Origin of the sequence: Delftia sp. ASV31, assembly GCF_016428765.1 — a bacterium.
Lineage (GTDB): Bacteria > Pseudomonadota > Gammaproteobacteria > Burkholderiales > Burkholderiaceae_C > Comamonas > Comamonas acidovorans.
This window is the reverse complement of the sequence record NZ_JAELTK010000011.1, coordinates 1-98,162: the sequence shown is the minus strand read 5'-3', so window position 1 is coordinate 98,162 and position 98,162 is coordinate 1. Positions and strand designations below refer to the sequence as shown.

The 98,162-nt window shown below is 66.1% G+C and carries 93 protein-coding genes and 2 tRNA genes; 45 read left to right on the top strand and 50 right to left on the bottom strand.

The window, feature by feature from the left end; all coding sequences use genetic code 11:
* Nucleotides 1-208: 208 nt before the first annotated feature.
* Entirely contained in the window at nucleotides 209-865 is a 657-nt protein-coding gene (locus tag JHD82_RS06500) for a response regulator transcription factor (protein ID WP_012205763.1), read from the bottom strand.
* Nucleotides 866-1,198: 333 nt separating this feature from the next.
* Here JHD82_RS06500 and gloA point away from each other — a divergent pair, with 333 nt between their 5' ends.
* Entirely contained in the window at nucleotides 1,199-1,648 is a 450-nt protein-coding gene (gene gloA / locus JHD82_RS06495) for a lactoylglutathione lyase (RefSeq protein WP_233174643.1), read from the top strand.
* A gap of 87 nt (nucleotides 1,649-1,735) precedes the next feature.
* On the opposite strand, the gene JHD82_RS06490 is transcribed toward gloA, so the two are convergent.
* Entirely contained in the window at nucleotides 1,736-2,260 is a 525-nt protein-coding gene (locus tag JHD82_RS06490) for an OmpA family protein (RefSeq protein ID WP_013802274.1), read from the bottom strand.
* Nucleotides 2,261-2,499: 239 nt separating this feature from the next.
* Here JHD82_RS06490 and JHD82_RS06485 point away from each other — a divergent pair, with 239 nt between their 5' ends.
* Nucleotides 2,500-3,126 carry a gamma-glutamylcyclotransferase gene (locus JHD82_RS06485; RefSeq protein WP_199135768.1) on the top strand — a complete coding sequence of 209 codons (627 nt, stop codon included), beginning with the start codon at nucleotides 2,500-2,502 and terminating at the stop codon, nucleotides 3,124-3,126.
* A gap of 135 nt (nucleotides 3,127-3,261) precedes the next feature.
* A complete protein-coding gene (locus JHD82_RS06480; protein WP_013802272.1) occupies nucleotides 3,262-3,900 on the top strand; it encodes a superoxide dismutase family protein in 639 nt (212 codons plus the stop codon).
* 11 nt (nucleotides 3,901-3,911) lie between these two features.
* Here the strand turns inward: JHD82_RS06480 and JHD82_RS06475 are convergent, their stop codons facing one another.
* Entirely contained in the window at nucleotides 3,912-4,484 is a 573-nt protein-coding gene (locus JHD82_RS06475) for an NTP transferase domain-containing protein (protein ID WP_199135767.1), read from the bottom strand.
* Nucleotides 4,485-4,536: 52 nt separating this feature from the next.
* Here JHD82_RS06475 and pdxH point away from each other — a divergent pair, with 52 nt between their 5' ends.
* Nucleotides 4,537-5,184 (top strand): pyridoxamine 5'-phosphate oxidase, encoded by a 648-nt coding sequence (gene pdxH, locus JHD82_RS06470; protein ID WP_012205769.1) that lies wholly within the window; start codon nucleotides 4,537-4,539, stop codon nucleotides 5,182-5,184.
* 37 nt (nucleotides 5,185-5,221) lie between these two features.
* Here the strand turns inward: pdxH and JHD82_RS06465 are convergent, their stop codons facing one another.
* The gene (locus JHD82_RS06465; RefSeq protein WP_199135766.1) at nucleotides 5,222-6,175 is read right to left on the bottom strand and encodes an AEC family transporter; all 954 of its coding nucleotides are present in this window, start codon (nucleotides 6,173-6,175) and stop codon (nucleotides 5,222-5,224) included.
* Nucleotides 6,176-6,255: 80 nt separating this feature from the next.
* Nucleotides 6,256-6,432 (bottom strand): hypothetical protein, encoded by a 177-nt coding sequence (locus tag JHD82_RS06460; protein WP_199135765.1) that lies wholly within the window; start codon nucleotides 6,430-6,432, stop codon nucleotides 6,256-6,258.
* A gap of 133 nt (nucleotides 6,433-6,565) precedes the next feature.
* Between JHD82_RS06460 and JHD82_RS06455 the strand changes: the two genes are divergently transcribed.
* A complete protein-coding gene (locus JHD82_RS06455; RefSeq protein WP_199135764.1) occupies nucleotides 6,566-7,435 on the top strand; it encodes a pirin family protein in 870 nt (289 codons plus the stop codon).
* A 282-nt stretch (nucleotides 7,436-7,717) separates the two neighbouring features.
* Complete coding sequence (locus JHD82_RS06450; protein WP_199135763.1) at nucleotides 7,718-8,779, top strand: site-specific integrase; 1,062 nt, start codon at nucleotides 7,718-7,720, stop codon at nucleotides 8,777-8,779.
* Between the two features lie 46 nt (nucleotides 8,780-8,825).
* Here the strand turns inward: JHD82_RS06450 and JHD82_RS06445 are convergent, their stop codons facing one another.
* The 5 genes from JHD82_RS06445 to msrA form a co-directional block, all read right to left on the bottom strand.
* On the bottom strand, nucleotides 8,826-11,018 hold the full coding sequence (locus tag JHD82_RS06445; protein ID WP_199135762.1) for a TonB-dependent receptor domain-containing protein: 2,193 nt from the start codon (nucleotides 11,016-11,018) through the stop codon (nucleotides 8,826-8,828).
* Nucleotides 11,019-11,258: 240 nt separating this feature from the next.
* Nucleotides 11,259-11,714: a hypothetical protein gene (locus tag JHD82_RS06440; RefSeq protein WP_199135761.1), complete on the bottom strand. Its 456-nt coding sequence runs from the start codon at nucleotides 11,712-11,714 to the stop codon at nucleotides 11,259-11,261.
* 122 nt (nucleotides 11,715-11,836) lie between these two features.
* Entirely contained in the window at nucleotides 11,837-12,145 is a 309-nt protein-coding gene (locus JHD82_RS06435) for a hypothetical protein (protein WP_199135760.1), read from the bottom strand.
* A gap of 51 nt (nucleotides 12,146-12,196) precedes the next feature.
* The gene (locus JHD82_RS06430) at nucleotides 12,197-12,694 is read right to left on the bottom strand and encodes a Fur family transcriptional regulator (RefSeq protein WP_233174642.1); all 498 of its coding nucleotides are present in this window, start codon (nucleotides 12,692-12,694) and stop codon (nucleotides 12,197-12,199) included.
* A gap of 114 nt (nucleotides 12,695-12,808) precedes the next feature.
* Nucleotides 12,809-13,345 carry a peptide-methionine (S)-S-oxide reductase MsrA gene (gene msrA / locus JHD82_RS06425; protein ID WP_012205777.1) on the bottom strand — a complete coding sequence of 179 codons (537 nt, stop codon included), beginning with the start codon at nucleotides 13,343-13,345 and terminating at the stop codon, nucleotides 12,809-12,811.
* A 146-nt stretch (nucleotides 13,346-13,491) separates the two neighbouring features.
* Here msrA and JHD82_RS06420 point away from each other — a divergent pair, with 146 nt between their 5' ends.
* The 8 genes from JHD82_RS06420 to JHD82_RS06385 all read left to right on the top strand — a co-directional run bounded on the left by JHD82_RS06420 (nucleotide 13,492) and on the right by JHD82_RS06385 (nucleotide 23,869).
* Entirely contained in the window at nucleotides 13,492-14,190 is a 699-nt protein-coding gene (locus JHD82_RS06420) for a TetR/AcrR family transcriptional regulator (RefSeq protein ID WP_013802244.1), read from the top strand.
* Nucleotides 14,187-15,419, top strand: coding sequence for an efflux RND transporter periplasmic adaptor subunit (locus JHD82_RS06415; protein ID WP_199135759.1), 1,233 nt, complete (start codon nucleotides 14,187-14,189; stop codon nucleotides 15,417-15,419). The genes JHD82_RS06420 and JHD82_RS06415 overlap by 4 nt, the downstream gene beginning before the upstream one ends.
* Nucleotides 15,420-15,421: 2 nt before the next feature.
* Nucleotides 15,422-18,649, top strand: coding sequence for an efflux RND transporter permease subunit (locus tag JHD82_RS06410; RefSeq protein ID WP_199135758.1), 3,228 nt, complete (start codon nucleotides 15,422-15,424; stop codon nucleotides 18,647-18,649).
* Nucleotides 18,650-18,692: 43 nt separating this feature from the next.
* Nucleotides 18,693-19,403 (top strand): protein-L-isoaspartate O-methyltransferase, encoded by a 711-nt coding sequence (locus JHD82_RS06405; RefSeq protein ID WP_012205781.1) that lies wholly within the window; start codon nucleotides 18,693-18,695, stop codon nucleotides 19,401-19,403.
* 77 nt (nucleotides 19,404-19,480) lie between these two features.
* Nucleotides 19,481-19,828, top strand: coding sequence for a rhodanese-like domain-containing protein (locus tag JHD82_RS06400; RefSeq protein ID WP_012205782.1), 348 nt, complete (start codon nucleotides 19,481-19,483; stop codon nucleotides 19,826-19,828).
* Between the two features lie 90 nt (nucleotides 19,829-19,918).
* Nucleotides 19,919-21,394 carry a TolC family outer membrane protein gene (locus JHD82_RS06395; RefSeq protein WP_065346579.1) on the top strand — a complete coding sequence of 492 codons (1,476 nt, stop codon included), beginning with the start codon at nucleotides 19,919-19,921 and terminating at the stop codon, nucleotides 21,392-21,394.
* A gap of 370 nt (nucleotides 21,395-21,764) precedes the next feature.
* Nucleotides 21,765-22,442 carry a response regulator gene (locus JHD82_RS06390; protein WP_013802240.1) on the top strand — a complete coding sequence of 226 codons (678 nt, stop codon included), beginning with the start codon at nucleotides 21,765-21,767 and terminating at the stop codon, nucleotides 22,440-22,442.
* Nucleotides 22,443-22,444: 2 nt separating this feature from the next.
* Complete coding sequence (locus tag JHD82_RS06385; protein WP_199135757.1) at nucleotides 22,445-23,869, top strand: cell wall metabolism sensor histidine kinase WalK; 1,425 nt, start codon at nucleotides 22,445-22,447, stop codon at nucleotides 23,867-23,869.
* Nucleotides 23,870-23,908: 39 nt separating this feature from the next.
* Here the strand turns inward: JHD82_RS06385 and JHD82_RS06380 are convergent, their stop codons facing one another.
* The 5 genes from JHD82_RS06380 to JHD82_RS06360 form a co-directional block, all read right to left on the bottom strand.
* Nucleotides 23,909-25,234 (bottom strand): 3-deoxy-D-manno-octulosonic acid transferase, encoded by a 1,326-nt coding sequence (locus JHD82_RS06380; RefSeq protein WP_199135756.1) that lies wholly within the window; start codon nucleotides 25,232-25,234, stop codon nucleotides 23,909-23,911.
* 15 nt (nucleotides 25,235-25,249) lie between these two features.
* A complete protein-coding gene (locus JHD82_RS06375; RefSeq protein ID WP_199135755.1) occupies nucleotides 25,250-26,638 on the bottom strand; it encodes a phosphomannomutase/phosphoglucomutase in 1,389 nt (462 codons plus the stop codon).
* Between the two features lie 166 nt (nucleotides 26,639-26,804).
* Nucleotides 26,805-28,691, bottom strand: coding sequence for a propionate--CoA ligase (locus JHD82_RS06370; protein WP_199135754.1), 1,887 nt, complete (start codon nucleotides 28,689-28,691; stop codon nucleotides 26,805-26,807).
* Between the two features lie 115 nt (nucleotides 28,692-28,806).
* Entirely contained in the window at nucleotides 28,807-29,478 is a 672-nt protein-coding gene (locus JHD82_RS06365; protein ID WP_199135753.1) for an outer membrane protein, read from the bottom strand.
* Nucleotides 29,479-29,667: 189 nt separating this feature from the next.
* Nucleotides 29,668-30,270 (bottom strand): isochorismatase family protein, encoded by a 603-nt coding sequence (locus tag JHD82_RS06360; RefSeq protein WP_012205792.1) that lies wholly within the window; start codon nucleotides 30,268-30,270, stop codon nucleotides 29,668-29,670.
* A 195-nt stretch (nucleotides 30,271-30,465) separates the two neighbouring features.
* Here JHD82_RS06360 and JHD82_RS06355 point away from each other — a divergent pair, with 195 nt between their 5' ends.
* The 3 genes from JHD82_RS06355 (at nucleotide 30,466) to JHD82_RS06345 (ending at nucleotide 32,275) form a co-directional block, all read left to right on the top strand.
* Complete coding sequence (locus tag JHD82_RS06355; RefSeq protein WP_012205793.1) at nucleotides 30,466-31,101, top strand: C40 family peptidase; 636 nt, start codon at nucleotides 30,466-30,468, stop codon at nucleotides 31,099-31,101.
* A gap of 162 nt (nucleotides 31,102-31,263) precedes the next feature.
* Nucleotides 31,264-31,521 (top strand): GlsB/YeaQ/YmgE family stress response membrane protein, encoded by a 258-nt coding sequence (locus JHD82_RS06350; protein WP_012205794.1) that lies wholly within the window; start codon nucleotides 31,264-31,266, stop codon nucleotides 31,519-31,521.
* Nucleotides 31,522-31,597: 76 nt separating this feature from the next.
* Nucleotides 31,598-32,275 (top strand): hypothetical protein, encoded by a 678-nt coding sequence (locus tag JHD82_RS06345; protein WP_199135752.1) that lies wholly within the window; start codon nucleotides 31,598-31,600, stop codon nucleotides 32,273-32,275.
* A gap of 7 nt (nucleotides 32,276-32,282) precedes the next feature.
* On the opposite strand, the gene yghU is transcribed toward JHD82_RS06345, so the two are convergent.
* A complete protein-coding gene (gene yghU, locus JHD82_RS06340) occupies nucleotides 32,283-33,122 on the bottom strand; it encodes a glutathione-dependent disulfide-bond oxidoreductase (RefSeq protein ID WP_199135751.1) in 840 nt (279 codons plus the stop codon).
* A 129-nt stretch (nucleotides 33,123-33,251) separates the two neighbouring features.
* Here yghU and JHD82_RS06335 point away from each other — a divergent pair, with 129 nt between their 5' ends.
* Nucleotides 33,252-33,740: an EVE domain-containing protein gene (locus JHD82_RS06335; RefSeq protein ID WP_199135750.1), complete on the top strand. Its 489-nt coding sequence runs from the start codon at nucleotides 33,252-33,254 to the stop codon at nucleotides 33,738-33,740.
* Nucleotides 33,741-33,933: 193 nt separating this feature from the next.
* Entirely contained in the window at nucleotides 33,934-34,959 is a 1,026-nt protein-coding gene (locus JHD82_RS06330) for an aromatic acid exporter family protein (RefSeq protein ID WP_199135749.1), read from the top strand.
* Here the strand turns inward: JHD82_RS06330 and JHD82_RS06325 are convergent, their stop codons facing one another.
* Nucleotides 34,960-36,225 carry a CynX/NimT family MFS transporter gene (locus JHD82_RS06325; protein WP_199135748.1) on the bottom strand — a complete coding sequence of 422 codons (1,266 nt, stop codon included), beginning with the start codon at nucleotides 36,223-36,225 and terminating at the stop codon, nucleotides 34,960-34,962.
* 133 nt (nucleotides 36,226-36,358) lie between these two features.
* Between JHD82_RS06325 and JHD82_RS06320 the strand changes: the two genes are divergently transcribed.
* Complete coding sequence (locus tag JHD82_RS06320; protein WP_199135747.1) at nucleotides 36,359-37,066, top strand: hypothetical protein; 708 nt, start codon at nucleotides 36,359-36,361, stop codon at nucleotides 37,064-37,066.
* Between the two features lie 188 nt (nucleotides 37,067-37,254).
* On the opposite strand, the gene JHD82_RS06315 is transcribed toward JHD82_RS06320, so the two are convergent.
* Complete coding sequence (locus JHD82_RS06315; RefSeq protein WP_199135746.1) at nucleotides 37,255-37,872, bottom strand: LysE family translocator; 618 nt, start codon at nucleotides 37,870-37,872, stop codon at nucleotides 37,255-37,257.
* A 65-nt stretch (nucleotides 37,873-37,937) separates the two neighbouring features.
* Here JHD82_RS06315 and JHD82_RS06310 point away from each other — a divergent pair, with 65 nt between their 5' ends.
* Nucleotides 37,938-38,867 carry a LysR family transcriptional regulator gene (locus JHD82_RS06310; RefSeq protein WP_199135745.1) on the top strand — a complete coding sequence of 310 codons (930 nt, stop codon included), beginning with the start codon at nucleotides 37,938-37,940 and terminating at the stop codon, nucleotides 38,865-38,867.
* Between the two features lie 141 nt (nucleotides 38,868-39,008).
* Here the strand turns inward: JHD82_RS06310 and lpdA are convergent, their stop codons facing one another.
* The 3 genes from lpdA to aceE are packed head-to-tail and all read right to left on the bottom strand — an operon-like array spanning nucleotide 39,009 to nucleotide 45,297.
* Nucleotides 39,009-40,853 carry a dihydrolipoyl dehydrogenase gene (lpdA, locus tag JHD82_RS06305; RefSeq protein WP_099733502.1) on the bottom strand — a complete coding sequence of 615 codons (1,845 nt, stop codon included), beginning with the start codon at nucleotides 40,851-40,853 and terminating at the stop codon, nucleotides 39,009-39,011.
* Nucleotides 40,854-40,868: 15 nt separating this feature from the next.
* A complete protein-coding gene (aceF, locus tag JHD82_RS06300) occupies nucleotides 40,869-42,560 on the bottom strand; it encodes a dihydrolipoyllysine-residue acetyltransferase (protein WP_199135744.1) in 1,692 nt (563 codons plus the stop codon).
* Between the two features lie 19 nt (nucleotides 42,561-42,579).
* Nucleotides 42,580-45,297, bottom strand: a complete 2,718-nt coding sequence (gene aceE, locus JHD82_RS06295) for a pyruvate dehydrogenase (acetyl-transferring), homodimeric type (RefSeq protein ID WP_013802222.1) — start codon at nucleotides 45,295-45,297, stop codon at nucleotides 42,580-42,582.
* Nucleotides 45,298-45,617: 320 nt separating this feature from the next.
* On the opposite strand from aceE, the gene JHD82_RS06290 reads away from it, so the two are divergent.
* The 6 genes from JHD82_RS06290 (at nucleotide 45,618) to JHD82_RS06265 (ending at nucleotide 53,219) form a co-directional block, all read left to right on the top strand.
* Complete coding sequence (locus JHD82_RS06290; RefSeq protein WP_012205806.1) at nucleotides 45,618-48,191, top strand: PAS domain-containing sensor histidine kinase; 2,574 nt, start codon at nucleotides 45,618-45,620, stop codon at nucleotides 48,189-48,191.
* Nucleotides 48,188-48,838, top strand: coding sequence for a response regulator transcription factor (locus JHD82_RS06285; protein ID WP_012205807.1), 651 nt, complete (start codon nucleotides 48,188-48,190; stop codon nucleotides 48,836-48,838). The genes JHD82_RS06290 and JHD82_RS06285 overlap by 4 nt, the downstream gene beginning before the upstream one ends.
* Nucleotides 48,839-48,922: 84 nt before the next feature.
* On the top strand, nucleotides 48,923-49,777 hold the full coding sequence (gene folD, locus JHD82_RS06280; protein ID WP_012205808.1) for a bifunctional methylenetetrahydrofolate dehydrogenase/methenyltetrahydrofolate cyclohydrolase FolD: 855 nt from the start codon (nucleotides 48,923-48,925) through the stop codon (nucleotides 49,775-49,777).
* Between the two features lie 75 nt (nucleotides 49,778-49,852).
* The gene (locus JHD82_RS06275; RefSeq protein WP_199135743.1) at nucleotides 49,853-51,901 is read left to right on the top strand and encodes a M3 family metallopeptidase; all 2,049 of its coding nucleotides are present in this window, start codon (nucleotides 49,853-49,855) and stop codon (nucleotides 51,899-51,901) included.
* 207 nt (nucleotides 51,902-52,108) lie between these two features.
* Complete coding sequence (locus JHD82_RS06270) at nucleotides 52,109-52,804, top strand: glutaredoxin family protein (protein ID WP_199135742.1); 696 nt, start codon at nucleotides 52,109-52,111, stop codon at nucleotides 52,802-52,804.
* A 40-nt stretch (nucleotides 52,805-52,844) separates the two neighbouring features.
* On the top strand, nucleotides 52,845-53,219 hold the full coding sequence (locus JHD82_RS06265) for a hypothetical protein (RefSeq protein WP_233174644.1): 375 nt from the start codon (nucleotides 52,845-52,847) through the stop codon (nucleotides 53,217-53,219).
* A 21-nt stretch (nucleotides 53,220-53,240) separates the two neighbouring features.
* On the opposite strand, the gene rpiA is transcribed toward JHD82_RS06265, so the two are convergent.
* Nucleotides 53,241-53,933 carry a ribose-5-phosphate isomerase RpiA gene (gene rpiA / locus JHD82_RS06260; RefSeq protein WP_034394207.1) on the bottom strand — a complete coding sequence of 231 codons (693 nt, stop codon included), beginning with the start codon at nucleotides 53,931-53,933 and terminating at the stop codon, nucleotides 53,241-53,243.
* Nucleotides 53,934-53,967: 34 nt separating this feature from the next.
* Here rpiA and JHD82_RS06255 point away from each other — a divergent pair, with 34 nt between their 5' ends.
* Entirely contained in the window at nucleotides 53,968-55,014 is a 1,047-nt protein-coding gene (locus tag JHD82_RS06255) for a quinone-dependent dihydroorotate dehydrogenase (RefSeq protein WP_013802216.1), read from the top strand.
* 152 nt (nucleotides 55,015-55,166) lie between these two features.
* On the opposite strand, the gene JHD82_RS06250 is transcribed toward JHD82_RS06255, so the two are convergent.
* The 15 genes from JHD82_RS06250 to uvrB all read right to left on the bottom strand — a co-directional run bounded on the left by JHD82_RS06250 (nucleotide 55,167) and on the right by uvrB (nucleotide 66,623).
* Nucleotides 55,167-55,538, bottom strand: a complete 372-nt coding sequence (locus JHD82_RS06250; RefSeq protein ID WP_199135740.1) for a hypothetical protein — start codon at nucleotides 55,536-55,538, stop codon at nucleotides 55,167-55,169.
* A 2-nt stretch (nucleotides 55,539-55,540) separates the two neighbouring features.
* Nucleotides 55,541-55,960 (bottom strand): phage holin family protein, encoded by a 420-nt coding sequence (locus tag JHD82_RS06245; protein ID WP_199135739.1) that lies wholly within the window; start codon nucleotides 55,958-55,960, stop codon nucleotides 55,541-55,543.
* An 8-nt stretch (nucleotides 55,961-55,968) separates the two neighbouring features.
* Nucleotides 55,969-56,280, bottom strand: a complete 312-nt coding sequence (locus tag JHD82_RS06240) for a DUF883 domain-containing protein (RefSeq protein ID WP_012205816.1) — start codon at nucleotides 56,278-56,280, stop codon at nucleotides 55,969-55,971.
* Between the two features lie 202 nt (nucleotides 56,281-56,482).
* Nucleotides 56,483-57,583 (bottom strand): NAD(P)/FAD-dependent oxidoreductase, encoded by a 1,101-nt coding sequence (locus tag JHD82_RS06235; protein ID WP_199135738.1) that lies wholly within the window; start codon nucleotides 57,581-57,583, stop codon nucleotides 56,483-56,485.
* Between the two features lie 159 nt (nucleotides 57,584-57,742).
* Nucleotides 57,743-57,817 (bottom strand) — tRNA-Val (locus JHD82_RS06230).
* 37 nt (nucleotides 57,818-57,854) lie between these two features.
* Nucleotides 57,855-57,929 (bottom strand) — tRNA-Val (locus JHD82_RS06225).
* Nucleotides 57,930-57,971: 42 nt separating this feature from the next.
* The gene (gene dnaQ / locus JHD82_RS06220) at nucleotides 57,972-58,688 is read right to left on the bottom strand and encodes a DNA polymerase III subunit epsilon (protein WP_034394212.1); all 717 of its coding nucleotides are present in this window, start codon (nucleotides 58,686-58,688) and stop codon (nucleotides 57,972-57,974) included.
* 10 nt (nucleotides 58,689-58,698) lie between these two features.
* Nucleotides 58,699-59,037: an ISC system 2Fe-2S type ferredoxin gene (gene fdx / locus JHD82_RS06215; RefSeq protein WP_013802212.1), complete on the bottom strand. Its 339-nt coding sequence runs from the start codon at nucleotides 59,035-59,037 to the stop codon at nucleotides 58,699-58,701.
* 25 nt (nucleotides 59,038-59,062) lie between these two features.
* On the bottom strand, nucleotides 59,063-60,931 hold the full coding sequence (gene hscA, locus JHD82_RS06210; protein WP_012205820.1) for a Fe-S protein assembly chaperone HscA: 1,869 nt from the start codon (nucleotides 60,929-60,931) through the stop codon (nucleotides 59,063-59,065).
* Nucleotides 60,932-61,015: 84 nt separating this feature from the next.
* Nucleotides 61,016-61,534, bottom strand: a complete 519-nt coding sequence (hscB, locus tag JHD82_RS06205) for a Fe-S protein assembly co-chaperone HscB (RefSeq protein WP_065346386.1) — start codon at nucleotides 61,532-61,534, stop codon at nucleotides 61,016-61,018.
* A gap of 117 nt (nucleotides 61,535-61,651) precedes the next feature.
* Entirely contained in the window at nucleotides 61,652-61,975 is a 324-nt protein-coding gene (iscA, locus tag JHD82_RS06200; protein ID WP_012205822.1) for an iron-sulfur cluster assembly protein IscA, read from the bottom strand.
* A 1-nt stretch (nucleotide 61,976) separates the two neighbouring features.
* Nucleotides 61,977-62,375, bottom strand: a complete 399-nt coding sequence (gene iscU / locus JHD82_RS06195) for a Fe-S cluster assembly scaffold IscU (protein WP_012205823.1) — start codon at nucleotides 62,373-62,375, stop codon at nucleotides 61,977-61,979.
* Between the two features lie 43 nt (nucleotides 62,376-62,418).
* Nucleotides 62,419-63,639, bottom strand: a complete 1,221-nt coding sequence (locus JHD82_RS06190; protein WP_012205824.1) for an IscS subfamily cysteine desulfurase — start codon at nucleotides 63,637-63,639, stop codon at nucleotides 62,419-62,421.
* Nucleotides 63,640-63,773: 134 nt separating this feature from the next.
* Nucleotides 63,774-64,310, bottom strand: coding sequence for a Fe-S cluster assembly transcriptional regulator IscR (iscR, locus tag JHD82_RS06185; protein ID WP_012205825.1), 537 nt, complete (start codon nucleotides 64,308-64,310; stop codon nucleotides 63,774-63,776).
* Between the two features lie 225 nt (nucleotides 64,311-64,535).
* Nucleotides 64,536-66,623 (bottom strand): excinuclease ABC subunit UvrB, encoded by a 2,088-nt coding sequence (uvrB, locus tag JHD82_RS06180; protein ID WP_043782068.1) that lies wholly within the window; start codon nucleotides 66,621-66,623, stop codon nucleotides 64,536-64,538.
* A 128-nt stretch (nucleotides 66,624-66,751) separates the two neighbouring features.
* On the opposite strand from uvrB, the gene JHD82_RS06175 reads away from it, so the two are divergent.
* The 3 genes from JHD82_RS06175 (at nucleotide 66,752) to JHD82_RS06165 (ending at nucleotide 71,926) form a co-directional block, all read left to right on the top strand.
* The gene (locus JHD82_RS06175; RefSeq protein WP_012205827.1) at nucleotides 66,752-67,948 is read left to right on the top strand and encodes an amino acid aminotransferase; all 1,197 of its coding nucleotides are present in this window, start codon (nucleotides 66,752-66,754) and stop codon (nucleotides 67,946-67,948) included.
* Between the two features lie 193 nt (nucleotides 67,949-68,141).
* Nucleotides 68,142-69,131, top strand: a complete 990-nt coding sequence (locus JHD82_RS06170; RefSeq protein ID WP_199135737.1) for a CoA transferase — start codon at nucleotides 68,142-68,144, stop codon at nucleotides 69,129-69,131.
* 332 nt (nucleotides 69,132-69,463) lie between these two features.
* The gene (locus JHD82_RS06165) at nucleotides 69,464-71,926 is read left to right on the top strand and encodes an EAL domain-containing protein (protein ID WP_199135736.1); all 2,463 of its coding nucleotides are present in this window, start codon (nucleotides 69,464-69,466) and stop codon (nucleotides 71,924-71,926) included.
* A gap of 13 nt (nucleotides 71,927-71,939) precedes the next feature.
* On the opposite strand, the gene JHD82_RS06160 is transcribed toward JHD82_RS06165, so the two are convergent.
* From JHD82_RS06160 to JHD82_RS06135, 6 genes are all read right to left on the bottom strand, one after another.
* The gene (locus JHD82_RS06160; RefSeq protein ID WP_199135735.1) at nucleotides 71,940-74,435 is read right to left on the bottom strand and encodes a YgiQ family radical SAM protein; all 2,496 of its coding nucleotides are present in this window, start codon (nucleotides 74,433-74,435) and stop codon (nucleotides 71,940-71,942) included.
* A gap of 75 nt (nucleotides 74,436-74,510) precedes the next feature.
* The gene (locus JHD82_RS06155; protein ID WP_043822934.1) at nucleotides 74,511-75,503 is read right to left on the bottom strand and encodes an AraC family transcriptional regulator; all 993 of its coding nucleotides are present in this window, start codon (nucleotides 75,501-75,503) and stop codon (nucleotides 74,511-74,513) included.
* 67 nt (nucleotides 75,504-75,570) lie between these two features.
* Nucleotides 75,571-75,810, bottom strand: a complete 240-nt coding sequence (locus JHD82_RS06150; protein WP_199135734.1) for a DUF2783 domain-containing protein — start codon at nucleotides 75,808-75,810, stop codon at nucleotides 75,571-75,573.
* Nucleotides 75,807-77,543: an FAD-dependent monooxygenase gene (locus tag JHD82_RS06145; RefSeq protein ID WP_199135733.1), complete on the bottom strand. Its 1,737-nt coding sequence runs from the start codon at nucleotides 77,541-77,543 to the stop codon at nucleotides 75,807-75,809. Before JHD82_RS06145 ends, JHD82_RS06150 begins: the two co-directional genes overlap by 4 nt.
* 101 nt (nucleotides 77,544-77,644) lie before the next feature.
* On the bottom strand, nucleotides 77,645-78,511 hold the full coding sequence (locus JHD82_RS06140; RefSeq protein ID WP_199135732.1) for a helix-turn-helix transcriptional regulator: 867 nt from the start codon (nucleotides 78,509-78,511) through the stop codon (nucleotides 77,645-77,647).
* A gap of 233 nt (nucleotides 78,512-78,744) precedes the next feature.
* Complete coding sequence (locus JHD82_RS06135) at nucleotides 78,745-78,915, bottom strand: hypothetical protein (protein WP_012205835.1); 171 nt, start codon at nucleotides 78,913-78,915, stop codon at nucleotides 78,745-78,747.
* Nucleotides 78,916-79,111: 196 nt separating this feature from the next.
* Between JHD82_RS06135 and JHD82_RS06130 the strand changes: the two genes are divergently transcribed.
* Nucleotides 79,112-79,711: a YigZ family protein gene (locus JHD82_RS06130; RefSeq protein WP_199135731.1), complete on the top strand. Its 600-nt coding sequence runs from the start codon at nucleotides 79,112-79,114 to the stop codon at nucleotides 79,709-79,711.
* Nucleotides 79,712-79,732: 21 nt separating this feature from the next.
* Here the strand turns inward: JHD82_RS06130 and JHD82_RS06125 are convergent, their stop codons facing one another.
* Both JHD82_RS06125 and JHD82_RS06120 read right to left on the bottom strand, forming a co-directional pair.
* Nucleotides 79,733-80,911: a M20 aminoacylase family protein gene (locus JHD82_RS06125; RefSeq protein WP_199135730.1), complete on the bottom strand. Its 1,179-nt coding sequence runs from the start codon at nucleotides 80,909-80,911 to the stop codon at nucleotides 79,733-79,735.
* Nucleotides 80,912-80,921: 10 nt separating this feature from the next.
* Nucleotides 80,922-81,905: a tripartite tricarboxylate transporter substrate binding protein gene (locus JHD82_RS06120; protein WP_199135729.1), complete on the bottom strand. Its 984-nt coding sequence runs from the start codon at nucleotides 81,903-81,905 to the stop codon at nucleotides 80,922-80,924.
* Between the two features lie 134 nt (nucleotides 81,906-82,039).
* Between JHD82_RS06120 and JHD82_RS06115 the strand changes: the two genes are divergently transcribed.
* Together JHD82_RS06115 and JHD82_RS06110 are read left to right on the top strand one after the other, a co-directional pair.
* Complete coding sequence (locus tag JHD82_RS06115) at nucleotides 82,040-82,990, top strand: LysR family transcriptional regulator (protein ID WP_199135728.1); 951 nt, start codon at nucleotides 82,040-82,042, stop codon at nucleotides 82,988-82,990.
* A 650-nt stretch (nucleotides 82,991-83,640) separates the two neighbouring features.
* Nucleotides 83,641-83,826, top strand: coding sequence for a hypothetical protein (locus JHD82_RS06110; protein WP_199135727.1), 186 nt, complete (start codon nucleotides 83,641-83,643; stop codon nucleotides 83,824-83,826).
* Nucleotides 83,827-83,841: 15 nt separating this feature from the next.
* Here the strand turns inward: JHD82_RS06110 and JHD82_RS06105 are convergent, their stop codons facing one another.
* Nucleotides 83,842-85,056 (bottom strand): HAF repeat-containing protein, encoded by a 1,215-nt coding sequence (locus JHD82_RS06105; RefSeq protein ID WP_199135726.1) that lies wholly within the window; start codon nucleotides 85,054-85,056, stop codon nucleotides 83,842-83,844.
* 294 nt (nucleotides 85,057-85,350) lie between these two features.
* Here JHD82_RS06105 and JHD82_RS06100 point away from each other — a divergent pair, with 294 nt between their 5' ends.
* Both JHD82_RS06100 and JHD82_RS06095 read left to right on the top strand, forming a co-directional pair.
* Nucleotides 85,351-85,845: a hypothetical protein gene (locus JHD82_RS06100; protein WP_199135725.1), complete on the top strand. Its 495-nt coding sequence runs from the start codon at nucleotides 85,351-85,353 to the stop codon at nucleotides 85,843-85,845.
* A gap of 237 nt (nucleotides 85,846-86,082) precedes the next feature.
* A complete protein-coding gene (locus tag JHD82_RS06095; protein ID WP_199135724.1) occupies nucleotides 86,083-87,507 on the top strand; it encodes a dihydrolipoyl dehydrogenase in 1,425 nt (474 codons plus the stop codon).
* Nucleotides 87,508-87,535: 28 nt separating this feature from the next.
* Here the strand turns inward: JHD82_RS06095 and JHD82_RS06090 are convergent, their stop codons facing one another.
* Nucleotides 87,536-89,356 (bottom strand): ABC transporter ATP-binding protein/permease, encoded by a 1,821-nt coding sequence (locus tag JHD82_RS06090; protein ID WP_199135723.1) that lies wholly within the window; start codon nucleotides 89,354-89,356, stop codon nucleotides 87,536-87,538.
* Nucleotides 89,357-89,565: 209 nt separating this feature from the next.
* On the opposite strand from JHD82_RS06090, the gene JHD82_RS06085 reads away from it, so the two are divergent.
* Nucleotides 89,566-91,488 (top strand): potassium transporter Kup, encoded by a 1,923-nt coding sequence (locus JHD82_RS06085; protein WP_199135722.1) that lies wholly within the window; start codon nucleotides 89,566-89,568, stop codon nucleotides 91,486-91,488.
* A 13-nt stretch (nucleotides 91,489-91,501) separates the two neighbouring features.
* Here JHD82_RS06085 and JHD82_RS06080 read toward each other — a convergent pair whose 3' ends face one another.
* Complete coding sequence (locus JHD82_RS06080) at nucleotides 91,502-91,645, bottom strand: hypothetical protein (protein ID WP_199135721.1); 144 nt, start codon at nucleotides 91,643-91,645, stop codon at nucleotides 91,502-91,504.
* Between the two features lie 241 nt (nucleotides 91,646-91,886).
* On the opposite strand from JHD82_RS06080, the gene JHD82_RS06075 reads away from it, so the two are divergent.
* The 3 genes from JHD82_RS06075 to JHD82_RS06065 are packed head-to-tail and all read left to right on the top strand — an operon-like array spanning nucleotide 91,887 to nucleotide 94,130.
* On the top strand, nucleotides 91,887-92,498 hold the full coding sequence (locus tag JHD82_RS06075) for a chromate transporter (protein ID WP_199135720.1): 612 nt from the start codon (nucleotides 91,887-91,889) through the stop codon (nucleotides 92,496-92,498).
* Nucleotides 92,495-93,103 carry a chromate transporter gene (locus JHD82_RS06070; RefSeq protein ID WP_199135719.1) on the top strand — a complete coding sequence of 203 codons (609 nt, stop codon included), beginning with the start codon at nucleotides 92,495-92,497 and terminating at the stop codon, nucleotides 93,101-93,103. The genes JHD82_RS06075 and JHD82_RS06070 overlap by 4 nt, the downstream gene beginning before the upstream one ends.
* A 46-nt stretch (nucleotides 93,104-93,149) precedes the next feature.
* Nucleotides 93,150-94,130: an aldo/keto reductase gene (locus JHD82_RS06065; RefSeq protein ID WP_013802191.1), complete on the top strand. Its 981-nt coding sequence runs from the start codon at nucleotides 93,150-93,152 to the stop codon at nucleotides 94,128-94,130.
* 44 nt (nucleotides 94,131-94,174) lie between these two features.
* Here JHD82_RS06065 and JHD82_RS06060 read toward each other — a convergent pair whose 3' ends face one another.
* Both JHD82_RS06060 and JHD82_RS06055 read right to left on the bottom strand, forming a co-directional pair.
* A complete protein-coding gene (locus JHD82_RS06060; RefSeq protein ID WP_199135718.1) occupies nucleotides 94,175-95,020 on the bottom strand; it encodes an NAD-dependent deacylase in 846 nt (281 codons plus the stop codon).
* Nucleotides 95,020-95,658: a TetR/AcrR family transcriptional regulator gene (locus tag JHD82_RS06055; protein WP_199135717.1), complete on the bottom strand. Its 639-nt coding sequence runs from the start codon at nucleotides 95,656-95,658 to the stop codon at nucleotides 95,020-95,022. Before JHD82_RS06055 ends, JHD82_RS06060 begins: the two co-directional genes overlap by 1 nt.
* 235 nt (nucleotides 95,659-95,893) lie before the next feature.
* Here JHD82_RS06055 and JHD82_RS06050 point away from each other — a divergent pair, with 235 nt between their 5' ends.
* The 5 genes from JHD82_RS06050 to JHD82_RS06030 form a co-directional block, all read left to right on the top strand.
* Nucleotides 95,894-96,397: a VOC family protein gene (locus JHD82_RS06050; protein ID WP_199135716.1), complete on the top strand. Its 504-nt coding sequence runs from the start codon at nucleotides 95,894-95,896 to the stop codon at nucleotides 96,395-96,397.
* 64 nt (nucleotides 96,398-96,461) lie between these two features.
* Nucleotides 96,462-96,884 (top strand): VOC family protein, encoded by a 423-nt coding sequence (locus tag JHD82_RS06045; protein ID WP_012205853.1) that lies wholly within the window; start codon nucleotides 96,462-96,464, stop codon nucleotides 96,882-96,884.
* A gap of 78 nt (nucleotides 96,885-96,962) precedes the next feature.
* Nucleotides 96,963-97,349 (top strand): VOC family protein, encoded by a 387-nt coding sequence (locus JHD82_RS06040; protein ID WP_012205854.1) that lies wholly within the window; start codon nucleotides 96,963-96,965, stop codon nucleotides 97,347-97,349.
* Nucleotides 97,350-97,357: 8 nt separating this feature from the next.
* Nucleotides 97,358-97,834 (top strand): SRPBCC family protein, encoded by a 477-nt coding sequence (locus JHD82_RS06035; protein ID WP_199135715.1) that lies wholly within the window; start codon nucleotides 97,358-97,360, stop codon nucleotides 97,832-97,834.
* A gap of 25 nt (nucleotides 97,835-97,859) precedes the next feature.
* The coding region (locus JHD82_RS06030) for a DUF1428 domain-containing protein (protein WP_199135714.1) at nucleotides 97,860-98,162 on the top strand (303 nt) is incomplete at its 3' end.

Below are 98,162 nucleotides of genomic sequence, written 5' to 3'. Positions count from 1 at the left end.
CCCCCCCCCCCCCCCCCCCCCCCCCCCCCCCCCCCCCCCCCCCCCCCCCCCCCCCCCCCCCCCCCCCCCCCCCCCCCCCCCCCCCCCCCCCCCCCCCCCCCCCCCCCCCCCCCCCCCCCCCCCTCTCAATCCCACGCCCACCACCGACATCTACACTGTTCGCATTTCGTCGGCAGCGTCAGATGTGTATAAGAGACAGTTTCTGCACCTATTTTCTGACGTCAATCCAGCCCATCTCAATTCCATAGCGAATGAGATCAATGTCCTTGCGTATACCCAGCTTGTTCATGACAGCCACCTTGTGCGTGCTGACCGTCTTGATACTGCGATAGAGTTTTTTTGCTATCTCGGACACCGTCATGCCAGAGATGAAAAGAAGCAGAACCTCTTCTTCCCGTTTTGAGAGCTCTATCGATGTACGCACCGCGCCCAGCCATTCTCCTCCCAGCAGCTTGCTTGCACTGGGAGATATGAATTGACCATCCGTGTATGCAGCGTAGATGGCGGGCAGCAGACTTCCCAAAGAATCCGTTTTATGGACAATTCTGTAGATTCCTTGGTTGGTAAGAGATTTGATGATTCCAATATTCTCTATCATTGTGAGCATGACGATCTTGACACTTGGAAATCTTTTACGAATGACATTCAGCATCACCAGACCATCACCGTAGGCTCCACCGGGCATGGAGTAATCAGTCACCAGCACATCACATTCGTTTTTCTTCAGAAAGCTTATGATTTCCGTGGAGTTTTTTGCTCGACCCACAATCTCTATTTCATGCTTGTCCTCCAAAACACTTTCTATGCCTGCCAGAACTGCCGGATGGTCATCGGCAATTAATATCCGCAAGACGAAATTTTTCATGACTCAAAAAATTAAGATAATTCGCACGAAGAACATTCCTATTCTAGACAGCCGACTACTAGGATTTAATTGGATTTGTCTGATTTTTCAATCCAAAAATCTAAGATTTGTCTGATTTGCAAGATTTAATGGCGAAAAATCGGGTACCAGTCCTAGGATCCACTCCTGGAATTCAACAGACAGTTGAATCAATGGTTGAATGGATTCGGGCCAGATGCCGTCGGGATCTGAAGCGCCCGATCTGCGGGAAGGCGCCAGACCTGTGCGCGATGGGATCACTGCGGCGCTTGGCGGGCAGCTGAAGAGATGGCGGAATCCCGGCACAATCGAGGGATGCGAATACTCCACACCATGCTGCGCGTTGGCAACTTTCAGCGCTCCATCGATTTCTACACACAGGTTCTTGGCATGCAGCTGCTGCGGACCTCCGAGAACCCGGAGTACAAATACTCCCTGGCCTTCCTGGGCTTCGAGGGCGGCAACCCGACCCAGGCCGAGATCGAGCTGACCTACAACTGGGGCACCGAGTCCTATGACATGGGCTCGGCCTACGGTCACATCGCCATTGGCGTGCCGGACGCGTATGCCGCCTGCGAGAAGATCAAGGCGTCCGGCGGCAACGTGACGCGCGAGGCAGGCCCCGTCAAAGGCGGCACCACGGTGATTGCCTTTGTGACGGATCCGGACGGCTACAAGATCGAACTCATACAAGAGAATTCGCGAGCCCATGCCGGGACCCAGCCTGACAGTGGCGCGAAGTTCGACCCGCTGCGCAATTCCTGATCCACGCAGCCATCAAAAGAAAAGGCCCGGAGCGTCAATCGCTCCGGGCCTTTTCTTTTTGGCCGTTTACAGCGGCAAGGCTGAGGCTCAGTCCACCAGGATCACTTCCACGCGGCGGGCTTCGGCGTTGCTGCCGTCAGCCTGCAGCTGCTCGGGCTTCTTCAGCTCGACCTTTTCCTCAGCCACGCCCAGCGCGGACAGGGCGGCCTGGACTGCCAGGGCGCGCTTCTTGGCCAGCTCGGCGTTGAGTTCGGCGCTGCCCGTGGCGTCGTGGTAGCCCGAGATCACGGCGCGCTTGCCGCCCTTCACACCGGCGACCACGTCGGCCAGCGCTTCATTGGCGCCCACGGCCAGCTCGGCCTTGGCCGATGCGAAGTAGAACTTGACCACGCCGTTTTCGACAACGACGCGGGCCACATCTTCCTCCAAGACCACGGGCACCATTGCTGCCACAGGGGAAGCGCCGCCTGCCATCTTCGCCGGGCCATGCGCAATGCCGCGCTGGTAGACGACGACGCCAACGACCGTGGAGACGACGAGCGCAATCAGCGCGAACAGGAAACCCAGGGCAAAACGTTGTTGGCTGTCGTCGTCGGAATGACTGAAGGACATGAAGCACTCTCCGTGAATGAGCTGTTGGATGAAAACCAGAAAGACTGCGAAAAACCGGTGGATTGTAGAGGGCCACCGTCGAGGGCCCCGCGCCACGCCCAAACCCCGCACTGACGGCCGGCAAAAACTGTGGTGCGGCGGAGACAGAAGATCAGCCCTGCAAGGGCAAAGCACGCGCTTGTGCACCGTTTGGGCGTCCAGGCGTTAAAACGTCATTGTTCTTTCATGCTGTCGCGCCCATGTCCGCCCTGCCAGAATTTTCATTCGCCCGCCGAGAGTCACAGCCCATGCTGGACGAGGCGCTGCACCGATGGGGCGGGAGCGATGACCTCTGGATCTTTGGCTACGGCTCGCTGATCTGGCGGCCGGATTTCGATTTCTGCGAACGCCGCACGGCGCGTGTCTTTGGCTGGCATCGGGCGCTGAAGATGTGGAGCACCATCAACCGCGGCACGCCCCAGAACCCTGGCTTGGTCTTTGGCATGCTGTCCGGTGGCAGCTGCCAGGGCATGGTGTTCCGCATTCCCCGGCACCACGGCCATGACGTCATGAGAAAGCTGTGGCAGCGCGAGATGGCCAATGCCGTCTATGACCCACGCTGGCTGCCCTGCCGCACCGGACAGGGCACGGTCCAGGCCCTGGCGTTCACGCTGTCCCGTCAAAGCCCCAATCACACGGGCGAGCTGGCGCCCGAAGACTATCGCCGCATCTTCAGCGAGGCCAAGGGCATCTATGGCAGCACGCATGACTATGCGCGCGCAACCTTCGATGAGCTCAAGCGCCTGGGCATCCGTGACCGCGCGCTCCAGCGCCTGCTCAGCTACGCAGGCCAGCCCGACGCAGGCCCGCGGCAAGGCTCTGTTTGACGCCATCGCCGCGCACGGCCACAGAACGCTGCGCTCTCCGACATGGCCGCCGTATCGCACGCTGCATGATGGCGGCTGCGCGCCATGCGCCCCCGTGACTTTTTCAGTTCCCATTCCAACCAGGAGATTGCCGCCATGCCTTTGAACGCTTCCCAATCCAGCCACGCCGCCACTTCGCAGCCCTCCACCCCGTCCACCGCCGTGAAGCTGTTGATGGCTGCCGGCATGGTGCTGGCCCTGGGCGCCTGTGGCAGCCAGCCCAAGCCTCCTGCCGCAGCCTCCGCCTCGACCCCGGCAGCCGTCACGACAGCGCCCGCCTCCCGCAATGTGGCCATGGCCCAGCTGCAGCCCACGCAAGGCAGCAAGGTCAGCGGCAGCCTGCAGTTCACGGCACAGGCCGATGGCAGCGTGCGCGTGCAAGGCTCGGTGCAGGGGCTGGCGCCGAACAGCGAGCACGGCTTTCACGTCCATGAAAAAGGCGATTGCTCCAGCCCTGACGGCCTGAGCGCGGGCGGCCACTTCAACCCGACCGGCCAGGCCCATGGCCGCTTCGATTCGTCGACCCATCACACGGGTGACCTGCCCAGCCTGCGATCCGATGCGCAAGGCATGGCAAGCATCGACTTCGTGTCGCGCGGCCTTGCATTGGACCAGGGCCCCAACAGCGTGGTGGGCCGCGGACTGATCGTGCACAAGGACCCGGACGACTACACCACGCAACCCACCGGCAATTCGGGGGCGCGCCTGGCCTGTGCGGTGATCACGCGCGGTTGATTGGGCAGGGCTCAGATCAACTTCAGGCGCGCCTGCAGCACCAACTCTGCCCGCGCCAGATCGTCCAGGGTGTCGATGTCGGTGAGCACGCCGGCATCGTCCACCTCCAACTGGACCACATCTCCGGCCTCGCGCAGCGCCTTCAGCACAGGCGCACCGCCCTTCTCGCCACTCAACGCCATGAGCGCCTCGCCGCAGGCCGCCCCAAAACCTACGGGATGCCCCCATTGGCCTGCATGGATGGGCTGCGCCGCCTGCGCTCCGCTGCGCAGCGCATCGGCCACTTTCAGCAGCGTCTGCGGGCTCACCAGCGGCAGGTCGGCTGGCAACACCAGCCAGCCCGGCGCATCTGCCGTGGCGCGCACGGCGGCGGCCAGCGAGTCACCCATGCCCGGGTGGCCTGCATCCTCCAGGTGCCAGGGCAGACCGCTGGCGCGCACGGCGGCCAGCGTGTGATCGAGCACCGTGCTGCCGCCCAGCGGTGCGGACAGCTTGTGCAGGGTGCCGCCCGAGGCACGGAAACGCTCGCCGCGACCCGAAGCAAGGATGAGCACGCAAGGGCGGTCTTTGAAGTCTGTGAGCATGCGCAACTCTAGCGCAGCAATTGAGAGGCTGGGCGCAGGCACAATGCTGGCCATGAGCAGCATTTCCACCTCGATCGCCGATCTGCGCAAAAGCTACGAGCGCGCGGAACTGAGCGAATCGGCCTCCCTGGCCGATCCGCTGCAGCAGTTTGACCAATGGCTGCAGGAAGCCCTGAGCGCCCAGGTGCCCGAGCCCAATGCCATGACGCTGGCCACCGTGGGCGGCGACCTGCGGCCCAGCACGCGCATCGTGCTCATCAAGGGCTATGACGAGCGCGGCCTGGTCTGGTACACCAACTACGACAGCCGCAAGGGCCAGCAACTGGCGGGCAATCCGTTTGCAGCGCTGCAGTTCCACTGGGTGGAGCTTGAGCGCGTGGTGCGCATCGAGGGCCGCGTGGAAAAGGTCAGCGATGCCGAGAGCGACGCCTACTTCAACAGCCGCCCGCTGGACTCGCGCATCGGTGCCTGGGCCAGTCCGCAAAGCCAGGTCATCAGCGGCCGCAGCGTCCTGGTGGCCAATGCGGCCAAGTACGGCGCGCAATTCCTGCTGAACCCGCCGCGCCCTCCGCACTGGGGTGGATTCAGGCTGGTGCCCGAACGCTGGGAATTCTGGCAAGGCCGCAAGAGCCGGCTGCACGACCGCCTTTGCTACCAGCTGGAAGCTGGAACCTGGCTGCGCCAGCGCCTGGCGCCCTGATCCCCCGTATTGCTGGCGCTGCTCCTGCTGAAACCCGTCAGCCCAGCAGACGCTGGGCCAGCCACAGCATCAGCGGCACGGTAAGCAGGGCCAGCGCCGTGGATACCGCAATGCTGGCGGACACCTCCTCCTGCATCACGCCATAGCGCTGTGTGAACAGGAACACGTTGGCCCCCACGGGCAGTGCCGCCGCCGTGAACATCACGGCCACCGGCAGGCCGCCCAGACCGAAGGTCCAGGCCAGCGCAAGCAACAGCAGCGGATGCACCAGGTTCTTGACCAGCGCGATGCCCACGGCCTCGCGCAGGTTCTGGCCCACCTTGGTATAGGCCAGGGTCACCCCCACCAGCAGCAGCGCCATGGGTCCCAGCGCCTGGCCCAAGACCTGCAGGGAGCGATCCACCACCCCCGGAAGAGCCAGCCCGGTCTGTGCGAACAGCAGGCCGGCGAGTATGGGCAGCGGCACAGGATGGACGATGCCGTTGCGCACGGCCTGCAGCACCGTGCGCCACATGGGGCGCGGCGCGCTCTGGCCCGACCGCTGGTGCTCGCGGGCCTCGGCCAGCTCGAACACGATGGTGGCCGCCGTGAGCAGAATCAGCGCGTGCAGCGAAACGAGGGTGAACAGCGTCACCAGACCGCCCTCCCCGTAGACCAGCCCCACCAGCGGCACGCCGATCATGACGGTGTTGCTGAACATATTGGCCAGCCCCCGCGCGGCCGAACGCGTGGAAAAACCGCCCAGGACCATGGACACCCCGAAGATCAGTGCAGTCGCCAGGAAATACAGCGCCACTGGCTGAAAGTCCAGCTCCTGCACGCGCACCGCGCCCATGGTGCGGAACAGCAGCGCCGGCGTGAGCACCAGGAAAACGAGGTTGGACAAATCCTTGATGGCGGCGGCCCGCACCCAGCCCAGGCGGGCGGCGAGAAAGCCTGCACCAATGCAAAGAATGACGGGGATGAGGGAGGCAAAGACGGGAGAGTTCACTGAAGCGGGATCGGGAAGCTGCGCCTGCGCAGGCTGGCGGCGCGCGCAGATTATGCGCCGCAGGCCCGGCCCTGCCTCGTTCAGGCTTCTTCCAGGGCCTCGAAGGCCTGGGCCAGATGGTCGATGAACAGCCGCACGGCGGGCAATTGCCCGCGCCGGGATGCGCACACCACATGGATCAGCTCGCGGTGCAGCTCCCAGCCTGGCAGGACGACCAGGCACTGCGCCCTTTGGGCCAGCACACGCAGCATGGTCATTGTTCTTTATCCAGAACGATGAAGGCAAATTTTGCTATCTACCGCATTCATCGTTCAAATTCTAAGATTCTCCCATGTGCAAAAAATGGCTGGCGCTAACGCTGCGGCAGCCATGATTCCCAAGGAGAAGCAAATGCTCAAGAAGATGCTCGGCGTCTACAGCGCTCCCCGTGCCCATTGGGTGGGCGACGGCTTTCCCGTGCGCTCGCTGTTCAGCTATGGCAACCATGGTGCGGCTCTGAGCCCCTTTCTGCTGTTGGACCACGCAGGCCCCGCCAACTTCGAGCCGGCTGCCCAGCCTCGCGGCGTGGGCGTGCATCCACACCGCGGCTTCGAGACCGTGACCATCGTCTATGAGGGCGAAGTCGAGCACCGTGACTCGACCGGTGCTGGCGGGCTGATCGGCCCTGGCGACGTGCAGTGGATGACGGCTGGCGCGGGCATCCTGCATGAGGAATTCCATTCCCATGCGTTCACCGAACGCGGCGGGCGGCTGGAGATGGTGCAGCTGTGGGTGAACCTGCCCGCCAAGGACAAGTCGGTTGCGCCTGGCTACCAGACCCTGGTGGATGGACAGATCCCGTCCGTGGAACTGCCAGGCGGCTCGGGCCGGGTGCGGGTGATTGCCGGAGCCTTTGGCAACAGCCAGGGGCCGGCGCGCACCTTCACGCCCATCAATGTCTGGGATCTGCGCCTGAAAGCCGGCAGCACCACCGAGCTGCGCGCCAAGCCCGGACATACGCTGGCCCTGGTCGTGCTGCATGGCACGGTGCTGGTCAACGACGGCGAGGTTGTTCGCGAAGGCCAGCTGGTGCACTTCGATCGCGAGGCTGATCTGGTGCGCCTGGAGGCCAACAACGACGCCACCGTGCTGTGGCTGGAGGGCGAGCCCATTGCAGAGCCCGTGGTGGGCCACGGCCCGTTCGTGATGAACAGCGAGGCCGAGATCCGCGAGGCCATTGCCGACTTCAACGCTGGCCGATTCGGGCGCATGGCGGCTTGACCGCTGCGGTCCCTGTCCTGAAGACAGGGGCCGCCTTCTGCCCTCCCCTTGCATCTCCTGGATCAGCGCTTGCGATCACCAGCGCGCAGAGCCGGCGCAGGTGCTTGAAAGTGCACAACACACTCTAGAGACGTGCCAAGGACTCGAATCCAAGCCGAACGGCCCTTTTTCTGGCGACTTGTCGCCACTGGTGTTCATCAGTCGATAACAAGGTTGCCACTTGATTTCATGTAAGTTACATTGAACAACTCCATTGGTTGACTCGTTTTGTTCTCAACGCCCATGACTTCATCACCATCTCAGGCACCCGCTGCCGGCAAGCCGCCGTCCACTGTCCCCGACGGGCTGGCCCTGTTCCGGCATTGGCTGGAAACCGAGGGCGCCAAGGGCTGGGATGCCCTGGACACGGCACCCGACAGCGGCTACGAAAAGGTATGGCGTGCCTGGCTGCGCAGCCTGGGCGATGCCGGCATGTCAGCCAAAGAAGGTCCCCCCTCCCCCGCCACGCCGAAGGGGAAAGTCAAGGCGAAGGCCCGCGCCTGGCAACAGGCCACCGCCGTTGATGTCCAGAATTTCCTGCGCCCGCGCGAAGGCCAGTTGTCGGGCCACCAGCCCGGCCGCCGCATCAGCGAGGTCACGCGCAGGCGCTACTGGCGATTGCTGGAACGCATTTACGACCATGCGCTGGACCACGGCTGGGTCAGCGCCAATCCCGCCGCAGGGCTGGCGCCGCAGGAACGCCCACCTGCCGAAGACGGCCAGGGCCATTGCCTTCCCGCGCCGCTGTGGAATGCCCTGCCCCGCCACATACCGATGGCCGACGGCTTTCAGTCGGCGCGCGACCGCGCCATCTTGCTGCTGCTGTACGAACTGGCGCTGGCGCCCGAGGAGGTGCGCGGCCTGTGCTGGCGCGATGTGCAATGCGCCGGACCAGGCGATGGCCTTCCCTGTCAATTGCATATCGATGGCGCACGCGCCGCGCAGCAGCGCACGCTGGATCTGTCGGAAACGGTGGGAAAAGCGCTGCAGGACTGGAAAGGCTTCAGCGCCGGCCAGCGCGGGCCGGAGGCCGTTCAACCCGATGCCACGGTCTTTTATTCGCGTGAGGGGCAGCCGCTGTCGGTGCGCGTGCTGTTCCATGTGGCTTCACAGCTGATACAGCGTGCCCATGCCGCGCAGCCTGCTTCGGCGCAGCAGGCGCCGCTGCACCGTGTCGGCCCGCAGGTGCTGCGCAACACGGCCATCGTGCAGTGGCTGCGCGCGGGCCGTGCCGAGACCGAAGTCGTGCAGTGGATAGGCGTTGACAGCGCGCGCGCCCTGCGCCATCTGCAGCATTACCTGTAGCAGACGGCGCTGGTGCGCAGCGGGCAGTTCGCCCTGGAGTGCGTTCTTAGAACGACACCTTCACGCCCACGGTGATATTGCGCCCCATCAGCGGCGCAGCGTTCTTGATGAACGAGGTGTGGGCGAAGGCCAGGCGGTTGGTCAGGTTGTTGCCCTTGATGAAGAACTGCCAGGGCATGCCACCCGAGGTGCGCAGCGTGTAGCTGGCAGAGACGTTGAGCATGCCGTAGCCGTCCGTCTCGGTCTCATAGGCGGTGACACGGTTCTGGCGCAGCACCTGCACCCATTCGGCCTGGGCATCCCAGCCCTTGTAGAAGGTGTCCACGCGCAGGCCCACGCGCGCCGCGGGGATGCGCGGCAAGGCGGAGCCGTCTTCCAGCCGCGCACGCACGGCGTCACCGAACAGGGTCACGCCCCACTGGCGCGACAGCTTCTGGCGCACCTGGCCCTCCACGCCGGTGAAGCGCGCATCGGCCTGGGTGTACTGCAGCAGTTGCAGGCCGTCATGCTCGTCCAGCGTGGCGCCGTAGATGTAGCCCTTGACGCGATGGTGGAAGGCATTGACGCTGAACGTGGTGTCGCCTGCCGTCTTGCGCAGGCCGATGTCCAGCGCCTGCGAGCGTTCGCGCTTGAGGTCGGCATTGCCGCGCTCGTAGGTGGAAGTCGCCATGTGCAGGCCGTTGGCGTACAGCTCCTCGGCCGTGGGCAGGCGGTTGCCCTGCGTCAGCGAAGCCGAGAGGCTGTAGCCCGGGGTGAACTTCCACACCGAGCCCAGCGAGAACGATGTGCCGCTGTGGCTGCGCGAGATGCCGCTTTGCTGGGCGTCCACGGTCTGGCGCTCGTGGCGCAGCGCAGCCTGCCAGCGCCAGTCCTGCCAGCGGTATTCCTCCAGCAGGTAGATGCTGTTGCGGCGGGTTTCGGTGGGCTGCACATAGGCTTCCTCACCCTCGGCGCTGAACTTGCGCTGCACGGTCTGCAGGCCGATGACGCCGCGCCAGCCGGCGATGGGCTCCAGGTCTGCCTCCACGCGCAGGTCATGGGCGCGGTTCTTGAACGTGGTCGAGACCTGGCCGCCTTCGATCTCGTCATGGCGATAGTCGGTCCAGCCACCGCGCACGCGCAGCGCCGCGATGCCAGCCGTCGGATTGCGCCATTCGCCGCGCAGATCCCAGCGCTCGCTGGTGAGATCGACCACCGGCACGCTGCCATGGTCGTGGTCATCGCCGCCGTGGTCATGTCCATCCTCGTCGCCGTGGTCATGTCCGCCGCAGTGCAGATGGTCGCCATGGGTGTGGCAGCCCTCGAAGCTGTGGTTGTGGCCCGGCAGGCCATAGCGCGCGGTCTGGCGCGTGTAGGCCAGGCCCAGGTAGCCTTGCGTGCCGATCCAGGACAGGCCCAGGCTGCCCGTGTCCGTGCGGTTGAAGCTGCCCGCCACGCGCCCCTGGGACTGGCCGTTGGGCGCCCAGCCGCTGCCCACGCGGTAGTCGCCGGCATCGCGCGCCATGCCCTCGGCGTGGATGGCCAGCTGGCCGGCGCCGCCCGTCAGCGAGAAAGCGCCCGCCGTCTCGCCCGCGCCCGTGCTGCCGCGCAGCTGAGCCGAGCCCGTGATGCCGTTCCTGGGAATGGACGTGGGAATCTTGTCGTCCAGAATGTTGACCACGCCGCCCATGGCGCCACCGCCGCCGTAGATCAGCGCAGAGGGGCCGCGCAGCACCTCGATCTGCGTGGCCAGCATGGGCTCGCTGGCCACGGCATGGTCAGGGCTGATGGTGGAGGCATCGTGCAGCTCGGAGCCATCGCTGAGGATTTGCACGCGCGGGCCGTCCATGCCGCGGATGATGGGCCGGCTTGCGCCTGCGCCGAAATGGCTGGCATGGATGCCGGGCTCGCCGTCCAGCGTCTCGCCCAGCGTGGCGGCCTGGCGCAGCGTGAGCACGTCGCCTTCCAGCACCGTGGCCGGCGTGGACATGTCGGCCGAGGTCAGGCCCAGGCCGCTGGCCTTGACCGTCACCTCATTGAGCACGGGGGCATCACTGCGCGGCGCGCCCGCCTCGGCGGCAGCTGCGGCTGCGGGTCCTGCAGAGGGTACGGGGTCGGCAGGCTCTGCCGCCATGGCCAGGCCGCCCGTCGCCGGGCCCAGCACGCCTGCCAGCAGCAGTTGCTGCAGCAGCGGGCGCAGTTTCGTCCTCTCCCCCTGCGCCTTGGCGTCCTGGTGGTATTGCTTTGTTGTCACTCTCATCACTGGTCTTCCCGGCAGCGGCCGGCCACGTCCCTGCGGGGCGTGGAAATCCGGGCGCTGCAAAAAATGGCGTCGGAAGCGGACGGCCACGGCGCGCCCTGCAGGCGCATGCGGCCATCCGATCGGATATGCATTCAAGGAACTGCCGGACCTGGGAGCGGCGCCTTGTTGCGATCAATGAAGCAAGGCGCGGCCAAACGGCTGTGCAGGGCAGGCGCATGCAGCGCCAGTCCCGGAGATTCAAGCCGCCAGGTAGACAGTGATGGGATGCGGGGGACCCCGCGCATCGAAGAAGGCCGCCAGCATGCGGCCATCGCGCACGATGACCGGCTGGACGGGTTCGGCCTGCTCGCCCCAGAAAGGCGGCAAAACCACGGCGGATGGCGGCCCCGCCATGCCTTCGTGCAACTGGTCCAGCAGTTGGCAATCCGCCGGGCCGTGGCTCGAGAACAGCGCATGGACCCAATCGACGGGTGCATTGCAGGAAGTGGCAACCACCTCCACCGGGCCATGGAGCGTGGCTGCGGCCAGGCCGCCCGCGTGTACCACGCGGTGCATCTGGCCCAGCAGCGGCGCCAGGGCAATGGAGCAGACCAGCAGCCAGGCCACCAGCCAGGCCCGACCCGGCACGGCGCCGCGCAACGCAAGCCTTGAGGCCTGCGCTGGCAAGTGACGTTCCGGGGGTTGCAAGGGCATGGAGGGATCAGGGGCTGGATGGGCAGCGCAGAGTGTATGCGCCAATTTGCGGGGCAGGTTTCACCATCCCGTCACAAAGACTGGCGATTGCTCACGGCGCCACACGGCGGGCAGGAACACACTCAATGCGCATGGCGCATGCCGCAGAACTTGCCCAGCGCCAGGCCCTTGCAATCGGCCTGCAGTTGCTTTTGGCATTGTTCATGGTCGCGGCCGGCGGCCAGGCACTGCGCGGCGGCTTCGTGGGCCTTGGCCATGGCGCGATGGCGTTCCATGTCGGCCCGGGCATGGGCATCGAGCGGCGCCGAGGCGCCCTGTGCCTTGGCGTCCGCCTGGGCTTTCGCGTGGTCGTGGTCATGTGCCTGGGCTGCTGCGGCCAGGAAGACAGCGGCCAGGATCAAGGAAACGGAGCGCAACGGTGCAAGGGTCATGCGAAATCCTGAAGAACTATGCAAGAGAAGAAAGGGGCCAAGGCGATCACTTCAGGCGGACGGGGTATTTCGGGATGGCCCTGCACTGCTGCAGTCCTGGCACAGCCCTGTCACCGCCACATCGATGGCCCGGCCCTGCAGGCCACTGGCGGCCAGCGCCTGGTGCAGCTGCAGCAAAGCGGCCTGCAGCGGCTCGCCGCCCCCACCGCCCTCGCCGCCCAGCCGAAAAGCGCTGTGGCAGTCCGCGCATTCGAAATGCGCAGCGGCATCGGCCTGCCTGCCTGCGCCCGGCACGGACCGGCCGTAGCGGGCCACGCGGGCAGCATCCACGCTGCGGCGCAACACACCGGCTGCCGCCAGGCGGTCCAGCAGCCGGTAGACGGTGACGCGGTTGACCTGCACGCCCTGGGCGTGCAGAGCCGCTTCCACATCGGCTTCGCTCAGGAGTGCGTCGGCCCGCGACTCCCACATCGCCAGCACGGCCCGCGTGGCACGCGTCGAACGCATGCCGGCAGGTATGGGCAGGGAAGTGGGGGTCGGCAAGGACATGGGTGATCAAAGGTCAGGCCGCTGAACACGGCAGGGCAGCCAGGCGGCACTATCGCAACCGGGTTGCATTATGCCTGCGAATCACAACCGCTTACATCACGCGCCGCCACCCGCTCAGGGCTTGACCCAGCGCGCAAAGGCGCCCCGGAACTTCTGCACCTTGGGCCCCACGACAAAGGCGCAGTAGCCCTGGTTGGGATGGTTGAGGAAGTAGTCCTGGTGATAGTCCTCTGCCGGCCAGTAGCTGGCCAGGGGCTGCACCTCGGTGACGATGGGCGCGTCGTAGGCGCCGGCCTGCGTGAGTTCGGAAATCAGCGTGCGCGCCACTTCGGCCTGTTGCTCATTCGTGGTGTAGATGCCGCTGCGGTACTGCGTGCCCACATCATTGCCCTGGCGGTTGAGCGTGGTCGGGTCGTGCGTGCCGAAGAACACGGTGAGCAGGTCGCGCAGCGGGATCACGGCGGGATCGAACTGCACGCGGATGACCTCGGCATGGCCGGTCTGCCCGGTGCAGATGTCTTCGTAGCTGGGATCGTCCAGATCGCCATTGGCGTAGCCGCTTTGCACGTCGCTCACGCCGCGCACGCGGTCGAAAACGGCTTCGGTGCACCAGAAACAGCCGCCGCCCAGATAAATGGTTTCAGTCGCCATATGCGCCTTTTCTGTGAAGAAATCGAAAAAATGACCACACGCAATGCATGCGGGCCGTCGCTCCTACAGGTTAGCCCATGCACAAGCCAGGTGACGACGAACGGTTCTGCGGTTACGATAACTAACCCATCAGTCATTAATTTTCCGTGACCGACTCCCCCGCCTCTTCACCCGCCCCCGCCGAGCCCTCCGGAAAGCGCAGCCGCCGCAAGCAGGAGCGTCCCGGCGAGTTGCTGGAAGCGGCGCTCGACCTCTTCGTGGAAAAGGGCTACGCCGCCACCCGCGTCGAAGAAGTCGCCGCCCGCGCCGGGGTCTCCAAGGGCACGCTCTTCCTCTATTTCGCGAGCAAGCAGGAGCTTTTCAAGGCCGTGGTGCGCCACAGCATCGCGGGCCGCTTCGGCGAGTGGAGCGAAGAGCTCGACAACTACTGCGCGCCTTCAACCGATCTGCTGCGCTACTGCTTCAAGTCCTGGTGGGAACGCATCGGCAGCACCAAGGCGTCGGGCATCACCAAGCTCATGCTCAGCGAGGCGGGCAATTTTCCCGAGCTGTCTCAGTTCTACCATCAGGAAGTGGTTCTTCCAGGCCATGAGCTGATCCGGCGCATCCTGCAGCGCGGCGTCGAGCGCGGCGAGTTCCGGCCCATGGATCTGGACCTGTCCGTGCACTGCGTGGTCGCCCCGATGATGTTTCTGATGATCTGGAAGCATTCGCTGGGCGGCTGCCTGCCCCATGGCGACTTCGATCCCGAGCAGTTTCTGGAATCCCAGATCGACTACCTGCTGCATGGCATGTGCCAGCCCCTTGCAGCCACCACACCACCCTCCTCCCCGCCCACACCATGAAGCGTCGCACCGGCTGGCTGATCGGCCTGGCCTTATTGATCGCCATCGGCGCCAGCGTATGGCGCGCCGCATCCACCCGGCACAGCAAGCAAAGCGCCATCGCCGCAGCCACCCAGCCGCGCGAGATGCCGGTGCGCGTGGGTCCGCAGGAAGTGGTGCCGCTGCAGCCGCGCCAGCTGCAATTGACCGTGCCCGTCAGCGGCGTGGTGCAGGCCGTGCGCAGCGCCGTGGTCAAGGCCTATGTGGCCGGCGAGCTGCGCGGCCTGCAGGTGCGCGAGGGCGACAGCGTGCGCAAGGGCCAGGAACTGGCCCGCGTGGACGCCACCGAGGTCGAGGCCCGCTGGCGCCAGACCCGCCAGCAGGCCGATGCGGCCCAGGCGCAGCTGCAGCTATCCCAGCGCCAGCACGACAACAACCAGGCCCTGGTCACGCAAGGCTTCATCTCGACCACGGCGCTGGCCACCTCCCAATCCAACCTCGACGCCGCACGCGCCAACCTGGCCGCCGCCCAGGCCGCCGCCGATGTGGCCCGCAAGAGCGTGACCGACAGCGTGCTGCGCAGTCCCATGGACGGCCAGGTTTCACAGCGCCTGGTGCAGGACGGCGAGCGCGTGGGCGTGGAAACGCGGGTGCTGGAGATCGTCGATCCGTCCGACCTCGAAGTCGTGGCCCAGCTGGCGCCCGCCGATTCGGTGCGCGTGCAGGTCGGCCAGCAAGCCCAGTTGCAGGTCCAGGGCGCGGGCGACGATGTGGCCGCCGTGCCCGCGCGCGTGGTGCGAATCAACCCCAGCGCCCAGGCAGGTTCGCGCAGCGTGGCCGTCTATCTGCGCGTGCAGGCTGCACCGGTCAACGCAGGCGCCGCCGGCAGATCCATCCCCATCGTGCGCCCGGGCCTGTACCTGCAGGGCAGCATTGTCACGGGGCAGACCGAACAGTTGGCCGTGCCCTTGACCGCCGTGCGCACCGACCAGCCCCAGCCCTATGTGCAGTTGCTGCAGCCTGCGGGCGAGTCCGAAGCGGACATGAGCCTGCTGCGCGTGCAGCACCGCCCGGTCACGCTGGGCAGCCAGAGCGCGCAGGATGGCGCCACCTGGATTGCCGTGTCCAGCGGCCTGCAGGCCGGTGACCGGGTGCTGGCCGGCAGTGTGGGCGGCCTGCGCGCAGGCACGGCGGTGCAGATGCAGCAAATGCAGCAGCCCCAGGCTGCGCCAGCCCCCGGAGCCCGCTGACCATGTGGTTCACGCGCGTCAGCCTGGCCAACCCTGTGTTCGCCACCATGCTCATGCTGGCCCTCATGGTGCTGGGTGTGTTTTCCTACCAGCGACTCAAGGTGGACCAGTTCCCGAATGTGGACTTCCCCGTGGTCGTGGTCACGGTGGACTATCCGGGTGCCTCGCCCGAGATCGTGGAGTCCGAGGTCACCAAGAAGATCGAGGAAGGCGTCAACTCCATTGCCGGTATCAACGCGCTGACCTCGCGCAGCTATGAGAGCACCAGCGTCGTCATCATCGAATTCCAGTTGCATGTCGATGGCCGCCGCGCTGCCGAGGACGTGCGCGAGAAGGTGGCCTCGGTGCGCCCCACCCTGCGCGACGAGGTCAAGGAGCCGCGCGTGCTGCGCTTCGATCCGGCCAGCTCGCCCATCTGGTCCGTGGCCGTGCTGCCCCAGGCCGATGCCGGCGCCAAGGCGCCCGATGCCGTCGCGCTGACCAGCTGGGCCGACCAGGTCCTCAAGAAGCGGCTGGAGAACGTGCGCGGCGTGGGCGCCGTCAACCTGGTGGGCGCCACCCCGCGCGAGATCAACATCTACCTGCAGCCCGAGGCGCTGGAAGCCTATGCCATCACGCCCGACCAGATCGTGAACGCCGTGCGCAGCGAGAACCAGGACCTGCCGCTGGGCGCCATCCGCTCGCGCGAGCAGGAGCGCGTGGTGCAGATCGACGCACGCATGAAGCGCCCGCAGGACTTCGAGCGCATCATCGTCGCCCAGCGCGGCGGCGCGCCCGTGCGGCTGGGCCAGCTGGCCCGCGTGCAGGACGGCGCGGGCGAGTTGGAGACCGTGGCCCTGTACAACAGCAGCCGCACCCTGCTGCTGTCCGTGCAAAAAGCCCAGGACGAGAACACCATCGAAGTCGTGGACGGCCTGAACGCCACGCTGCGCGAGATCGCCGCCGAAGTGCCGGCCGGCGTGCGGCTGGAGCCGATTGCCGACAGCGCCCGCCCCATCCGCGTGGCCGTCAACAACGTGCGCCAGACGCTGATCGAGGGCGCGGCACTGACGGTGCTCATCGTCTTCCTGTTCCTGAACTCCTGGCGCTCCACGGTGATCACGGGGCTGACGCTGCCCATTGCGCTGATCGGCACCTTTTTGTTCATGTACTGGTTCGGCTTCTCGATCAACATGATCACGCTGATGGCGCTGTCGCTGTGCGTGGGCCTGCTGATCGACGACGCCATCGTGGTGCGCGAGAACATCGTGCGCCACGTGCAGATGGGCAAGGACGCGCATGCGGCCGCGCTGGACGGCACGCAGGAGATCGGCCTGGCCGTGCTGGCCACCACGCTGTCCATCGTGGCGGTGTTCCTGCCCATCGGCTTCATGGGCGGCATCATCGGCAAGTTCTTCCACGAATTCGGCATCACCATCGTGGCGGCCGTGATGATCTCCATGTTCGTGAGCTTCACGCTGGACCCCATGCTCTCCAGCGTCTGGCATGACCCGACCATCCACGCCCATGGCGACAAGCGCGGCAACAGCCTCTACGACCGCACGCTGGGTCGGGTCACGGCCTGGTTCGAGCGCGCCACCGACTCGCTGTCCCACGTCTACCAGGACGTGCTGGGCTGGGCGCTGCGCCACAAGATCACCACGCTGGCGGCGGCGCTGGCCATCTTCGTGGCCAGCATCTTCCTGGTGCCGCTGCTGGGCACGGAATTCGTGCCCAAGGCCGATTTCTCGGAAACCACGGTGAGCTTCAACACGCCCGTGGGCTCGTCCATCGAGGCCACGGAGGCCAAGGCTCGCCAGGTCGATGCCATCATCCGCGCCCTGCCCGAGGTCCGCTACACGCTGGCCACCATCAACACCGGCACGGCCCAGGGCAAGATATACGCCAGCATCTACATCCGCCTGCTGGACCGCCACCTGCGCCAGCGCAGCGGCGATGAACTCTCGGGCGTGCTGCGCGAGCAGCTGCAGAGCGTGCCCGGCATCAACGTCACCCATGTGGGCCAGCGCGAGCCCGTGGGCGGGCAAAAACAGGTCGAATTCTCGCTGCAGGGCCCGGACCTGGGCGAGCTGGAGCGCCTGAACCGCGTGGTGATGGAACGCCTGCGCGGCATTCCCGGACTGGTGGACCTGGACAGCAGCCTCAAGCCCGACAAGCCCGTGATCGACATCACCGTGCGGCGCGATGCGGCCGCCGACCTGGGCCTGTCGGTAGGCTCCATGGCAGCGGCGCTGCGCACCTGGGTGGCCGGCCAGACCGTGGGCAACTGGCGCGCCAGCGACGACCAGACCTATGACGTCAAGGTGCGCCTGGCGCCCGAGTCGCGCAGCACGCCCCAGGACCTGGAGCGCCTGCCCTTCGCCCTGCCCTCCACCTCGGGCGACGGCGGCATGCGCATCGTGCGGCTGAACCAGGTGGCCACCGTCACGCCCGCCACCGGCCCCAGCCAGATCAACCGCCGCGACATGACGCGCGAGGTCGCCTTCAGCGGCAACGTCTACCTGCGCTCCAGCGGCGAGGTCTCGGCCGACATCCGCAATGCCCTGGCCGACATCGCCCTGCCGCCCGGCTACCGCACGCAGTTCAGCGGCGCCACCAAGAGCATGAACGAATCGTTCGGCTATGCGGTGTCCGCCCTGGCGCTGGCCATCATCTTCATCTACATGATCCTGGCCAGCCAGTTCAAGAGCTTCCTGCAGCCGCTGGCGCTGATGACCTCGCTGCCGCTGACGCTGATCGGCGTGGTGCTGGCGCTGATGATGTTCGGCTCGGCCCTGTCCATGTTCTCCATCATCGGCGTGGTCATGCTCATGGGACTGGTCACCAAGAACGCCATCTTGCTGGTGGACTTCGCCATCCGCGCGCGCGGGCCGCACAGCGACCCGGACACCGGCCAGATCCGCGACGGCCTGCCGCGCGAGCAGGCCCTGCTGCTGGCAGCACGCGTGCGGCTGCGCCCCATTCTGATGACCACGCTGGCCATGATCTTCGGCATGGTGCCGCTGGCCTTCGCACTCAGCGAAGGCTCCGAGCAGCGCGCGCCCATGGGCCAGTCGGTGATCGGCGGCGTGGTCACCTCGTCGCTGCTGACTCTGGTGGTCGTGCCCGTGGTCTATTGCTACCTTGACGACTTCTCCCAGTGGCTGCGGCGCCTGTGGAACGGCAACCGGCACGACGCGGCACCCGGCCAAGGCGCCGCCAGCGCCCCCACCCCGCCGCGAGACTCGTAGAATCAAAGGTTTGTCCTGACAAGTCTTTCTCCGGAGATACCCCATGAGCCTGCCCCTGAACAGCCTGCCCGAACACCACAGCGCCCAAGCGCACGCGCGCTACAACATGATCGAGCAACAGATCCGTCCCTGGAACGTGCTTGATGAAGAAGTGCTGGCGCTGCTGGGCAAGGTGCACCGCGAGAATTTCGTGCCGCCCGAGCATGCCGGCCTGGCCTTCATGGACCTGGAAATCCCCCTGGTCGCCCCGGCCGAGGAAGCCGCCGCCAAGGGCTGGTGCATGCTGGCCCCGCGCATCGAGTCCCGCATGCTGCAGGACCTGAAGATCAAGCCCACCGACCGCGTGCTGGAAATCGGCGCCGGCTCGGGCTACATGGCCGCCCTGCTGGCCGCCCAGGCCAAGGAAGTCGTGACACTGGAGATCGTGCCCGAGCTGGCCGAGATGGCCCGCGAGAACCTGCTGGGCGCCGGCATCACCAATGCCGAGGTCAAGCTGGCCGATGGCGCCACGGCAGCGGCCGCCCTGGGCCAGTTCGACGCCATCGTGCTCAGCGGCTCGGTCGCCCAGGTGCCGCAGGCCCTGCTGGCCCAGCTCAACGACGGCGGCCGCCTGGCAGCCATCGTCGGCCAACTGCCCATGATGCGTTTCACGCTGGTGCAAAAGAACGGCCACCAGTTCGAAACCAGCCAGCCTTGGGACGTGGTGACCGCACGCCTGGCCAACTTCGAAGAGCCTTCGCGCTTCACGTTCTGAAATCCGCCACGGCGGCCGGGGTCCAGAGGATTTCGGCCGCTGCGGCAACTCCACTCCATTCCGCAAGGATCTTTCCGATGCTTCCCCAAGTGCCTCCCGCGCAACTCAACGATTGGCTGAACCAGCACTCCAGCGGCTCCGATGCCCTGCCCCTGGTGCTGGACGTGCGCGAGCCCTGGGAAGTGGCCCAGGCCAGCGTACGCCCCGAGGGCTTTGAGCTGCGCTGCATCCCCATGGGCGAGATTCCCTCTCGCCTGCAGGAACTCGATCCGGATCACCCCACAGCCTGCCTGTGCCATCACGGCGCACGCAGCATGCATGTCGCTGCCTTCCTGATGAACAACGGCTTCGAGACCGTGGCCAATATCAGCGGAGGCATCGATGCCTGGTCGCGCGAGCGCGACCCAGGCGTGCCGCGCTACTGAGCGGCAACACGCAAAAGAAACCCGGGACACGGCGGTACACCCGCCGTCCCCGGTGCTTCGTGACGACTGTGTTTTGATTCGAGGACCTCTATGCCCCTGCTTCGGCCCCTTGCCCCTGTCGCTTCCGCCCTGACCCGCCCATACGCCTGGCCACTGCGCCACATGGCCTTGCTGCTGTGCGCGGCCGGCATGGGCTCGGCCCTGGCACAGGCTCCTGCCCCAGCCGTCCTTGCGCCCGCCCCTGCGGCCCCGCAGTCTGCCCTGCCCTCTCTGACAGCCTCAGCGGCCACGGGCCAGAACCTGTCCGAACTGGTGGCCAAGGCCCGCGGCTACGACGCCCAGTGGCAGGCCCAGCAGGCCGACGCCCAGGCCGCCGCCAGCCGCGCCGAGCAGGCACGCTCGGGCCTGTTGCCCAGCGTGGGTCTGCAGGCCGGTGCCAACACCTCGCATGTGGAAGTCAGCGTGCTGCCGGGGAGCTTTCGCTCGCCCCAGCAGAACCTGCAGCTCAGCGCCCAGCAGCCGCTGTACCGCCCGGCCAACAAGATCGCCTATGACCAGGGCCAGCGCGGCGTGGACGTGGCGCGCGCCCAGTTGGACAGCGGCGAGCAGAACCTGCTGGTGCGCGTGGCCCAGGCCTACTTCGATGTCCTCGGCGCCCAGGACAGCCTGGCCGTGGTCAAGGCACAGAAGGCCGCCATTGCACAGCAGCTGGAATTCGCCAAGCGCAACTTCGAGGTCGGCACGGCCACCATCACCGACTCGCGCGAAGCCCAGGCCCGGTTCGACCTGGCCGGCGCGCAGGAAATCGCCGCCGAGAACGACCTGCGCGTCAAGCGCCTGGTGCTGGACCAGATCGTTGGCGCCGTGGGCACCGTGCCCCGCCCCCTGGCCCAGCCGCTGCAGTTGCCGGCCCTGATGCCCGCCGATGCCCAGTCCTGGGTGGACACCGCACTGCAAGGCCAGCCCCAGCTGCGCCAGGCCCGCCTGGCGCTGGACATTGCCCAGCTGGAAACGAAGAAAGCCGAGGCCGGCCACAAGCCCACCGTGGACCTGCAGGCCGGCTACGTGGTCAACCGCTATCCCAATGGCTCGGTCACACCGCAGATCGGCACCAGCTACCGCACCAATGCCGCCAGCGTGGGCGTGGTCATGAACCTGCCCCTGTTCGCCGGCTTTGCCGTGCAAAACCGCATCAAGGAAACCCTGGCGCTGGAAGACAAGGCGCGCGCACAGTTGGACGACGCCCAGCGCAACGTGGAGCAGAGCACGCGCACGGCCTTCTTCGGCGTGCAGTCGGGCCAGGCCCAGGTCAAGGCGCTGGAGGCCGCGCTGGCGTCCAGCCAGAGCGCGCTGGACGCCAACAAGCTCGGCTACGAGGTCGGCGTGCGCATCAACATCGACGTGCTCAACGCGCAAAGCCAGCTCTACCAGACCCAGCGCGACCTGGCCCTGGCGCGCTACCAGGTGCTGCTGGGCCAGCTCAAGCTGCGCCAGGCCGCCGGCACGCTCAGCGACGACGACCTGCGCGCCATCGATGCGCTGTCGCTCCGCGCGCCAGCCCCTTGAATCCCTGAAGCGCCCGCACGGCCGTCAGTGCCCCGGGCTGATGCCCGGCCGCCGCAGGCCGCGCGCCTGGCGCAGCAGTCCTGTGCTCTGGCAAAGCCGAGGCACGCAAACCCGCCACGACCAGCATCCAGGCAGCCAGCGCGCACAGCACCGCCAGACGGCTCAGCAAGGAACAGCGGGAGAGTCTTGGCATGCGCGCCTTGCCTTCGTGGGAGTTGTCGAGCGGGCCACTGTGGCAAACCAGCCTGAAGACCTGCCCCGGCTTTCCTGAAGGGATGCTGAAGCGCTTCGTCCCCGCCTTGACCGATACTCGCGGCAGCCCTCTCGCAGGCGCCGGTCCGCGGCATGGGAGCGGCACAGGAAACACACGATGAGACTGCTGCTGGTGGAGGACGATCTGGATCTGGGCAATGGCGTGCGCATCGCATTGGGCGATCACGCCATGGACGTGGTCTGGGTACGCCGCCTGTCCGATGCGCTGCGCACGCTGGAGCAGCAAAGCTTCGAGATGGTGCTGCTGGACCTGGGCCTGCCCGATGGCGACGGCATCAGCCTGCTCACTCGCCTGCGCCGCGAATGGCGCCGCCTGCCCGTGCTGATCCTGAGCGCACGCGACAGCCTGCACGACCGGCTGCACGGCCTGGACAGCGGCGCCGATGACTATCTGGTCAAGCCCTTTGCCCTTGCCGAACTGGTGTCACGCGTGCGCGCCCTGGCACGCCGCAGCTATGGGCAGGGCGACGGAACGCTGCATCTGCGCGGCCTGTCGCTGCACGAGCCCACGCGCCGTGTCAGCGTTGCAGGCCAGAACGTCGAGCTGTCCCGCTGCGAATTCGACCTGCTGGCCCTGCTGCTGCGGCGCATGGACCGCGTGGTCACGCGCAGCGGCATCGAGGAGGAAGTCATCCCGGGCGGCAGCGCCAACGGCAGCAATGCCCTGGAAGTGCATGTCTCCAACCTGCGCCGCAAGATCGGGCCGGGCTTCATACGCACGGTGCGCGGCATTGGCTATGTCATCGACTCGCAGCCGATGGCACCCCTGTCCTGACCATGACATCGCACACCCTGCAGGGGCAACAGGCCAGCCCGAGATGGCGCCGCTGGCTGCGGCCCACACTGGGCCGGCGGATGCTGCTGGCCCAGATGGGCGTGCTCACCGCGATCTGGACCGCGTTGCTGGTGGCAGCCATCTACATGGCCCACTTCCACAATGAATTGCTCGTCAGCAAGCCTGTCTACGAACTCGTCATGGCTGTGGCCGAGGACCTGGCCGACCTTCCGGACCGCCAGCAGCACAGCCTGGCCGCGCTGGACACCGCCCTGCGCCATGAGTACGGCGACGGAGACGACGACATCCGCTTCACGCCCACGCTGCTGGTCTGGCAGCGCGGCCAGCTCCTGTACCGCTCGCCCACGCCGGCACCCACCCTGCGCAACCGCGTGCTGGACACGGTCGAGGACATAGATTTCGAAGGGCAGACCTGGCGCATGAGCACGCTGCGCTCGGCCTCGGGCCAGACCGAAGTCACGCTGATGCTGCCGTCCTTCAAGGAACTGCTGATCACCCTCAACACCCGCAGCTATTACCTGCTGCCGCTGCTGATCAGCCTGCCCTTCCTGGCCTTTCCGGCCTGGTGGTCGGTGCGCGCGGCGCTGCGCCCGCTGCGCCGCGTGGGCGACGAGCTGGCCACACGCGGCCCCGACGACCTCAGCGCGCTCACCTATGCGCCGCCACACGCCGAGCTGCGGCCGCTGGTGCAGGACATCAACGCCCTGCTGGCCCGCGTGCGCTCCAGCAGCGAGCGCGAGCGCAACCTCATCGCCGATGCAGCCCACGAACTGCGCACGCCGCTGGCCGCCATGCACGTCAACGTCGAGGCCCTGCTGCGCCTTGGCAGCGAACCGCGCCAGCAGGAACTCATGGACAGCCTGCTGCGCAGCAACCAGCGCGCCAGCCGCATGGTGGCCCAGCTGCTGCAACTCATGCGCAGCGAGACCGAGGCGCCCGGCATGGCCATGCAGCCGCTGCGCCTGGACCTGCTGCTGGAAGACCGGCTCGCCGCACTCGACGCCCTGGCCTGCCGGCGCCCGGTGGAACTGGCCCTGGAAGCCAGCGAGCCACTGAGCGTGATGGGCGAACGCGAAGGCCTGGTCTCGCTGATCGACAACCTCGTGGACAACGCCATCAAATACAGCCCCGCGCACGCCACCATCAGCGTGCGCCTGCAGCGCCAGGGCGACCAGGCCGTGCTCCAGGTGCGCGACCGTGGCCCGGGCATCGCCGAGGCCTGGCGCCAGCGTGTCTTCGACCGCTTCTTCCGCGTACCCGACCAGAGCCAGAGCGGCAGCGGCCTGGGCCTGGCCATCGCCAGGACCGTGACCGAGCGTCACGGCGGCAGTATCGAGCTGCTCAGTGTGGAGGATGGCGGGCTGCTGGCGAGTGTGAGCCTGCCCGTGCTGCAGGACGCCGGCTGATTCGGCCTGCGGATACCGCCAGCCGAAAACCTAGTGTGCTCAGCGCAACGGTTGGGACCGCAACAGCCCGGCCACCGCCTGCGCCGTGGCCTGTGCGGCCCCGCGGTGCTGGTCCAGGAAGCCGCGCGCCTGGGCCACCGCATGGGCGTGGGCCTGTCGGTCCCGGGCCAGGTCCACGGCCAGGCGCAGCCCGTGCTCCAGGTCGGGCGCCCGCAGCGCGGCGCCGGCTTCGCAGGCCAGATCCGAGGCTTCGCTGAAGTTGAAGGTATGCGGCCCCAGCACCACGGGGCAGTCGCAGGCCAGGGCCTCGATGAGGTTCTGGCCGCCCAGCGGCGCAAAGCTGCCGCCCATGAGCGTGGCGTCGGCCAGGCCGTAGTACAGGGCCATCTCGCCCAGCGAATCACCGAGCCAGATGTCAATGTCATCCGCCGCAGCCCCGCAGGGCGGGCCACCCACCCACTGGCTGCGGCGCGAGACATGCAGGCCGCCGCCAGCCAGCAGCGCCGCCACTTCGTCAAAGCGCTGCGGATGGCGCGGCACGACCAGCCATTGCACGGCCCGGCCTGCCGGCCCCAGCGTGCGCAGGGCGGACAGCAGCATGGCCTCCTCGCCCTCGCGGCTGCTGGCCAGCAGCACCACAGGGCGGGACAGGCCGGACTTCCATTGCCGGGCGCGCTCCAGCAGCGCAGCGTCCGGACGCGCATCGAATTTCAGGTTGCCGAGCACGCCGCGCACGGGCGCACCCAGCAGGCGCAAGCGCCGGGCATCGTCCTCGGTCTGCGCCCAGGCGGCGGCCAGGGCGGCATAGGTGGGCCGCGCCAGCGGCGCCACGCGCAGCGCCTGGCCCAGCGATTTGTCGCTGAGCCGCGCGTTGGCCAACGCCAGCGGCACGCCTTCTTCGCGGCAGATGGCGACCAGGTTGGGCCACACTTCGGTCTCCATGAGCACGCCGACCGCGGGCCTGAATTGCTGCACGAAGCGGCGCACGGCCGCTGGGGTATCCCAGGGCTGCCAGACCTGCAGGTCGCCGGGCTGCAGCAGCCGGCGGCCTTCGGTGCGGCCCGTGGCCGTGCCATGGGTCAGCAGCAGGCGCATGCCGGGCAGGCGCTCGCGCAGCGCGGTCAGCAAGATGGCGGCAGCGCGCGTCTCGCCCAGCGATACGGCATGGATCCAGATCCACCGGCCGCGTCCGTCCTGCCCCAGCGTGGCCGGCTGGTAGCGGCCAAAGCGCTCGGGAATGTGCTCGGCATAGACGGGCTCGGCCTCGGCGCGGCGCAGCAGCTTGCGGCGCAGCAGCGGCTGCGCCGCCCAGGTCACGGCGCTGTACAGCGCGCGCGCCCAGGACGTGGGAGAGCGTGAAGTCATCGCCTGGCGCGCAAATCAGTGCGCGGCGCCGCCAACCTGCGCGCCGGGCTTGACGCGCTCCAGCAGCGCCAGCATCTGCGCCTCGATGCGCGACAGCGCCTCCTGGGTCTGGCCCTCGAAGCGCAGCACCAGCACGGGCGTGGTGTTGCTGGCGCGGATCAGGCCGAAGCCGTCGGCCCAGTCCACGCGCAGGCCGTCGATGGTGCTGACCTGGGCCGGTGCGGCAAAGGTCTCGGCGGCCAGGGCCTGCAGTTCGGCGGCCAGGCGATGGGGCTCGCCCTCGGCGCAGGCCACATTCAGTTCAGGGGTGGAGAAGCTGGTGGGCAGCGCGTTGAGCAAGGCGCTGGGGTCGGCCTCGCGGCTGACGATCTCCAGCAGGCGGCAGCCCGCGTAGGTGCCGTCATCGAAGCCGTACCAGCGCTCCTTGAAGAAGATGTGGCCGCTCATCTCGCCGCCCAGCGGCGCGTCCAGTTCCTTCATGCGGGCCTTGACCAGGGAGTGCCCGGTCTTGAACATCACGGGCTCGCCCCCGGCCTCGCGGATGGCGGGCGCCAGGCGCTGCGTGCATTTCACGTCGTAGACGATGCTGCCGCCCGGCACGCGCGAGAGCACGTCCTTGGCAAACAGCATCATCTGGCGGTCGGGGAAGATGTTCTGGCCGTCCTTGGTGACGATGCCCAGGCGGTCGCCGTCACCGTCGAAGGCCAGGCCCAGCTCGGCGTCCGAGGTGCGCAGCGCCTCGATCACGTCGCGCAGGTTCTCGGGCTTGCTGGGGTCGGGATGGTGGTTGGGGAATTCACCGTCCACTTCGGAGAACAGCTCGATCACCTCGCAGCCCAGGGCGCGGAAGATGCCGGGCGCCGAGGCCCCGGCCACGCCGTTGCCGCAGTCCACCACGATCTTGATGGGGCGCGCCAGCTTCACATCACCCACGATGCGCGCCTGGTAGTCGGCCTGCACATCGGCGCGGCGCACGCTGCCGATGCCCGTGATCGTCCAGTCGTCGCTCTCGACACGGCGGCGCAGCGCCTGGATTTCCTCGCCGTAGATGGCGCGGCCGGCCAGCACCATCTTGAAGCCGTTGTAATCCTTGGGGTTGTGGCTGCCCGTGACCTGGATGCCCGAGCGCGCCAGTGTGCTGGCCGCGTAGTACAGCATGGGCGTGGTGGCCAGGCCGATGTCGATCACCTCGATGCCGACCTCGGTCAGGCCGGCGATCAGCGCCGCGGACAGCGAAGGTCCCGACAGGCGGCCATCGCGTCCCACGGCCACCACGGTCTCGCCGGCCGCCAGGGCCGCCATGCCGAAGGCGCGGCCCACGCCAAGCGCGACCTCCTCGTTGAGCGTGGACGGCACGATGCCGCGGATGTCATAGGCTTTGAAGATGGAAGATGCGACCTGCACGTCGAAAACGCTTTCTCGTCGGTTGAAAACAGGGCGCCGCAGCCCGGAACCTGGCCCGGCTGCGGCCCAAGCCGCGATTGTAGGCGCGGCAGGCTTGTAGGCGCGGCAGGCAGGGGCACCGGCGCACATCACCCCGGCCGCAAGCGGTTGCGGCGCGCGCCCTGCCTCACAACTGCTGCTGCACCTGGGCCAGCGCAGCCGGGTCTTCCATGGTGCTGAGGTCGCCCGGGTCGCGCCCCTCGGCCACGGCCTGCATGGCGCGGCGCAGCAGCTTGCCGCTGCGCGTCTTGGGCAGCGCACTGACGAAGACCACGCGCGAGGGCCGGGCCACGGCGCCCAGCCGCGCATCGACCAGCTTCATCACATCGGCCTGCAGCGCCGCGCGCTCGGCCTCGCCCTCCAGCGCCGTCCGGGGCACGGCAAAGGCCAGCGCCACCTGGCCCTTGAGCGTATCGGCCACGCCGACCACGGCGACTTCGGCCACCTGGGGGTGGGCGGAGATGCATTCCTCGATCTCGCGCGTGCCCAGGCGGTGGCCGGCCACGTTGATCACGTCGTCCGTGCGGCCCAGGATGAAGAAGTAGCCATCCTCGTCGCGAATGCCCCAGTCGAATGTGCTGTAGACCATGCGGCCCGGAATGCTCTTCCAGTAGGTATTGACGAAGCGCTGATCGTCACGCCAGACGGTCTGCATGCAGCCCGGCGGCAGCGGTCCCTCGATGGCCAGCACGCCCTTTTGCCCGGCGCCGAGCAGTTCCTCGCCCGTGGCCTCGTCGATCAGTTTCACGTCATAGCCATAGACGGCCTTGCCGGGACTGCCGAAGCGCGTGGTCTGCTGCTCCACGCCGTTGCACAGCGTGAGGATGGGCCAGCCGGTCTCGGTCTGCCAGTAGTTGTCGATGATGGGCTTGCCCAGGGCCTGGCTGATCCACTGCGCCGTGGGCTCGTCCAGCGGCTCGCCGGCCAGCCACAGCGCCTTGAGGCTGGAGATATCGTGGCGGTGCAGGTACTCGGCATCGTGCTTCTTGAGCACGCGGATGGCCGTGGGCGCCGAGAACATGTGGGTGACCCGGTACTTCTCCACGATGCTCCACCAGATGCCCGCGTCGGGGCGTATGGGCACGCCCTCGTAGAGCACGGTGGCCATGCCTGCGATCAGCGGCGCATAGATGATGTAGCTGTGGCCCACGACCCAGCCGATGTCGCTGGTGCAGAAAAAAGTCTGCCCTGCCTCGGCCCCGAAGATCAGCGGCATGCTGGCGGCCAGCGCCACAGTGTAGCCGCCCGTATCGCGCTGCACGCCCTTGGGGCGCCCCGTGGTGCCGCTGGTGTAGAGCGTGTAGCTGGGGTCGGTGGATTCCACCCAGGTGCAGGCGACCTGGGCGTCGGCGTGCAGCGCACGCAGGCTGGCCCAGTCGTGGTCACGGCCGGCGCGCATGGGCGCAGGCGCCAGGCCACGGTCCACGATGAGCACGGCCGCTGGCTTGTGGCTGGCCAGCTGCAGCGCCTCGTCCAGCAAAGGCTTGTAGGCCACGACGCGCCCCCCGCGCGAACCGGCATCGGCGCTGACGATGACCTTGGGCTCGGCATCGTCGATGCGCGAGGCCAGCGCCGCCGAGGCAAAGCCGCCGAACACCACCGAATGGATGGCACCCAGCCGCGCGCAGGCCAGCATGGCAAAGGCCGCCTCGGCAATCATGGGCATGTAGATCTGGACGCGGTCGCCCTTTTGCACACCCAGCGACTGCAGCACGGCGGCCATGCGCTGCACCTCGGCATGCAGTTCGCGGTAGGTGTAGGCCTTTTCCGTGCCGGTCTCGGTGGAGATGGCGATCAGCGCGTTCTGGTCGGGGCGCTCGGCCAGGTGCCGGTCCACGGCGTTGTGGCAGAGATTGGTCTGCCCCCCGACAAACCACCGTGCAAACGGCGGATTGTCGTAGTCGCATATGCGCTGGGGCGGCACATGCCAGTCGATGCGGCGGGCCTGCTCGGCCCAGAAGGCATCGCGCTCCTCGATGGAGCGGCGGTGGAAATCGTCGAAACGCGGGGCCATTGTCTGTCTCCTGTCGTTGTCATGGATTGGCGGCTTCTGAATTCATAATTATTCATAATGCGCTTGCCAAAAGCTGACAACTCCGCGCTGCGCGGGCAGACAGGCCCCTTCAAACTCAGAAGCTGTAGCGCAGGCCGACCGAGATCTCGCTGGAACTCAGCTTGGCGCGCATCTGCTCATCCTGCAGGCCACGGACATTGGTGAAGTTGTTGGCGCCGCTGTGGGTCTTGCCCATGCCCACATAGCGGTAGCCCAGGTCGATGCTGACCTTTTGAATCGGCGAGTAGCTGACGCCAAAGCCCAGCGCATAGGCCAGATTGTTCTGGGAATCGCTGAAGTACTGGCGATTCGGATTGCCTTGCCAGCCGCTGGACTGCAGGTGAGCCAGGCCCAGGCCTGCCGTGCCGTACACGGAGAACTGCGCGTTCAGGGGGAAATCCTTGTACGCATTGATCATCAGGCGCTGAGAACGAATGCTGTGGTGATTGAAGCTCGTGGGAAAGCGCGTGGAGCCGCTGGTGAATTCGTTGCTCCTGGGCAGGGTGTATTCGGTTTCCAGACGCCAGTCCGACGGGAGCTGATAGCCCAGGGCCAGAGAGCCGTCTGTAGCGCGGCGGCTTTCATCACCAGGCACGAACTGCCCCAGCCCGGGGCGGGCGCTGGAGTCCATGTCGTGGGCCTTGTAGTTGGCGGAGTTGATGCGGACGGCGCCATAGAAATTGTCGGCAGCCAAAGCGCTGCCCGAGGCGGTCAGGATCAGGGCGGTGAAGGTCAGAACGTGCTTCATACAGTCTCTCTTGGGGGAATGCCGCCACTGTAGAAAAACGCCCTGCCCGCGCCTATTCGGCCGGCTACGCACGCAGCTCCGTAGAACTACGCGGTGCAGCGACAGCCCGCCTCCCAAGAACAGACAGGCCACCATGAAAAAAGGCGCTCCAAAGAGCGCCCCAAGACGGCGGAACCAGGAACCCGTGCCTTACTTGACCAGAGCAAGCAGATCCTTGAAGGCCGGATGCTCGCAGCTGCGCAGCCACTCGAAGGCCACCATCTCCGTGGTCACCAGCTCGGCACCCGCGCCGGCCAGGCGGTCGAAGGCGGCATCGCGGTTGCGCTCGGTGCGCGAGCTGCAGGCGTCGGTGACGACCCAGACATCGAACTCATCTTCCAGCAGCTCCAGCGCCGTCTGCAGCAGGCAGACATGGGCTTCACAGCCGGCAATCACCACCATGCTGCGCTCGGGCGCCTGCTGCTGGGGCTTTTGCAGGTGCTTGGGCAGGCTGCGTGCATTGCCGCCCTGGGGCCGTGCAGGAGGACGCAGCCACTCGCCCAGGCCCTCGGCCACGGCGCTGAAATGCATCTTGGACAGGGTCCGGTCGCACAGCGCGCGCAGTTCGGCGTCGTTGGCGCCCAGGCGCGAGGGGTTCTGCTCGGTGCCGAAGACCGGTACGTCCACCAGCTGCGCCAGGCGCGCCAGCTTCACGGCATTGGCCAAAACTGCCGGTCCCTCGAAGATGGCCGGCATCAGGCGCTCCTGGTAATCGACGAGTACGAGCTGGGAGTCGGTGGCTTCAAGCAGCATGGCGGATCTTTCTTGGAAATATGGGGCGGCGCGGGCCGCCCTTCTTATAGAGGACAAAAGGGAAAGCTTTCCATTGTCGCAGCTTGCGTGCGCTCCCTGCCGCGCAGCCCGGATTCCTGAGGTAACTCAAAAACCCAGGCTTTCGGGGGTCTTATCGAATTTGTCCTACGTTTTTGCGTGGTAATCTCGCGCCCCATGTCCCGATGGCTTATTGCACTCCTGTTTGTCAGCGTCACGGCACACGCGGCTCCGCCCGAAATGCGTGACGACGATATGAACCAGCTGCTGGTCAACCGCAGCCTCATCTCGCAGCTGCGCGAAGCCCGCCATCACATGGCGGAACGCACTTCCGACTTCGTCAAGGAAGCACGACAAAGCGTCGCCGAAAAGACCTCCGATCTGGTCGTGACCGCCATGGGCTTCATCGGCGTTCCCTACCGCCGCGGCGGCAACAGTGCCGAGACCGGCTTCGACTGCAGCGGCTTCGTCCGCGCCATCTACTCCGAAACCCTGGGCAAGGTCCTGCCGCGCCGCGCTGACCAGCAGGCACAGGCCACGGAAAAAATCGACAAGAACGAACTCAAGCCCGGTGATCTGGTGTTCTTCAACACCATGCGCCGCACCTTCAGCCATGTCGGCATCTATGTCGGCGACGGCAACTTCATCCATGCACCGCGTACCGGTGCACAGGTTCGCGTGGAAAGCATGCAAAGCGCGTACTGGGCTCGCCGCTTCGATGGCGCCCGCCGCGTGCAGGATGCCGACGGCCTGGGCCTTGACGCCAGCAAGGCCGCTCTGGCCCTGCAGATGCAGGCAAGCCAGCTGCAGTGATCGCAGCGTCTTTTGCGCCAATCCACAAACGCCTGCACATGCAGGCGTTTTGTTTTTCAGGGCCCTGCTCTGGCTTCGTCCCAGGTTGAGATGCTGTCCGACAGGGCCACCCGGTGCCGGGCCCTAGAGTCGCGGCATGGAAGCTTCAGTTCGGAGAAAAGCATGATGTCCTTGATTGGTACCCTCATCGTTGGCCTGGTCGTTGGCTTGCTGGCGCGGGCACTCAAACCCGGCGATGACAGCCTTGGCTGGATCATGACCATCCTGCTCGGCGTGGCAGGATCGTTTCTTGCCAGCTACGTCGGTGTCGCCATGGGCTGGTACGAGGCCGGGCAACCCGCCGGCTGGATCGCCTCCATCGTGGGCGCCATCGTCATCCTCTTCATCTACAGCCTGGTTCGCAGCAAGAGCGCACGCTGACCACCCTGCGCGCCAGCCGCATCCGCCGGCTGGCGCATTTTCCTGATCGACATCTGCCCCGTCCTCACTGGCACGCATGATCTTTCGCACATCGGACAAAACCCCTCCCCCTCCACCACCGCGCCACGATGTGGCGCAAGCGGCCGAGAGCGCGCGCAAGTTGCTGCACCGGCGTGCGCTGGTCGGCGCAGCGGCCAGCAGCCTGCCCATTCCGGGCCTGGACTGGCTGGTGGATGCGGCCCTGCTGGCGCGGCTGCTGCCACGCATCAACCGCGAATTCGGCCTCACGCCCGAACAGTTGGACAAGCTGGAACCCGGCAAGCGCGAGCAGGTGCAAAAGGCCGTGGCCATGGTGGGCTCGGTGCTGATCGGCAAGCTGATCACGCGCGACATGGTGGTGCGCCTGGCGCGCGCGGCCGGCATGCGCATGACGGCCACGCAGGCCGCCAAGTACGTGCCGCTGGCAGGCCAGGCTGCAGCGGCAGCGCTGGGCTATGCCACGCTGCGCTATCTGGGCGAGCGGCATATCCAGGACTGCATTCGTGTGGTCGAGCACGCAGAACTCGACATTCCCTCACGGCTGGATCGCACGGCGCGCAAGGTCGAGCAGACAGGTCAGCAATTGGAAAAGGCAAAAAAGACCGACAAGGCCGACAAGGACGGGCGCGAGGCCGAGCCCGCCCCCGAGCCTTCCGGCAAGCGCTCGCGCTTCTGGCGCCAGCCCGATCGCGGCCCCTGGGGCCGCTCCCAGTAGACGGCTATCAGCCCAGGTCCGACGCCTGGTGGCGCTCGGGCACCTGGGTGGCTTCATCTCCCCAGGTACGATTCACGCGGCGGCCGCGCAGCACGGCCGGCCTTTGGGCAATCTCCCTGGCCCAGCGCATGACATGCGTGTATTCATGGGCAGACAGGAACTCGGCCGCGCCATACACCTCGTTGAGCACCAGGGCCCCATACCAGGGCCAGATGGCGATATCGGCAATGCTGTAGTTGGCCCCTGCAATGAACGGGTGCAGGGCCAGCTGGCGATCGAGCACATCGAGCTGGCGCTTGGTCTCCATGGTGAAGCGGTTGATGGGGTACTCGAACTTCTCGGGCGCATAGGCATAGAAATGCCCGAAACCGCCGCCAAGGTAAGGTGCCGACCCCATCTGCCAGAACAGCCAGTTCAGCGTCTCGGTGCGCGCAGCGGGCTCGGCAGGCAGCAGCGCACCAAACTTCTCGGCCAGGTACAGCAGGATGGAGCCTGACTCGAACACGCGCACCTGCGGCTCGACGCTGCGGTCCAACAGCGCCGGGATCTTGGAATTGGGATTGACCTCGACAAAGCCGCTGGAGAACTGGTCGCCTTCGCTGATGCGGATCAGCCACGCGTCGTACTCCGCGCCGGCATGGCCAAGCGCCAGCAGCTCCTCCAGCATGATGGTGACCTTCACGCCGTTGGGCGTGGCCAGCGAATACAGCTGCAGCGGCTGCTGCCCCACCGGCAATGCCTTGTCATGGGTGGAACCGGCGACCGGGCGGTTGATGTTGGCAAAGGTGCCGCCCGAAGGCGCTGGCTGCCATACGGCAGGCGGGACATAGGTGGAGCTGTCGGTCATGCAGGGTTCCTGTGGTTCGCGGGCTGGGGAGAGGTGCCCGGCTGAAGGTGATTGTCCCGTCACCGGCGCGCTCTTGCCGGCGTGCGGGGAACGCCGCCACGGCGCCCGGGGATTTGCCACAATCGCGGCATGACTGCCGCCCCCACCTCCGCCCGCCAGTTCTGGCTCATGAAGAACGAGCCCGACGAATTCTCCATAGACCACGCGCTGGCCGCACCGCAGGCCACCATCGCCTGGGACGGTGTGCGCAACTACCAGGCGCGCAACTTCATGCGCGATGCCATGCAGGTGGGCGATGGGGTGCTGTATTGGCACTCCAGTTGCGCCGAGCCCGGCATCTACGGCATCGCCCGCATTGCAGGCAACCTGCGCGTCGATGCCTCGCAGTTCGACCCGCGCAGTCCCTACTACGACCCCAGGTCCTCGCCCGACAAGCCACGCTGGCTCACGCTGGACGTGCAGGCGCTGCGCAAGACACGCACGCTGCAGATCGCCGAGCTGCGCGAGCATCCCGAGCTTGCCGGCATGCGTGTACTGCAAAAGGGCAACCGCCTGTCGATCACGCCGGTCACGCCCGAGGAATGGGCCTTCATCGAAGGCCTGCTCCAACCCGCCTGAGCTGCCGACCCGCCCCGCCCCGCCGCGGGCTGCTTTCTTACAAGCAAGAAGCTTCTCTCCTGCACGCCGGACCTGCACCGGCCGCTATGCTTTTGGGCATTTGCGAACCTGGATTTCGCATGCTGGAGGGAGAATCTTCGTGCGTTGGCGAAAAGCAAAAGCAAAAACACCCCCTGGAACTCCCAAGAGCGGCATGGCCGCTGCGCCCGGCCGCCTGCGGCTGGCGCTGCGCGACGCCATCGCCGCCTCCCTGGGTGCGATGCTGGCCTGGGAGCTGTCCCACTACCTGCTCGGCCACACCAAACCCGTCTTTGCCGCCGTCACCGCCCTGGTCTGCCTGGCGCCCGGACTGCCCAGCCACCTCAAGCAGACCTGGGGCCTGGTGCTGGGCTGCGCCATCGGCATCATCGTCGGCGAACTGGCCTGGCTGCTGCCCGACACCATTCCGCTGCTGCGGCTGAGTCTGGCCTCGCTGGTCGCCCTGTCTCTGGCCGCCATGCTCGGGCAGCCGCCGGTCGTCCCGATACAGGCGGGCGTCTCCGTCGTGCTGGTGCTGAGCATGGGGCCGAGCGCCGCGGGCGAGACCCGGCTGGTTGACGTACTGGTGGGCGCCGGTGTCGGCCTGATGTTCAGTCAGGTGATCTTCACGGCCAATCCGCTGCGCGCCGTGTCGCGCTCGGCAAGCGCCTTGCTGGGCCAGTTGGCCGAGGGGCTGGAAGCCACCCTGCGCGCCACCGCCACCCACGACACGCCCGATGCCACCGTCGCGCTGGGCCAGCTCACACGCAGCAGCGATGCGCTGAGCGCGCTGCGCGCAGCCATGGTGGAGGCGCAAAGCGCCAGCCGCTGGTCCCTGCGCGGCCGCCTGGGTGGCGCGGGGCTGCAGACCATCACCGGGCGCTATGACCGCCACGCCGTGCGCCTGTATGCCAGCGCACTGCTGCTGGGCGAAAGCCTGGTGCGCGGCATGTCGCATGACAGTGGCCTCATGCCGCGCGCCATCGTCCTGCACTGTGAATGGCTGGTCGATGCCTGCCGCCAGCTATCCGCCAACGGCAACGTGGTGGCCCTGCAGCCCGATGACGCCCTGGCCGAACTGGCCGCATCCGCTCCCCAGGCACCCGCCCAGCCGGTGCCCCAGGCCTGGCTGCCCGCGCTGGACCATGCGCAGCAGATGGAAGAAGCCCTGAAGGCGTTGATAGGATCGCGCGACGCGTGATCAGACTGCAGCGCGCCCGCGCGGCGCTGCAGCCGCACCGCCGATGCGCCCGATGGCGCCGGCCAGCCACCAGCCGATGGCGCACATGGCCGCCGTCACCACCCAGGTCCACTGCCATCCGCCCGCCTGCACGGCCACGGCCGCCACCAGAGGCGGGCCTGCAAACTGCCCCACGCTGGACCATTGCTGCATGAAACCCACCGTGGTCGATACCGTGGACTCATCGGGGGCCAGCCGCACGGCCATGGAAAACAGGGTGCCCGGAATCAGCCCGCCCGCCGCCGAAAACAACACCACCGCCACAAAGCGCAGCCACAACGGCGCCAGCGGTTGCCCCTGCCATTGCAGATAGGCCAGCAGCGCACACGCCGCCATGCAGCCAAACCCCAGGCGCAAGGCGCGTGTGGCGCTCCAGCCGCCTTGGAGCAAACGGCCCGAGGCCACATTGCCCACCATGTTGGCCAGCGCCACCACGGCCGTCAGCGTGCCCGACAATGCGGCGCCCAGGCCAGCCTCGGCATAGACCGTGGGGAGAAAGCCGATGACGGCCATCCACTGCCCTGAATACACGGCAAAGGCCACAGCCACGCACCAGGGTCCGCGGCTGCGCAGGGTCAACGCCAGGCGAGGACGCCAGCCACCGCCCGCCACCGACGCACCAAGGGGCACCGGCCTGTCTGCCGGCACGCCACACCAGACGGCGACCCATGCGAGTGCCGAGATCAGCCCCAACAGCAACCACCATGCGGGCCAGGATGCCCAGGCCATCACCCACGGCCCCAGCAGCAAGCCGATGGCACTGCCCAACGGCATATAGGTGCCCCACCAGCCCATGCGCGCGCTCAGATCGCTTGGCGCCACGCAGCGCCGGATCAGACCCGGCCCCGGCATGGCCACCAGCAAAAAGCCCAGCCCCTCCACGGCACGCAAGGCCAGCAGCGCTGCAAACCCCGTAGAGGTGGCGCCCAGGGCGCTGGCACCCGCCATCAGCAGCAGGCCTGCCAGCATGCTGCGCCGCAGCCCCCAGCGGTCTGCACCCAGACCCACCACCAGGCCCAGCACCATGCCGGCCACCTGCACGGTGGAAAGCAGAAAGCCGGCCTGCAGCAGGGACAGGCCCAATTGCTGCTGCAGCACCGGCACAGCCGGCGGCAGCTTGCCTACATGCAGAGCCGCGCTGACGCCGGCCGCCACGACGATCCATGAGGGATGCACCCCCTGCTTCGTTGTTTTCACTGGATGCTGTCTCCCGGGGGCGCATGCCATGCGCCCTGTCGCTGATGTGTGAAGTATCGAAAGCATAGGCCAAGCGGCGCCTGCAAACAGCACTCTTCTTACCCGCCGCCCCGTCTGCATGGAGGCACACTGAAGGCCTGGATCAACTCCCGAGGCCTCGCGCATGCGCTCATCACTAGATTTCAGCTCCTGGTCTTCGCTGCTGTCCACGGTGTTGGGCCTGCTGCTGGTCACCTGCCTGATGATGGGCATTCGCCTGCTGTTCATGCAGACCGTGCAAAAGCGGCGCGAGCGTGAGAACCGCCAGATCAATGAACGCCTGAAGTCGCTTATCGCCGCCTACAAGACGCTGGGCGGCTCCTTCACGGGCACGCTGCATGTGAATCCCCTGCACCTGCGCGATCTGCGCAGGCCCGCCGCCGACGATGCCGATGCACCACCGGCTTTTGGCAGCGAGCGCCAACGGCGCATTCGCGATGCGGTCGAAGCCGCGCTGTCCGATGTCATCTTGCTCGGGACGCAGGACCAGGTGCGCATGGCCGCCCAGGCGGCCCAGGACATGGTGGCAGGCCAGCCTGTCGAGACTGCGGCACTCGTCACTTCGCTGCGCGCCTTCATCCGCGAAGCGCTGGATCTGGAGCCGATCCCCGACAGCCTGCGCGTTCCCAACCAGGGCCCCACGCGTCCGGGCGGCACGACGGGCGGGGCGCGCAAAGGTGGCGCGGAATCCGGCGCTTCAAGCAAGGGCGGTGGCGGTGGCGGCGGCGGTGGTGGCGCAGGAATGGGCGCCGCAGGCATGGGCGGCCTGGGCATGGGAGCAGGCCTTGGCGTCGGCGTTCACCATGGAGACGATGGCACGCCCCTACCATGAACACCTGCCGCGCCGGGTCGAACAGCAAACCACTGGGACGCCGGCCCGCTTGCCGGGCGAACCTGACACTCGACAGAAACAGCCAAGCCTGCGAGGTACCAGATGGCACCCCGCAGGCCTCGCATGCCGGGCAGCAGCCGCCTGCCTGCCCGTCCTCCCCCACCAATTCCTGTCAGACCATCACCACGTCACAGCCGCAGCTTGGCCGTTGCCAGCAGCAAACCAAACCCCACCAACATGCCGCCAAAGGCCCTGTCTATCCAATGCCGCACGGCCAACAGCCGTGCACGCACCCGCTGGGCAGAAAAGCACATCGCCACGATGCAGAACCACGCCACATGGGCCAGCGAGATGAATCCGCCATATGCCATCTGCGTGGCCAGCGGCGTGTCCTGTCCCACGATCTGCAGGAACAGGCTGACCACGAACACCGTGGTCTTGGGATTGAGCGCATTCGTCAGAAAGCCCGTGCGCAGTGCCGCCATGTCGGAGAGCGCGGCCACGGGCTGACTGGGCAAATCGCCCTCCGGGCGGCTGCGCAGCATGGTCACGCCCAGATAGATCAGATAGGCTGCACCCAGCAGCTTGACCACGTCGAACAACCATGTGGACTGCTGCATGAGCAGTCCGACCCCGAGCAAGGTATAGCCGACATGGACCAGCACCCCCAGGCCAATGCCCAGCGCCGTGAGCAGGCCCGCGCGGCGCGAGCGCAGCAGGCTGTTGCGTGTGACCATGGCGAAATCCGCCCCTGGGCTGATGACGGCCAGCAAGGTAATGGTGACTACAGCTATCCATTCGGTCATCGGTTATCCATTCGATTCAATGCAACGCGCCGGATAGTATTGGCCTTCCATGAAAATACATAACGATGTTTTCTGACACAGTTGGTGAACTCAACTCACATACCCCGAGCAAGCGGCTGCCGTCGCTGCAGGCCTTGCGTTGCTTCGAAGCGGCCGCCCGGCGGGAGAACTTCAGCAAGGCGGCAGAAGAGTTGCACCTGACCCATGGCGCCATCAGCCGGGCCGTGCGCCTGCTGGAGGACGATCTGGGCGTGACCCTGTTTGACCGCCGCAGCCGCCGCGTCTTCCTGACCGAGGCGGGCCGCCACCTGGCCCAGGCCGTGCACGAAGGCCTGGAGCGCATGCGCCAGGCCACGCAGGAGTTGCGCTCGCGCGCGCAGCAGGCGCGCCGCTGGGTGCTGTCCTGCGAGCCCACCTTGCTCATGCGCTGGCTGATCCCGCGCTGGCCCCAGTTCCAGGAACAACACCCGGAGTTGCAGCTGCACCTGATGGCGGGCGGCGGGCCTTTCTCTTTCGCGGACGGCATCGATCTGGCCATACGGCGCGATGACTTCTCTCCGCCAGCGGGCTGTCATGCGGAGACCCTGTTTGCCGAGCGCATAGGCCCGGTCTGCCGGCCCGAGCGGCTGGCACAGTGGTGCACGCGCTCCGACGAGGGGCATGCCACCGGGCTGCGCCCGGAGGCGCCCTTGCTGCAAAGCCGCACCCGCCCGGGGGCCTGGTCCACATGGGCAGAGCACAGCGGCCAGCCGCCGCCGTCGGGATCCCAGCTGCAGTTCGACCATTTCTATTTCAGCCTGCAGGCCGCCGTGGCAGGCATGGGACTGGCCATCGGACCCTGGCAACTGGTGCGCGACGACATCGCCAACGGCGTGCTGGCAGCGCCCATGGGCTTTGTCGAGGACGGTTCGCGCTACTGCCTGCTGTCCCCCGCTCCGCCCACGCCAGATGGCGTGCACGAACAATTGCTGCAGTGGCTGCGCGCCCAGGCCTGAACAGGTCTGCCCCCTTTGCCGTGCCTATGTCTGGACCGGTGTCCGGCCTGATGTCTGTGTCCTTGTCTGAGTCTCCCAAAGCAGAAAGGCAGCCGAAGCTGCCTTTCTGTTCTTGCCAGGCCTGAACGCCCGGCCTTGCGCTTACTTGCGCTGCGGCGGCAGGTCCGTGCAGGAGCCGTGCGCCACCTCGGCCGCCATGCCCAGGCTTTCGCCCAGCGTGGGGTGGGGGTGGATGGTCTTGCCGATGTCCACAGCGTCGGCACCCATTTCGATGGCCAGCGCAATCTCGCCGATCATGTCGCCCGCATGCGTGCCGACGATGCCGCCACCCAGGATGCGGCCATGGCCGTGCGCCTCGGGGCTGTCATCGAACAGCAGCTTGGTGACGCCTTCGTCGCGGCCATTGGCAATAGCGCGGCCCGAAGCCGTCCAGGGAAACACACCCTTTTTGACCTTGATGCCCTGTGCCTTGGCCTGGTCCTCGGTCAGACCCACCCACGCCACTTCCGGGTCGGTGTAGGCCACGCTGGGGATCACGCGGGCATTGAAGGCGCTGGCAGCCAGCTCCTTGTTGCCCTGCAGTTCACCGGCGATGACTTCGGCGGCCACATGGGCCTCGTGCACGGCCTTGTGCGCCAGCATGGGCTGGCCCACCACGTCGCCAATGGCGAAGATGTGGGGCACATTGGTGCGCATCTGGATATCGACTTCGATGAAGCCGCGGTCCGTGACGGCCACGCCGGCCTTCTCGGCAGCGATCTTCTTGCCGTTGGGCGTGCGGCCCACGGCCTGCAGCACCAGGTCGTAGACCTGGGGCTCGGGCACGGTGATGCCGTCCTTGGCAGGCGCGAAGCTGACCTTGATGCCTTCGGGCGTGGCTTCGGCACCCACGGTCTTGGTGTTGACCATGATGTTGTCGAAGCGCGGCGCGTTCATCTTCTGCCAGACCTTGACCAGGTCTCGGTCGGCGCCCTGCATGAGGCCGTCCATCATCTCCACCACGTCCAGGCGTGCGCCCAGCGTGGAGTAGACGGTGCCCATTTCCAGGCCGATGATGCCGCCGCCCAGGATCAGCATGCGCTTGGGCACGCTGGCCAGGTCCAGCGCGCCGGTGGAGTCCACCACGCGCGGGTCCTTGGGCATGAAGGGCAGGTGCACGGCCTGGCTGCCGGCGGCAATGATGGCGCGCTTGAACTGCACGATCTTCTTGCTGCCGGTCTTTTCCTGGCCATCGCCCGTGGTCTCTTCCACTTCCAGGTGGTTGGCGCCGACGAAATTGCCGTAGCCGCGCACCACGGTGACCTTGCGCATCTTGGCCATCTGGCCCAGGCCGCCGGTCAGCTTGCCGATGACCTTGTCCTTGTGTCCGCGCAGCTGGTCGATGTTGACCTCGGGCGCGCCGAACTTGACGCCGGCCACCTCCAGGTGCTTGACCTCGTCCACCACGGCGGCCACGTGCAGCAGCGCCTTGGACGGGATGCAGCCCACGTTCAGGCAGACGCCGCCCAGGCTCTTGTAGCGCTCGACGATGACCACATTCAGGCCCAGATCGGCCGCACGGAAGGCTGCCGAGTAGCCGCCAGGACCGCCGCCGAGCACGACCACGTCGCAGTCGTAATCGGCCGCGCCACCGGCATAGCTGGCTGCGGTCGGAGCGGGAGCCGATGCTGCGGGCGCTGCAGCGGCAGGCGCTGGAGCCGCCGCTGCAGGGGCCGGTGCTGCCGCCTGGGGTGCGGCGGCCGCCTCGCCAGCGGCCTCCAGCGTCAGGATCAGGCCGCCTTCGGCGATCTTGTCGCCAATCTTGACCTTGAGTTCCTTGACCACGCCGGCATGGCTGGAGGGGATCTCCATGGAGGCCTTGTCGGACTCCACGGTGATCAGGGACTGGTCCTTGGCGACGGTGTCACCGGGCTGGACCAGCAGTTCGATCACGCCCACTTCGGCGAAGTCGCCGATGTCGGGCACCTTGATGTCGATGATTGCCATGTGTCGGGCCTCCGTTTACAGCAGGATGCGGCGGTAGTCCGCAAGCACTTGGCCCAGGAAGGCATTGAAGCGCGCGGCCGAGGCACCGTCGATGACACGGTGGTCATAAGACAGCGACAGCGGCAGCGTCAGGCGCGGCACGAATTGCTTGCCATCCCACACCGGCTTCATCTGGCCCTTGGACAGACCGAGGATGGCCACTTCAGGGGCGTTGATGATGGGGGTGAAGTTCGTGCCACCGATGCCGCCCAGCGACGAGATCGAGAAGCAGCCGCCCTGCATGTCGGCAGCGCCGAGCTTGCCGTCGCGGGCCTTCTTGGCCAGCTCGCCCATTTCCTGGCTGATCTGCAGGATGCCCTTCTTGTCGGCATCGCGCAGCACGGGCACCACCAGGCCGTTGGGCGTGTCGGCCGCGAAGCCGACGTGGAAGTACTGCTTGTAGACCAGGGTGTCGCCGTCCAGCGAGGCATTGAACTCGGGGAACTTCTTGAGGGCCGCAACCACCGCCTTGATCACGAAGGCCAGCATGGTCACCTTGACGCCGCTCTTCTCGTTCTCCTTGTTGGTGGAGACACGGAAGGCTTCCAGGTCGGTGATGTCGGCCTCGTCATTGTTGGTGACGTGCGGGATCATGACCCAGTTGCGCGACAGGTTGGCGCCGCTGATCTTCTTGATGCGCGACAGGTCCTTGCGCTCGACCGGACCGAACTTGGCGAAGTCGACCTTGGGCCAGGGCAGCAGGTCCAGACCTGCGCCGCCGCCGGAGCCACCCTTGGGAGCGGTCGCGGCCTGGGCCTTGGTCTGCACGGCACCCGCCATGACGGACTTGGTGAAAGCCTGGATGTCGTCGGCCGTGATGCGGCCCTTGTTGCCCGAGCCCTTGACCTCGTCCAGCGGCACACCCAGCTCGCGGGCGAACTTGCGTACCGAGGGCGATGCATGGGGCAGCTTGCCCGTGGGCGCCACGGTGGGGTTGTGCGCAGGTGCAGCGGCGGGAGCCGATGCTGCAGCGGCAGACACAGGAGCTGCAGCGGCCGGGGCAGCAGCGGCCGGTGCAGGGGCTGCAGCAGCAGGTGCCGGGGCCGCAGCCTGGGCTGCAGGCGCGGCAGCGCCCTGCACGCTCATCTGGCCGACCACGTCGCCCACGTTGACCGTGTCACCGATCTTGAGCGTCAGCGCCGTGATGGTGCCGGCCGCTGGCGACGGGATTTCCATCGAGGCCTTGTCGGATTCGACGGTGAACAGCGATTGCTCGGCCGTCACGGTGTCACCGACCTTGACCAGCATCTCGATCACGGCCACGTCCTTGAAGTCGCCAATGTCGGGAATCTTGATGTCGATCTGCGTGGCGGCGCCCGAGGCCGCAGGCGCGGCAGCGGGAGCAGCGGCCGGTGCAGGCGCAGCCACCGGGGCCGGGGCTGCAGCGGCGGGGGCCGGTGCGGCGGCTGCAGGTGCCTGGGCAGCGGCTTCCGCCGACTCGACCACGGCAATGATGCTGCCCTGCTTGACCTTGTCGCCCATGTTGACGCGCAGCTCCTTGAGCACGCCAGCGTGGCTGGAGGGGATCTCCATGGAGGCCTTGTCGGACTCCACGGTGATCAGCGATTGCTCGGCCTTGATCTGATCGCCGGCCTTGACCAGCACTTCGATCACAGCAACTTCGTCGAAATCACCGATATCGGGGACTTGAATTTCTACCAATGCCATATGTGTCTCCCGTTCTTACTCAAGCGTGCAGCGGGTTGATCTTGTCGGCCTTGATGCCGTACTTGGCGATCGCTTCGGCCACGGTGGTGGCGTTGATCTTGCCTTCTTCGGCCAGCGCGCGCAGTGCGGCAACCACGATGTAGTGGCGATCCACTTCGAAGTGCTCGCGCAGCTTGCGGCGGAAGTCCGAACGGCCGAAGCCGTCGGTGCCCAGCACCTTGTAGGTGCGGCCCTTGGGCATGTAGGGGCGGATCTGCTCGGCGTAGGCCTTCATGTAGTCGGTGGATGCGATCACCGGGCCATTGTGCGACTGCAGCTGCTGCGTGACGAAGGGCACCTTCTGGGTGTCCAGCGGATGCAGCAGGTTCCAGCGGTCGGCGTCCTGGCCGTCGCGGGTGAGCTCGTTGAAGCTCGGGCAGCTCCACACGTCGGCGGCAATGCCCCAGTCGGCCAGCAGCAGTTCCTGGGCGAAGAAGGATTCGCGCAGGATGGTGCCCGAACCCAGCAGTTGCACGCGCAGGCCGCTTTCAGGCACCTTCTGGCCGGGCTTGCACAGGTACATGCCCTTGATGATCTGCTGCTCGGTGCCGGGCGTGAGGCCGGGCATGGCGTAGTTCTCGTTGAGCAGCGTGATGTAGTAGAAGACGTTTTCCTGGTTCTGCACCATGCGACGCAGGCCGTCCTGCATGATCACGGCGACTTCGTGGGCGAAGGTCGGGTCGTAGCTCACGCAGTTGGGAATGGTGTTGGCCAGGATGTGGCTGTGGCCGTCTTCGTGCTGCAGGCCTTCGCCGTTCAGCGTGGTGCGGCCCGAAGTGCCGCCCAGCAGGAAGCCGCGCGCCTGCATGTCGCCGGCCGCCCAGGCCAGGTCACCGATGCGCTGGAAGCCGAACATCGAGTAGTACACGTAGAACGGGATCATGATCCGGTTGCTCGTGCTGTAGCTCGTGGCTGCCGCGATCCAGCTGCTCATGCCACCGGCTTCGTTGATGCCTTCCTGCAGGATCTGGCCGGCCTTGTCCTCGCGGTAGTACATCACCTGGTCCTTGTCGACCGGGGTGTACTGCTGTCCAGCGGGGTTGTAGATGCCGATCTGACGGAACAGGCCTTCCATGCCGAAGGTACGTGCCTCGTCCACCAGGATGGGCACGACGCGCGGGCCGATTTCCTTGTCGCGCAGCAGCTGCGTGAGGAAGCGCACATAGGCCTGGGTGGTCGAGATCTCACGGCCTTCGGGCGTGGCTTCAAGGATGGCCTTGAAGGTATCCAGCGCCGGTGCCGTGAATTGCTCGCTGGCCTTCACGCGGCGGTGCGGCAGGTAGCCGCCCAGCGCCTTGCGGCGCTCGTGCAGGTAGCGCATTTCCGGGGTGTCGTCGGCCGGCTTGTAGAAAGGCAGGTCGGCGATCTGGCTGTCGGGAATGGGAATGTTGAAACGGTCGCGGAAGGCCTTGATGTCCTCGTCGCCCAGCTTCTTGGTCTGGTGAACGGTGTTCTTGCCTTCACCGATCTTGCCCATGCCGAAGCCCTTGACGGTCTTGACCAGCAGCACGGTGGGCTGGCCCTTGTGCGAATTGGCAGCGTGGAAGGCAGCGTAGACCTTCTGCGAATCGTGGCCGCCACGGCGCAGGTTCCAGATCTCGTCGTCGCTCATGTGCTCGACCATCTTCAGCGCGCGCGGATCGCGGCCGAAGAAGTTCTTGCGCACGTAGGCGCCGTCATTGGCCTTGAACGACTGGTAGTCGCCGTCGTTGCACTCGGCCATGATCTTCTTGAGCACGCCGTCCTTGTCCTTGGCCAGCAGCTCGTCCCAGCCCTTGCCCCACAGCAGCTTGATGACGTTCCAGCCGGAGCCGCGGAACTCGCCCTCGAGTTCCTGGATGATCTTGCCGTTGCCGCGCACCGGGCCGTCCAGGCGCTGCAGGTTGCAGTTGATCACGAAGATCAGGTTGTCCAGCTTTTCGCGCGCGGCCAGCGAGATCGCGCCCAGCGACTCGACCTCGTCCATTTCGCCGTCGCCGCAGAACACCCAGACCTTGCGGCTTTCGGTGTCGGCGATGCCACGGGCATGCAGGTACTTGAGGAAGCGTGCCTGGTAGATGGCCATCAGCGGGCCCAGGCCCATGGACACCGTGGGGAACTGCCAGAACTCGGGCATCAGCTTGGGGTGCGGGTAGCTGGACAGGCCCTTGCCGTCCACTTCCTGGCGGAAGTTCAGCAGCTGCTCTTCGGAGATGCGGCCTTCCAGGTAGGCGCGGGCATAGATGCCGGGAGATACGTGGCCCTGGATATACAGGCAGTCGCCGCCGTGGTTCTCGTTTTCGGCGTGCCAGAAATGGTTGAAGCCGGCCGCGAACATGTTGGCCAGCGAAGCGAAGGAGCCGATGTGGCCGCCCAGGTCACCGCCTTCGGGCGGGTGCAGGCGGTTGGCCTTGACCACCATGGCCATGGCATTCCAGCGCATGTAGGCGCGCAGACGGCCTTCGATTTCCAGGTTGCCGGGACAGCGGGCTTCCTGCGAGGTCTCGATGGTGTTCACATAGCCGGTGTTGGCCGAGAAAGGCATGTCCACGCTGTTCTGGCGTGCGTGTTCGAGCAGGTCCTCGATCAGCTTGTGCGCGTATTCGGCGCCTTCACGGTCGATGACGGCCGACAGGGCGTCCATCCATTCGCGCGATTCTTGTTGGTCCAGGCCGGCGGGAACGCCTGCATTGCCTTGCGGGTCAGTCTGAGCTGTCATGGGAATGTCTCCTTGCAGAAGGTAGCGTCTTGGGGTCGAACCAGTGAGCGGCGCAGCGCGCCAACGCAGGCGGGTAGTTCACCACGCCTTGCGCGGCACAGACCCTGTCTGGCGAACTTGAAAATACCGATTCACTGCCTCAATGCTCGGCGAGTGTCGCATACTTTTTTCGAATTTCAAATGGTGCTTTTTGATTTCATAATTTGAAATTTTGCTGCAAACGCACATACAGTGAAGACCCCAAAGAACGTCGCCGAAGCGCCTCGGCGGCGACTCCAATACTCCTTAAAAACAGTCAGACTCTCCCCTACACTGGGCGCATGCAATCCTCCCCTTCCGAGCACGGCACGCACAGCCCTGCCCCCATGGCAGGCGTGGCCGCGCCAGTGCGCTGGTGGCGCAGCTGGTGGCGCAGTCTTTCTCCCACGCGCCAGGACCGCTTCGCGGCGCTCGCCCCCCTCGCGGCCGTACTGATGTTCATGGCGGCCATCGTCGCCTCCTTCTGGTACCTGCGCATGGAGGAGATAGACCGCGAGAAGGAAGCGCTGCACCGCGACGTGGAATACGCGCAGCAACGCGTGCGCCTGCGCCTGCTGGAGCGCCAGGAGCAACTGATGCGCATGGCGCGCGACATAGGCAACCACGACCTGGGCGAATCCGACTTCGCCAGCCGCGCCGAAGCACTTATCAGCCAGTACCCGGAACTGCAGTCCATCACCTGGATCGATGCACAGCGGCGCATCCTGGCCAGCCAGTCCGCCCCCACCGTGAGCAGCGAGCAGCTGCGCATCCCGCGTGAAGTGCTGCGCGCCGGAGACGCGCTGGAGGCCTACCAGCTCGCGCGCGAGATGCAGCAACCCATCTACGTGCAGGGACTGGCCCACAAGGGGGAAGCCGCGCCGCTGCTGCAACTGCATGTGCCGCTGGCACAGGACGGCCGCTACATCGGCGAGCTGCTGGGCGAGTACTCCATCGACAGCCTGCTGCGCTATGGAACGCCCACCGAAATCATGGCCCGCTACGCCATGACCATGCTCGACAGCCGGGGCCAGGTGCTGGCCGGCACGCCGCTGACACCGCGCAAGCAGACCGCCACCGAACTGCTGCGCTGGCGCACCGTTGCCAACGAGGACGAGGCACCCGTCGCCCCCGTGGGCAACAGCCTGGTGCTGCGTGCCCAGGCCTATCGCACCTCGCTGGGCGTGGTCGGCAGCGGCCTGTTCTGGCTGGTGGGCACGCTCAGTGCGATGACGGCATGGCTGCTGCTGGCCACCTGGCGCCACACGCGCCGCCGCCAGCGCGCCCAGGAGGCCCTGGTCGCAGAGACCAACTTCCGCCGCGCAATGGAAAACTCCGTGCTCACCGGCATGCGCGCGCTGGACCTGCAAGGCCGCATCACCTATGTGAATGCCGCCTTCTGCCAGATGACGGGCTGGAGCGAGTCAGAGCTGGTCGGCCAGATGCCGCCCTACTCCTACTGGCCCGACAACGACTACGACAACCTGCACTCCAAGCTGCGCGAAGAGCTTTCGGGCAAGACCATCGTCGGCGGCTTCCAGGTGCGCGTGCAGCGCAAGAACGGCACGCAGTTCGATGCGCGCCTGTATGTCTCGCCGCTGATCGATGCCCATGGCCAGCACACGGGCTGGATGTCGTCCATGACCGATATCACCGAGCCCAACCGCATCCGCGAGCAACTGTCCGCCTCCTACGAGCGCTTCACCATCGTGCTGGAGGCGCTGGACGCCTCGGTGTCCGTCGCCCCGCTGGGCAGCGCCGAGCTGCTGTTCGCCAACAAGCTGTACCGGCAGTGGTTCGGCTCGCAGACCGATGGCCACCTGCAGCTCGTCGCCCAGGCCGGCGTGCTGCCCGTGCGCTCGCAGCCGCAAGGCATGGACGACGAGGACGGCCTCATGGGCCTGCCCACCGACTCGCTGACCAGCGCACGCAGCGAAAACGCCGAGATCTACCTGCCCGAACTGGGCAAGTGGCTGGAAGTGCGATCGCGCTACCTGAGCTGGGTGGACGGCCGCCTGGCCCAGATGGTGATCGCCACCGACATCACGCCGCGCCGCCTGGCCGAGGAGCAGGCCGATCGCCAGGCCGAGCACGCCCAGTCCGTCAGCCGCCTGATCACCATGGGCGAGATGGCCTCCAGCGTCGCCCATGAGCTCAACCAGCCGCTGACCGCCATCAGCAACTACTGCAGCGGCATGCTCACCCGGCTTGAAAAGGGCACGCTGACCGAAGAGCAGATGAAGTTCGCGCTGGAGAAAACCGCCCACCAGGCGCAGCGCGCGGGACAGATCATTTTGCGCATACGCTCCTTCGTCAAGCGCAGCGAGCCCAACCGCACCCTGGCCCAGGTCACCGACATGGTCAGCGAGGCCGTGGAGCTGGCCGGGATCGAGCTGCGCCGCCGCAATGTGCAGCTGACCTACCACGTGGCCGAGCGCATGCCGGCCATCATGGCCGACACCATCCTCATCGAGCAGGTGCTGGTCAACCTCATGAAGAACGGCGCCGAATCCATCGAGCAGTCGGGCCGCCCCAGCCACCAGCGCAACGTGGAACTGCGCGTGGTGCCACGCACCATCGAGGACCAGCGCGTCATCGAATTCAACGTGCAGGACACCGGCAAGGGCCTGCCGCCCGAGGTGCTGGAACGCCTCTTCGAGGCCTTCTTCACCACCAAGAGCGAAGGCATGGGCATGGGGCTGAATCTGTGCCGCAGCATTGTCGAGTCCCACCAGGGCCGGATGCGTGCCGAGAACCTCTACAATGGTTCCGAGGTTGTCGGCTGCCGGTTTTCATTCTGGCTGCCGCTGGCCCCGCCGGGCGACGCGACAACGCCGGCAGCGACCATTGAACCCACAACAAGGACGATTGCATGAGCTTGATCCCGAAAAAAGGCACTGTGTACGTAGTTGATGACGACGAAGCGGTTCGTGATTCGTTGCAATGGTTGTTGGAGGGCAAGGACTATCGTGTGCGCTGCTTCGACTCGGCCGAGACCTTCCTCTCGCGCTACGACCCACGCGAGATCGCCTGCCTCATTGTCGACATCCGCATGGGCGGCATGACGGGCCTGGAACTGCAGGACCGCCTGATCGAACGCAAGTCCCCCCTTCCCATCGTCTTCATCACCGGCCACGGCGACGTGCCCATGGCGGTGAACACCATGAAGAAGGGCGCACTGGACTTCATCCAGAAGCCATTCAACGAAGAGGAACTGCTGAACCTGGTCGAGCGCATGCTGGACCATGCCCGCGAAGCCTTTGCCGGCCACCAGCAGGCCGCCAGCCGCGACGCGCTGCTGGCCAAGCTGACCAGCCGTGAAGCCCAGGTGCTGGAGCGCATCGTCGCCGGCCGGCTGAACAAGCAGATCGCCGACGATCTTGGCATCAGCATCAAGACGGTGGAGGCGCACCGCGCCAACATCATGGAAAAGCTCAACGCCAACACCGTGGCCGATCTGCTCAAGATCGCCCTGGGCCAGGGCCAGACCGCTGCAGCGGCCAAGGCAGCCGTCGCCGGATAAGCCAAGACACCACCGCTTTTTTTCAAAGAGCTGCTAGCGCTTGATCAACAAGCTCTAGCAGCATTTTTATTGGTATTCACTGCAATGACAGCCCAACTCATCGACGGCAACGCCCTCTCCCGCCAACTGCGTGCCGAAGTCGCCCAGCGCGCCACCGCCCTGAAGGCCCGCGGCACCACGCCCGGCCTGGCCGTGGTCCTGGTCGGCGACAACCCTGCCTCCCAGGTCTATGTGCGCAACAAGGTCAAGGCCTGCGAGGACGCGGGCTTTCATTCGGTGCTGGAGAAGTACGATGCCTCGATGACCGAGGCCGAACTGCTAGCCCGCGTCGAGGCGCTGAACAACGACCCCAGCATCCACGGCATCCTGGTCCAGCTGCCACTGCCCGCACACATCGACGACCACAAGGTCATCGAGACCATTTCGCCGCTCAAGGACGTGGATGGCTTTCATGTGGCCAGCGCCGGCGCGCTGATGGTGGGCGAGGTCGGCTTCAAGGCCTGCACCCCCTACGGCTGCATGAAGATGCTCGAATCCATCGGCATGAAGGACCTGCGCGGCAAGCATGCCGTGGTCATCGGCCGCTCCAACATCGTCGGCAAGCCCATGGCCATGATGCTGCTGGCCGCCAATGCCACCGTCACCATCTGCCACAGCGGCACGGCCGATCTCGCCGCCATGACGCGCCAGGCCGACATCGTGGTCGCCGCCGTCGGCAAGCGCAATGTGCTGACTGCAGACATGTGCAAGCCTGGCGCCGTGGTCATCGACGTGGGCATGAATCGCAACGACGAAGGCAAGCTCTGCGGCGACGTGGACTTTGACGGCGTCAAGGAAGTGGCCGGCTTCATCACGCCCGTACCCGGCGGTGTCGGCCCCATGACGATTACCATGCTGCTGGTCAACACCATGGAGGCGGCCGAGCGCGCCGCCGGCTGACCAGGAGCTGACAAGCATCGGGCGGCTCCCTGGGGAGCCGCTTGATTTCAATGCACCCGACGGCATCTGACACGCATGAGCAATCCCCTCCTCGAATCCTCCGACCTGCCCCTGTTCGATCGCATACGCCCTGCCGATGTCGGCCCGGCCATCGATATCCTGCTGACCGGGGCCGCAGAGGCCCTGGAGACCGTCACGGCACCCGACTTTCCGGCGCGCTGGGATTCGATCTCGGCCGTGCTCGATGTCGCCACCGAGAAGCTGGGAACGGCCTGGGGCGCCGTCAGCCACCTCAACAGCGTGGCCGATACGCCCGAGCTGCGCGCCGCCTACAACGAGTCCCTGCCCAAGGTCACCGAATTCTGGACGCGCCTGGGTGCCGACGAGCGCCTGTACGCCAAGTACAAGGCCATTGACCCCGCCACGCTCAATGTCGAGCAGCGTGCGGCCTGGGACCATGCCATGCGCAACTTCGTGCTCTCCGGCGCCGAGCTGCGGGGCGAGGACAAGCTGCGCTTTGCCAAGATCCAGGAACGCTCGGCCGAACTGACGCAGAAGTTCAGCGAGAACGCGCTCGACGCCACCGATGCATTCGCCTACTACGCCACGGCCGAGGAGCTGGACGGAGTGCCGCAGGATGTGCGCCAGGCAGCCCGCTCCGCCGCCGAGGCCGAAGGCAAGCAAGGCTTCAAGCTCACGCTGAAGATGCCCTGCTATCTGCCCGTGATGCAGTTCGCGGCCAGCAGTGCGCTGCGCGAGAAGCTCTACCACGCCTATGTGACACGCGCCTCCGACCAGGCCGAGGGCGATGCCATCCGCTTCGACAACACGGCCAACATCTCGGAGATCCTGGCCCTGCGCAAGGAAGAGGCGCAGTTGCTGGGTTACCGCAATTTCGGCGAGATTTCACTGGTTCCCAAGATGGCGCATTCGCCACAGCAGGTGATCGACTTTCTGCGCGATCTCGCGCACCGGGCCCGACCCTATGCCGAGAAGGATGTCGCCGACCTGCGCGCCTTCGCACGCGATGAGCTGGGCCTGGCCGATCCCCAGCCCTGGGACTGGGCCTATGTCTCCGAAAAGCTCAAGGAGGCACGCTATGCCTTCAGCGAGCAGGAGGTCAAGCAGTACTTCCCTGCGCCCAAGGTGCTGGCCGGCCTGTTCAAGATCGTCGAGACGCTGTTCGACGTGGCCATCCGCCGCGACGCGGCGCCGGTCTGGAATCCCGCCGTCGAGTTCTACCGCATCGAGCGCAGCACGCCGCAAGGCCCCGAGCTGGTCGGCCAGTTCTACCTGGACCAGCCGGCGCGATCGGGCAAGCGTGGCGGCGCCTGGATGGACGATGTGCGTACCCGCTGGCTGCGCCCTGACAACCACAGGCTGCAGACGCCGGTCGCTCACCTGGTCTGCAACTTTGCCACCGGCGTCGATGGAAAGCCGGCCCTGCTCACGCACGATGACGTGATCACGCTGTTCCATGAAACCGGCCACGGCCTGCACCACATGCTGACCCAGGTCAACGAGCGCGACGTCTCAGGCATCGCGGGCGTGGAATGGGATGCCGTGGAGCTGCCAAGCCAGTTCATGGAGAACTTCTGCTGGGAATGGGAAGTGCTCAAGCACATGACCGCCCACGTGGACAGCGGCGAGCCGCTGCCGCGCGCCCTGTACGACAAGATGATCGCGGCCAAGAACTTCCAGTCGGGCATGCAGACGCTGCGCCAGATCGAGTTCTCGCTGTTCGACATGCTGCTGCATACCGAGCACGATCCGAAGGCAGACATCATGCCGCTGCTGGCCCGCGTGCGCGCCGAGGTGGCCGTGCTGCCGTCACCCCCTTACAGCCGCTCGGCCCACACCTTCAGCCACATCTTTGCAGGCGGCTATGCAGCCGGCTACTACAGCTACAAGTGGGCCGAAGTCCTCTCGGCAGATGCCTATGCGGCCTTCGAGGAAACCATGCTGGCAGACGGAACCCCCAACCCCGAGACAGGCCGCCGCTACCGTGAGGCGATTCTGGAGGCCGGGGGGGCACGCCCGGCCATGGAGTCGTTCAAGGCCTTCCGTGGCCGCGAACCCCAGCTGGATGCGCTGTTGCGCCACCAAGGCATGGCCCAGGCCTGAGAGCCCGGTCCCAGGTCTGCAGCGCCCCGACGGGGCGCTTTTTCCTGGCCCGGCCACCCCATCGGATTCGCGCAGCCACATCCTGTGGCTCCAGAAGATGGCCCAGGATGAATGGCACGCTATGCTTGCAGGCACTCCTGTGCGGGCATCCATCCGGTGAGTGGTGGCCCCCGGCACGAAACCCTTCTTCCGAAACCGAGATCGTCCATGCAGTCTTCTCCCAGCCTTGGCCGCGGCGCCCTGCGCCACCTGATGCCATGCCTCGCCCTCGCCTGCCTTACCGCCGCACTGCCGGCCGGTGCGCAGCAGGTGTACCGCATCGTCGGCCCCGATGGAAAAGTCACTTTCTCGGACCGCCCGGCCCAAAGCGCCCAGCAGCAGGCAGCGCCTGCCGCCCCGTCAGTCGCGGGCACCGCTGACAGCAATGCCAACCTGCCCTATGCGCTGCGCCAGATCGCCGGCCGCTTTCCGGTGACGCTGTACACCTCGTCCGACTGCGCGCCCTGCGACAGCGCGCGCCAGTTGCTGCAATCCAGAGGCATTCCCTATGCCGAACGCCTGGTGCAGACCGAGGCGGACGCCGCTGCCCTGCAAAAGCTCAGCGGCCAGAACAGCCTGCCGTTCGCCACCGTTGGCAAGCAGTTCCTGAGCGGCTTCTCATCCAGCGAATGGACTCAGTACCTGGATGCCGCAGGCTATCCTGCGACCTCGCAACTGCCGGCCCAGTACAAGCGGCCATCGGCACAGCCATTGACCACGCCTGCGCCCGCTGCATCGGCGGCGGCATCGGCGCCCGCAGTAGCACCCGCCGCTGCCGAGGCGCCGGGCAGCCGGCGCACCCCCATGCCCGCCCCAGCGCCTGGTGCACGCACCAACGACAACCCCGCAGGCCTGAGCTTCTAGGCAAGCACCTGCCGCAATCAGGAGCCCGCCAGTGGATTCCATGCTGTCCGATGTGGTCTGGACCATGGCAAGGCTTGCCACGCTTGTCGGCCTGCCCGCGCTCATCGCGTGGACCCTGGTTGCCAGGCCTTCATGGCGCGAGCCTTTCAGGCTGGCCAGCCTGGTGCTGGTGCCTTGCCTGATCACGCTGTGGTTCATGCATGACGGAGGCCTGGGCAATGGCCTCAACCGTCTGGCCTACTACATGGCGACGGCTGCGTTCCTTGCCGCCTACACGGGGCTGGCGGCCATCGCCCTGCTCATGCAGCGCCACAAAAAACAGCGCGCGCAAGCCTCGTTGCGCGCGCTGTGCCTGGGTGCATTGGCCCTGCTCGCGTGGATCGCAGGCGCCGTGGCGTTCGAGAGCCTCGGCTAGCCGAGGCCGGAGGGCCTTCGCTCAATAGTTGAGCGTCTGCACGCCCTCGGGCGTGCCCAGCAGGCAGACCGATGCCTTCTGGTGCGCAAACACTCCCACGGTCACCACGCCGGGCCACTGGTTGACCTCGGACTCGAAGGCCAGGGGCTCGGCGATCTTCAGGCCACGTACATCAAGAATGTGCTGGCCGTTGTCCGTCACCAGGGGCGCGCCGTCCTTCATGCGGATCTCGGCACGGCCACCCATGGCCTTGAAGCGGTTCGCAATCTGTGCAGCCGCCATGGGAATCACCTCCACAGGCAGCGGAAAGTCTCCGAGTACCTCGACGCGCTTGGAGGCATCGGCAATGCAGACAAAGCGCTCGGCCAGCGCAGCGACGATCTTCTCGCGCGTCAGCGCGGCGCCGCCGCCCTTGACCATGTAGCCGCGGCCGTCGATCTCGTCGGCTCCGTCGATGTAGACCGACAGGCTGGCGACTTCGTTGGCATCCAGCACCTTGATGCCCAGCGCCTTCAGGCGCTCGGTGCTGGCCACGGAACTGGACACGGCGCCCGGGATCTGGTCCTTGATGGTGGCCAGTGCATCGATGAACTTGTTGACCGTGGAACCGGTGCCAACGCCGACGATTTCGCCGGGCACCACATAGGCCAGAGCGGCTTGCCCGACCAGGGCTTTGAGTTCATCTTGGGAAAAAGAGGCAGCAGATGTCGTCATGAGGGAAAATCCAGGTAATCCTTTGATTATCCCCATGTCTCTGATCCCCTACGCCCTGACCCGTCCCTTTCTCTTCGGCATGGACCCCGAATCCGCCCACGATCTCACGATGAACCTGATGGCAAAGGGGCAGAACACGCTCCTGCAGCAGGCGTGGGCACAGCCCATGGTGAGTGACCCTGTCGAACTGGCCGGCCTCAAGTTCCCCAACCGCGTGGGCATGGCAGCGGGTCTGGACAAGAATGCACGCTGCATCGACGCGCTGGCCGCCATGGGCTTCGGCTTCGTCGAGGTGGGCACCGTGACACCCCGCCCGCAGCCGGGCAACCCCAAGCCGCGCATGTTCCGCATTCCCGAACGCAATGCGCTGATCAACCGCCTGGGCTTCAACAACGAAGGCCTGGATGCCTTTCTGAGCAACGTCAAGCGCTCGCAGGCCCGCGCCCAGGGCAAACCCATGCTGCTGGGGCTGAACATCGGCAAGAACGCCACCACTCCCATCGAAGACGCCACCAGCGACTATCTCAAGGCGCTGGACGGCGTGTACCCGCATGCCGACTACGTGACGGTGAACATCAGCTCGCCCAACACCAAGAACCTGCGCGCCCTGCAAAGCGACGAAGCGCTGGACGCCCTGCTGGGTGCGATTGCCGAGCGCCGCGAGCAGCTGGCCACGCAGCATGGCAAGCGGGTGCCGGTATTCGTGAAGATCGCACCCGACCTGGATGAAGAGCAGGTCGGCGTCATCGCCGCCACGCTGCAGCGCCATGGCATGGATGGCGTGATCGCCACCAACACCACGATCAGCCGGGAAGCCGTCAAGGGCCTGCCCCACGCGCAGGAAACGGGCGGCCTGTCCGGTGCGCCGGTGCTCGAGGCCAGCAACCAGGTCATCCGCCAGCTGCGTTCCGCCCTGGGCAGCCGCTACCCCATCATCGGCGTGGGCGGCATTCTCAGCGGCGAAGATGCCGTCAGCAAAATCCGCGCAGGCGCCGACGTGGTCCAGATCTACAGCGGCCTGATCTACCGAGGCCCTGCCCTGGTGCCCGAGACCGCACGCGCCATAGCCCAGCTGCGTTGAGGCCCGTGCCAGACAGGTGGCTGCCTGGCGTTTCGAGCCAAGGCGGCTGAGTCAAGACACCATACAGCCAGTGCTGGCGCACTGATCGCTGAACGCGAAAACGCCCGGCATGCCGGGCGTTTTCTTTGAAAGAGAAGCAGGCTTCTCCGCCCTCAACCCCTGCGCTGCTGCCAGCGCAGGATCAGGGGCATGACGGTGGTGCCGAATCGCAGCAGCTTGCGCGGGCCCACCATCAGTGCGGCACCGGCCGCCACGGCCACGGCCACGGGATGCAGGCGCGCAAAGGTGATGGCACGCTCCACCAGCGGTGCATCGGGCTGCACCTGGGTGGCAGAGCGGCTCAATGCCCGGGCCTGGGCCACGGCCGCAGAGCGCGCCTTGAGGCGCTCGCGCTGCTGGGCAATGCGTTGCATCACCTGCTGCTGCTCAACGGTGGATGTGACCCAGAGCTCCGCATTGAGCCCCGTGGGCGCGGGCGGCGTGACAGCGTTGCGGGACGGGAAAGCGTTGGAAGCATCGACCATGGCTACAGCCTCTTCTTCAGCGCCTGCCAGTCCTGGCTCAGCTCGTTGCGGGTAAGGATGAAGGGGCGGGCCAGGCGGCGCACGGCAGCAAGCAATTGCCACAGGGCGATGGCCCAGATCGCCAGCCAGCCACCGCCCACCAGCCAGCCCACCAGCACGCGGTGCTCGGTGTCCCAGAACTGCACGAGCAAGGCCACCGACAGCGTTAGCATGACCACGACGCTGAGTCCAGCAAGCGCAATCAGCAGCACGACCATCGTCTGCATGCTGCGCTTGTGCTCCGCCCATTCAAGCCGCGCGAGGTCCGTGCGGTCTTCTGCGGCAATGGCCAGCTCGATCACGGAAGCGCGCCAGCGCGCAACCCAGGCATCCAAACCCAGAAGGGAAATCCAATTCACAGGCATCCTTTTCTGGTCAGGCATGCCGTTGATCAGCGACGACCCAGCAGGAAGCCCAGCAAGGCGCCCATGGCAAGGGCCGCGCCTGCGACGCGCCACGGCTCATCGTGGGCATAGCGATCGGCAGCGTAGGCGGCATCCTTGGCCTGGCGGGCCGCTTCCTGCGCCGCACGCACCGCGGACTCACGCACATTGGACATGCCATCATCGATACGCTGGCGCAGCATATGGATTTCCGGCACGGCATCCAGCTCCTTGGCAGACAGCAGACCACGCAGGTCGCCGACCAGTTTTTCAAGATCGGCTTGTGCGGTGGAGACGGTGTCAGTGATCGATTTCGTCATGATGAGCCTTTCTATTGAGGTGAAAACAAATACAGCGGGGAGCAGGCAATCATGTCGCCCGATACCTGTCACGCAACATGGGCTAGGCCCTTGTTACATGCAAGCATCTTATCCAATTGTTCCCGGGCTTCCGGGAAGCGAGGGGGCCTGAGCCTTGTCAGACAAGGCCTGCCGTGGCCGTGTGTCGTGAACCGGCAGATCCTCAGGCCAGCAATTGCGCCACGTGCGCGCCAATGGCCAGGCAGCTGGTCAATCCCGGTGACTCGATACCCAGCAGTTGCACCACGCCCGCAACGCCGTGGGTCTGAGGCCCCTGAATCTCGAAGTCTGCGGCGGCCTCGCCGGGGCCGCTGATCTTGGGGCGGATGCCGGCGTAGCCGGGCACCAGCGCGCCATCGGCCAGACCCGGCCAATACCGGCGGATCTCTGCGTAGAAGGCGTCGGCGCGCACGGGATCGACCTGCAGATCACCTGGGCTCTCGACCCACTGCACATCGGGGCCGAACTTGGCCTGGCCACCCATGTCCAGCGTGAGATGCACGCCCAGGCCCGCCGCCTCGGGCACGGGATAGATCAGGCGCGAGAACGGTGCTCGCCCGGACAGCGTGAAATAGTTGCCCTTGGCATAGAAGGCCTGCGGAACGAACTGCTGCGGAAACCCCTGCAAACGGGCCGCCAGCAATGGCGCATGAAGACCTGCCGCATTGACCAGTGTGCGGGCCGTCAGTTCCGTCCCATCGGCCGTGCGCAGCCACACGCCGCCTGGATGGATGGCTGCCTCCTGCACCTCGGCATGGCAGACCACCATGCCGCCTGCGTTTTCGAGATCGCCCTGCAGGGACAGCATCAGTGCGTGGCTGTCGATGATGCCGGTGCTGGGGGAGTGCAGTGCCGCCGCACAGTGCAGCGCGGGCTCCATGGCACGTGCCTCGGCGCCTTCAAGCCAGCGCAGGTCGTGGACGCCATTGGCTTCGGCCTTGCGTGCAATGGCCTGGAGTTGGCCGCGCTGCGCCTCATCCGTTGCCACGATGAGCTTGCCGCAGCGCTGATGGGCAATGCCGCGCTCACCGCAGTAGGCGTAGAGACGCTGCCGGCCTTCGACGCACAAACGGGCTTTCAACGAGCCTTCGGGATAGTAGATGCCGGCATGGATGACCTCGCTGTTGCGCGAGCTGGTGCCCGTGCCAATGGCTTCAGCCGCCTCCAGCACCACGACCTCCCTGCCCTGCAACGCCAGCGCCCTGGCCACCGCCAGCCCCACCACGCCCGCACCCACCACCACGCAATCGACCTGTTCGCTCATCTTGTCTGCCCTTTCGCCGTCCAGCAGCCGATTATCAGACGGCGTCAGACACGAATTCGCCACAGATCATCTGGACACATTGGAATTTCCAGGGCCTGAAAATCATGCACCGAGCCGAAACGAAAAAGCCCTCCTGAACAGATTTCAGGAGGGCTTGATTGGTGGGTGATACATGGATCGAACATGTGACCCCTGCCGTGTGAAGGCAGTGCTCTACCGCTGAGCTAATCACCCGCGAAGCCGGCTGCTAGGCCAACCTCTTTGGAAAAAATGGTGGGTGATACATGGATCGAACATGTGACCCCTGCCGTGTGAAGGCAGTGCTCTACCGCTGAGCTAATCACCCATATGTCGTTACTGCGACAAGACTTAGATTATGTCATAACTTCTAGGACTGATTTTCGAAGCCGCGCCAAATTGTCTTGCCGCCGCTCGATTTGTCCATCTGCACCATCACATCCTCGTGTGCGGCCAGCTCCTGATCATTGGCGTGCACCACGCGCAGCTTGAAGCTGGCCAGATCCACCTGCGCCACGACCAGCCCACCCTCGGACTGGACAGGCTCTTCCGCCATCAACAGGGCCTCCTGGCCCCGCGTGAGGTTGATGTAGACATCGGCCAGCAGCTCCGCATCCAGCAAGGCGCCGTGCAGCGTGCGCCCGGAGTTGTCCACCTCCAGGCGATCGCACAGCGAATCGAGCGAGTTGCGCTTGCCAGGGAACATCTCCTTGGCCATGACCAGGGTGTCGATGACCCCGCTCACGCACTGGCGGATCGGCGGGCGGTTGGCGAGCTCCAGCTCCTTGTTCAGGAATCCCAGGTCAAATGGCGCGTTGTGGATGATGAGCTCGGCGCCCTGCAGGTACTCCCAGATCTCCTCGACCTTGTGCTCGAAGCGCGGCTTGTCCTTGAGGAATTCGGTGGTGATGCCGTGCACGCGCAGCGCGTCCGGATGGCTGTCGCGCCCCGCATTGAAATACAGATGCAGGTTGTTGCCGGTCAGCTTGCGGTTGACCATCTCCACGCAGCCCAGCTCGATGAGCCGGTCGCCGTTGTCGGCTGACAGGCCAGTGGTTTCAGTGTCGAGAATGATTTGACGCGACATGCGCTGGCCCTCAGTGGTTTTCCTTGGCGTGATTGAGCGAGTACTTGGGAATCTCGATGGTCACGTCCTCGCGTGCCAGGATGGCCTGGCAGGACAGTCGGGACTGCGGCTGCAGGCCCCAGGCGCGGTCCAGCAGGTCTTCTTCCTCTTCCTCGGCCTCGTTCAGCGAGTTGTAGCCCGCCTTGACCACCACATGGCAGGTGGTGCATGCGCAGCTCATGTCGCAGGCATGTTCGATCTTGATGTTGTTGTCCAGCAGGGCCTCGCAGATCGAGGTTCCGGCGGGCGCCTCGATTTCGGCTCCCTGGGGACAGTATTCGGCGTGGGGAAGTATTTTGATAACGGGCATGACGGATCTGCTGTCGGATCAGAAATCAGGAAAGGGATTGCACGCTCTTGCCGGCCAGGGCCTGCTGGATGCTGCGGTTCATGCGCTCGGCGGCGAAGGACTCCGTGCCCTTGGCCAGCGCTTGTGTCGCGGCCTCGATGACGGCGGCATCCTCGGAGCCCACGCTGGCACGCAGGGCGTCGATCAGCGCATCGATGGCTGCGCGTTGGTCCGCGGCGAGCACATCGCCATCGGCCTGCAGAGCGCTTTCGGTGGCCATCAGCATGCGATCGGCGTCGACACGTGCCTCCACCAGTGCGCGGGCCTGCATATCCTGCTGGGCCGTGGCAAAGCCGTCCTGCAGCATGCGGGCAACCTCGTCGTCCGACAGGCCGTACGACGGCTTGACATGGATATGGGCCTCGACGCCACTGGTCTGCTCCTTGGCGCCTACCGACAGCAGGCCGTCGGCATCCACGGTGAAGGTCACACGGATGCGGGCCGCGCCAGCCGCCATGGGCGGGATGCCGCGCAGCTCGAAACGCGCCAGGCTGCGGCAGTCCGCCACCAGATCGCGCTCGCCCTGCACCACATGGACGGCCAGGGCCGTCTGACCATCCTTGTAGGTGGTGAAGTCCTGGGCACGGGCTGTGGGAATGGTCTCGTTGCGGCTGATGATTCGCTCGACAAGGCCGCCCATGGTCTCCACGCCCAGGGACAGAGGAATCACGTCGAGCAGCAGCATGTCGCCGCTGGAGCTGTTGCCAGCGAGCTGGTTGGCCTGGATGGCGGCCCCCAGCGCGACGACTTCGTCGGGGTTGAGATTGATGAGAGGATCGCGGCCAAAGAACTCGGCCACGGCCTCGCGCACCTGGGGCATGCGGGTGGAACCGCCGACCAGCACCACGCCCTGCACTTCGTCGCGCGCCAGCCCTGCGTCCTTGAGCGCGCGGCGCACGGCCGCCAGCGAACGTGCCGTCAGATGGGCCGTGCTCGCATCGAAATCGCTGCGCTTTACATCGAAATGCACAGCGCCGGTAGACAGCTCGGCCGTGAGCGTTGCGACCTGTGCATCCGTCAATGCCTGCTTGCAAAGGCGTGCCGCCATGCGCCAGCGGGCCTTGTCCTCGGCCGTCTGGGGAACCACGCCGGTCTGCTGGGCCACCCACTCGGCCAAAGCCGCGTCGTAGTCGTCACCCCCCAGGGCCGAATCGCCGCCAGTGGAGACGACTTCGAACACACCCTGGGACAGGCGCAGGATAGAAATATCGAAAGTGCCGCCACCCAGGTCGTAGACGGCGTAGACGCCTTCGGAGCCGTTGTCCAGGCCGTAGGCAATGGCTGCAGCCGTGGGCTCGTTGATCAGGCGCAGCAGGTTGATGCCGGCGAGCTTTGCCGCATCCTTGGTGGCCTGGCGTTGCGCATCGTCAAAGTAGGCGGGCACGGTGATGACGGCGCCATGGATGTCGTCATTGAAGGTGTCTTCGGCACGGAAACGCAGCGTAGCCAGGATCTCGGCACTGACCTCCACGGCTGTCTTGGTGCCATCGACGGTCTCGATCCCGATCACGCCACGGCCGGCCTCCTGCTCCGCAAAGCGGTAAGGCAGCTTTTCCGGCGCATCGATGTCAGCCAGCGTGCGGCCCATGAAGCGCTTGGCCGAGGCAATGGTGTTGCCCGCATCGGTAGACAGTGCAGCCTGTGCGGCGTGGCCGATCTCACGGCGGCCCTGGGGCAGATAGCGCACGACAGAAGGCAGCAGCACTCGGCCCTGGTCATCCGGCAGGCATTCGGCCACGCCATTGCGGACAGCGGCGACCAGCGAATGCGTGGTGCCCAGGTCGATGCCCACGGCAATGCGCCGCTGGTGGGGATCGGGGGACTGACCGGGTTCGGAAATCTGCAAAAGCGCCATGAAAATACTCGGGGAAATTGCAGGTCCGGGCCGGCCGGCCTGCCTTGTGAATGAGGGTCTCTCGTGGGAGGTGCGGATCGCGGGTTATTGTCCCAGTTGATCGCGGCGACGCTCTATGTCCTGCGCAAATCGCGCAACAAACATGAGGGCTCTGACCTGCTGCACAGCCGCCTGCGCATCGTGCAGTTCGTCCAGCTGACGACCGCATTCAGCCAGCATGTTCTTTCTCGCCTGCAGCACCTCGTCGTCCAGCGCATCCAGGGCGGCCTCGTCCTGCGCCTCTTCCAACGCCTCGCGCCACTCCATTTGCTGCATCAGAAAGGCAGTGGGCATGGACGTGTTGTCCTCGGCACGCACGGGCGCACCCTGCAATTCGCAGAGATACGCTGCGCGCCTGAGTGGCTCTTTCAACCGCTGGTAGGCCTCGTTGATGCGCACCGACCATTGCATGGCCACGCGCTGCGCGGCGGCTCCCTGCGAAGCAAAGCGGTCAGGGTGGGCCTCGCGCTGCAACTCCTTCCAGCGCGCGTCAATGGTGCTGCGCTCCTGCGCAAATTGGCGCGGCAGCGCAAACAGCTCGAAATCGTCCGATTGCAGGTTCATGTCGATAAAAAGCCGCCAGCACCGAAGCGAAGGCGGCCTCTTGAGGGAGTAGAAGAAATCAGGGTCTGCCGGGCATGCCGCCAGGCCACAAAGGCCCAGCCACCCGGCAGATGCCGGTCAGATGCGAAAGCTCTCGCCGCAACCGCAGCGATCACGCTCGTTGGGGTTGTGAAACTTGAAGCCTTCGTTCAAGCCCTCACGCACGAAATCCAGCTCCGTGCCGTCGATATAGGCCAGGCTCTTGGGATCGACCAGCACCTTGATGCCGTGGTCCTCGAAGATCACGTCCTCGGGCAATTGCTCGTCCACATACTCCAGCTTGTAGGCCAGGCCAGAGCAGCCCGTGGTCTTGACCCCGAGGCGCACGCCGATGCCCTTGCCGCGTCGCGACAGGTAGCGGCTCACGTGGCGTGCCGCAGAATCGGTCAGCGAGATCGCCATATCAGGCGGCCACCACCGCAGTGCGCTTGGCACGGTAGTCATCGACCGCTGCCTTGATGGCGTCTTCGGCCAGGATGGAGCAGTGCACCTTGACGGGTGGCAGAGCCAGCTCTTCGGCGATCTGGCTGTTCTTCAGCGCAGCCGCCTCATCCAGCGTCTTGCCCTTGACCCACTCGGTCACCAGCGAAGACGAGGCAATCGCGGAACCGCAGCCATAGGTCTTGAAACGCGCATCCTCGATGACGCCGGTTTCGGGGTTGACCTTGATCTGCAGCTTCATCACGTCGCCGCAGGCAGGAGCGCCGACCATGCCGGTGCCCACCGATTCGTCGTTCTTGTCGAACGAGCCCACGTTGCGGGGATTTTCGTAGTGGTCTACCACTTTGTCGGAATAAGCCATGATGTCTACCTCTTCAATACTTGATTCGCGTGCCGGCCAATGCTCAGTGAGCCGCCCATTGGATGGTGCTGAGATCGATGCCGTCCTTGAACATCTCCCACAGCGGGCTGAGTTCGCGCAGCTTGACCACATTGGTGCGGATGGTGCTGATCGCGTAGTCGATTTCCTCTTCGGTCGTGAAGCGGCCGATCGTCATGCGCAGGCTGCTGTGCGCCAGTTCGTCGCTGCGGCCAAGTGCACGCAGCACATAGCTGGGCTCCAGGCTGGCCGACGTACAGGCCGATCCCGAGGACACCGCCAGACCCTTGATGCCCATGATGAGCGACTCGCCTTCGACGAAGTTGAAGCTCATGTTCAGGTTCTGCGGCACACGGTGCTCCATGCTGCCGTTGATGAAGACCTGCTCCAAGTCCTTCAAGCCGTTGAGCAGACGCTGCTGCAGCGCGTAGGCCTTGGCGTTGCTTTCAGCCATTTCTTCCTTGGCAATGCGGAAGGCCTCGCCCATGCCGACGATCTGGTGCGTAGGCAGCGTGCCCGAGCGCATGCCGCGCTCATGGCCACCACCGTGGATCTGAGCTTCCAGACGCACACGTGGCTTGCGGCGCACATACAGGGCACCCACGCCCTTGGGGCCATAGGTCTTGTGCGCGGTCATGCTCATCAGGTCCACCGGCAGCTTCGACATGTCGATCTCCACGCGGCCCGTTGCCTGCGCGGCATCCACATGGAACAGGATGCCCTTTTCACGGCACAGCGCGCCGATGGTGGGAATGTCTTGGATGACGCCGATTTCGTTGTTCACGAAGAGCACGCTGACCAAAATGGTGTCGGGGCGCAGAGCGGCCTTGAATGCCTCGATGTCGAGCAAGCCATCAGGCTGCACGTCCATGTAGGTCACCTCAAAGCCCTGGCGCTCGAGTTCACGCATGGTGTCGAGCACGGCCTTGTGCTCGGTCTTGAGCGTGATCAGGTGCTTGCCCTTGCCCTGGTAGAAATGCGCCGCGCCCTTGATGGCCAGGTTGATGGACTCGGTGGCACCGCTGGTCCAGACAATCTCACGGGGATCCGCGCCGATCAGGTCTGCGACCTGACCGCGGGCCTTCTCGATGGCCTCCTCGGCTTCCCAACCCCAGGCATGACTGCGCGATGCGGCGTTGCCGAAATGCTCACGCAGCCAAGGAATCATGGCGTCCACCACGCGAGGGTCCACGGGGGTGGTCGCGCCATAGTCGAGATAGATGGGGAAATGCGGGGTCATGTCCATGACTGGCTCTTATCAAGGTTCAGGCTGGCAAAAAACGGGAAGGCGATGAACTCCGGTGAATCCATCCAGGCGGACAACACCGCGCCACACAGCCATGCGCGGCGGTGCCCTGCCCTCAGGGTGTCAAAAGTCGATCAGGACTTGGCGAAGGCGTTGCCCAGCGCGAATACCGAGTTCGGGGCATTCACACGGATGGGCTTGACCACGGGAGCCGTGGAAATCGCGCGACGCACCACGGGCTTGTCCTCGATCTGGATGCCCTTGGCCAGTTGTTCATCCACAAGCTTTTGCAGCGTCACGGAATCGAGGAACTCGACCATGCGCTGGTTAAGTGCAGCCCACAGCTCATGCGTCATGCAGCGGCCGGCTTCGCCCAGGCAATTTTCCTTGCCGCCACACTGGGTGGCATCAATGGGTTCGTCCACGGAGACGATGATGTCGGCCACGGTGATGTCGCCAGCCTTGCGGGCGAGCGTGTAGCCGCCGCCGGGTCCACGGGTGGACTCGACGAGTTCATGGCGGCGCAGCTTGCCGAACAGCTGTTCCAGATACGACAGGGAAATCTGTTGCCGCTGGCTGATGGCTGCCAGCGTGACAGGGCCATTGTTCTGGCGCAGGGCCAGATCGATCATGGCAGTGACCGCAAAACGGCCTTTGGTGGTGAGACGCATTACGAGCTCCTTCAGTCAGGCTTGTACGTTACAGAAACACCCGCTCCAGCGATTTGACTGGAGTTGGGCACAGTCTCCGCCCTTACTCCGTCCTGTTCAAAAGGTTCAGAGCCCTTCTTTTCATCGAAGTTTTTGTTGTTGTTGAGTGTTGACCCTTAGTGTACCACATTCCCCATCAATTTTGTCGGGTAACAGGAGCTAACGGGCTTCAGACCAGGCGCTGCCTCAGGAAACCTGCACGGATGAGCCTCCGAACAGTTGCTCCTTGAGCAGCGCCAGCTGATCGCGCACCCGCGCAGCCTGTTCGAACTCCAGGCTGCGCGCATGTTCGAGCATCTGCTTCTCCAGACGCTTGATTTCCTTGGCCACATCTTTTTCGGACATGTCCTCGACACGCGCTCTTTCGAGCTGATTGGCCTGCAGGCGTTCCGCTTCCTTGCCACTTTTTTCGCTGTAGACCCCATCAATCAGGTCTTTCACCCGCTTGACAATCTGCTTGGGTTCGATTCCGTTTTCCTCGTTGAAGCTTATTTGCTTGGCACGGCGGCGCTCGGTCTCGCCAATGGCCTTCTTCATGGACTCCGTGACCCGGTCCGCATAGAGGATGGCCTTGCCATGCAGGTTGCGCGCGGCGCGGCCGATGGTCTGGATGAGACTGCGTTCGGCGCGAAGAAAGCCTTCCTTGTCGGCATCGAGGATGGCGACCAGCGAGACTTCGGGGATGTCCAGCCCCTCGCGCAGCAGGTTGATGCCCACGAGCACGTCAAAGACACCCAGGCGCAGGTCACGAATGATCTCCACGCGCTCCACCGTTTCCACGTCGGAGTGCAGATAGCGCACCTTGACGCCGTTTTCACTCAGGTAGTCGGTGAGTTGCTCGGCCATGCGCTTGGTCAGCGTGGTGATGAGAACGCGCTCCGTGCGTTCGACGCGCAGGCGGATTTCCTGCAGCACGTCGTCCACCTGATTGGTGGCCGGGCGTACTTCGATTTCAGGATCGATGAGGCCTGTGGGGCGAACGACCTGGTCCACGACCTGGCCCGAGTGGGTCTTCTCGTAGTCTGCCGGCGTGGCGGAGACAAAGATGACCTGGCGCATGCGCTGCTCGAATTCCTCGAATTTGAGCGGCCGGTTGTCCAGCGCCGACGGCAGCCGAAAGCCGTATTCCACCAGCGTGGTCTTGCGCGAGCGGTCGCCGCTGTACATGGCGTTGAGCTGGCCGATCATCTGGTGACTCTCGTCCAGGAACATGAGGGCGTCGCCGGGCAGGTAGTCGGTCAGGGTGCTGGGCGGCTCGCCGGGTGCGGCGCCTGAGAGGTGGCGGGTGTAGTTCTCGATGCCCTTGCAGTGGCCGACCTCGGTGAGCATCTCCAGATCGAAGCGCGTGCGCTGCTCCAGGCGCTGGGCCTCGACCAGCTTGCCGTCTCCCACCAGTTGCTTGAGCCGCTCGGCCAGTTCCAGCTTGATGGTTTCCACGGCGGCCAGAACCTTGTCGCGCGGCGTGACGTAGTGGCTGCTGGGGTAGACGGTGAAGCGCGGAATGCTCTGGCGCACGCGGCCCGTCAGCGGGTCGAACAGTTGCAGGCTTTCAACCTCGTCGTCGAAGAGTTCGATGCGTATGGCCAGTTCCGAGTGCTCGGCGGGGAAGACGTCGATGGTGTCGCCGCGCACGCGGAACTTGCCCCGACTGAAGTCCTGGTCGTTGCGCTGGTACTGCATGCGTATCAGTTGCGCGATGACGTCGCGCTGGTTGATGCGGTCGCCGGTGCGCAGCGTCATGATCATGCGGTGGTAGCTTTCGGGCTCGCCGATGCCGTAGATGGCCGAGACCGTGGCGACGATGACCACGTCGCGCCGCTCCATCAGGCTTTTGGTGCACGACAGCCGCATCTGCTCGATGTGCTCGTTGATGGCGCTGTCCTTTTCGATGAACAGGTCGCGCTGGGGCACATAGGCCTCGGGCTGGTAGTAGTCGTAGTAGCTGACGAAGTATTCGACGGAGTTCTTGGGAAAGAACTCGCGGAATTCGCTGTACAGCTGCGCTGCCAGCGTCTTGTTGGGCGCGAAGACAATGGCCGGGCGACCCAGGCGGGCGATCACGTTGGCCATGGTGAAGGTCTTGCCCGAGCCCGTCACGCCCAGCAGGGTCTGGAAGGATTCGCCGTCCTGGATGCCTTCGACCAGCTTTTCAATGGCTGCGGGCTGATCGCCGGCCGGCGGATAGGGCTGGAACAGCTCGAAGGGGGAGTCCGCGAAATGCACGAACTGGCCGGAGGCCTCAGGTGCTGGAGAGGAATCAGAGACTTCGTGCATGACGTGGGTTCGCAAAAGTGAGTATCGGCCGGCGAGATCGCTAGAATTCATGGGTTAACCCGAAAGCCTACCGTAGCTTGGGGCTAGCCGCGTTTTTTCCACCTCCCAAGACATCCCAAGGACGCTTCATGTCTCTGTTTACCGCCGTCGAAATGGCCCCCCGCGACCCCATCCTGGGTCTGAACGAGCAGTTCGCTGCCGACACCAACCCCAGCAAGGTGAATCTGGGCGTGGGCGTGTACTTCGACGACAACGGCAAGTTGCCCCTGCTCGAATGCGTGCAGGCCGCCGAGAAGGCGATGATGGACAAGCCCACGGCCCGCGGCTACCTGCCCATCGACGGCATCGCTGCCTATGATGCCGCAGTCAAGGGCCTGGTGTTCGGCGCCGAGTCCGACGTCGTCAAGTCCGGCCGCGTGTCCACGGTGCAGGCCATCGGCGGCACCGGCGGCCTGAAGATCGGCGCCGACTTCCTCAAGAAGATCAGCCCCGCCGCCAAGGTGCTGATCTCCGACCCGAGCTGGGAAAACCACAAGGCCATCTTCACCAATGCAGGCTTCGAAGTGGGCACCTATGCCTACTACGACGCGGTCAACCGCAAGGTGAACTTCGAAGGCATGCTGGCCGACCTGAACGCGGCCGCCGCCGGCACCATCGTGGTGCTGCACGCCTGCTGCCACAACCCGACCGGCTATGACATCACGGCCGAGCAGTGGGACCAGGTGATCGCCGCCGTCAAGGCCAAGGGTCTGGTGGCCTTCCTCGACATGGCCTACCAGGGCTTTGGCCACGGCATTGCCGAAGACGGCGCCGTGATCGGCAAGTTCGTGGCCGCCGGCCTGAACATCTTCGTCTCGACCTCGTTCTCCAAGAGCTTCAGCCTGTACGGCGAGCGCGTGGGCGCGCTGTCGGTAGTGGCCAACGACAAGGAAGAAGCGGCCCGCGTGCTGAGCCAGCTCAAGATCGTCATCCGCACCAACTACTCCAACCCGCCCACCCATGGTGGTGCCGTGGTGGCCGCCGTGCTGAACAACCCCGAGCTGCGCGCACTGTGGGAAAAGGAACTGGGCGAGATGCGCGTGCGCATCAAGGCCATGCGCCAGAAGCTGGTTGACGGCCTGAAGGCTGCCGGTGTCCAGCAGGACATGGGCTTCATCACCACCCAGATCGGCATGTTCAGCTACTCCGGCCTGAGCAAGGACCAGATGGTGCGCCTGCGCACCGAGTTCGGCGTCTACGGCACGGATACGGGCCGCATGTGCGTGGCCGCGCTCAACAGCAAGAACATCGACTACGTCTGCCAGTCGATCGCCAAGGTGGTCTGACCCCCGCCCCGGCTACCCGGCCATGCGCCGGGTTTGCAGAAATGCCGCCAACGGTGCATTGCCCTGGCGGCATTTTCTTTTTCCGGGCGGCTTTTGCATCCTCACCGTCCGGTATGCGCCAGGCCCCTGGAGGCGTGGGTGCGATCATGCGTGCAGTTGAAACACCGAATGCACAACGAGACGCTCCATTCCCATGCCCGATCACGCGCCTCCTGAACCCATTGCGCTACAAGCGCCCCTCTCCTCTTCCCCCACCAACGGGCAGCCGTTGTCGGGCGTGCGCATCCTGAGTCTGGCCCTGAATCTGCCCGGCCCCGCCGCCCTGATGCGCTGTGCCGCCATGGGCGCGCAGTGCAGCAAGCTGGAGCCTCCGGCTGCACAGCCCGCCGCGGCCGGTACAGCCGGCGTGGCCGGTGCAGACCCGATGGCGCACTACAGCCCGCAAGCCTATGCCGACATGCACCAGGGCGTTGCGGTCTGGCAGGCACATCTCAAGAGCGAGGAAGGACAGGCGGCGCTGCACGATGCGCTGGATGCGGCCGACATCCTGCTCACCTCGTTCCGCCCCGCCGCACTGGCCAAGCTGGGGTTGGACTGGGCGTCGCTGCAGCGGCGCCATCCGCAGCTGTCGCTGGTGCGCATCGTCGGCAGCGCGGGAGCCCTTGCCGATGTGCCGGGCCATGACCTGACCTACCAGGCCGAGGCGGGGCTGGTACAGGGCGGCGCCATGCCACCCAGCCTGTTTGCCGACATGGCCGGTGCGCTGATGGCCAGCGAAGCCGTGCTCAAGGCCTGGCTGCTGCGCCAGCGCAGCGGCCACGGCAGTCTCCAGGAGACAGGCCTGGCCCAGGCCGCGCAGTGGCTGGCTTTGCCCTGGCATTGGGGCCTGACCCGGCCCGATGGCGATGTGGGCGGCGCGCACGCAGGCTATCGCGTCTACGCCTGCGCCGATGGATCGGTGGCCGTGGCGGCCCTGGAGCCGCATTTCGCGGCCCGCCTGTGCGCCGTGGCGTCGGTGAATGGCGATGGCAGCATCGCCAGCATGCGCAGCCCCGCCATGCATGAAGCCCTGCAAGCCTTCCTGGCCCCCTTGTCCTGCGCCGAGCTGGCAGACCTGGCCGAGCAGCACGATCTGCCCCTACACCCTCTGCCCGCCCCACCCCAGGCACCACCCCGCTTGTAGGCGGACACCCAAAAGCACCACCTGCCCTCAACCTACAAGCCGCGCAGGTCATGGCTGGCCGCAGCATGCGGGCACGCTGCGGCCAATGACCCTCTTTACCGTAATAGCCCGCTCCTCTTAAATCGGAGGTGCGCATACAACCGGACAACCCGAACACATCTGGAAACACCCATAATCGGCTTATCTGGAGGCAGCCCCATGGTTCGAGAACATCCATCAACCGCCCGGATATCCGGGACGCGTCAGCCACCCAGCCATACGGCGCCAGTTCTGCGGCGCATTGGCGCCAGCGCCTGAGCCGCCCACACGGCCAACCCTCCCCTGCTCCGCCCATGCAAAGCCAGCCCCCAGCCCATGTGCCGGTACTGCAGCTGGTGCAGCGCATCTGGCCCCTGGTGCTGGTGGTCGTGGTGCTGGTGGTCATGGCCAGCGGCAGCCTGTACCTGGTGTCTGCGGTGCGCGCCTTCGTGGCCGGGGAAAGCCTGTGGTCCAAGGCACAGAAGGACGCCATCTACGCCCTGAGCCGCTATGTGGACAGCGGCTCGGCGCGAGATCTGGCGCGCTTCGAGCAGGCCATGGCCATTCCCGCGGGCGACTGGCAGGCGCGCATGGCGCTGGACGATGTGCCAGCCAGGGTCAAGGATGCGCGTGACGGCGTTCTTCTGGGAGGCAACCACCCTGACGATGCCGAGGCGCTGATCTGGCTCATGCAGACCTTCCGCCATGTCGAGCTTCTGGAAGAGCCTTATCGCTATTGGAAACAAGGCGATCAGTACCTGCAGCAGCTCGACAGGCTGGCCCAGGAGATAGAGCAGCGCCACGCCGTGGGCAGCGTCAGCGCCGAGGACGCCATCACCTGGAAGCGCGAGATCGAGCAGATCAACGCCGGCGTCACACCGGCCACCCAGCAGTTCAGCGCCTCGCTGGGCCGCAGTTCACGGCAGATGGTGATGTGGCTGCAGGGCATCCATCTGGTGCTGGGTGTGGCGCTGATCCTGGTGGCGCTCTGGCATACGCGGCGCATGCTGCAGCAGCGCCAGCAGGTGCAAAACGACCTGCTGACGGAAAAGGAAAGGGCCCAGACCACGCTGGCCTCGCTGGGCGACGCCGTGATCACCACGGACGCCCAGGGCGTGGTGGACTATGCCAACCCCGCCGCGCTGGGCCTGCTGGGCAGCAGCGAGCAACAGCTCAAGGGCCAGCACCTGGCCAAGGGCCTGCATTTCAACAGCATTGACACCACCCAGACCGCGGAAAGCCTGCTGGCCCATTTGCTGTCGGGCCAGCAATTGCGCGAGGAGCACACGCGCTGGCTGCGGCGCCATGACCGCAGCATCGTGCCGGTCAAGCTCATGGGGTCGGCCATCAGCGGCGGCGGGGAGCGCCCGGCCGGTGCGGTGATCGTGCTCAGGGATGTCTCGCGCGAGCAGCAGTACCTGGACCAACTGTCTTGGCATGCCAGCCACGACGGGCTGACCGGGCTGGAGAACCGCGTCGAGTTCGAGCGCCGCCTGCAGCGCCTGCTCAACCAGGGCCAGCACAGGCTGCGGCCCTCGGCCGTGCTGTACATGGACCTGGACCAGTTCAAGCTCATCAACGAGACCTGCGGCCACCCGGCGGGCGACGAGATGCTGTGCGAAGTCAGCCGCCTGCTGCTGCACAACCTGCGCGAGACCGACACCCTCGCGCGGCTGGGCGGAGATGAATTCGGCGTTCTTCTGGAGAACTGCCCGCCCGAGCCCGCCCTGCGCATTGCCGAGAAGCTGCGCCAGGCGACCGAGGCCCTGCACGTGCACTGGGGCAAGCAGGTGCTGCGCACGGGGCTGAGCATCGGCCTGGTGCACATCGGCGGCGAGGTCCAGTCGGCCCAGGACCTGCTGCGCATGGCCGACATGGCCTGCTACCGCGCCAAGGAGCGCGGCCGCAACCGCATCTACGTCTACCGCAGCGACGATGGCGAGTACACTCGCCACGTCAGCGAGATGGAATGGGTGACACGCATACGCATGGCGCTGGAGCAGGAGCGCTTTTGCCTGTACGCCCAAAGCATTGCACCGTTGCAGCCCGACGGCCAGCGGGGCCTGCATTTCGAGGTGCTGCTGCGGCTGCGCGACGAGCAGGGCCAGATCATCTCGCCGGCCACCTTCATTCCCGCGGCCGAGCGCTACGGCATCATGCCCACGGTGGACCGCTGGGTGATCGCCAGAACGCTGGCCACGCTGGCGCAGCATCCGGCCGCACTGCGCCACATCGACACCTGCGCCATCAACCTGTCAGGCCCCAGCCTGGATGACGACGGGCTGTTGGACTTCGTGCAGGAACAGCTGAGCACGCATGGCATTGCGCCGCAGCTGCTGTGCTTCGAGATCACGGAGACCAGTGCCATCGCCAGCCTGTCCAGTGCCACCAGGCTGATCCAGGCCCTGCGCACCCTGGGCTGCCGCTTTGCGCTGGACGACTTTGGCGTGGGCATGTCCTCGCTGACCTATCTGAAGCAGCTGCCCGTGGACTATCTGAAGATCGACGGCGGCTTTGTGCGCGACATGCTCCAGGACCCCAGCAACCACGCCATGGTGGAGATGATCAACCGCATAGGCCACATCCTGGGCAAGCGCACCGTGGCCGAGTATGTGGAAACCCGCGAGATCGCCCAGGCCCTTCAGGCCGTGGGCGTGGACTATGCACAGGGCTTTGCCCTGGCACGGCCCGTGCCGCTGGACACGCATTACTTTGAAAGCGGCGCCCAGGCCGCCCGCCGCGAATGGCAGGGCACGCTGGCGCCGGCCGCCAGCTAGAGGCAAAGGCGCATCAGCGCGGCTTGCGACCGCCCGGCGCCGCCTTGCGGCCCGAACCGGCAGCGCCCGCAGAACGGGAAGGACCACCCACACCGGGGCGCGGCGGCAGGCCGGTGTGCTGGGTCAGCATGCGGCCCGGCTGGGGCTGGCTGGAACGGAAACGCACATCGCCCGCAGGCTCGCGCGACTCTGCCAGCACCTTGCCCGGCCCGGCATTCTTGCCGCCGGCCTTGTTGAGGGCGTAGGCCTTGCCTTGCTGGGATACCACGGCACGTGCGGCCACGCCCGTGCCCTGCGTGCTGTTCTTGCGGCGCGCGCTCTGGTAGCCGCCATCGACCAGGGGCTGGAAGGTGGGGATCAGGTGCTGCTTGCCGTTGCCGATGAGGTCGGCACGGCCCATGGCCTTCAAGGCCTCGCGCAGCAGCGGCCAGTTGTTCGGGTCGTGGTAGCGCAGAAAGGCCTTGTGCAGGCGCCGGCGCTTTTCACCGCGCACGATGTCCACCGACTCCTCGTTCACGTCGCGCATCTCGCGGCGCACCTTGGTCAGCGTGTTGCGGCCAGAGTGGTACATGGCCGTGGCCGTGGCCATGGGGCTGGGATAGAAGGTCTGCACCTGGTCGGCGCGAAAGCCGTTCTTCTTCAGCCAGATGGCGAGGTTCATCATGTCCTCGTCGCTGGTGCCCGGGTGGGCCGCGATGAAGTACGGAATCAGGTACTGCTTCTTGCCCGCTTCCTCGCTGAACTGCTCGAACATCTGCTTGAAGCGGTCATAGCTGCCGATGCCGGGCTTCATCATCTTGGTCAGCGGCCCGGACTCGGTGTGCTCGGGCGCGATCTTCAGGTAGCCGCCCACATGGTGCTGCACCAGCTCCTTGACGTACTCGGGCGACTTCACGGCCAGGTCGTAGCGCAGGCCCGAGCCGATCAGGATCTTCTTGATGCCCGGCAGATTGCGCGCGCGGCGGTAGATCTTGACCAGCGGGGCGTGGTCTGTGTGCAGGTTCTGGCAGATGCCGGGGAACACGCAGCTGGGCTTGCGGCAGGCGGCCTCGATCTCGGGGCTCTTGCAGCCCAGGCGGTACATGTTGGCCGTGGGGCCGCCCAGGTCGGAGATGGTGCCGGTGAAGCCCTTGACCTTGTCGCGGATGTCCTCGACCTCCTGGATGATGGACTCCTCGGAACGGCTCTGGATGATGCGGCCCTCATGCTCGGTGATGGAGCAGAAGGTGCAGCCGCCGAAGCAGCCGCGCATGATGTTGACCGAGGTGCGGATCATCTCCCAGGCCGGGATCTTGGTCTCGCCTTCATGGCTGCCATTGGCGTCGGCATAGCTGGGATGGGGGCTGCGCGCATAGGGCAGGCCAAAGACCCAGTCCATCTCGGCCGTGGTCAGCGGAATGGGGGGCGGGTTCAGCCACACATCGCGCGCGGTCACGCCCTCGCCGTGGGCCTGGACCAGGGCGCGGGCGTTGCCGGGGTTGGTCTCCAGGTGCAGCACGCGATTGGCGTGTGCGTAGAGGATGGGGTCGGCCTTGACCTGCTCGTAGCTGGGCAGGCGCAGCACGGTCTTGTCGCGCGGCGGCTGCTTGCCCTTGCCGCGCAGCGACGGGTTGGGCACGAACTGGATGGTCTGAACGGCGGCGACCGAGGCGCCGTCCGGCTTCGCGGCGGCATCACCCTCTTCCTTGGAGCAGGTCTGGCCCTGGGCCTCGGCCTGCTCGCTGGTGGTCATGTAGGGGTTGATGTGGGGCTCGACCACACCGGGCTCGTCCACCACGGAGGAGTCCAGCTCGAACCAGCCCGCTTCAGACTCGCGGCGGAAGAAGGCCGTGCCGCGCACATCGGTAATGCTTTCCACGGGCTCGCGCGCGGCCAGGCGGTGGGCCACCTCGACCAGGGCGCGTTCGGCGTTGCCGTACAGCAGGATGTCGCACTTGCTGTCCACCACGATGGAGCGGCGCACCTTGTCGCTCCAGTAGTCGTAGTGGGCGATGCGGCGCAGGCTGCCCTCGATGCCGCCGAGCACGATGGGCACGTCCTTGTATGCCTCACGGCAGCGCTGGCTGTAGACAATGGCCGCGCGGTCGGGGCGCTTGCCGCCCACGTCGCCCGGCGTGTAGGCATCGTCGGAGCGGATCTTGCGATCGGCCGTGTAACGGTTGATCATCGAATCCATGTTGCCTGCCGTCACGCCCCAGAACAGGTTGGGACGGCCCAGGGCCTTGAAGGCCTCGGCGCTCTGCCAGTCGGGCTGGGCGATGATGCCCACGCGAAAGCCCTGCGCCTCCAGCACCCGGCCGATCACCGACATGCCGAAGCTGGGGTGATCCACATAGGCATCGCCCGTCACCAGGATCACGTCGCAGCTGTCCCAGCCAAGCTGGTCCATCTCGGCCCGGCTCATCGGCAGGAACGGGGCCGTGCCGAAGCGCTTGGCCCAGTACGGTCGGTAGCTGGTCAGCGGCTTGGCAGCGCGATGGAAAAAGGAAACGTCAACGGGGGCGTTCATGATGGGCGGTTCGGCTTCTGGGAGCCTGTGCGGAAGGAACCGGCCAGTGTACGTTTCGGCACTCAACCCTGCTGGCTAAGGGTCTTGCTCCAGCCCCCTGATACGGCCTTCCTGCTGCTGCCAGCCCGACCTCTTTGCGGCCTCCTGCGCCAGATAGGCCTTGGGCGTATGCCCGGACCAGCGGCGGAAGGCCCGCGCAAACACCTTGGGAGAGTCGTAGCCCGCGTTCTCTGCGATGCGGGCCGATGACAGCCCGCCGGCCTCCATCTGCTGGGCGGCCAGCGCCATGCGGTGCGCCGTCAGGTAGCCGATGGGCGTGGCGCCCACCAGCTGCTTGAAACGCATGCTGAAGCGGGTGCGCGACATGCCGGCCTCGGCCGCCAGCGTCTCCACGCTCCAGCTGCGCTGCGGCTCCCGGTGCATGCAGACGATGGCGCGGGCAATGCAGGCATCGCCCAGGCCCCGCAGCCAGCCTTCACCCACGGCGGCCTCGCGCGCCAGGTGCTCGCGCAGGATGTTGACCAGCAAAAGCTCGCCCATGCGCGCGGCCGACAGGCGCCAGCCCGGGCGCCGCGCCAGCGTCTCCAGCGTGAGCGACTGCATGGTGGCGGCCAGGCAATCGGCCAGCGGCAGATCGCTTGCGCGGATGTGGATCAGCGGCGGCAGGATGCGGAACACCGAATGCCGGCAATAGGCTGAAAACCACAGCAGGGCCGAAAACATGTCGGTCGCCTCGCCCCCGCCGCCATGGCTGAAGACCAGCGGATTCTCGTCCTGCGGGCCTTCGGCATGGCGGGAGATCAGCCGCGAGAACAGCTCGCAGGCCATGCCCAGGTCCGAGGCCACCACATGTGCCGCCCCCATGGGCAGCATGACCAGGTCGCCCGGCTCGACCCGCAGCGGCTGCATGCCCTCCACCTGTATCCAGTAAGGCGCGCCGCGCGCCATGCGGATCATGGCGCCCGTGACGCCCGTGGACTTCAGGCTCCACGGCGCGGTCAGCGCAAAACGCGCCGTCACGGCGCGCTCTGACCGGCAAATATCGAGAACTTCGCTCAGCACATCCATGGGGTCGTGGCATCCTTGATTCCGGGCCGATGTTAGCCAGCGCCGGCCACGCGACCACCCGGCAGGGCTAGCTGTTTACCCTAGGCTGAAGATCCTGCTGCGCCGCCTGCACCAGCTCGGAGAACTGCCGGGCGCTGCCCAGCCGCTCGGCCGCCAGCAGCGCCAGCTTTACCAGAAACAGCTCGGACTGCTGCGGGCCTGCCGCGTCAATGGCCGTGGCCAGTTGGTCGTAGACGGCCTCCAGACCGGCGATATCCAGGGTGCCGGGCAATTCAAGCGTGTCGGGCGATGTGTGTGCTGGACTCATGCCTGGGCTCCTTGCGTGCAGGTGGCGTTGTCGAGTGCGGATTGCAGGCGCCGCGCATCCAGCGCCAGCCAGCGTGCGCAGACATGCTGGTCAGGCCGCAGCAGGTAGGCAGCGCCAGAAGGTGGATCGGCGGGCACGCCATGGCGTTCGCGGCAGCGGCCCTGACTATCGGAAAGGGTCAGGTCAGCGCCCTGAACTGGCTGCGGCTGCGCCTGGCTGGAGATGGCCACGATGCGCAGGCCCACGCCGCGGCCGCGCACCACGCGGGCAACTTCGCTCAACGCGGGCGGCACAGCCGAGCCATCGGTGAAATACAGCAGGTCGAAGCCGCCGCCCAGGTGGTCCAGCAGATAGTCGTCCGGCGCCAGGCACACGTTCTGCGGCGGCGCGCCATGGGCGGGGCCGCCCTTGAACAAATGGTTGTCGTCGTCCCTGCTGTTGAGGGGCGAGCGGGCGTACTCGTGGGGGCGAGATGTACGCCAGTGGTACAGCGGGCGCACGAAGGCCTGGGTGAGCGACAGCGACAGCACGGCATCGCGCAGCAGCCGGAAGCCGCGCGAAGGCGGCGCCATGAAGCGCGTGCTCTTGCCGGCCTCTTCGACAATCTCGCGCGCCGCGCCCACGCGCTCGCTGCTGTAGCTGTCCAGCAAACGGGCCGGCGCCACGCCGCGCGCCACCAGGGCCAGGCGCCAGGCCAGGGCCTGGGCGTCCTGGAAACCGGTGTTGGCGCCGCGCACCCCGAAGATGGGCAGCAGGTGGGCCGCATCGCCCGTGAAGACCACGCGGCCATGCACGTAGTCCGGCAAGGTCAGCGCGCGCGCCGAGTAGACCGAGCTCCAGTCCATCTCCCAGGGCGTGCCGCCAAAGCCGATCATCTCCAGTTGCGCGTCGATGCGCGCCTTGAGCGATTCGGGCTGCAGTGCCTGCTGCGGATCTTCGCCCGCAGGCAACTGGTAGTCCACGCGCCAGATGCCGTGCGGCTCGCGGTGCATGAGGATGGTGTTGCCGGGGTTCCACACCGGATCGAAGAAGGCCAGGCGCTCGGTGGGCAGCGGCAGGTCGATGCGGATGTCGGCAATCACGAAGCGGCCTTCGTATGACGCCCCTTCCATGACCAGGCCCATGGCCGTGCGTAAGCCCGAGCGTGCGCCATCGGCTGCGACCAGCCAGTCGGCTTCCAGCGCATACGGCCCCTCAGGCGTGTCCACCTGCAGCCGCGCTTTTGCAGCGGCGCCTTCGCCAGCCTGCTCCACCCGCTCCACGCGGTTGCCCCAGCGCAACTCGATCAGCGGATGGGCCAGCACGGCATCGACCAGGTACTCCTCCAGGTACTGCTGCTGCAGGTTGGTCATGGGGAAGAAGCGGTCGTCCTCGCTGTGCGGTGCTTCCATGCGAAACACGCGCTGGCCCCGGTAGAAGGAGTTGCCAAAGCGCCATGGCAGCCCGCTGTCGCTGACCCGCCCGGCCACGCCCACCTGCTGGAGGATCTCCATGGAGCGGCGCGTGAAGACGATGGCGCGGCTGCCTTCGGATACCTGCAGCTCGGACTCCAGCAGCACGCATCGCTGCCCGTGGCGCGCCAGCTCCAGTGCCGTGGTCAGGCCTACCGGCCCCGTTCCGACAATGACGACGGGGTGCCGCTGCACCCCCGGGTGCTCCGATGGCAGCCAGGGCCGATGCACCTGGTAGCGGTAGTAGATGGACTGCCTGGGCTGGGCATGGGGCTGGTGCATGGGGGTCTCCGTCGTGCGTCTTGTTCAGGGCGCAGTGTAGGCAGCACCGGCCCTGACGATGTCCCCAGATGGGGACAGACTGCGGCGCCCGCCTCCGGGGCTCAGGACAGCGCCTCGGGCGCCATCAACAAGGCAAACAGCTCACGCTGCCCCTGCACGCCCAGTTTGGCGCAGACCCGCTTGAGATAGGTTCGCGCGCTGGACACGGTGATGCCCAGGCGCTGCGCCAGCCGCTCGGCATCAAGCCCCTCGATCACGCAGCGCACCACGTCCAGATCGCGCTGCGTGAGATGGGCAAAGCGCCCTGCCAGGCGCGCCAGCACCAGCCCCGCCAGATCGTCCTGCAGCGCCTGGCCCGCATAGTGCAGGCGCATGGCCTGCATGACCAGGGGCACAAAGGCTTCGATGCGTGCGATGGACTGCGCATCAAGGCAGCCGTGCTCCTCGCCCCGGTACAGGTTCACGGCCAGCCACCGTGCGCCAGGCTGCAGGGTCAGCAGCGAGAGCCGCTCCACCAGGCGCGGCAACTCATAGCAGACATGGCGGTACTCGGGATGGCTGACATCGCAGGGGCGCTGGCGGTGCAGCCAGACGCGCGCGGGAGCCTGGGGGTGGCGCTGCTGCCGCGCCAGTTCGGCCTGCATCACGCGCTGTGCGCCGTCGAGCGGATAGAAGCGCTCGCTGTAGTCCTGCGAAATCATGGGCAGCGCCCCCGTGCGCGCCCTGTCGCCAAAACCCACGATGCGCGGCCGCGATCGGCCCTGGAACGAGAAGATGGTGCACTGCGCCAGCGGCACGTGCCGGCCCAGCAAATGCAGCAACTGCCCGGCCACCTCATCGCTGCTGGCGCTGGAGCGGCCCACCTGCTCCAGCAGGGCCGTCACATCGCCCAGGGGCACGGGCAGGCTGGCGTCGCTGGCGGAGGCAGGCACCAGCAGCCAATGGCTGCGGGCTGTGTCAGTGCTCATGGTTCCTGCAGGAATGCAAAAAGGCCGGCGCTTCGCGCAGCCGGCCTGGGTGGGTGGGTGGGTACGTGGAAATTGGAAATGATAAATCCAGCGCAGCGAGGCAAAAGCCTGCTGCGCCTGGTTCGCGGTCTGTTCGCTTGAGGGTCACCGCCTGTCGGCGGGCCGCTGCACGGTCCAGCCAGACCTGACAGTACTGATGCCGCTGCAGGCCCTTGGCCAGGCGGCACCTGCCATCACCATTCGCCGACGTTGCGGATGCGCTGGTCCAGATCCAGAGGAATGCCGCCGCCAGCGGCTTCATGGTCCTGACCAGCTTGCTCCAGCGCCATGGGCGGGGGACTGAAATGATCGCGGCCAAAGGTGTGTTCGGTGAGAACGGGATCGCGGGAAGGTGGGGTGTTCATGGTTGCGCCTCCTTGACAGAAAGCTTACTGCGAATCTTTCACGATTTCTGTAGGACAAACCTGGATGCAACCCTCTGAAGCTGAAATGACACAAGGTACGCATGCTCACAAATGTGTAGCGCTTCGTAATAAAGGCGTAATGAATCCATGTGCCAAACACCGGGCCAGGGACGATCGGGTAAGCTTGCCGCCCTCCATGCCACAGACACTCCGCGCGCCCGCGCACAGCGAACTCATCATCAAGAAAAGCCGCTTCATCGGTTGCGTGCAGCCGATGGCCGACCGCGCCAGCGCCCAGGCGGTGGTCGATGCGCTATGGCGCGAGCACCCCGGCGCCGCCCATGTCTGCTGGGCGCTGCTGGCAGGCGGCCAGTCGGCAGCCGTCGATGACGGCGAGCCCAGCGGCACGGCAGGCCGCCCCATGCTGGACGTGCTGCGCCACCAGGACCTGGAAGGCGTGCTGGCCACCGTGGTGCGCTACTTCGGCGGCGTCAAGCTGGGCGCAGGTGGCCTGGTGCGCGCCTACACCGATGCCGTGGCCCAGGCCCTGCTGACCGCCGAGAAAGTGACACTGCAGCGCATGCAATCGCTGCGCTGCGCCGTGCCTTATGCGCTGGAAGGCCTGGTGCGCCGCGAGATCGATGCGGCAGGCGCCGAGCTGCTCCAGGTCGAGCACGGCTCCCTGGTGCAGTTCGATCTGCGCCTGCCGCAGTCGCAGGCTGAAGGCTTTGTGAGCCGCCTCAATGAGAGCGGTCAAGGACGCGTGGGCTGGATGGAAATCCACCCCGGCGAATGAGATGCGCCGGGCTCAAGCAGTTCAACCGGCCACCAGAAACCGCTGCGCCAGCAGCACCCAATAGGCGGCTCCCACGGCGATGTTGTCATCGTTGAAGTCATAGCCCGGGTTGTGCACCATGCAGGCGCCTTGCTCGCTTCCCTCACCATTGCCAATCAGCAGATAGCTGCCTGGCACGCGCTGCAGCATGAAGGCAAAGTCTTCGCTGCCCGGCAAGGGCGGCGCCTGCAGCGTGACATGTTCCGGGCCCAGCAGCTCCAGCGCGATCTGGCGCGCGAAGTCCGTCTCCTTGGGCGTGTTGACCAGCACGGCATAGCCAGGTCGCCACTCGAGTTGCGCCTGCACGCCGAAGCTCTCGGCCTGCGCACTCACCAGGTCGCGAATGCGCTGCTCCAGCAGCCTGCGCACATCGGCATCCAGCGCACGCACGCTCAACTCCAGCGCAGCGCTGTGGGCAATCACGTTGTTGGCCTTGCCTGCGTGGATGGCTCCCACGGTCACCACCGCCATTTGCAGCGGATCGATGTTGCGCGAGACGATGGTCTGCAGGGCCATGACGATGCTGGCAGCCGCCACGATGGGATCGGCCGCGCGGTGCGGCATCGCTCCATGCCCGCCCACCCCGGTGAGGGTGAGCGTGGCGTAGTCGGAGGACGCCATGGCTGCGCCCTCACGCAGCGCCAGCCGCCCCTGGGGCAAGCCCGGCATGTTGTGCATGGCGAAGATGGCGTCGCAGGGATGTCGCTCGAAGAGGCCGTCCTCCATCATGCGCAAGGCCCCGCCGCCGCCCTCCTCCGCAGGCTGAAAGATCAGCGTGAGCGTTCCGTCGAAGCCGCCGTGCTCGGCCAGATGCCGGGCCGCTGCCAGCAGCATGGCGGTATGACCGTCATGGCCGCAAGCATGCATGACACCGTCATGCGTGCTGGCGTGGGCGAAGGCATTGGCCTCGGTGATGGGCAGCGCGTCCATGTCGGCACGCAGGCCCAGGCGCCGGCTGCCGCTGCCGCGCACCAGCCGCCCCACCACGCCGGTGCCTCCCAGGCCGCGCTCCACCTCGTATCCCCATTGCTCCAGTTGCCGCGCGACCAGGGCGCTGGTGCGGTGCTCCTCGAAGCCGAGCTCGGGATGCCTGTGGATGTCGCGGCGCACCTCGACGAAGGCTGCGGCCGAGCCGCGCAAAGTGTCCAGAAGGGTGTTCATGTGCGGCATCTCACTGGGGTTGCAGGCGGATGGAGCGGGCAATGCTGCGGTAGCGGGCGGTCTCGGCCTCATAGAACTGCGCGGCTTCGGCCAGCGACATGGGAGCCGCGGCCAGCTGCGTCTGCAGGGCCAGTTGTTCGCGCACAGCCGGGTCCTTGAGCATGGCGCCTATCGCCTGGTGCAGCCTTTGCACCACCTCCTGCGGCGTGTCCTTGCGCACCAGGAAACTGGTCCAGGTCTTGTAGGCGAAGTTTTTCAGCTCCCGGCCCTCACGCACCGTGGGCACATTCTTGAGCAACTCCGATCGCTGCTCCCCCAGCTGGCCCAGGATCTTGAGCCGGCCCTGCTCGGCCAGTGCGCCCATGGCAGCGCTGTATACGAGCACAGCGAAATCGACCTGTCCGCTGCCTATGTCCTGCAGCAGCGGCGCATTGCCCTTGTAGGGCGCATGCATGAGTTGTATGCCGGCGTCCTGCTGCACCTTCTCCAGAATCAGGTGGTAGAGCGAGCCAATCCCGACGCTGCCGTACGACAGCGGCCGGCTGGCGCTTTTGCGGGCCAGTGCGATCAGCTCATCCACGTTGCCGGCCTCCAGGTCCTTGCGGGCGACAAACACCATCACGGCCTCGGCCACGGGATGGACCAGCCGGAAATCCTCCGCCTTGAGCCGCACGGCCGCGTTCGCCAGCGGCGACAGGATCACCTCGTTGGGCGAGCCCTGGAAGACAAAGTGCCCGTCAGGCGGAGCGGCCAGCACTTTCTGCGCGGCCATGGCACCGCTCACGCCGCCCAGGTTCTCCACGATGACCTGCTGACCCAGCGCCTTGGACAGCGGCACGCTGAAGATGCGGGCAATGGCGTCCGAAGGGCCGCCGGCCGGATAGGGAACCATCAGGCTTACGGGCCTGGAGGACGGGCTCTGCGCACAGGCCAGGCCCGCGCTCAGCAGCAGGCCGGCGCCCGTCAGCCAAACGCGCTGGAACAAAAATCTCATCATGTCTCCTTGGTGGATGGCTCCGGCTCGGTCGGCCGGATACGCGGCATCCTAGGAGCCGGGTCATCGAACGTCCAATGCATTGTTGGCTGCATTAGCATGAGTTTCATGCAGACTTCAGGGCGCGAAAAATCATGACGCTGGTGCAGCTCAGGCATCTCATATCGGTGGCGCAGACCGGCTCGTTCAGCCGCTCGGCCGAGGCCATGCATCTGACACAGCCCGCCCTCAGCCGCAGCGTGCGCGCGCTGGAGCAGGAGTTGGGCATACCCTTGTTCGACCGCATCGGCCGCCACAGCGAACTCACAGCCTTCGGCCGCGAGATGCTGGGACGGGCGCGCGCCCTGGTGGCTGAAGCCGACGAGCTGCGTGACAGGGGGCGCCAATTGCGCGAGGGTGCGGCCGGCACCGTGCGTGTGGGCCTGGGATCGGGCCCCGGCGCAATATTGATGACGCCGTTCCTGCAGCACATGACCGTGCACCATCCCGGCGTGCGAACCGAGGTGGCGCGCGGCAGCACCGATCTGCTGGTGCACTCGCTACGCGAGCGCCTGCTCGACGCCCTGGTCGTGGACCTGCGCGCGCTGCGGCCCGCACCCGACCTTGCGCTGGACGTCGTGCACGAAATGCGCGCCGCCTTCATGTGCCGCACCGACCATCCACTCGCCCGCCTGCAGCGGGATCTGCGCTTCGAGGATGTGCAGCGCTACCCCGTCGCCTCCACCCCGTTGAGCGACCAGGTGGCCTGGCTGCTGGTGGAAACCTACGGCGCCACGGCCCACCCGGCGCGGTTCGTCACACTGCAGTGCGAGGAGTTGCCCAGCCTCGTGGACGTTGCGCGCAACAGCGACACCGTGCTGCTGGCCGTGCGCGCCGTCGCCCCGGACCTGGCCGAACTGCCCATGGACCCGCCCATGCGCAGCACCGCCCGCTTCGGGTTGGTGACGCTGCGTCAGCGCAGCGAGGCGCCGACGCTGGCGATCCTGCGAGGGCTGATGGGAAAGTTGATGGCCGACGATGCCCCTGCGCCGGAACATGCGCCCAGCCATGGCGGAAGGCTGGGCCGCATGGCATTGCCAGACTGATTTGATGCTGGTGATCACCCATCGACTACCCTCAATGCAAAATCGCAAGCCGGGACAACAAGCCATGTCAAATTAAATAGTTTGCACAGCCTGTTTTCAAGGCGTGATTAATGAAATTTCCCAAAATTATTTCCCTGGCAATGAGCAGCCGTCAGCTCTCTATTCCCCATAAGAATACTGCTACAAATATGATAAAAGCCATATACAGCTGAACCACCATTCGCATACGGGCTGCTATTTATCAAATTTACTGGACCATCTTCCAAAAAATAAATATTCTTCGCATGCAGCGCGGAGGAGGACATTAAAACAATAAATACCACCATAGTGGACAATGATTTTTCATATCGAACTCTCATTCCAGCCCCTTTCTCTCATCGTTTTCGAATTGATACTAACGATCAGGGAATGCACAGGTTCTGCAAAAATGCATGCGTTGCCTGTGGTTGCCTGGAGCGAAAGCTCATCGGCCAGCTCGCTGTGGCAAGCCACCATTGTGATATCGCCCCTATTCCCCACAGGTGCATTCATATCGCAAGTATGTTCATACTCCTTTCGCTATCATTAGAAGTGGTAGCAATTCTATATCCAAAGCCATCATGCGATGAATCAGCTCCTTCGAGTTCGACGAATCGCCCGTTCCCCTGCCCATGATCGGAGACATCATGGAAGTCGATCCGCCAAAAGCCTGTGCCGCATTGGAGGAGGAAAAATTCTCGAATGAAATGCCGTTCGCTTGCACTGCAGGGACCCAGAGCCCGCACACAACGATTGCCAGTGTGTTTGCAAGTCTTGGATATCGCATCTTCATGGTATTTCCTTTATGCACGGTGTGAGATGAGGCTGCGCCTTCATGGCGTGCACAGGTTCTGCACGAAGGCATGCGAGGCCAATTGCGCGACTTCGCTCCTTACTGTCATGTAGCAGCCATCCTGGCTCAGTGCCGAGGCCGCACTGTTCTCGCCGCCTGCGAGGGTTCCCTGGTCCACGGTGCCGCCCAAGGGGGTCCAGGTGATGGCGTGCGAACTTCCGTCGGCCAGTTCGCTGTGGCCTGCCACCGTTCCGTTGTCACCGATATCCACCACACGTGCATTCATGCCCCCAGGCAGCGGAGGAATATCGCGGATGACACCGGTCTGGCTGTTCCAGTAATAGGGCATGCTGCGCCCGTCTGCCAACTGGTAGTGCCCAATCACCTCGCCGAGGATGTTGAGATCGACGCCGCTGTTTCGCGCGGGCGGGGACGATATGGACAGCACCTGCGGACTGGAGGACGAGTTGAGCCAGACGACGGTGCGTCCACCTTGGGCACCAAAATCGCAGTAGCCCATGATGCGGGTATTGACGACGGTCTTTGCGCGGCAGAAGACGGCATTGAGAGGCAGGTTCAGGGCCGTGGCCATATAGCCGCCCAGGACTGCGGCAGACCAATAGACAGGACGCGGATGCCCGCTGTTGTCGGGACAGTTGCCCACGATGCCCGGCATGTTGCCGCCCACCACGAAATTGTCCACATCGGACGGAATGCAGTTGGTGCTGTTCAGGCCCAGCAGGCCCGCCGGCAGCGCGCGTGCCGTGGTTTCATTGTTGCGCCACATGACAGGGCGGGCCGTGTTGCTGCCGCTCAGGCTGACACCTGCCACATAGCCGCCCTGGTTGAATGCCGTGGGCATGCTGCGCACATCGAGCGTCAGCGGCTGCAGTGTCTGCACCGTGGCGGGCGTGGCCGCATTCCAGAACACCCCCACGGACACCGAATTGCCGTCCAGGCAGCTGCCCACCACCTGGCCGCTGTTGGTGATGGCCGCCGCGTTGCAGTTGCGCCCCGGCGACAGGCGTGCAAGGTCTGCCGCACTGCCCGGCGCGAGCGACACGAAGCCTGCGGACGAGCCGTCGCTCTCTGCACAGGCGCCCACGACATGGCCGCTGTTGTTGATGTCCAGGCCCACGCATTGCGGGCCTGCCGACGTGCCCACGTCCTGCATGGGCAGGGCCTGCGCGGCCGGCAGTGCCAGCAACGCAAGGCACGCAACGGAAAAATTCAAATGCTTTGGCTGAAGGCGCATGAAGGGTTCTCCTGAAAAAGCAAAGAAGTCGTTCATGGAAATCGGGTGCCGACCAGGAAATCCGCATGGGGCTTGGCATATGCGCGCCGGTGCAGACGCTATTTCCGTGATCCGCATCCCGGCCCCACGATAGGTATCGCGGTATGAAGCCGTCCATCCGAGCAGCAATCAAAACAACAAAAACAATCAACAAAATCAAAAACTTGCACAAGAGTCCCCCATCAATAATTGTCTCATCGGCATCCGGGATTCAGGCCATGCCACAGCGCAGCGCCATATGAATGGGAGCTTTCCATGGCAATCAAACACTGCCTGACGTCCGACAGCGCATGGCCGAATGGCGCAATTCGCCGCCGCTGGAGTCCCGCAGAACTGCTTGCACTCGAACGCTGGGCCGGCGTCCTGCCCGTGCAGGTGATCTGCCGCCGGCTGGATCGAAGCGAACGCTCCGTTCGCTGCCAGATGCACAGGCGCGGCCTGAGCACCCGGGTCCGCGAAGGCGTCGGGCTGCGGCAGGTCTGCGAGGATCTGCAGCTGTCCGCACGGTCGGTGAAGGCCTTCATCCTCGATGGCCGCCTGCGCCTGCACAGCGCACAGGTGCACGGCGGGGTGGTGGCGCAGCTTGATTGGTCCCTGCGCCGCTGGCTGCAGACGGCGCAAAGCCGCTTGTGCCGTGTCAGCCATTTGAGGGTTACCGAGACATCCCTCAGGCGCTTTGCGCGGGAAGCGGATTTCGGCGCATCAGGCAGCCGCACGGACGCGGCATGGCAACACTGGGCATCCGGCTAGCCCCTGCGCGGCACGGGCCGGGCCCTGAATGTCCAGCTGCGGTTTCGGCCCTTCGCCTACGACTGCCGCGAGCGCCAGCATGCAGACTGGCACGCATGTCCCATGGCAGGCGAGGCAGTCATCTCGACCAACTGTCGGCACTTCAGTCGGCACTTCCGTCGGCACACCTTTCGGCACATCCACCGGCAGCGGAGACCTCCACGGGACCTGGTGCCACAGTCAAAGGAATCAGACAGCATGAAAAACCCACCCACCACCGCCCTCGACGTGATCATCGTCGGTGCCGGCTCGGCCGGACTGTCGGCGCTGCGCGAGGTGCGCAAGCACACGGAGCATTTCGCCATCGTCAACGACGGGCCCTGGGGAACGACCTGTGCGCGGGTGGGATGCATGCCGTCCAAGTTGCTGATCGAAGCGGCCAACGCCTTCCATGCACGCCATCACTTCGATGCCTTCGGCATACGCGGCGCGAGCGGGCTGCAGCTGGATCTGCCCGCCGTTTTGCGCCGCGTGCGCAAGCTGCGCGACGAGTTCGTGGCAAGCACGATCAAGGCCACGGAGGGCCTGGGCTGGCGGGCCATCGACGGGCGTGCCAGGCTGCTGGCAGCCAATCGGATCGAGGTCAACGGCAAGGTGCTGGCTGCGCGCAAGCTTATCCTCGCTCCGGGCTCCAGCCCCGTGGTGCCGGAGGAATGGAAGCGCTTTGGCAAGCGCATCCTGACCACCGACACCTTGTTCGAACGCAAGACGTTGGGCCCGCGCGTGGCCGTCGTCGGCCTGGGTCCGCTGGGCGTGGAGATTGCACAGGCGCTGGCGCGGCTGGGACTGGAGGTCACCGCACTGGGACGCGGCCCGAAGCTGGCGGGCCTGTCCGACCCGAATGTCACCGACGCATTGCGGCATCTGCTTGAGAAAGAGATGGTGGTGATCACCGACCATGAAGTGCAGTTGAGCAAGGGCCCGGACAGCAGCATCGTCGTCCGTGCAGGCGACACCCGCATCGTCGTGGACCATGTGGTGGCCGCCATGGGCCGGCGCCCGCAGCTGGAGGGCCTGGGGCTGGAGACGCTGGGGCTTGAGCTGGACGAGCATGGGCAGCCGCCCGTGAGCCGCGAGACACTGCAGGTCGGCGAGCTGCCGCTGTTCCTCGCGGGCGATGCCAATGGCGACCGCCCCTTGTTGCATGAGGCCGTGGACGAAGGCCATATCGCAGGCACCAACGCCATGGCAGAGAACGTGGCCTGCTTCGAGCGGCGCACGCCGCTGTCCATTGTCTTCAGCTCGCCCCAGGCAGCCGTCGTGGGCCAGCCCATGAAGGCGCTGCTGGGTCAGGACTTTGTGGTGGGCCGTGTGGACTTTGCGCACCAGGGACGCGCCCGTGCTGCGCAGCGCAACGCGGGCCTGCTTCATGTCTATGCGGACCCGGCCAGCGGCCTGCTGCTGGGCGCGGAAATGTGCGCACCGGGCGGCGAGCATCTGGCCCATCTGCTGGCCCTGGCCGTGCAGCAGCAACTGACCGTGCACGAGTTGCTGCGTACGCCCTTCTACCACCCCGTGCTTGAAGAGGGCCTGCGCACCGCCCTGCGCGACGCGGTACGCCAGTTGCGCGAGCCGCCGCCGTCCGACCTGGGCAACTGCGATTCTTTGCCCATGGACGATTGATCGCGCGCGGCCCAGGGCCGCACGCGGATCAAGCCTGGGGCGCGCTCTGCGGTGCGCTTGCTTCCGACAGCGTCCAGCCGCCATTGCCATCGACCGCCAGCGCGTGGGTATGGAAACCCGCCAGCGTGCTGCGGTGGCCCACGCTCACCAGCATGGTCGAGCGCATCTGCTCGCGCAGCAGGGTGTACAGCGCATGCTCCAGGCCCTCGTCCATGGCCGAGGTGGATTCATCGAGAAAGACGATGGCGGGCCGGTTGAACAGCACGCGGGCAAAGGCCAGGCGCTGCTGCTCGCCAATCGACAGGATGCGGGACCAATCCTGGTTCACATCCAGCTTGTCGGCCAGATGGGCCAGGCTGACCTGGCGCAGCGCCTGCTGCAGCCGCTCGTCGTCCTGCGGCGATGCATCGGCGGGATAGGCAATGGCCGTGCGCAGGTCACCCAGCGGCAGATACGGACGCTGGGACAGGAACAGCGCCTGGTGGCCGCCCGGGCGGCCCACCGTGCCTTCGGCGTGCGGCCACAGGCCGGCAATGGACCGCAGCAAGGTGGTCTTGCCGCTGCCCGAAGGCCCCTTGATCAGCAGCGCCTGGCCGGGAATGAGCTTCAGCTGCAGGTCGCTGAGCAGGTGGTGGCCATCAGGGCGGCTGACCTGCAGGTCCTCGATGTCCAGGGCGCCGGGTTGTTCTCTGTGGACGACCTGGGGCAGTTCGCGGGTCTGGGCATTGGCATCCAGAAAGCCGCACAGGCGGTCCAGCGCAGCGCGGTACTGGGCGAAGGTGTCGTAGGAGGTCCGGAAGAAGGACAGCGCATCCTGCACCTGCCCAAAGGCCTGCGAGGTCTGCATCACATCACCGAGCTTGATGGCCCCGCTGAAAAAGCGCGGCGCCTGCAGCAGAAAGGGAAAGACAACGGCCACCTGGTTGACGGTGAGGTTGAATCCGTCGAATTTCAGGCTGCGGTAGACCAGGGCCCAGACATTGGCGATCAGTGCCGAGAAGCGCGTCAAAAGCGTGTTGCGCTCGATGGCCGCGCCCTGGTAGAAGGCGATGTTCTCCGCGTATTCGCGCACGCGCACCAGGGCGTAGCGGAAGTTGGCGGTCAGCCTCTCGTTCAGGAAGTTCAGGCGGATCAGCGGCTGGCCCAGGCGAAAGGCGATCAGCGTGGCGATGATCACGTAGACGTAGACCGCAAAGACCATGGCCCGCGGAACCTCCACGCCCGCCACGGCAATGGGCGCGGACAGCCCCCAGAGAATGCCCGTGAACGCCACCAGCGAGACCACGGCGCTGACGGCACCCAGCGCCAGGGTCAGCGAGTTCGAGACAAAGGTGTTCACATCCAGCTCGATGCGCTGGTCGGGGTTGTCCACCGGCTCGTCCAGGAAGTGGCTGCGGTAGTAGGCGTCGCCGCGCATCCAGTCGGTGGTCACGCGCTCATTGAGCCAGACCCGCCAGCGGATGCGGAATGCCTGGTTCACGTAGTAGTTGAACAGCTCGCGCATCACATGGATGGTGGCCAGCACCGCGAAGATGCCCAGGAATCGCCAAAAGCCCTTCTGGTCCAGTTCCTGCAGCGCGCTGTAGAAGCCGTTGTACCAAAAGGAGAACAGCACGTTCATGCGCACCGAGATCAGCGAGAGCACCAGCAGCAGCGCGAACACCAGTGTCGGCCACCAGCCGTTGCGGGGATGCAGGAAGGGTCCGGCCAGTTGCCAGAACTGCCGCCCCCAGCGCGTGAAGCGAACCAACAGCACCGCAACTGCCGCAAACGCCACGACGGTGATCGCCGAGGCTACGGCCAGCCAGGCCAGGCTGTCCTGCAGCGCCTTGCTCCAATCCATGTCCATATTCTCAATGCCCCTGGTTTGTCTGGGAGCAAATCTACTCCTGTTCCAGCCTGCGGAAAGGCTCGGAACAACATATATGCATATGTAGGACACGGCCTGATCATCGTGGCACGCCAGACACCCTGATGGCTGGCCGGCCCGGTTTCCCCGATGATGCCTCCATGGCCTGGCGCGCTTGCGCCACCCTTTCCGCACTACAGGATCGCCGCATGAATGCAACCCCCGGTTCCGGACAAGGACAGTGCAGCCCGCAGCCCGTGCCAGCCCGCCGCACGGCCCTGCCCGCGCTGACGCTGGGGGCCCTGGGCGTCGTCTATGGAGACATAGGCACCAGCCCGCTGTACACGCTGCAGGCTGTCTTCGGCCCCGACACCGGCCTGTCCGTGGCGCCGGAGCATGTCGTCGGCGCCATCTCGACCATCTTCTGGGCGCTCATGCTGGTGGTGACGCTGAAGTACGTGATCCTGGTACTGCGGGCCGACAACCGGGGAGAAGGCGGCATCCTGGCCCTGGCCTCGCTGGCGGCCCATGGCGGCGACGGTGGCGCCCGGCCTCGGCGCGCCGCACTGCTGCTGATGGGCGTGGCAGGGGCAACGCTGTTTTATGGCGACAGCGTGATCACGCCCGCCATCTCCGTCCTGGGCGCGGTGGAAGGCCTGCAGGTGGTGGCGCCTGCGGTGAGCGAATGGGTGCTGCCGATTGCCGTGTGCGTGCTATCGGCGCTGTTTGCCATCCAGCGCTGGGGCACGGGCACCGTGGGCAAGGCTTTCGGCCCGGTGATGCTGCTGTGGTTCGGCGTGCTGGCCGTCTCGGGACTGGTGCATGTGATCCGGGAACCGGCCATCCTGGCAGCCCTCAACCCGCTCGAAGCCTGGCAGTTCCTGCAGGCCAGGGGCTGGAAGCTGTTCGCGCTGATGGGAGCCATTGTCCTGGCATTGACGGGGGCCGAAGCCCTGTACGCCGATCTCGGACATTTTGGCCGCCGCCCCATACAACTGGCCTGGACAGTGCTGGTGCTGCCGTCGCTGGCCCTGAACTACATGGGTCAGGGCGCATTGCTGATGAGCACGCCGGCGGCGGTGGACAATCCGTTCTTCCGCATGTTCCCGCAGGCCCTGGCGCTGCCCATGGTCGTCCTGGCCACGCTGGCCGCCGTGATCGCCTCGCAGGCGGTGATCTCTGGCGCCTATTCCATGACGCGGCAGGCCATACAGCTGGGCTTTCTGCCGCGCCTGTCCGTGCGCTTCACATCCGCCCAGGATTCCGGCCAGATCTACATGCCTGCGGTCAACAGCCTGCTGCTGGTGGCCGTGGTCCTGGCGGTGCTGAGCTTTCGTTCCTCCAGCGCCCTGGCCGGAGCCTACGGTATTGCCGTGACGCTGACCATGCTGCTGACAACGGTGCTGGCCTGGCATGCGGCGCGCGCGCGCTGGCCCGGGCGCGCCGGCGTGCTCACACTGGCGGCCCTGCCCTTTGCCGTGATTGACCTGCTGCTGGTTGCAGGATGCTCGGTCAAGCTGTTCGATGGCGGCTGGTTCCCGCTGGGCCTGGGCATGCTGCTGTTCATTCTGATGAGCACCTGGTCCTGGGGACGGGCCCGGCTGCTGCAGACCGAGCGCGAACAAGGCATCGCCCTTGGCGATTTCCTGCAGACGGCCGACATTGCCGACATCCACCGCGCCCAGCGGATTGCGCTGTACCTTGTGAACAACCCCACCATGGTGCCCAATGCCCTGCTGCACAACATGAAGCACAACCAGGTGCTGCACAAGCACAACCTGATCGTCCATGTCCGCTTCCACGAGGAGCCCTGGGTTCGCATGGACCAGCGCATCGAAAGCCAGAGCCTGGGCCATGACTTCTGGCGCATCACGGTGCACTACGGATTCATGAACGTGCCTGACGTGCCCAAGGCCCTGGCGCTGCTGGACATTCCGGGCATCGATACGGCATCGCTGCACGCCAGCTGGTTTCTCAGCCACCCGACGCTGGTCGCGGAAAAAGGACATGGCCTGTCCCACTGGAGAAGCCATGTCTTCGTGGGCATGAGCCGCCTGTCGGGCAGCGCCTCCCACTTCTTTCGCTTGCCCGACAACGCGGTCATCGAGCTGGGCAACCGCGTCCAGCTATGAGGCCTGCAGCTTGTCAGCGCACCGTGTAGCCGCGGGCATCCATGCAGGCAGCCAGTCCGCGCTGCTGCACGCCGGCATCAACCTCGGCTCCTGGCTGGGCCATGGCCCATTGCTGGCAGGCCTGCCCCTGCTCGGCCCGCGGGCGATGTGCAAGCATGGCGTTCTCCCACCGCGATGCAACCCGACAACAACGGGCAGGTGCCCATCTGCAGTGGTCATGGCCCCATCGCCGTTGCCGATGGGGCCGCTGCCGACGAGGCCGCTGCGCAGGATTAATATTCCGTGCGTGCCACCCCGAGGCAGGCACGGAGACAGGATCGGCCCGCACGGTTCCACCCCATGACAACAGCGATGCCGTCCCCGGGCCCTGCCCGGGCGGCCCAGACACAAGCCAGAACATGCCCGCATCGCCGCCCCAGGCTTCCCCGCCACACGACACCGCCGATGCGCCTGCCCAGCGCCCCGCCCCCGCCAACCTGCGCGACCTGTTCTGGTCCTTCACCTGGCTGGCCCTGCAGGGCTTTGGCGGCGTGCTGGCCGTGGTGCAGCGCGAGCTGGTCGAGAAAAAGCGCTGGCTGACCAACGACGAGTTCGTGGAGGACTGGGCCGTGGCCCAGATCATGCCCGGGCCCAATGTGGTCAACCTGTCCATCACCATTGGCGAGCGCTACTTCGGCTGGCGTGGCGCCGTGGTGGCCGTGTGCGGGATGCTGTGCTTTCCCATGCTGCTGGTGCTGACGCTGACCGTGATCTATTCGCAGCTGGCCGGCCACCCCGCCATGGCCGGGGCGCTGCGCGGCATGGGCGCCGTCGCGGCCGGCCTGGTGGCGGGCATGGGGCTGAAGCTGACCAGCACGCTGAGCCGACACCCGCTAGGGCGCTGGTGCAGCGCGGCCCTGGCGCTGGCCTCGTTCATTGCCATGGCCGTGCTGCGCGTGCCGCTGGCCTGGGTGCTGCTGGTGGTCGGCGGTGCCGGCTGCGTGCTGACCTGGAGAAAGCTCGCCCCATGAACGCCGCCCATCAGATCGCCCTGAACCTGCAGCCCGCCGACTGGCTGCAGTTGCTGCTGTATTTCCTGACGCTGTCGCTGATGGCCGTGGGCGGCGCCATTGCCACGGCGCCCGACATGCACCGCTTTCTGGTCGATGGCCATGGCTGGCTCAGCGAGGCGCAATTCAGCAGCTCCATCGCCATCGCCCAGGCGGCGCCCGGGCCCAATGTGCTGTTCATCGCCCTGCTGGGCTGGAACCTGGGCCTGAACGCGGGCGGGGGCACCGGGCCGCTGGCATGGACCTTTGGCGCGCTGGGCGTGACCATCTGCATGGTCGGCATCCTGCTGCCCAGCTCCCTGCTGGCCTGGCAGGCGTCGCGCTGGGGCCAGCGCAACAAGAACCGGCGCGGCGTACGCGCCTTCAAGCAGGGCATGGGGCCGCTGGTCATCGGGCTGCTGCTGGCCACGGGCTGGCTGCTGGGCAGCGCCGGCGGCCGCCCGGCCCAGGACTGGCGCCTGTGGCTGCTGACCCTGGTCTGCGCCCTGCTGGTGTGGCGCACGCGCATCCACCTGCTGTGGCTGCTGGGCGCGGGCGCGCTGCTGGGTGCGCTGGGCTGGATCTGAGAGGTCCTGAGGACTACCCTGGTTTTTTCGTCAAAAGGAGCCGTACATGGCGCAAGCCCCTTCCCTTCGTTCCCTGGGCCGCAGCGGCCTGCAGGTCTCGCCGCTGTGCTTTGGCGGCAATGTCTTCGGCTGGACCGTGGACGAGGCCACGTCGTTCTCGCTGCTCGACGCCTGGCTGGATGCCGGCATGAACTTCATCGACACGGCCGACGTGTACTCGCGCTGGGCGCCGGGCCATGCGGGTGGCGAGTCGGAGACCGTGATCGGCAAGTGGCTCAGGCGCAGCGGACGGCGCGCCGACATCGTGCTGGCCACCAAGGTCGGCAAGGACATGGGCGAGGGCCGGGTGGGCCTGCGCCCCGAGTACATCCGCCAGGCCGTGGATGCCTCGCTGCAGCGCCTGCAGACGGACTACATCGACCTGTACCAGTCGCATGACGACGACGCCAGCGTGCCGCTGGCCGATACCCTGGGCGCCTTTGCCGACCTGATTGCCGCAGGCAAGGTGCGGGCCATTGGCGCCTCCAACCACAGCGCGCCGCGCCTGGCCGAGGCCCTGCGCACCAGCGCCGAGCTGGGCCTGCCGCGCTACGAGAGCCTGCAGCCGCTGTACAACCTGTACGACCGCGCCGTGCTGGAGCGCGATCTGGCGCCGCTGTGCGCGGCCGAGCAGGTGGGCATCATCAACTTCTATGCGCTGGCAGCAGGTTTTCTGACGGGCAAGTACCGCAGCAGCGAAGACGCAGCCAAGAGTGCGCGCGGCGGCAAGACCGTGGCCACCTACCTGAACCCGCGCGGCCTGCGCATTGTGCAGGCCCTGGACGCCGTGGCTGCGCGCCTGAACAGCCAGCCCGCGTGCGTGGCGCTGGCCTGGCAGATGCAGCGCCCGTTTGTGACCTCGCCCATCGCAAGCGCGACCTCGCTGGCCCAGTTGCAGCAACTGGTGCAGGCCACGCGCCTGCAGCTGTCGGCTCAGGACGTGGCCGAACTCAACCAGGCCAGTCAGGAAGAAGGCGCAAGGGACTGACCTGCGCAGGCCAGGGCAGCCTGCCCGGCCTGGCCCGGGGCCTCTCAGCCCGCCAGCAGCGCGGGCAGGATCTGGGCCGATGGGCCGCGCAGGCACTGGTGTGCTGCGTCATCCAGCTCGGAAGGCGCCGAGTTGATGACGGCCACGTGCGCGCCTGCCCGGCGCGCGATTCGGGCCAGCCCCGCGGCCGGATACACGGCGCCCGAGGTGCCGACCACCAGCAGCACCTCGCAGCGCTGCACGGCAGCCTCGGCGGCCTGCCATACGCCCATGGGCAGGGACTCGCCGAACCAGACCACGCCCGGGCGCACCAGGTTGCCGCAAACAGGGCACTGCGGAGGCTCGCCAGGGTTCAGCCCTGCCAGGTCGCAGCAGGCGCGGGGCCGCTCGAGCCAGCGGTCGCGCATCAACTCGCCATGCAGGCACAGCACGCCGGGGCTGCCCGCGCGCTGGTGCAGGCCATCCACGTTCTGCGTGACCAGGGTCATGCGGCCCGGGTGCTGCACGGCCCACTGCGCCAGCGCATGGTGGCCTGCATTGGGCTGCACTGCCGCCACGGCCTCGCGCCGGTGCGCATACCACTGCCACACGCGCTGCGGATGGGCGCGAAAGCCCGCTTCACTGGCCATGTCCTGCGGGTTGAACTGTGCCCAGTAGCTGTTCTTGTCATCGCGGAACGTGGGCACGCCGGACTCGGCACTGACGCCTGCGCCCGTGAGCACGGCGATGTGCGCTGCATGCGCGATGCGCTCGCGCAGCTCGTGCAGCTCGCCCTGGCCGGGCAGTTCAGCGGCAGCCGCAGGCAGCGAAGTGGGGGAAGGTTCGTCGGGCATCGGAGGGCGAAGGAAAAAAAGCAGGCCATTGTGCGGCAGCGCCGCCCCAGGGCGCATCAAATGCCTTTTTCCACCATCTCCAGCAGGCGCAGCGCCAGCGCACGCCGCTGCTCGGGTGTGGCACGGCGCAGCGGGCCGTCGATCACCAGCAAGGCCATGCCGTGCACGGCCGACCAGGCCAGGAACTCGGCCTGGGGCCGGCGCTCGGGCGGCAGCACGCCGGCCTCGGCCATGCTGTCCAGCGCGTAGCCCAGCAGCTCGAACGGGTTCAGGCCCATGGCCGCCGCACGCGTGGTGTCGGGCGGCAGGTCCACGTCGTACTCGACGGAGGCAAAGGCCGTGCGGAACCAGCCGGTCTCCGTCTGGGCAAAGCCCAGGTAGCCCCGGCCCACGGCAGCCAGCAAGGCGCGTGAGCGCAGCAGCGCATCGGGCAGGGAACGGGCCTGGACCATTTCGGCCTCGATGGCCGCGGCCAGTGCGCCCAGGGCGGCAGCGCGCACGGCGTCAAACAAGGCCTGGCGATTGGCAAAGTGGCGATAGGCCGCGTTCGGCGCCACGCCCGCCCGGCGCGTGGCCTCGCGCAGCACGATGGCCTGGGGGCCGCCTTCGCGCGCCAGTGCCAAGCCGGCCTCGACCAGGGCCTGGCGCAGATCGCCGTGGTGGTATGACTCACGGCTGACACGTCGCTGCGTCACTGTTTTCTTTCCTTCCTTACCGACAGGGCAGCCGCCTTCCGAAAGAAGGCGGCTGCGCCCCGCCATCGATTTACAGCTTGACACCAAGGCTGACAAGGCTCGATGTGGACAGCGTCCATTTTAGTCCCTAGCATCTGTGGACGGCGTGCAAGCGCCGCGCAGAAATCCATGAAAAGCCGGTTCCAAACGGCACACAACGGTAACAACGGCATCGACCGTCACCAAGGAGACAAGCATGGCTTTGCACGCCGGCCGCATCCAGCCCTGCCTCTGGTTCGACAACCAGGGCGAGCAGGCAGCGCAGTTCTATACGGAGGTGTTTCCCGATTCACGCATCACCGCCATTGCCCGCTATGGCGAAGCCGGCCGTGACATCCACGGCAGGCCGGCCGGCAGCGTGATGACGGTGCAGTTCGAGCTGGACGGCCAGCCCTTTCTGGCGCTCAACGGCGGCCCCATGTTCCGCTTCAACGAGGCGGTCTCGCTGATGGTCAGTTGCCATACCCAGGATGAGATAGACCACTACTGGAGCCGCCTGTCGGACGGCGGCGACCCTGCGGCCCGGCAATGCGGCTGGCTCAAGGACCGCTACGGCCTGTCCTGGCAAATCGTTCCGGCCCAGATGGCCAGCTGGATGGGAGGACCTGACGCAGCCGCCGCCCAGCGCGTGATGCAGGCCCTGCTGGGCATGCAAAAGCTCGACATCGCCGCCCTTGAGCGCGCGCATGACGGCCCGTGAATTCCGCCCCGCCACCCTCGCCTCCTTCGCCTTCGCTCGCCACCATCCACCTCAGGAGCCTTCCATGCAATTCATCCCCTATCTGAACTTCAACGGCAACTGCGCCGAGGCCTTTGCCTTCTACGCCAGGCTGTTTGGCGGCACCATCGTCCACCAGAGCACCTTCGGCGAGACTCCCGGCTTCGAGCAGATGCCCGAGGCCGGCAAGAATCTGATCATGCATGCCCACCTGCAGATCAAGGACCAGGCGTTGATGGCCTCGGACGCCACCGACAACTGCGGTGGCGGCGGCTACCAGCAGGCCCAGGGCATGTGGATCTCGATCGGCGTGGACGACGCCACCGAAGGCGGCCGCATCTTCAACGCGCTGGCCGAAGGCGGCAAGGTGACCATGCCCTTCCAGGCCACGTTCTGGTCGCCGGGCTTTGGCATGGTGACGGACCGCTTCAATACGCCCTGGATGGTCAACGTCAGGGGCGAGGCCTGATACCTGCGCGCCCGCCCCGCACTGCGCGCCCTCACCCCCGACTTCGTTCCACTTTCGCCATCCTTGCCAGGAGCAGACATGAAACCCAATCCCGTCGTCTGGTTCGAGATCCACGTCAACGACCTGGAGCGCGCCAGGCGCTTCTATGAAGCCGTATTCCAGTGCCAGCTGGAGCCCCTGCCCGCGCCCGAAGGACAGGCGTCGGGCAATGAGATGCTGGCGTTTCCCATGGACATGCCGGGCTCGGGCGCGGCCGGCACGCTGGTGAAGATGGAGGGGGTGGCGCCCGGTGGCGGCGGCACCCTGGTCTATTTCGGCTGCGAGGACTGCGCGGTCGAGCAGGGCCGCGTCGTGGCGGCGGGCGGGCAGATCCACAAGCCCAAGTTCTCCATCGGCCCCTACGGCCACTGCGCGCTCGTGGTGGACACCGAAGGCAACTGCATCGGCCTGCATTCCATGCAATGAGGAGCGCCATGACAGCACAAGACATTCCCGACCATGCCAATGACCTGGTGCTCACGCGCCTGCTGGACATTTCCGCCGACAGGCTCTACCGCTGCTGGACCGAACCCGCGCTGATCCAGCAATGGTTTGCGCCCAGCCCCTGGAGCGTGTCCCGCGTGGACAACGATGTGCGGCCCGGCGGCCACAGCCTCATCGTCATGCGCAGCCCCGAGGGGCAGGAGATGCCCGGGCGCGGCGTCTATCTGGAAGTCATTCCCAACCGCCGCCTGGTCTTCACCGACGCATTCACCCAAGGCTGGGTGCCTGCCGACAAGCCCTTCATGACGGGCATCGTCAGCTTTGACCCCGAAGGCAGCCAGACCCGCTATACCGCCCGGGTGCGCCATTGGAGTGCTGCCGACCGCACCCAGCACGAAGCCATGGGTTTTCACACCGGCTGGGGCCAGTGCACGGACCAGCTGGCCGAGCTCGCAGCCCGGCTCTGAAGCCGGATTTCACCAGGAGAGAGCCATGCACTACATCGACGGATTCGTGCTGCCCGTTCCCCGGGCCAACCTGCAGGCCTACCGCGAGGTGGCGCAGGCCGCAGGCAAGGTATGGATGGAGTACGGCGCGCTGCAGTACTGGGAATGCGCGGGCGATGACGTGCCCATGGGCAAGCTGACCTCGTTTCCCCAGGCCGTGCAGCTCAAGGAAGGCGAGATCGTGTTCTTCTCATGGATCATCTATGCGTCGCGCGCGGAGCGCGATCGCATCAATGCCGCCGTCATGAAGGACCCGCGCATTGCCTCCATGGACCCGGCCACCATGCCC

What these genes read in the sequence shown, in the direction of transcription:
- JHD82_RS06500 (WP_012205763.1), bottom strand. Translation starts at nt 865, where the DNA reads ATGAAAAATTTCGTCTTGCGGATATTAATTGCCGATGACCATCCGGCA.
- gloA (WP_233174643.1), top strand. Translation starts at nt 1,199, where the DNA reads ATGCGAATACTCCACACCATGCTGCGCGTTGGCAACTTTCAGCGCTCC.
- JHD82_RS06490 (WP_013802274.1), bottom strand. Translation starts at nt 2,260, where the DNA reads ATGTCCTTCAGTCATTCCGACGACGACAGCCAACAACGTTTTGCCCTG.
- JHD82_RS06485 (WP_199135768.1), top strand. Translation starts at nt 2,500, where the DNA reads ATGTCCGCCCTGCCAGAATTTTCATTCGCCCGCCGAGAGTCACAGCCC.
- JHD82_RS06480 (WP_013802272.1), top strand. Translation starts at nt 3,262, where the DNA reads ATGCCTTTGAACGCTTCCCAATCCAGCCACGCCGCCACTTCGCAGCCC.
- JHD82_RS06475 (WP_199135767.1), bottom strand. Translation starts at nt 4,484, where the DNA reads ATGCTCACAGACTTCAAAGACCGCCCTTGCGTGCTCATCCTTGCTTCG.
- pdxH (WP_012205769.1), top strand. Translation starts at nt 4,537, where the DNA reads ATGAGCAGCATTTCCACCTCGATCGCCGATCTGCGCAAAAGCTACGAG.
- JHD82_RS06460 (WP_199135765.1), bottom strand. Translation starts at nt 6,432, where the DNA reads ATGACCATGCTGCGTGTGCTGGCCCAAAGGGCGCAGTGCCTGGTCGTC.
- JHD82_RS06455 (WP_199135764.1), top strand. Translation starts at nt 6,566, where the DNA reads ATGCTCAAGAAGATGCTCGGCGTCTACAGCGCTCCCCGTGCCCATTGG.
- JHD82_RS06450 (WP_199135763.1), top strand. Translation starts at nt 7,718, where the DNA reads ATGACTTCATCACCATCTCAGGCACCCGCTGCCGGCAAGCCGCCGTCC.
- JHD82_RS06445 (WP_199135762.1), bottom strand. Translation starts at nt 11,018, where the DNA reads ATGAGAGTGACAACAAAGCAATACCACCAGGACGCCAAGGCGCAGGGG.
- JHD82_RS06440 (WP_199135761.1), bottom strand. Translation starts at nt 11,714, where the DNA reads ATGCCCTTGCAACCCCCGGAACGTCACTTGCCAGCGCAGGCCTCAAGG.
- JHD82_RS06435 (WP_199135760.1), bottom strand. Translation starts at nt 12,145, where the DNA reads ATGACCCTTGCACCGTTGCGCTCCGTTTCCTTGATCCTGGCCGCTGTC.
- JHD82_RS06430 (WP_233174642.1), bottom strand. Translation starts at nt 12,694, where the DNA reads ATGTCCTTGCCGACCCCCACTTCCCTGCCCATACCTGCCGGCATGCGT.
- msrA (WP_012205777.1), bottom strand. Translation starts at nt 13,345, where the DNA reads ATGGCGACTGAAACCATTTATCTGGGCGGCGGCTGTTTCTGGTGCACC.
- JHD82_RS06415 (WP_199135759.1), top strand. Translation starts at nt 14,187, where the DNA reads ATGAAGCGTCGCACCGGCTGGCTGATCGGCCTGGCCTTATTGATCGCC.
- JHD82_RS06410 (WP_199135758.1), top strand. Translation starts at nt 15,422, where the DNA reads ATGTGGTTCACGCGCGTCAGCCTGGCCAACCCTGTGTTCGCCACCATG.
- JHD82_RS06405 (WP_012205781.1), top strand. Translation starts at nt 18,693, where the DNA reads ATGAGCCTGCCCCTGAACAGCCTGCCCGAACACCACAGCGCCCAAGCG.
- JHD82_RS06400 (WP_012205782.1), top strand. Translation starts at nt 19,481, where the DNA reads ATGCTTCCCCAAGTGCCTCCCGCGCAACTCAACGATTGGCTGAACCAG.
- JHD82_RS06395 (WP_065346579.1), top strand. Translation starts at nt 19,919, where the DNA reads ATGCCCCTGCTTCGGCCCCTTGCCCCTGTCGCTTCCGCCCTGACCCGC.
- JHD82_RS06390 (WP_013802240.1), top strand. Translation starts at nt 21,765, where the DNA reads ATGAGACTGCTGCTGGTGGAGGACGATCTGGATCTGGGCAATGGCGTG.
- JHD82_RS06385 (WP_199135757.1), top strand. Translation starts at nt 22,445, where the DNA reads ATGACATCGCACACCCTGCAGGGGCAACAGGCCAGCCCGAGATGGCGC.
- JHD82_RS06380 (WP_199135756.1), bottom strand. Translation starts at nt 25,234, where the DNA reads ATGACTTCACGCTCTCCCACGTCCTGGGCGCGCGCGCTGTACAGCGCC.
- JHD82_RS06370 (WP_199135754.1), bottom strand. Translation starts at nt 28,691, where the DNA reads ATGGCCCCGCGTTTCGACGATTTCCACCGCCGCTCCATCGAGGAGCGC.
- JHD82_RS06365 (WP_199135753.1), bottom strand. Translation starts at nt 29,478, where the DNA reads ATGAAGCACGTTCTGACCTTCACCGCCCTGATCCTGACCGCCTCGGGC.
- JHD82_RS06360 (WP_012205792.1), bottom strand. Translation starts at nt 30,270, where the DNA reads ATGCTGCTTGAAGCCACCGACTCCCAGCTCGTACTCGTCGATTACCAG.
- JHD82_RS06355 (WP_012205793.1), top strand. Translation starts at nt 30,466, where the DNA reads ATGTCCCGATGGCTTATTGCACTCCTGTTTGTCAGCGTCACGGCACAC.
- JHD82_RS06350 (WP_012205794.1), top strand. Translation starts at nt 31,264, where the DNA reads ATGATGTCCTTGATTGGTACCCTCATCGTTGGCCTGGTCGTTGGCTTG.
- JHD82_RS06345 (WP_199135752.1), top strand. Translation starts at nt 31,598, where the DNA reads ATGATCTTTCGCACATCGGACAAAACCCCTCCCCCTCCACCACCGCGC.
- yghU (WP_199135751.1), bottom strand. Translation starts at nt 33,122, where the DNA reads ATGACCGACAGCTCCACCTATGTCCCGCCTGCCGTATGGCAGCCAGCG.
- JHD82_RS06335 (WP_199135750.1), top strand. Translation starts at nt 33,252, where the DNA reads ATGACTGCCGCCCCCACCTCCGCCCGCCAGTTCTGGCTCATGAAGAAC.
- JHD82_RS06330 (WP_199135749.1), top strand. Translation starts at nt 33,934, where the DNA reads ATGGCCGCTGCGCCCGGCCGCCTGCGGCTGGCGCTGCGCGACGCCATC.
- JHD82_RS06325 (WP_199135748.1), bottom strand. Translation starts at nt 36,225, where the DNA reads ATGGCATGCGCCCCCGGGAGACAGCATCCAGTGAAAACAACGAAGCAG.
- JHD82_RS06320 (WP_199135747.1), top strand. Translation starts at nt 36,359, where the DNA reads ATGCGCTCATCACTAGATTTCAGCTCCTGGTCTTCGCTGCTGTCCACG.
- JHD82_RS06315 (WP_199135746.1), bottom strand. Translation starts at nt 37,872, where the DNA reads ATGACCGAATGGATAGCTGTAGTCACCATTACCTTGCTGGCCGTCATC.
- JHD82_RS06310 (WP_199135745.1), top strand. Translation starts at nt 37,938, where the DNA reads ATGTTTTCTGACACAGTTGGTGAACTCAACTCACATACCCCGAGCAAG.
- lpdA (WP_099733502.1), bottom strand. Translation starts at nt 40,853, where the DNA reads ATGGCAATCATCGACATCAAGGTGCCCGACATCGGCGACTTCGCCGAA.
- aceF (WP_199135744.1), bottom strand. Translation starts at nt 42,560, where the DNA reads ATGGCATTGGTAGAAATTCAAGTCCCCGATATCGGTGATTTCGACGAA.
- aceE (WP_013802222.1), bottom strand. Translation starts at nt 45,297, where the DNA reads ATGACAGCTCAGACTGACCCGCAAGGCAATGCAGGCGTTCCCGCCGGC.
- JHD82_RS06290 (WP_012205806.1), top strand. Translation starts at nt 45,618, where the DNA reads ATGCAATCCTCCCCTTCCGAGCACGGCACGCACAGCCCTGCCCCCATG.
- JHD82_RS06285 (WP_012205807.1), top strand. Translation starts at nt 48,188, where the DNA reads ATGAGCTTGATCCCGAAAAAAGGCACTGTGTACGTAGTTGATGACGAC.
- folD (WP_012205808.1), top strand. Translation starts at nt 48,923, where the DNA reads ATGACAGCCCAACTCATCGACGGCAACGCCCTCTCCCGCCAACTGCGT.
- JHD82_RS06275 (WP_199135743.1), top strand. Translation starts at nt 49,853, where the DNA reads ATGAGCAATCCCCTCCTCGAATCCTCCGACCTGCCCCTGTTCGATCGC.
- JHD82_RS06270 (WP_199135742.1), top strand. Translation starts at nt 52,109, where the DNA reads ATGCAGTCTTCTCCCAGCCTTGGCCGCGGCGCCCTGCGCCACCTGATG.
- JHD82_RS06265 (WP_233174644.1), top strand. Translation starts at nt 52,845, where the DNA reads ATGCTGTCCGATGTGGTCTGGACCATGGCAAGGCTTGCCACGCTTGTC.
- rpiA (WP_034394207.1), bottom strand. Translation starts at nt 53,933, where the DNA reads ATGACGACATCTGCTGCCTCTTTTTCCCAAGATGAACTCAAAGCCCTG.
- JHD82_RS06255 (WP_013802216.1), top strand. Translation starts at nt 53,968, where the DNA reads ATGTCTCTGATCCCCTACGCCCTGACCCGTCCCTTTCTCTTCGGCATG.
- JHD82_RS06250 (WP_199135740.1), bottom strand. Translation starts at nt 55,538, where the DNA reads ATGGTCGATGCTTCCAACGCTTTCCCGTCCCGCAACGCTGTCACGCCG.
- JHD82_RS06245 (WP_199135739.1), bottom strand. Translation starts at nt 55,960, where the DNA reads ATGCCTGACCAGAAAAGGATGCCTGTGAATTGGATTTCCCTTCTGGGT.
- JHD82_RS06240 (WP_012205816.1), bottom strand. Translation starts at nt 56,280, where the DNA reads ATGACGAAATCGATCACTGACACCGTCTCCACCGCACAAGCCGATCTT.
- JHD82_RS06235 (WP_199135738.1), bottom strand. Translation starts at nt 57,583, where the DNA reads ATGAGCGAACAGGTCGATTGCGTGGTGGTGGGTGCGGGCGTGGTGGGG.
- dnaQ (WP_034394212.1), bottom strand. Translation starts at nt 58,688, where the DNA reads ATGTCGCGTCAAATCATTCTCGACACTGAAACCACTGGCCTGTCAGCC.
- fdx (WP_013802212.1), bottom strand. Translation starts at nt 59,037, where the DNA reads ATGCCCGTTATCAAAATACTTCCCCACGCCGAATACTGTCCCCAGGGA.
- hscA (WP_012205820.1), bottom strand. Translation starts at nt 60,931, where the DNA reads ATGGCGCTTTTGCAGATTTCCGAACCCGGTCAGTCCCCCGATCCCCAC.
- hscB (WP_065346386.1), bottom strand. Translation starts at nt 61,534, where the DNA reads ATGAACCTGCAATCGGACGATTTCGAGCTGTTTGCGCTGCCGCGCCAA.
- iscA (WP_012205822.1), bottom strand. Translation starts at nt 61,975, where the DNA reads ATGGCGATCTCGCTGACCGATTCTGCGGCACGCCACGTGAGCCGCTAC.
- iscU (WP_012205823.1), bottom strand. Translation starts at nt 62,375, where the DNA reads ATGGCTTATTCCGACAAAGTGGTAGACCACTACGAAAATCCCCGCAAC.
- JHD82_RS06190 (WP_012205824.1), bottom strand. Translation starts at nt 63,639, where the DNA reads ATGGACATGACCCCGCATTTCCCCATCTATCTCGACTATGGCGCGACC.
- iscR (WP_012205825.1), bottom strand. Translation starts at nt 64,310, where the DNA reads ATGCGTCTCACCACCAAAGGCCGTTTTGCGGTCACTGCCATGATCGAT.
- uvrB (WP_043782068.1), bottom strand. Translation starts at nt 66,623, where the DNA reads ATGCACGAAGTCTCTGATTCCTCTCCAGCACCTGAGGCCTCCGGCCAG.
- JHD82_RS06175 (WP_012205827.1), top strand. Translation starts at nt 66,752, where the DNA reads ATGTCTCTGTTTACCGCCGTCGAAATGGCCCCCCGCGACCCCATCCTG.
- JHD82_RS06170 (WP_199135737.1), top strand. Translation starts at nt 68,142, where the DNA reads ATGCCCGATCACGCGCCTCCTGAACCCATTGCGCTACAAGCGCCCCTC.
- JHD82_RS06165 (WP_199135736.1), top strand. Translation starts at nt 69,464, where the DNA reads ATGCAAAGCCAGCCCCCAGCCCATGTGCCGGTACTGCAGCTGGTGCAG.
- JHD82_RS06160 (WP_199135735.1), bottom strand. Translation starts at nt 74,435, where the DNA reads ATGAACGCCCCCGTTGACGTTTCCTTTTTCCATCGCGCTGCCAAGCCG.
- JHD82_RS06155 (WP_043822934.1), bottom strand. Translation starts at nt 75,503, where the DNA reads ATGGATGTGCTGAGCGAAGTTCTCGATATTTGCCGGTCAGAGCGCGCC.
- JHD82_RS06150 (WP_199135734.1), bottom strand. Translation starts at nt 75,810, where the DNA reads ATGAGTCCAGCACACACATCGCCCGACACGCTTGAATTGCCCGGCACC.
- JHD82_RS06145 (WP_199135733.1), bottom strand. Translation starts at nt 77,543, where the DNA reads ATGCACCAGCCCCATGCCCAGCCCAGGCAGTCCATCTACTACCGCTAC.
- JHD82_RS06140 (WP_199135732.1), bottom strand. Translation starts at nt 78,511, where the DNA reads ATGAGCACTGACACAGCCCGCAGCCATTGGCTGCTGGTGCCTGCCTCC.
- JHD82_RS06135 (WP_012205835.1), bottom strand. Translation starts at nt 78,915, where the DNA reads ATGAACACCCCACCTTCCCGCGATCCCGTTCTCACCGAACACACCTTT.
- JHD82_RS06130 (WP_199135731.1), top strand. Translation starts at nt 79,112, where the DNA reads ATGCCACAGACACTCCGCGCGCCCGCGCACAGCGAACTCATCATCAAG.
- JHD82_RS06125 (WP_199135730.1), bottom strand. Translation starts at nt 80,911, where the DNA reads ATGAACACCCTTCTGGACACTTTGCGCGGCTCGGCCGCAGCCTTCGTC.
- JHD82_RS06120 (WP_199135729.1), bottom strand. Translation starts at nt 81,905, where the DNA reads ATGAGATTTTTGTTCCAGCGCGTTTGGCTGACGGGCGCCGGCCTGCTG.
- JHD82_RS06115 (WP_199135728.1), top strand. Translation starts at nt 82,040, where the DNA reads ATGACGCTGGTGCAGCTCAGGCATCTCATATCGGTGGCGCAGACCGGC.
- JHD82_RS06110 (WP_199135727.1), top strand. Translation starts at nt 83,641, where the DNA reads ATGATCGGAGACATCATGGAAGTCGATCCGCCAAAAGCCTGTGCCGCA.
- JHD82_RS06105 (WP_199135726.1), bottom strand. Translation starts at nt 85,056, where the DNA reads ATGCGCCTTCAGCCAAAGCATTTGAATTTTTCCGTTGCGTGCCTTGCG.
- JHD82_RS06100 (WP_199135725.1), top strand. Translation starts at nt 85,351, where the DNA reads ATGGCAATCAAACACTGCCTGACGTCCGACAGCGCATGGCCGAATGGC.
- JHD82_RS06095 (WP_199135724.1), top strand. Translation starts at nt 86,083, where the DNA reads ATGAAAAACCCACCCACCACCGCCCTCGACGTGATCATCGTCGGTGCC.
- JHD82_RS06090 (WP_199135723.1), bottom strand. Translation starts at nt 89,356, where the DNA reads ATGGACATGGATTGGAGCAAGGCGCTGCAGGACAGCCTGGCCTGGCTG.
- JHD82_RS06085 (WP_199135722.1), top strand. Translation starts at nt 89,566, where the DNA reads ATGAATGCAACCCCCGGTTCCGGACAAGGACAGTGCAGCCCGCAGCCC.
- JHD82_RS06080 (WP_199135721.1), bottom strand. Translation starts at nt 91,645, where the DNA reads ATGCTTGCACATCGCCCGCGGGCCGAGCAGGGGCAGGCCTGCCAGCAA.
- JHD82_RS06075 (WP_199135720.1), top strand. Translation starts at nt 91,887, where the DNA reads ATGCCCGCATCGCCGCCCCAGGCTTCCCCGCCACACGACACCGCCGAT.
- JHD82_RS06070 (WP_199135719.1), top strand. Translation starts at nt 92,495, where the DNA reads ATGAACGCCGCCCATCAGATCGCCCTGAACCTGCAGCCCGCCGACTGG.
- JHD82_RS06065 (WP_013802191.1), top strand. Translation starts at nt 93,150, where the DNA reads ATGGCGCAAGCCCCTTCCCTTCGTTCCCTGGGCCGCAGCGGCCTGCAG.
- JHD82_RS06060 (WP_199135718.1), bottom strand. Translation starts at nt 95,020, where the DNA reads ATGCGCCCTGGGGCGGCGCTGCCGCACAATGGCCTGCTTTTTTTCCTT.
- JHD82_RS06050 (WP_199135716.1), top strand. Translation starts at nt 95,894, where the DNA reads ATGGCTTTGCACGCCGGCCGCATCCAGCCCTGCCTCTGGTTCGACAAC.
- JHD82_RS06045 (WP_012205853.1), top strand. Translation starts at nt 96,462, where the DNA reads ATGCAATTCATCCCCTATCTGAACTTCAACGGCAACTGCGCCGAGGCC.
- JHD82_RS06040 (WP_012205854.1), top strand. Translation starts at nt 96,963, where the DNA reads ATGAAACCCAATCCCGTCGTCTGGTTCGAGATCCACGTCAACGACCTG.
- JHD82_RS06035 (WP_199135715.1), top strand. Translation starts at nt 97,358, where the DNA reads ATGACAGCACAAGACATTCCCGACCATGCCAATGACCTGGTGCTCACG.